The organism is Paraburkholderia bannensis, from assembly GCF_014200455.1.
GTDB classification, from domain to species: Bacteria; Pseudomonadota; Gammaproteobacteria; order Burkholderiales; family Burkholderiaceae; genus Paraburkholderia; species Paraburkholderia bannensis_A.
In genome coordinates this window covers 167,540-282,882 of sequence record NZ_JACHBW010000004.1, presented here as the reverse complement: position 1 = coordinate 282,882, position 115,343 = coordinate 167,540, and the positions used below count along the sequence as shown (strand labels likewise).

96 protein-coding genes and 1 pseudogene (1 of these 97 cut by a window edge) are annotated in these 115,343 nt (G+C 63.4%); 53 read left to right on the top strand and 44 right to left on the bottom strand.

The genetic code is table 11. The features are described 5' to 3' along the window. Positions 1-141 precede the first annotated feature (141 nt). From F4827_RS09180 to F4827_RS09155, 6 genes and pseudogenes are all read right to left on the bottom strand, one after another. Positions 142-736 (bottom strand): annotated as a pseudogene (locus F4827_RS09180) (IMPACT family protein). 497 nt (positions 737-1,233) lie between these two features. Continuing rightward, positions 1,234-3,951: an aconitate hydratase AcnA gene (acnA, locus tag F4827_RS09175; RefSeq protein ID WP_183723671.1), complete on the bottom strand. Its 2,718-nt coding sequence runs from the start codon at positions 3,949-3,951 to the stop codon at positions 1,234-1,236. 89 nt (positions 3,952-4,040) lie between these two features. Beyond that, positions 4,041-5,492 carry a bifunctional 2-methylcitrate dehydratase/aconitate hydratase gene (locus tag F4827_RS09170; RefSeq protein ID WP_183723670.1) on the bottom strand — a complete coding sequence of 484 codons (1,452 nt, stop codon included), beginning with the start codon at positions 5,490-5,492 and terminating at the stop codon, positions 4,041-4,043. Positions 5,493-5,510: 18 nt separating this feature from the next. Continuing rightward, on the bottom strand, positions 5,511-6,044 hold the full coding sequence (locus F4827_RS09165; RefSeq protein WP_183723669.1) for a hypothetical protein: 534 nt from the start codon (positions 6,042-6,044) through the stop codon (positions 5,511-5,513). A gap of 194 nt (positions 6,045-6,238) precedes the next feature. Then, positions 6,239-7,240 (bottom strand): CoA ester lyase, encoded by a 1,002-nt coding sequence (locus F4827_RS09160; RefSeq protein WP_183723668.1) that lies wholly within the window; start codon positions 7,238-7,240, stop codon positions 6,239-6,241. Positions 7,241-7,430: 190 nt separating this feature from the next. Next, a complete protein-coding gene (locus F4827_RS09155) occupies positions 7,431-8,414 on the bottom strand; it encodes a malate dehydrogenase (protein ID WP_183723667.1) in 984 nt (327 codons plus the stop codon). A 558-nt stretch (positions 8,415-8,972) separates the two neighbouring features. Here F4827_RS09155 and F4827_RS09150 point away from each other — a divergent pair. The 7 genes from F4827_RS09150 (at position 8,973) to gltA (ending at position 14,914) form a co-directional block, all read left to right on the top strand. Then, entirely contained in the window at positions 8,973-9,791 is an 819-nt protein-coding gene (locus F4827_RS09150) for a GntR family transcriptional regulator (protein ID WP_183723666.1), read from the top strand. A gap of 150 nt (positions 9,792-9,941) precedes the next feature. Then, positions 9,942-10,358 carry a succinate dehydrogenase, cytochrome b556 subunit gene (sdhC, locus tag F4827_RS09145; RefSeq protein WP_183723665.1) on the top strand — a complete coding sequence of 139 codons (417 nt, stop codon included), beginning with the start codon at positions 9,942-9,944 and terminating at the stop codon, positions 10,356-10,358. 2 nt (positions 10,359-10,360) lie between these two features. Further along, the gene (sdhD, locus tag F4827_RS09140; protein WP_167068779.1) at positions 10,361-10,729 is read left to right on the top strand and encodes a succinate dehydrogenase, hydrophobic membrane anchor protein; all 369 of its coding nucleotides are present in this window, start codon (positions 10,361-10,363) and stop codon (positions 10,727-10,729) included. 4 nt (positions 10,730-10,733) lie between these two features. Beyond that, on the top strand, positions 10,734-12,509 hold the full coding sequence (gene sdhA / locus F4827_RS09135; protein WP_183723664.1) for a succinate dehydrogenase flavoprotein subunit: 1,776 nt from the start codon (positions 10,734-10,736) through the stop codon (positions 12,507-12,509). 29 nt (positions 12,510-12,538) lie between these two features. Continuing rightward, positions 12,539-13,240, top strand: coding sequence for a succinate dehydrogenase iron-sulfur subunit (locus F4827_RS09130; protein WP_065060022.1), 702 nt, complete (start codon positions 12,539-12,541; stop codon positions 13,238-13,240). Between the two features lie 15 nt (positions 13,241-13,255). Further along, positions 13,256-13,522: a succinate dehydrogenase assembly factor 2 gene (locus F4827_RS09125; RefSeq protein WP_167068785.1), complete on the top strand. Its 267-nt coding sequence runs from the start codon at positions 13,256-13,258 to the stop codon at positions 13,520-13,522. A gap of 90 nt (positions 13,523-13,612) precedes the next feature. Beyond that, positions 13,613-14,914, top strand: coding sequence for a citrate synthase (gltA, locus tag F4827_RS09120; RefSeq protein WP_183723663.1), 1,302 nt, complete (start codon positions 13,613-13,615; stop codon positions 14,912-14,914). Positions 14,915-15,134: 220 nt separating this feature from the next. Here the strand turns inward: gltA and F4827_RS09115 are convergent, their stop codons facing one another. From F4827_RS09115 to F4827_RS09090, 6 genes are all read right to left on the bottom strand, one after another. Beyond that, positions 15,135-17,696 (bottom strand): ImmA/IrrE family metallo-endopeptidase, encoded by a 2,562-nt coding sequence (locus tag F4827_RS09115; RefSeq protein ID WP_183723662.1) that lies wholly within the window; start codon positions 17,694-17,696, stop codon positions 15,135-15,137. After that, entirely contained in the window at positions 17,696-18,424 is a 729-nt protein-coding gene (locus F4827_RS09110) for a hypothetical protein (protein WP_183723661.1), read from the bottom strand. Before F4827_RS09110 ends, F4827_RS09115 begins: the two co-directional genes overlap by 1 nt. A 166-nt stretch (positions 18,425-18,590) precedes the next feature. Then, positions 18,591-19,973 carry an HlyD family type I secretion periplasmic adaptor subunit gene (locus tag F4827_RS09105; RefSeq protein ID WP_260184480.1) on the bottom strand — a complete coding sequence of 461 codons (1,383 nt, stop codon included), beginning with the start codon at positions 19,971-19,973 and terminating at the stop codon, positions 18,591-18,593. Beyond that, positions 19,970-21,736 (bottom strand): type I secretion system permease/ATPase, encoded by a 1,767-nt coding sequence (locus F4827_RS09100; protein ID WP_183723660.1) that lies wholly within the window; start codon positions 21,734-21,736, stop codon positions 19,970-19,972. The genes F4827_RS09105 and F4827_RS09100 overlap by 4 nt, the downstream gene beginning before the upstream one ends. Then, the gene (locus F4827_RS09095) at positions 21,724-22,995 is read right to left on the bottom strand and encodes a TolC family protein (RefSeq protein WP_260175070.1); all 1,272 of its coding nucleotides are present in this window, start codon (positions 22,993-22,995) and stop codon (positions 21,724-21,726) included. The genes F4827_RS09100 and F4827_RS09095 overlap by 13 nt, the downstream gene beginning before the upstream one ends. A gap of 509 nt (positions 22,996-23,504) precedes the next feature. After that, positions 23,505-23,969: a VOC family protein gene (locus tag F4827_RS09090; protein ID WP_183723658.1), complete on the bottom strand. Its 465-nt coding sequence runs from the start codon at positions 23,967-23,969 to the stop codon at positions 23,505-23,507. A 160-nt stretch (positions 23,970-24,129) separates the two neighbouring features. Between F4827_RS09090 and F4827_RS09085 the strand changes: the two genes are divergently transcribed. The 3 genes from F4827_RS09085 (at position 24,130) to F4827_RS09075 (ending at position 26,681) form a co-directional block, all read left to right on the top strand. Then, on the top strand, positions 24,130-24,603 hold the full coding sequence (locus F4827_RS09085) for a GNAT family N-acetyltransferase (RefSeq protein ID WP_183723657.1): 474 nt from the start codon (positions 24,130-24,132) through the stop codon (positions 24,601-24,603). A gap of 80 nt (positions 24,604-24,683) precedes the next feature. Next, on the top strand, positions 24,684-26,021 hold the full coding sequence (locus F4827_RS09080) for a HAMP domain-containing sensor histidine kinase (protein ID WP_183723656.1): 1,338 nt from the start codon (positions 24,684-24,686) through the stop codon (positions 26,019-26,021). Between the two features lie 3 nt (positions 26,022-26,024). Next, a complete protein-coding gene (locus F4827_RS09075; protein WP_183723655.1) occupies positions 26,025-26,681 on the top strand; it encodes a response regulator transcription factor in 657 nt (218 codons plus the stop codon). 125 nt (positions 26,682-26,806) lie between these two features. Here F4827_RS09075 and F4827_RS09070 read toward each other — a convergent pair whose 3' ends face one another. From F4827_RS09070 to F4827_RS09060, 3 genes are all read right to left on the bottom strand, one after another. Continuing rightward, complete coding sequence (locus tag F4827_RS09070; protein WP_183723654.1) at positions 26,807-27,217, bottom strand: TerB family tellurite resistance protein; 411 nt, start codon at positions 27,215-27,217, stop codon at positions 26,807-26,809. A gap of 45 nt (positions 27,218-27,262) precedes the next feature. Then, positions 27,263-27,538 carry a zf-TFIIB domain-containing protein gene (locus tag F4827_RS09065; protein ID WP_183723653.1) on the bottom strand — a complete coding sequence of 92 codons (276 nt, stop codon included), beginning with the start codon at positions 27,536-27,538 and terminating at the stop codon, positions 27,263-27,265. A 97-nt stretch (positions 27,539-27,635) separates the two neighbouring features. Then, positions 27,636-28,640: a TerC family protein gene (locus F4827_RS09060; protein ID WP_183723652.1), complete on the bottom strand. Its 1,005-nt coding sequence runs from the start codon at positions 28,638-28,640 to the stop codon at positions 27,636-27,638. Positions 28,641-28,895: 255 nt separating this feature from the next. On the opposite strand from F4827_RS09060, the gene F4827_RS09055 reads away from it, so the two are divergent. Continuing rightward, a complete protein-coding gene (locus F4827_RS09055; protein ID WP_183723651.1) occupies positions 28,896-29,660 on the top strand; it encodes a M48 family metalloprotease in 765 nt (254 codons plus the stop codon). Between the two features lie 59 nt (positions 29,661-29,719). Here the strand turns inward: F4827_RS09055 and F4827_RS09050 are convergent, their stop codons facing one another. Continuing rightward, complete coding sequence (locus tag F4827_RS09050; RefSeq protein WP_183723650.1) at positions 29,720-30,685, bottom strand: MipA/OmpV family protein; 966 nt, start codon at positions 30,683-30,685, stop codon at positions 29,720-29,722. Between the two features lie 399 nt (positions 30,686-31,084). Between F4827_RS09050 and leuC the strand changes: the two genes are divergently transcribed. The 18 genes from leuC (at position 31,085) to F4827_RS08960 (ending at position 50,788) form a co-directional block, all read left to right on the top strand. Next, the gene (gene leuC, locus F4827_RS09045) at positions 31,085-32,494 is read left to right on the top strand and encodes a 3-isopropylmalate dehydratase large subunit (RefSeq protein WP_183723649.1); all 1,410 of its coding nucleotides are present in this window, start codon (positions 31,085-31,087) and stop codon (positions 32,492-32,494) included. An 11-nt stretch (positions 32,495-32,505) separates the two neighbouring features. Beyond that, on the top strand, positions 32,506-33,156 hold the full coding sequence (gene leuD, locus F4827_RS09040; protein WP_183723648.1) for a 3-isopropylmalate dehydratase small subunit: 651 nt from the start codon (positions 32,506-32,508) through the stop codon (positions 33,154-33,156). 26 nt (positions 33,157-33,182) lie between these two features. Then, the gene (gene leuB, locus F4827_RS09035) at positions 33,183-34,250 is read left to right on the top strand and encodes a 3-isopropylmalate dehydrogenase (RefSeq protein ID WP_183723647.1); all 1,068 of its coding nucleotides are present in this window, start codon (positions 33,183-33,185) and stop codon (positions 34,248-34,250) included. Between the two features lie 16 nt (positions 34,251-34,266). Beyond that, positions 34,267-34,494 carry a hypothetical protein gene (locus tag F4827_RS09030; protein WP_183723646.1) on the top strand — a complete coding sequence of 76 codons (228 nt, stop codon included), beginning with the start codon at positions 34,267-34,269 and terminating at the stop codon, positions 34,492-34,494. Positions 34,495-34,576: 82 nt separating this feature from the next. Further along, positions 34,577-35,698 (top strand): aspartate-semialdehyde dehydrogenase, encoded by a 1,122-nt coding sequence (asd, locus tag F4827_RS09025; RefSeq protein WP_183723645.1) that lies wholly within the window; start codon positions 34,577-34,579, stop codon positions 35,696-35,698. 229 nt (positions 35,699-35,927) lie between these two features. Continuing rightward, on the top strand, positions 35,928-38,198 hold the full coding sequence (locus F4827_RS09020; RefSeq protein WP_183723644.1) for a FimV/HubP family polar landmark protein: 2,271 nt from the start codon (positions 35,928-35,930) through the stop codon (positions 38,196-38,198). Between the two features lie 14 nt (positions 38,199-38,212). After that, the gene (gene truA / locus F4827_RS09015; protein ID WP_183723643.1) at positions 38,213-39,019 is read left to right on the top strand and encodes a tRNA pseudouridine(38-40) synthase TruA; all 807 of its coding nucleotides are present in this window, start codon (positions 38,213-38,215) and stop codon (positions 39,017-39,019) included. Between the two features lie 109 nt (positions 39,020-39,128). Continuing rightward, positions 39,129-39,809 carry a phosphoribosylanthranilate isomerase gene (locus F4827_RS09010; RefSeq protein ID WP_183723642.1) on the top strand — a complete coding sequence of 227 codons (681 nt, stop codon included), beginning with the start codon at positions 39,129-39,131 and terminating at the stop codon, positions 39,807-39,809. 61 nt (positions 39,810-39,870) lie between these two features. Next, positions 39,871-41,064: a tryptophan synthase subunit beta gene (gene trpB / locus F4827_RS09005; RefSeq protein ID WP_183723641.1), complete on the top strand. Its 1,194-nt coding sequence runs from the start codon at positions 39,871-39,873 to the stop codon at positions 41,062-41,064. A gap of 21 nt (positions 41,065-41,085) precedes the next feature. Then, on the top strand, positions 41,086-41,994 hold the full coding sequence (locus F4827_RS09000) for a site-specific DNA-methyltransferase (protein WP_183723640.1): 909 nt from the start codon (positions 41,086-41,088) through the stop codon (positions 41,992-41,994). 103 nt (positions 41,995-42,097) lie between these two features. Beyond that, the gene (gene trpA / locus F4827_RS08995; protein ID WP_183723639.1) at positions 42,098-42,913 is read left to right on the top strand and encodes a tryptophan synthase subunit alpha; all 816 of its coding nucleotides are present in this window, start codon (positions 42,098-42,100) and stop codon (positions 42,911-42,913) included. A 116-nt stretch (positions 42,914-43,029) separates the two neighbouring features. Next, positions 43,030-43,902 (top strand): acetyl-CoA carboxylase, carboxyltransferase subunit beta, encoded by an 873-nt coding sequence (gene accD / locus F4827_RS08990; protein WP_183723745.1) that lies wholly within the window; start codon positions 43,030-43,032, stop codon positions 43,900-43,902. A gap of 182 nt (positions 43,903-44,084) precedes the next feature. Beyond that, positions 44,085-45,395 carry a bifunctional tetrahydrofolate synthase/dihydrofolate synthase gene (gene folC, locus F4827_RS08985; protein WP_183723638.1) on the top strand — a complete coding sequence of 437 codons (1,311 nt, stop codon included), beginning with the start codon at positions 44,085-44,087 and terminating at the stop codon, positions 45,393-45,395. Between the two features lie 49 nt (positions 45,396-45,444). After that, entirely contained in the window at positions 45,445-46,359 is a 915-nt protein-coding gene (locus F4827_RS08980; RefSeq protein WP_183723637.1) for an SPOR domain-containing protein, read from the top strand. A gap of 7 nt (positions 46,360-46,366) precedes the next feature. After that, complete coding sequence (locus F4827_RS08975) at positions 46,367-46,861, top strand: CvpA family protein (protein ID WP_183723636.1); 495 nt, start codon at positions 46,367-46,369, stop codon at positions 46,859-46,861. A 128-nt stretch (positions 46,862-46,989) separates the two neighbouring features. Then, on the top strand, positions 46,990-48,534 hold the full coding sequence (gene purF / locus F4827_RS08970; protein WP_183723635.1) for an amidophosphoribosyltransferase: 1,545 nt from the start codon (positions 46,990-46,992) through the stop codon (positions 48,532-48,534). 139 nt (positions 48,535-48,673) lie between these two features. After that, complete coding sequence (locus F4827_RS08965) at positions 48,674-49,870, top strand: O-succinylhomoserine sulfhydrylase (RefSeq protein WP_183723634.1); 1,197 nt, start codon at positions 48,674-48,676, stop codon at positions 49,868-49,870. Between the two features lie 45 nt (positions 49,871-49,915). Continuing rightward, positions 49,916-50,788 (top strand): MOSC domain-containing protein, encoded by an 873-nt coding sequence (locus F4827_RS08960; RefSeq protein ID WP_183723633.1) that lies wholly within the window; start codon positions 49,916-49,918, stop codon positions 50,786-50,788. A gap of 36 nt (positions 50,789-50,824) precedes the next feature. Here F4827_RS08960 and F4827_RS08955 read toward each other — a convergent pair whose 3' ends face one another. Beyond that, complete coding sequence (locus F4827_RS08955) at positions 50,825-51,625, bottom strand: AraC family transcriptional regulator (protein ID WP_183723632.1); 801 nt, start codon at positions 51,623-51,625, stop codon at positions 50,825-50,827. A gap of 83 nt (positions 51,626-51,708) precedes the next feature. After that, a complete protein-coding gene (locus tag F4827_RS08950; protein ID WP_027816921.1) occupies positions 51,709-52,050 on the bottom strand; it encodes an FKBP-type peptidyl-prolyl cis-trans isomerase in 342 nt (113 codons plus the stop codon). A 265-nt stretch (positions 52,051-52,315) separates the two neighbouring features. Here F4827_RS08950 and F4827_RS08945 point away from each other — a divergent pair, with 265 nt between their 5' ends. Both F4827_RS08945 and F4827_RS08940 read left to right on the top strand, forming a co-directional pair. Further along, positions 52,316-53,077 carry a sensor histidine kinase KdpD gene (locus F4827_RS08945; protein WP_183723631.1) on the top strand — a complete coding sequence of 254 codons (762 nt, stop codon included), beginning with the start codon at positions 52,316-52,318 and terminating at the stop codon, positions 53,075-53,077. Between the two features lie 161 nt (positions 53,078-53,238). Next, positions 53,239-54,699: a hemolysin family protein gene (locus F4827_RS08940; RefSeq protein WP_183723630.1), complete on the top strand. Its 1,461-nt coding sequence runs from the start codon at positions 53,239-53,241 to the stop codon at positions 54,697-54,699. On the opposite strand, the gene treY is transcribed toward F4827_RS08940, so the two are convergent. From treY to F4827_RS08900, 8 genes are all read right to left on the bottom strand, one after another. Then, a complete protein-coding gene (gene treY, locus F4827_RS08935; protein WP_183723629.1) occupies positions 54,696-57,590 on the bottom strand; it encodes a malto-oligosyltrehalose synthase in 2,895 nt (964 codons plus the stop codon). The two genes, F4827_RS08940 and treY, sit on opposite strands and share 4 nt — an antisense overlap. After that, on the bottom strand, positions 57,587-59,854 hold the full coding sequence (gene malQ, locus F4827_RS08930; RefSeq protein WP_183723628.1) for a 4-alpha-glucanotransferase: 2,268 nt from the start codon (positions 59,852-59,854) through the stop codon (positions 57,587-57,589). Before malQ ends, treY begins: the two co-directional genes overlap by 4 nt. After that, the gene (treZ, locus tag F4827_RS08925) at positions 59,851-61,788 is read right to left on the bottom strand and encodes a malto-oligosyltrehalose trehalohydrolase (RefSeq protein WP_183723627.1); all 1,938 of its coding nucleotides are present in this window, start codon (positions 61,786-61,788) and stop codon (positions 59,851-59,853) included. Before treZ ends, malQ begins: the two co-directional genes overlap by 4 nt. A gap of 15 nt (positions 61,789-61,803) precedes the next feature. Beyond that, positions 61,804-64,020: a glycogen debranching protein GlgX gene (glgX, locus tag F4827_RS08920; protein ID WP_183723626.1), complete on the bottom strand. Its 2,217-nt coding sequence runs from the start codon at positions 64,018-64,020 to the stop codon at positions 61,804-61,806. Positions 64,021-64,088: 68 nt separating this feature from the next. Next, entirely contained in the window at positions 64,089-66,305 is a 2,217-nt protein-coding gene (gene glgB / locus F4827_RS08915; protein WP_183723625.1) for a 1,4-alpha-glucan branching protein GlgB, read from the bottom strand. Continuing rightward, on the bottom strand, positions 66,298-69,732 hold the full coding sequence (gene treS, locus F4827_RS08910; protein WP_183723624.1) for a maltose alpha-D-glucosyltransferase: 3,435 nt from the start codon (positions 69,730-69,732) through the stop codon (positions 66,298-66,300). Before treS ends, glgB begins: the two co-directional genes overlap by 8 nt. Then, positions 69,729-73,247: an alpha-1,4-glucan--maltose-1-phosphate maltosyltransferase gene (locus tag F4827_RS08905; RefSeq protein WP_183723623.1), complete on the bottom strand. Its 3,519-nt coding sequence runs from the start codon at positions 73,245-73,247 to the stop codon at positions 69,729-69,731. Before F4827_RS08905 ends, treS begins: the two co-directional genes overlap by 4 nt. Before the next feature lie 351 nt (positions 73,248-73,598). After that, positions 73,599-74,255: a DUF1345 domain-containing protein gene (locus F4827_RS08900; protein WP_183723622.1), complete on the bottom strand. Its 657-nt coding sequence runs from the start codon at positions 74,253-74,255 to the stop codon at positions 73,599-73,601. A 313-nt stretch (positions 74,256-74,568) separates the two neighbouring features. Between F4827_RS08900 and F4827_RS08895 the strand changes: the two genes are divergently transcribed. The 5 genes from F4827_RS08895 to F4827_RS08875 all read left to right on the top strand — a co-directional run bounded on the left by F4827_RS08895 (position 74,569) and on the right by F4827_RS08875 (position 79,659). Further along, complete coding sequence (locus F4827_RS08895; protein ID WP_183723621.1) at positions 74,569-75,186, top strand: sugar dehydrogenase complex small subunit; 618 nt, start codon at positions 74,569-74,571, stop codon at positions 75,184-75,186. A gap of 41 nt (positions 75,187-75,227) precedes the next feature. Continuing rightward, entirely contained in the window at positions 75,228-76,838 is a 1,611-nt protein-coding gene (locus F4827_RS08890; RefSeq protein WP_183723620.1) for a GMC family oxidoreductase, read from the top strand. Further along, positions 76,835-78,247 carry a cytochrome c gene (locus F4827_RS08885; RefSeq protein ID WP_183723619.1) on the top strand — a complete coding sequence of 471 codons (1,413 nt, stop codon included), beginning with the start codon at positions 76,835-76,837 and terminating at the stop codon, positions 78,245-78,247. The genes F4827_RS08890 and F4827_RS08885 overlap by 4 nt, the downstream gene beginning before the upstream one ends. A gap of 120 nt (positions 78,248-78,367) precedes the next feature. Beyond that, positions 78,368-79,102: a metallophosphoesterase gene (locus F4827_RS08880; RefSeq protein ID WP_183723618.1), complete on the top strand. Its 735-nt coding sequence runs from the start codon at positions 78,368-78,370 to the stop codon at positions 79,100-79,102. A 110-nt stretch (positions 79,103-79,212) separates the two neighbouring features. Then, the gene (locus F4827_RS08875) at positions 79,213-79,659 is read left to right on the top strand and encodes a hypothetical protein (RefSeq protein ID WP_183723617.1); all 447 of its coding nucleotides are present in this window, start codon (positions 79,213-79,215) and stop codon (positions 79,657-79,659) included. A 34-nt stretch (positions 79,660-79,693) separates the two neighbouring features. Here F4827_RS08875 and F4827_RS08870 read toward each other — a convergent pair whose 3' ends face one another. Next, positions 79,694-80,545, bottom strand: a complete 852-nt coding sequence (locus tag F4827_RS08870) for a LysR family transcriptional regulator (protein WP_183723616.1) — start codon at positions 80,543-80,545, stop codon at positions 79,694-79,696. A 98-nt stretch (positions 80,546-80,643) separates the two neighbouring features. Between F4827_RS08870 and F4827_RS08865 the strand changes: the two genes are divergently transcribed. After that, complete coding sequence (locus tag F4827_RS08865) at positions 80,644-81,027, top strand: tautomerase family protein (RefSeq protein ID WP_183723615.1); 384 nt, start codon at positions 80,644-80,646, stop codon at positions 81,025-81,027. 442 nt (positions 81,028-81,469) lie between these two features. Continuing rightward, positions 81,470-82,345, top strand: a complete 876-nt coding sequence (locus F4827_RS08860) for a LysR family transcriptional regulator (protein WP_183723614.1) — start codon at positions 81,470-81,472, stop codon at positions 82,343-82,345. 61 nt (positions 82,346-82,406) lie between these two features. On the opposite strand, the gene F4827_RS08855 is transcribed toward F4827_RS08860, so the two are convergent. The 3 genes from F4827_RS08855 to F4827_RS08845 form a co-directional block, all read right to left on the bottom strand. After that, entirely contained in the window at positions 82,407-83,606 is a 1,200-nt protein-coding gene (locus F4827_RS08855) for a multidrug effflux MFS transporter (protein ID WP_183723613.1), read from the bottom strand. Positions 83,607-83,905: 299 nt separating this feature from the next. Continuing rightward, positions 83,906-84,328, bottom strand: a complete 423-nt coding sequence (locus tag F4827_RS08850; RefSeq protein WP_183723612.1) for a hypothetical protein — start codon at positions 84,326-84,328, stop codon at positions 83,906-83,908. Positions 84,329-84,366: 38 nt separating this feature from the next. After that, positions 84,367-84,750, bottom strand: a complete 384-nt coding sequence (locus tag F4827_RS08845) for an ATP-dependent protease (RefSeq protein ID WP_183723611.1) — start codon at positions 84,748-84,750, stop codon at positions 84,367-84,369. Positions 84,751-84,873: 123 nt separating this feature from the next. Between F4827_RS08845 and F4827_RS08840 the strand changes: the two genes are divergently transcribed. Further along, positions 84,874-85,860: a bifunctional helix-turn-helix transcriptional regulator/GNAT family N-acetyltransferase gene (locus tag F4827_RS08840; protein WP_183723744.1), complete on the top strand. Its 987-nt coding sequence runs from the start codon at positions 84,874-84,876 to the stop codon at positions 85,858-85,860. A 78-nt stretch (positions 85,861-85,938) separates the two neighbouring features. Here F4827_RS08840 and F4827_RS08835 read toward each other — a convergent pair whose 3' ends face one another. Further along, entirely contained in the window at positions 85,939-87,228 is a 1,290-nt protein-coding gene (locus F4827_RS08835) for an aminotransferase class V-fold PLP-dependent enzyme (RefSeq protein WP_183723610.1), read from the bottom strand. Positions 87,229-87,286: 58 nt separating this feature from the next. Next, entirely contained in the window at positions 87,287-88,612 is a 1,326-nt protein-coding gene (gltP, locus tag F4827_RS08830; protein ID WP_183723609.1) for a glutamate/aspartate:proton symporter GltP, read from the bottom strand. A gap of 147 nt (positions 88,613-88,759) precedes the next feature. Here gltP and F4827_RS08825 point away from each other — a divergent pair, with 147 nt between their 5' ends. After that, positions 88,760-89,668 (top strand): LysR family transcriptional regulator, encoded by a 909-nt coding sequence (locus F4827_RS08825; protein ID WP_183723608.1) that lies wholly within the window; start codon positions 88,760-88,762, stop codon positions 89,666-89,668. A 128-nt stretch (positions 89,669-89,796) separates the two neighbouring features. Next, entirely contained in the window at positions 89,797-90,531 is a 735-nt protein-coding gene (locus F4827_RS08820; protein WP_183723743.1) for an ABC transporter substrate-binding protein, read from the top strand. Positions 90,532-90,604: 73 nt separating this feature from the next. Here the strand turns inward: F4827_RS08820 and ppk2 are convergent, their stop codons facing one another. Continuing rightward, a complete protein-coding gene (gene ppk2, locus F4827_RS08815) occupies positions 90,605-91,747 on the bottom strand; it encodes a polyphosphate kinase 2 (protein WP_183723607.1) in 1,143 nt (380 codons plus the stop codon). A 140-nt stretch (positions 91,748-91,887) separates the two neighbouring features. Continuing rightward, positions 91,888-92,106 (bottom strand): YdcH family protein, encoded by a 219-nt coding sequence (locus tag F4827_RS08810; protein ID WP_183723606.1) that lies wholly within the window; start codon positions 92,104-92,106, stop codon positions 91,888-91,890. A 211-nt stretch (positions 92,107-92,317) separates the two neighbouring features. Between F4827_RS08810 and F4827_RS08805 the strand changes: the two genes are divergently transcribed. Together F4827_RS08805 and F4827_RS08800 are read left to right on the top strand one after the other, a co-directional pair. Further along, complete coding sequence (locus F4827_RS08805; protein ID WP_183723605.1) at positions 92,318-93,889, top strand: CHAD domain-containing protein; 1,572 nt, start codon at positions 92,318-92,320, stop codon at positions 93,887-93,889. A gap of 71 nt (positions 93,890-93,960) precedes the next feature. Then, on the top strand, positions 93,961-94,845 hold the full coding sequence (locus F4827_RS08800) for a TOBE domain-containing protein (RefSeq protein WP_183723604.1): 885 nt from the start codon (positions 93,961-93,963) through the stop codon (positions 94,843-94,845). A gap of 45 nt (positions 94,846-94,890) precedes the next feature. Here F4827_RS08800 and F4827_RS08795 read toward each other — a convergent pair whose 3' ends face one another. Next, positions 94,891-95,601 carry a phosphatase PAP2 family protein gene (locus F4827_RS08795; RefSeq protein ID WP_183723603.1) on the bottom strand — a complete coding sequence of 237 codons (711 nt, stop codon included), beginning with the start codon at positions 95,599-95,601 and terminating at the stop codon, positions 94,891-94,893. A 257-nt stretch (positions 95,602-95,858) separates the two neighbouring features. Here F4827_RS08795 and F4827_RS08790 point away from each other — a divergent pair, with 257 nt between their 5' ends. Then, positions 95,859-97,052: a PHB depolymerase family esterase gene (locus F4827_RS08790; protein WP_183723602.1), complete on the top strand. Its 1,194-nt coding sequence runs from the start codon at positions 95,859-95,861 to the stop codon at positions 97,050-97,052. 137 nt (positions 97,053-97,189) lie between these two features. Continuing rightward, entirely contained in the window at positions 97,190-97,369 is a 180-nt protein-coding gene (locus F4827_RS08785) for a DUF3563 family protein (RefSeq protein ID WP_183723601.1), read from the top strand. Between the two features lie 64 nt (positions 97,370-97,433). Here the strand turns inward: F4827_RS08785 and F4827_RS08780 are convergent, their stop codons facing one another. The 3 genes from F4827_RS08780 to F4827_RS08770 form a co-directional block, all read right to left on the bottom strand. Continuing rightward, positions 97,434-98,237 carry a BPSS1780 family membrane protein gene (locus tag F4827_RS08780; protein WP_183723600.1) on the bottom strand — a complete coding sequence of 268 codons (804 nt, stop codon included), beginning with the start codon at positions 98,235-98,237 and terminating at the stop codon, positions 97,434-97,436. After that, positions 98,228-99,238, bottom strand: coding sequence for a homoserine kinase (locus tag F4827_RS08775; RefSeq protein ID WP_183723599.1), 1,011 nt, complete (start codon positions 99,236-99,238; stop codon positions 98,228-98,230). The genes F4827_RS08780 and F4827_RS08775 overlap by 10 nt, the downstream gene beginning before the upstream one ends. A gap of 152 nt (positions 99,239-99,390) precedes the next feature. Then, entirely contained in the window at positions 99,391-99,795 is a 405-nt protein-coding gene (locus F4827_RS08770) for a hypothetical protein (protein ID WP_183723598.1), read from the bottom strand. A gap of 229 nt (positions 99,796-100,024) precedes the next feature. Between F4827_RS08770 and F4827_RS08765 the strand changes: the two genes are divergently transcribed. Next, complete coding sequence (locus F4827_RS08765; RefSeq protein WP_183723597.1) at positions 100,025-101,551, top strand: AMP nucleosidase; 1,527 nt, start codon at positions 100,025-100,027, stop codon at positions 101,549-101,551. A gap of 25 nt (positions 101,552-101,576) precedes the next feature. Here F4827_RS08765 and F4827_RS08760 read toward each other — a convergent pair whose 3' ends face one another. Further along, entirely contained in the window at positions 101,577-102,740 is a 1,164-nt protein-coding gene (locus F4827_RS08760) for a fumarylacetoacetate hydrolase family protein (RefSeq protein ID WP_183723596.1), read from the bottom strand. A 130-nt stretch (positions 102,741-102,870) separates the two neighbouring features. On the opposite strand from F4827_RS08760, the gene F4827_RS08755 reads away from it, so the two are divergent. Then, on the top strand, positions 102,871-103,752 hold the full coding sequence (locus tag F4827_RS08755) for a glutamine amidotransferase (RefSeq protein WP_260184470.1): 882 nt from the start codon (positions 102,871-102,873) through the stop codon (positions 103,750-103,752). A 6-nt stretch (positions 103,753-103,758) separates the two neighbouring features. Here F4827_RS08755 and F4827_RS08750 read toward each other — a convergent pair whose 3' ends face one another. Together F4827_RS08750 and F4827_RS08745 are read right to left on the bottom strand one after the other, a co-directional pair. Continuing rightward, positions 103,759-104,286, bottom strand: coding sequence for a chromate transporter (locus tag F4827_RS08750; protein ID WP_183723595.1), 528 nt, complete (start codon positions 104,284-104,286; stop codon positions 103,759-103,761). Then, complete coding sequence (locus tag F4827_RS08745) at positions 104,283-104,885, bottom strand: chromate transporter (protein WP_183723594.1); 603 nt, start codon at positions 104,883-104,885, stop codon at positions 104,283-104,285. Before F4827_RS08745 ends, F4827_RS08750 begins: the two co-directional genes overlap by 4 nt. A gap of 95 nt (positions 104,886-104,980) precedes the next feature. Between F4827_RS08745 and F4827_RS08740 the strand changes: the two genes are divergently transcribed. After that, the gene (locus F4827_RS08740; RefSeq protein WP_183723593.1) at positions 104,981-105,886 is read left to right on the top strand and encodes a transcriptional regulator GcvA; all 906 of its coding nucleotides are present in this window, start codon (positions 104,981-104,983) and stop codon (positions 105,884-105,886) included. 96 nt (positions 105,887-105,982) lie between these two features. Here the strand turns inward: F4827_RS08740 and F4827_RS08735 are convergent, their stop codons facing one another. Continuing rightward, positions 105,983-106,741, bottom strand: a complete 759-nt coding sequence (locus F4827_RS08735) for a TIGR00730 family Rossman fold protein (protein ID WP_183723592.1) — start codon at positions 106,739-106,741, stop codon at positions 105,983-105,985. Position 106,742: 1 nt separating this feature from the next. On the opposite strand from F4827_RS08735, the gene polA reads away from it, so the two are divergent. The 3 genes from polA to F4827_RS08720 all read left to right on the top strand — a co-directional run bounded on the left by polA (position 106,743) and on the right by F4827_RS08720 (position 112,043). Continuing rightward, positions 106,743-109,544, top strand: a complete 2,802-nt coding sequence (polA, locus tag F4827_RS08730; RefSeq protein ID WP_183723741.1) for a DNA polymerase I — start codon at positions 106,743-106,745, stop codon at positions 109,542-109,544. 219 nt (positions 109,545-109,763) lie between these two features. After that, positions 109,764-111,107 (top strand): NAD(P)/FAD-dependent oxidoreductase, encoded by a 1,344-nt coding sequence (locus F4827_RS08725; RefSeq protein ID WP_183723591.1) that lies wholly within the window; start codon positions 109,764-109,766, stop codon positions 111,105-111,107. A 63-nt stretch (positions 111,108-111,170) separates the two neighbouring features. Beyond that, entirely contained in the window at positions 111,171-112,043 is an 873-nt protein-coding gene (locus F4827_RS08720) for a dienelactone hydrolase family protein (RefSeq protein ID WP_183723590.1), read from the top strand. A gap of 33 nt (positions 112,044-112,076) precedes the next feature. On the opposite strand, the gene F4827_RS08715 is transcribed toward F4827_RS08720, so the two are convergent. Beyond that, positions 112,077-112,946, bottom strand: a complete 870-nt coding sequence (locus tag F4827_RS08715; RefSeq protein ID WP_183723589.1) for a sulfurtransferase — start codon at positions 112,944-112,946, stop codon at positions 112,077-112,079. Positions 112,947-113,109: 163 nt separating this feature from the next. Continuing rightward, positions 113,110-114,216 (bottom strand): SRPBCC family protein, encoded by a 1,107-nt coding sequence (locus F4827_RS08710; RefSeq protein WP_183723588.1) that lies wholly within the window; start codon positions 114,214-114,216, stop codon positions 113,110-113,112. A gap of 307 nt (positions 114,217-114,523) precedes the next feature. Between F4827_RS08710 and F4827_RS08705 the strand changes: the two genes are divergently transcribed. Both F4827_RS08705 and F4827_RS08700 read left to right on the top strand, forming a co-directional pair. Beyond that, entirely contained in the window at positions 114,524-114,847 is a 324-nt protein-coding gene (locus F4827_RS08705; protein ID WP_183723587.1) for an exodeoxyribonuclease VII small subunit, read from the top strand. Further along, positions 114,844-115,343 carry the 5' portion of a polyprenyl synthetase family protein gene (locus F4827_RS08700; protein WP_183723586.1) on the top strand. The gene runs 382 nt beyond the window's last position, so 500 of the gene's 882 nt are visible here — the first part of the coding sequence; the start codon lies at positions 114,844-114,846; the stop codon falls past the right edge of the window. The genes F4827_RS08705 and F4827_RS08700 overlap by 4 nt, the downstream gene beginning before the upstream one ends.

Here is a 115,343-nt window from a genome sequence, read left to right as displayed (position 1 = left end):
TCGGGTCGATTCGATAGTCGATTCGCGGTTGTTCTTCACGTCCCCTGTTTAGCCGCCGATCTTTTATCGGCGGCTTTTTTTTGCGTGCGCGCTTGATTCGTCGCCAGGTTTGCTAGCGTGCGGGGCCACGCACCAGACTGCTTACTCGTGCTCGGGGAAGCCCGCGCGCCCCTGCGTAAGGTCGCGCAGCGCGACGCGCGCGGCGTCCACGGCGGTCACGGGCATCTGGATGGTGAGCCGCACCGTCATGGTGTAGCGGCTGTCCACCAGCGTGTACTGGGCCTGCTCGATCCAGTGGCGCACGTGCGTTTCTTCGGCATAGCCGACTTCCACCGTGAGCCGCGCCTGCGCCACGCGCTCGACGCGCGGCGCGTCCTGCAAGGCGCTCGCAATGGCGTCGGTGTAGGCGCGCACGAGACCCGCCCGCACCCAGCTTCACACCGCCGTAGTAGCGCACCACGGCGGCCAGCACGCCGTCCAGATCGTGATGGCGCAGGACTTCCAGGATGGGCCGGCCTGCCGTGCCGGAGGGTTCGCCATCGTCGGACATACCGGACTGGCCGCCCGCGAGCAGCGCCCAGCAGACGTGCGTGGCAGTCGGATGTGCTTCGCGCAGACGGCGCAGCTCGATCATGGCCGCGTCGCGGTCGGCGACCGGAATCGCGAGACCGATAAAGCGGCTCTTGCGGATATCCAGCTCCGCGCTGACGGTTGAGGCGAGGGTGTAGGTGGGCAAAGCAGGCAGGACGGCGTGGACCAAACCGTCATGTTAGCCGATGCGGGCGCGCGCGCCGGCAGCGCCCTGCCAGGCACGGAAAACCTGCGACCACAAGACGCGTTCCCATATCTTGACAATATCTGTAACGGATTCTTGCGGCTTGTGCTAATGACGCATCGGGATCGAGGCCCGATAATGACGTTCGTGACGGGTCTAGCTCTGGCTGGGGCGATGCCGAACTCCTCATTCGGTGATCCGTCATTTCCCGAATTCCTTACGCTGCGCCCCATTTTGCGGCGGCGCGCGACTTCCCCGAAGCACCCAAAAAAAATCCCGGTCGGGACGCTGTCCGTGGACCGGGGTTCATAAGGCTCGCCTGTTCTCAAGAGGCGATTCCACCTTACGCCCATCAAAAATCCGTCGCAACGCGAAAAAAAAGCCCGACTTTCGCCGGGCTCCAAGTGTGACCGCACCCGTTGCCGGGCGCGGCACCTGCAAAAACCGTCTGTGCCGACTTACGCCGCGAGCAGCGAGCGCAGCACGAACGGCAGGATGCCGCCGTGCTTGTAGTAGTCGACCTCGATCGGCGTGTCGATGCGCAGCAGCACCTGCACGCGCTCGTCCTTGCCGTTCTTGTGGTGGATCACCAGCGTCAGGTCCTGCTGCGGCTTGAAGTCGTCCGTGAGGCCCTCGATATCGAAGGTTTCCTCGCCGGTCAGACCGAGCGACTGCACGCTGTCCGAGCCCTTGAACTGCAGCGGCAGCACGCCCATGCCGACCAGATTCGAGCGGTGGATGCGCTCGAAGCTGCGGGCCACCACGGCCTTCACGCCCAGCAGTTGCGTGCCCTTGGCCGCCCAGTCGCGCGACGAGCCCGTGCCGTACTCTTCGCCCGCGAACACCATGGTGGGCGTGCCGGCGTCGATGTACTTCATCGCGGCGTCGTAGATCGACAGCTGTTCGCCGCTCGGCTGATGGATCGTCAGACCGCCTTCGACGCGCGTGCCGTCGGGCTTGGCCGGGATCATCAGGTTCTTGATCCGCACGTTCGCGAACGTGCCGCGCATCATCACGTCGTGGTTGCCGCGGCGCGAGCCGTAGCTGTTGAAATCGGCCTTCTGCACGCCGTTTTCCTTCAGCCACTTGCCTGCGGGCGAGTCTTCCTTGATCGAGCCGGCCGGGCTGATGTGATCGGTCGTGACCGAATCGCCGAAGATGCCCAGCGCGCGCGCGCCCTTGACTTCAGGCACTTTCGACGACGGCGTCATCGAGAAGTCCGCACCGAAGAACGGCGGCTCGGCGATATAGGTCGACTTCGGCCAGTCGTAGACCTGGCCTTCCTCGCCTTCGATCTTGCTCCACAGATCGCCCTTCTTGGTGAGCTGCGCGTAGTTCTTCTGATAGACGTCGGCGTCCAGCGCGAACTTGAGCAGCGCGTTGACTTCTTCGCTGGTCGGCCAGATGTCGCCCAGGTAGATGTCGCGGCCGCCCTTGCCCTTGCCGACCGGTTCCGTCATCAGGTCGCGCGTGATGTTGCCCGCGATCGCGTAAGCGACCACCAGCGGCGGCGAAGCCAGGAAGTTGGCGCGGATGTTCGGGTGAATACGCGCTTCGAAATTACGGTTGCCCGACAATACGGCCGCCGCAACCACGTCGTTCTTGACGATCGACTCGTTCAGTTCCGGCGTCAGGTCGCCCGCGTTGCCGATACAGGTCGTGCAGCCATAAGCCGCCAGTTCGAAGCCGAGCTTTGACAGGTAGGGCAGCAGGCCAGTCTTGGTCAGGTATTCCGTGACGATGCGCGAACCCGGCGCGAGCGAGGTCTTGATGTGCGGCGCGACCGTCAGGCCCGCTTCCACGGCCTTCTTCGCCAGCAGGCCGGCGGCCAGCAGCACGGAAGGGTTCGACGTGTTGGTGCACGACGTGATGGCGGCGATCAGCACGTCGCCGTTGTGCAGCTTGAGCTTGTCGGTAACGTCGTATTCGGCCGTCAGATCCTCGGCCTTCTTGTTGAAGCCGTTTTCCGCGACCGGCTTCGAGAACAGGTCCGTGAAGGTCGACTTCACATGGCCGATTTCGATGCGGTCCTGCGGGCGCTTCGGACCGGCCAGCGACGGCGCGACCGTGCCCAGATCGAGCACCAGCGTCTTGGTGTAATCGATTTCGCCGGCCTTCGGAACGCCAAACAGTTCCTGCGCCTTGAAATAGTTCTCGAACGCCGAGATTTCAGCCTGCGTGCGGCCCGTGCCCTTGAAGTAGTCGATGGTCTTCTCGTCGACCGGGAAGAAGCCCATGGTCGCGCCGTATTCCGGCGCCATGTTGCCGATGGTCGCGCGGTCCGGCAGCGACAGCGAGGCCGTGCCTTCGCCGAAGAATTCGACGAACTTGCCGACGACCTTCTCCTTGCGCAGCATTTCGGTGATCGTGAGCACCAGGTCGGTGGCCGTGCAGCCTTCGCGCAGCTTGCCCTTGAGCTCCACGCCCACCACGTCCGGCGTGAGGAAGTACACCGGCTGGCCGAGCATGCCGGCTTCGGCTTCGATGCCGCCCACGCCCCAGCCCACCACGCCGATGCCGTTGATCATGGTGGTGTGCGAATCGGTGCCCACCAGCGTGTCCGGGTAGTAGACCGTATCGCCGCCGTCGGTCTTCTTGTGCACGCCGCGTGCGAGATATTCCAGGTTCACCTGGTGGACGATGCCGATGCCCGGCGGCACGACCTTGAACGTGTCGAACGCCTGCATGCCCCACTTCATGAACTGGTAGCGCTCGTTATTGCGCTGGAATTCCAGCTTCATGTTCAGGTCGAGGGCATCCTTCTGGCGGAAATAGTCGATCTGCACCGAGTGGTCGACGACCAGATCCACCGGCACCAGCGGCTCGATGACCTTGGGATCCTTGCCAACCTGCTTGGCGACGCCGCGCATGGCCGCGATGTCCGCGAGCAGCGGCACGCCGGTAAAGTCCTGCAGCACGACGCGGGCGACCACGAACGGGATTTCGTCGACGCGCGAAGCATTGGGTTTCCAGTTCGCGAGTTGCTCGATGTGCTCTTCCGCGATCTTCTTGCCGTCGTAGTTACGCAGCACGGACTCAAGCACGAGACGGATCGAGACCGGCAGGCGATCGATCTTCACGCCGAGCTGCTTGCCAAGTTGCGGCAGCGAGTAGAACTTGCCTTTGCCGGAACCGCTGTCGAATTCCTTTAGCGTTTTGTGGAGATTGTGGGCCATGGTGTTTTCCTTCGTTTAATCGCGGAAATAACGCTTTACTACACGTGTGCTGCTGATACCGATATCTGCCTGGATTGCTGTCTGATTGCTCAGATCACATACAAGTCTACGTATTCATGCACCGGCATGGCGTCAAGCCGTGCCGCATCGAGCGAAACTTCAAGAATGGCCTGCTGCTGCTTTGCCGCGAAACGGCGCGCGAGGTTCGTGCGGAACTTCTCGATCAGCAGCGGGATACCTTCGTCGCGGCGACGACGGTGGCCGATCGGGTACTCCACCACCACTTCGGGCAGCGTCGTGCCGTCGTTCAGTTCGACGGTGAGCGCATTGGCGATCGAACGCTTCGCGGGGTCGTGGTAATCCTTCGTGAATTGCGGGTCTTCGACGCAGACCGTCTTTGCGCGCAAGGCGTCGATACGCGCATCGCGCGCCACCTCGTCTTCGTAGTCCGCGGCGGTGAGGCGGCCGAACAGCAGCGGCACGGCGACCATGTACTGGATGCAGTGATCGCGGTCGGCGGGGTTCGCCAGCGGCCCGGTCTTGTCGATGATACGGATCGCAGCCGCGTGGGTGCGAATGGTGATCCGCTTGATGTCTTGCGCCGTCTTGCCTTGCTGCGCGAGCTGGCCGTGCAGCGTCATGGCGGCTTCGGCGGCGGTCTGGGCGTGGAATTCGGCGGGGAACGCAATCTTGAACAGCACGTTTTCCATCACGTACGTGCTGTAAGGGCGCTGGAATTTGAACGGCTGTCCCTTGAACGAGACGTCGTAGAAGCCCCAGGTCTTTGCCGTGAGCGCCGATGGATAACCCATCTCGCCGGTCTTCGCGATCAGCGCCAGGCGCACGCCGCGCGAGGTGGCGTCGCCGGCGGCCCACGACTTGCGCGAGCCGGTATTGGGCGCATGGCGGTAAGTGCGCAGCGCCTGGCCATCGACCATCGCAAGCGACACGGCGTTGATGAGTTCGTCGCGCGTGAGGCCGAGCAGTTGCCCGGCCACGGCGGTCGAGGCGAGCTTGACGAGCAGGACGTGGTCGAGCCCGACCTGGTTGAACGAGTTCTCCAGCGCAATGCAGCCCTGGATCTCGTGCGCCTTCACCATGCCTTCAAGCACATGCTTCATGGTGAGCGGCGGCTTGCCCTGCGCCACGGCCGTGCGCGAAAGCCAGTCGGCGGTCGCGAGTATCGCGCCCAGGTTATCCGACGGATGGCCCCACTCGGCGGCCAGCCAGGTGTCGTTGAAGTCGAGCCAGCGGATCATCGCGCCAATGTTGAAGGCGGCCTGAACCGGGTCGAGCTGGAATGGCGTGCCGGGCACCTTCGCGCCGTGCGGGACGATCGTGCCTGGCACGACCGGTCCCAGCAGCTTGGTGCAGGCAGGGTAGGAAAGCGCTTCGAGTCCGCAGCCGAGCGTGTCGATCAGGCAATGGCGGGCCGTCGACAGCGCGAGCGCGCTGTCCACTGGCGCATTCAGGACATAGTCGACAATGTCGACGAGAACCTGATCCGGCTGCGGCCTGACGTTGGCGGCGGGTGCGGACATCGCGGCTTTCCGCGGACCTTACTGGCCCGATGCGCCGCTTGCGGGTGCCGCGCGGTTCGCCGGGTTCAGGGCGTTTGCCTGGGTCGGCGCCATTGCGCCTTGCTGCATTGCAACAGTCTTGCACTCGTCGGCCAGACGCGAGCTGTCCTTGTCCGAGAACAGCATGGCCTTGGTCGGGATCACGACCAGGTCGAGGCCGGTGGCGGCGTCGTGGAAACGGTCTGCGCCCGTCGTCGTCGATTGACGCGGCAGGTTGTAGTTCTTGTTGGCCCAGTGAACGGTGACGATCTGGTCACGCGCCATGTCGCCCTTCAGTTCGAACTGCATGCCTTCTGCGCAGCTCCAGTGTTCCGAACCTTCCGGCACTGCGTCGACCTTCGCTTCCTTGGCCGGATTGGCCTTGCGCTTGATGATGCGGTGCTTCGGTGCCGGCTTCGCGGGCTTCTTGGCCGTCGTCGTCGACGTGGTGCCTTGTGCGGCGGCGTCGGTTGCGGCCAGCAGCATCGTCGAGGACAGCGCGCCAATGACGGTAGCGATCAGCAATTTCTTCATGGAGTCGGACCTTTATGTCTCAAATCGGTTGAACAGTGCGCGGCCACGGGCTGTGGCCGCCGGTTGCACTACGCGCGCCCCGTGAGCGCGCAGCGGACGCTATTTTCACCTATTTATCGGCACGGATTTCAGTTTTTCCGGTGCGTAAAAAAATGCTCGGGCGGGTTCCGCGCGAAGTCATGCACGTCACGGCCTTACGCCGCCGCGCTCTCGCCGAACAGCGGCGCGGCCTCCGCCGGCACGGCGCGACCGGTCGAGCGCGCGCGGCGCAGCACCGACCAGTAATACCGGTAGCTGGCGCGGTCGTGCAGCGTGTCGCCGTGGCGCGTCGGGCCCCACTGGGCTTGCTGCGCGGCCAGCAGGATCTGCGCCGCGGTGACGATTTCTTCGTCGCGCGGTGCAAAAGCGGCCACGATGGCCGGAATCTGCGCGGGATGGATGCTCCACATGCGGGTGTAGCCGAACTCGTTGCGCGCGCGCAGAGCGTCGTTGGCGACGATCGTCATATCGCGCACTTCGGTGCTGACGTTGTGTGACGGAACCTTGCCGAAGGCGTGACAAGCGGCGGCGATTTCGAGCTTGGCGCGGCGCACGAGCGGGTGGTCGAACTGGCCGGGCGAGCGCATCGCGCTGTCGGGAATCGCTCCGTCATGCGCGGACACGAAGTCCATCAAGCCAAAGCTGAGCGATTCGACGCCGCGCAGCGCCGCGAGATCGAACACGCGCGCGAGCGCGCCGTGGGTTTCGACCAGCAGTTGCACGGGAATGGCTTTTTCGATGCCCATCTCGACGCGCGTGGCTTCGATGAATGCGGTCATCTCGGCGGCATCAGCCACGGCGCGGATCTTCGGCAGCATGATGAACGCCGGCGCGCGCTTCGCGGCGCGCAGGATCAGGCGCACGTCGTCGCGCCAGTGCGGATGGTGAAAATCGTGGATACGCACGCCCACGCGCCCGAAGCGGTCGTGTTCGCTGCCCAGCAGCGAGGCGACGAGTTCCGCGTGTTCGGCCTCGTGGCCGACCTGGGCGCCGTCTTCGCAGTCGAGCGTGATATCGAAAACCGGACCCAGCTCCTGCTGCAGCGCGAGGGATTTGAGCATCAGCTTCTCGCTGCCGGCGTAGTGATCGCACGCGGGCAGGAGAGTGGGGGGGGCTTCGCCGTCAAACAACACTTCCGCGGGGAGGATGGCGCGCATCTTCGGCGTCAGGGGATGAGGGTTAGGGGGAAAACCTGATTCGTACGCGTCCTGCAGCCGGCGTCGTGAACAAGCCAGAGCAAGGCGCGCGCGAATCAGCACGCGGAACCGGCGGCGTGCGCCGCCAGAGCCCGCGCATGAACCGGAAGCCGCCGCATTGCAGCGGCATTCCGGTTGGCCTGCATCTAGCTTACTTGAGCAGGTGAGCGACGCCTTCGCGCTCTTCGAGCAGCTCGTTGAGCGTGCCCGTCATCTTTTCGCGCGAGAATGCGTCGATTTCCAGACCTTCGACGCGCTTGTACTCGCCGTTTTCGCAGGTAACCGGCACGCCGTAGATGATGTCTTCGGGGATTTCGTACGAGCCGTCCGACGGGATGCCCATCGTGACCCACTTGCCGTTCGTGCCGAGGACCCAGTCACGCACGTGGTCGATCGCTGCGTTGGCCGCCGAAGCCGCCGACGACAGGCCGCGCGCTTCGATGATCGCCGCGCCGCGCTTGCCGACCGTCGGGATGAAGGTGTTGCGGTTCCATTCGTCGTCGTTGATCAGCGCGTTGAGCGACTGGCCTTCGACCGTGGCGAAACGGTAGTCGGGGTACATCGTCGGCGAGTGGTTGCCCCACACGGCGAGTTTTTCGATCGACGCGACCGGCTTGCCCGACTTGGCGGCCAGTTGCGACAGCGCGCGGTTGTGGTCCAGACGCAGCATGGCCGTGAAGTTCTTCTTCGGCAGATCCGGAGCCGACTTCATGGCGATGTAGGCGTTCGTGTTGGCCGGGTTGCCCACGACCAGCACCTTGACGTCGCGGCTGGCGACGTCGTTCAGGGCCTTGCCCTGAACCGTGAAGATTTCCGCGTTGGCCGAGAGCAGATCCTTACGCTCCATGCCCTTCGAGCGCGGACGTGCGCCAACCAGCAGGGCGACGTCGGCGTCCTTGAACGCGACCTTCGGGTCGTCCGTGATGACCACGCCTGCGAGCAGCGGGAAGGCGCAGTCGTCGAGTTCCATCACGACGCCCTTGACGGCAGCTTGCGCTTGCGGGAGGTCCAGCAGTTGCAGGATGACGGGCTGATCCTTGCCGAGCAGGTCGCCGTTCGCGATGCGGAACAGCAGGGAGTAAGCGATCTGACCTGCGGCGCCGGTGACGGCAACGCGCTTTGCGGGCTTAGCCATTGAAAATCTCCAGGAAGATGCGTTAGACGCCAGGGTAAAACGCCATTCTATATGCGCGTCACCCGAAGCGTTCGTGAATCAGACGGCCCTTTTGCCAGGCGTGCGGGCGAGGCCTTGCGGGGCCTGTAGCGCGCGCCGGCGGGCGGGCCGCCATGCCGGTAACCTGTACGACGAAGCTCGGGAATGAACGGGGACGCCCGGGAGGGCGCGCCTGACGCGGGCCGCATTGCCTGTGCCGACTCCTGCAACAGCTCGGCTGGGACGGTCCACAGGCGCGTCGCGCGGGGGGATTGCGCGGGCGGGGCGGATCGAAAACCGCTACTGCATGACTGCTAGAGGGAACAGCATGTGCAAGGCGGACTGCGGCGCATTTCGCCACGAAGTGGATGCTGCCGGCGGCTCCCGTGATTCACACGCGGTCGCCCGCAAACCCTTGCTCGATCGGCAGTTTAGGATTCGCAATGGGTAAAGTCAACACTATCTTATGTCTTATATAAGACATATCTGTTGCTGCCAAAAGGGTAGATTTCAGCGGGGGTTTATGTTGAAATGCGCGCCATGAATGCGAACCCGGTCAGCAACGCGAATTCCTCCGCTCCCGAAAGCGGTGCGCCTGCGTCCGCCTCCGGTTCTTCGACTGCGGCGCCGGCGGCCTCGCCGTCCCCCACCTTCAGTCCGCTCTATCAGCAGATCAAAGGGCTCATTACCCAGAGCCTTGAGTCCGGCGAATGGAAGCCCGGCGAAATCATCCCTAGCGAAGTCGAACTGGCTGCCCGTTACAAGGTCAGCCAGGGAACCGTGCGCAAGGCGATCGACGAACTGGCCGCCGACAACCTGCTGGTACGACGCCAGGGCAAGGGTACGTTTGTTGCGACGCACAACGAAGAACGCGCCCAGTTTCGCTTCCTTAGATTGCTGGCTGATGACGGCGCGGAACATCCGCACGTCAGCCGCCTGCTTGAGTGCCGCCGCCTGCGCGCCTCGGCGGAGATCGCGCGCCAGCTCGACCTCAAGCCGGCCGATCCGGTGGTGCTGATCAAGCGTCTTCTGCAGTTCGATGGCGAGAGTACCGTACTCGACGAAATCTGGCTGCCGGGCGGCGTGTTCCGCGGCCTTACGGCCGAGCGCCTCGCCGAGTATAAAGGCCCGCTCTACGCCATGTTCGAAGCCGACTTCGGCACGCGTATGATCCGTGCCACCGAGAAGATCCGCGCCGTGGCCGCCGAGCCCGCCGTCGCCGATCTGCTCAACGTTCCGGCTGGTTTTCCATTGCTTTCCGTCGATCGGGTGTCCTATACCTATGGAGACCGGCCGGTCGAAGTACGCCGTGGTTGGTATGTCACAACCGGGTACTACTATCAGAACGACTTGAGTTAAAAAGAGAGCCCACGGGAGACAAGTGGGCCTTCCCCCCGCGCTGGTCGTTTCGCGCGCGCGTCAGCGGTTAGCAGGGCTGATTTCGCTGCAGCGCGAAAAGAAAAGGCGGTAAAATTGCGTATTAGTGTTAACACATAGTAGGGGTCTAGCATGGCAGAAGCCGCAAAAAAACCGAGGCCGGAATACCGGAACATCGGGATTGGGCAGATATTGTTCGCATACCGCCTGCCGTTGGCCGGTCGCGTATCGATCGGTCACCGCGTGAGCGGTGCACTTCTATTCCTGTTCCTGCCTTTCCTGTTGTTCCTGTTGGATCAAAGCCTCACTTCGGAACTCAGCTTCGAGTTCTTCAAGGGTTTCCTTTCCAACATCATCGTCAAGCTCATCGTGCTGGTCCTCGGATGGGCGTTCCTCTTCCACTTCTGCGCTGGCGTGCGCCACCTGTTCATGGATTTCAACCATGACCTCGCGGCTAAAGAAAAAGGCAAATCGACCTCGCTCGTCGTCGTTGTCATCTCCACGGTCCTCACGATCGCCTTCGCGGCAAAACTCTTCGGAGCGTTTTAAGAATGTCGGCTAAAAACGGGATTGGTCCGAAGCGCCTTGTCGTTGGCGCTCACTACGGCCTGCGCGACTGGATTGCCCAGCGCGCTACCGCCGTGCTCATGGCGATCTACACGGTTGTGCTGCTGGTGCTGTTCTTCGGCGCACACGACTTTTCTTACGAAGGTTGGGCGTCGATTTTCTCCGCCCAATGGATGAAGCTCGCGACGTTCGTCATGCTGCTCGCGCTGTTCTATCACGCCTGGATTGGCGTGCGCGACATCTGGATGGACTACATCAAGCCCGTTGGCCTGCGCATCGCGCTGGACGTGCTGACGATCGCCTGGCTGCTGGGCAGCCTGGGCTACGCCGCGCAGATTCTCTGGAGAGTGTAAAAGAATGGCTGCAATCAAGAATTCTCTGCCGCGTCGCAAGTTCGACGTGGTCATCGTCGGCGCGGGCGGCTCGGGGATGCGCGCGTCGCTGCAACTCGCACGTGCCGGCCTGTCGGTCTGCGTGCTCTCGAAAGTGTTCCCGACGCGTTCGCACACGGTCGCTGCTCAAGGCGGCATCGGTGCATCGCTGGGCAACATGAGCGAAGACAACTGGCACTACCACTTCTACGACACGATCAAGGGTTCCGACTGGCTCGGCGACCAGGACGCGATCGAGTTCATGTGCCGCGAAGCGCCGAACGCCGTCTACGAACTGGAACACATGGGCATGCCGTTCGACCGCAATGCGGACGGCACGATCTACCAGCGTCCGTTCGGCGGTCACACGGCCAACTACGGCGAAAAGCCGGTGCAACGCGCCTGCGCGGCGGCTGACCGGACCGGTCACGCGCTGCTGCACACGCTGTACCAGCAGAACGTCGCGGCCAAGACCACGTTCTTCGTCGAATGGATGGCGCTGGACCTGATCCGCGACGCCGAAGGCGACGTGCTGGGCGTGACCGCGCTCGAAATGGAAACGGGCGACGTCTACATCCTCGAAGGCAAGACCACGCTGTTCGCCACGGGCGGCGCAGGCCGGATCTTCCAGGCATCCACCAACGCGTTCATCAACACCGGTGACGGCCTGGGCATGGCGGCCCGTGCGGGCATCGCGCTGCAGGACATGGAGTTCTGGCAGTTCCACCCGACGGGTGTGGCTGGCGCGGGCGTGCTGATTACCGAAGGCGTGCGCGGCGAAGGCGGCATTCTGCGTAACTCGAACGGCGAGCGCTTCATGGAGCGTTACGCGCCGACCTTGAAGGACCTCGCACCGCGTGACTTCGTTTCGCGTTCGATGGACCAGGAAATCAAGGAAGGCCGCGGCGTCGGCGCGCACAAGGATCACGTGCTGCTCGACCTGTCGCACATCGGCGCGGAGACGATCATGAAGCGTCTGCCGTCGATCCGCGAAATCGCGCTGAAGTTCGCCAACGTGGACTGCATCAAAGAACCGATCCCGGTCGTTCCGACGATTCACTACCAGATGGGCGGCATCCCGACCAACATCAATGGTCAGGTCGTTGGCACGCCGAAGGGTCACGAAGACGTGGTCAACGGCTTCTACGCCGTGGGCGAATGCTCGTGCGTCTCGGTGCACGGCGCGAACCGTCTGGGCACGAACTCGCTGCTCGACCTCGTGGTGTTCGGCCGCGCGGCCGGCAACCACATCGTCAAGCATGTGAAGGAGCTCAAGGAGCACAAGCCGCTGCCGGCCGATGCCGCCGACTTCTCGCTGGCACGTCTGGCGAAGCTCGACAGCTCGACTTCGGGCGAATACGCGCAGAGCGTGGCGAACCAGATCCGCGGCTCGATGCAGAAGCACGCCGGCGTGTTCCGTACCTCGGCGCTGCTGGCCGAAGGTGTCAAGGACATCGCGCAAGTGACCGAGCAGGCGAAGCACATCCACCTGAAGGACAAGTCGAAGGTGTTCAACACCGCGCGCGTCGAAGCGCTCGAAGTGGCCAACCTCGTGGAAGTTGCGCAGGCAACGATGGTGTCGGCGGAAGCCCGTAAGGAAAGCCGTGGCGCGCACGCACACAGCGACTACGAACACCGCGACGACGAAAACTGGCTGCGCCATACGCTGTGGTTCAGCGAAGGTAACCGTCTTGACTACAAGCCGGTTCACATGAAGCCGCTGACCGTCGAGTCCGTGCCGCCGAAGGCGCGTACGTTCTAAGGCATACGCCAGTCAAAAGGAATTTGGAAATGGCCAAACGTATTTTTGAAGTCTACCGCTACGATCCGGACAAGGACTCGGCGCCGCGCATGCAGACGTACGAGCTGGAACTCACGCACGAGCGCATGCTGCTCGACGCGCTGGTCAAGCTCAAGGAAGTGGACGAAACGCTGTCGTTCCGCCGTTCGTGCCGTGAAGGCGTGTGCGGTTCGGACGCGATGAACATCAACGGCAAGAACGGTCTGGCGTGTCTCACGAACCTGAACGACCTGCCGGCGAAGATCGTGCTGCGCCCGCTGCCGGGCCTGCCCGTCGTGCGCGACCTGATCGTCGACATGACGCACTTCTTCAACCAGTACCACTCGATCAAGCCGTACCTGATCAACGACACGCCGCCGCCCGAAAAAGAGCGTCTGCAGTCGCCCGAACAGCGTGACGAACTCGACGGCGTGTACGAGTGTATTCTGTGCGCGAGCTGCTCGACGTCGTGCCCGAGCTTCTGGTGGAATCCGGACAAGTTCGTCGGCCCGGCAGGCCTGCTGCAAGCGTATCGCTTCATCGCGGACAGCCGCGACGAAGCCACCGGCGAGCGTCTCGATAACCTCGAAGACCCGTACCGTCTGTTCCGTTGCCACACGATCATGAACTGCGTCGACGTCTGCCCGAAGGGCCTGAACCCGACGAAGGCGATCGGCAAGATCAAGGAACTGATGGTTCGCCGCGCGGTTTGACCATAGCGAGATTGAATGGACTCGCACCAGTCTGACCCCCATCGCCGCGCACGCCTTCGCTGGCGCGCGCGGCGCGGTATGCTCGAAAACGACATTATTTTCGAGCGATTTTTTGACCGCTATGAGCATGACCTCAGCGACGCCGACGTGGGCGCACTTACGCGCCTGCTCGAGCTGAGCGATAACGACCTGATGGACTTGCTGCTCGCACGCAAGGAACCAGAAGGCAATCTTGCCGACCCGGACGTGAAGCGGGTGCTGGAGCTGCTTCGCAACGTCTGAGATGCTGTGGCGCGCGCTTTGGAGAAAGCCGCGCCGTGCCGGACGTGCAAACTATCGAATCCCGTGTTTATCTTCGATTGAGGATGTGCTATGACCCCGTCTGATGTAAAAGCCACGCTATCGTTCAGCGACAATTCGCCGAGCGTCGAACTGCCGATCTACAAGGGCACCCAAGGCCCGGATGTGATCGACATCCGCAAACTGTACGGTCAGACCGGCAAGTTCACGTATGACCCGGGCTTCATGTCGACGGCGGCATGCAACTCGGCGATCACGTACATCGACGGGGACAAGGGCGAACTGCTGTATCGCGGTTACCCGATCGACAACCTCGCTCAGAACGCCGACTTCCTCGAAACCTGCTATCTGCTGCTCAAGGGCGAGCTGCCGAACCAGGCGCAAAAGGACGAGTTCGTGAAGACCGTCACGCAGCACACGATGGTTCACGAGCAGATGCAGTTCTTCTTCCGTGGCTTCCGCCGCGACGCACACCCGATGGCGATCCTGGTCGCTGCAGTCGGCGCGCTGTCGGCGTTCTACCACGACTCGCTCGACATCAATAACGCCAAGCATCGCGAAGTTTCGGCCATCCGCATGATCGCCAAGCTGCCGACGCTGGTGGCGATGGCGTACAAGTACTCGATCGGCCAGCCGTTCGTGTACCCGCAGAACGATCTGTCGTACAGCGCGAACTTCATGCGCATGATGTTCTCGAACCCGTGCGAAGAGTACAAGGTCAACGACGTGCTGGTGCGCGCGCTCGACCGTATCCTGATCCTGCACGCAGACCACGAACAGAACGCCTCGACCTCGACGGTCCGTCTGGCTGGCTCGTCGGGCGCGAACCCGTTCGCGTGTATCGCAGCCGGTATCGCCTGCCTCTGGGGCCCGGCGCACGGCGGCGCGAACGAAGCCGCCCTGAACATGCTTGAAGAAATCGGCTCGGTGGAGAACATCCCTGAGTTCATCAAGCAGGTCAAGGACAAGAACTCGGGCGTGAAGCTGATGGGCTTCGGTCACCGCGTGTACAAGAACTACGATCCGCGTGCGAAGCTGATGCGCGAAACGTGCCACGAAGTGCTCAACGAACTGGGCCTGCACGACGATCCGCTGTTCAAGCTGGCCATGGCGCTCGAAAAGATCGCTCTGGAAGACGAATACTTCGTGTCGCGCAAGCTGTACCCGAACGTCGACTTCTACTCGGGCATCGTTCAGCGCGCGCTGGGCATCCCGACCTCGATGTTCACGTGTATCTTCGCGATGGCACGTACGGTGGGCTGGATCGCCCAGTGGAACGAAATGATCGCCGATCCGGAACAGAAGATTGGCCGCCCGCGCCAACTGTTCATCGGCAACACGCCGCGCGAAGCCAAGCCGATCTCGGATCGCTAAGCACAAGCTGCAAGCCATACCTCAAACGCCCCGACGGTTCGCCCGTCGGGGCGTTTGTTTTTGCCCATTCAAAACCTAACGGGCGCGACGCACGGATCAGCAGAAAAGCCAATGCCAGTGGTTTGTTTTGGTTAGTATCAAAAATAGTAGGACCGCTTAATATTGAACTTGTGATCAGGAATAAAAATTAAGACTTTCTATTCCCTGGTCGCGCTGCTGTTCAGATCTGGCCAAATGCGATCAGGTTTCCGAAACCGACCCCTCCTAATTTGTTACTATAAATAGAGGCCTGTGTGAGAACCTGGCCGCCGTTACCATATAGTGCTTTCGCGAGCAGGTTGCCGGTGGCGTTGTAGTCGTTGGACCAATATGAGCCATCGTTGTTGTACAAGTATTTGGAAAACCCGCTCAACTTTCCATCTGCCCCATATCGGTCTGCTTCGATAATGCGACCGCTTTTATCGAAAAAGTCGTGCAGTATCATTTTTCCGGAAGAAAACTGATAGTAATCGAATATGATATTGTTTGATCCGAACATGCCAACGTATTCCATTGGTCCCTCGAATTTATGTGATACATAGCTCTTATCCAAAGCAAATTCGAATTGCTGCTTCTTGGTGCCATTCGGGTTGTAGGAAATATCCTGAGTTTTTAAGCCATTGCTGTTGAACTGTACTTGTTCAGCTATTTTTCCATTTGAGTCGAAAAGCGCGCCGCTCTGGGATCCGTCCGCATTGAAGCCGTGCCATGTATAGCTCTTGTCCGGATTGAAATCGAACTGTTGGGTGGACTTTCCGTTCGAGCCAAAAAAGATGTCTTGAGTCTTCATTCCACCTGCATTGAACTTCGCATACTCCGTTACCTGTCCATTCACTCCGTACAACGTCGCGGTTTGTGAGCCGTCCGCGACAAAGTTGTACAAGGTGTAACTCTTGTCGAGGTTGAAGTTGTACTGCTGCGTCGCTTTGCCGTCTGTTCCATAGAACGTGTCTTGTATCTTGACGCCAGATGGATTGAACTTCGCGAACTCCACGAGCTTTCCCGCTGTCCCGTAGAGCATGGCGGTCTGTGAGCCGTCCACAGAGAAATCGTATTTTGTGTAGCTTTTGTCAGTTTTGAACTCGAACTGTTGGATGGCTTTGCCGTTCGAGCCGAAGAAGGTGTCCACGGTCTTAAAACCGGATGCGTTGAATTTTGCAATCTCGAAGACTTGCCCGGTGGTACCGTAGAGCGTGGCGGTCTGGGAGCCATCAGTGGCGAAGTCGTACTTCGTGTAGCTTTTATCGGTTTTGAACTCGAACTGCTGGATGGCCTTGCCGTTCGAACCAAAGAACGTGTCCACGGTTTTGAAGCCGGACGTGTTGAATTTTGCGATCTCGACCATTTGGCCCGTCGTTCCGTAAAGCGTAGCGGTCTGGGAGCCGTCAGTGGCGAAGTCGTACTTTGTGTAGCTCTTGTCGGTCTTGTACTCGAATTGCTGGATCGCTTTACCGTTCGAGCCAAAGAAAGTATCCATGGTCTTGAAGCCGGAAGTATTGAATTTTGCGATCTCGACGATCTGGCCAGTCGTGCCGAAGAGCGTAGCGGTCTGGGAGCCGTCAGTGGCGAAGTCGTACTTTGTGTAGCTCTTGTCGGTCTTGTACTCGAATTGCTGGATCGCTTTACCGTTCGAGCCAAAGAAAGTGTCCATGGTCTTGAAGCCGGAAGTATTGAATTTTGCGATCTCGGCGATCTGGCCAGTCGTGCCGTAGAGCGTGGCGGTTTGGGAACCGTCAGTGGCGAAATCGTATTTCGTGAAGCTCTTGTCAGTCCGGAAATCGAACTGCTGCGTCGGCTTGCCGTTCGAACCGAAGTAGATGTCCTGGACTTTAAACCCGGAATAGCTGAGTTTCAGCTGTTCGACGATCATGCCGTTCGTGCCGAACAGATTGGCGGTCACATAGCCGTCCGTCACGACCATGCCGGAAATCTGCAGACTGGCTGCGGCGCCGCCTGCACCGGACAGAAAGGGTATCTTGTCGGTGTTTATGACGCAGGCGGACTTTCCGTTGACGGTCGTATCGGAATAGGTGATCGTAGGGCCCTTAATCTTGTTCCAATCGACAGTCTTGGGATTGATCCCACAGTGGTCGATGATCCACCAGTCAGCTGCGTATTCGTCATAGGTGAGATTTGGGGCGGTGGAAGGGGGGAATTTACTGTAGAAATTCCCGCCCGCCTCCACGATCTTCGAAGTCGGACTCGTCAGCTTTAGCGCATCAGATGACCCGTACAGCACGGTGTTGACGTTGACGCCTAGTGACTTCGCGATACTGCTCAATTGCGGCGTAAGTACGTTGCCGCCGTCCGAGTGCATGTTGCCGGCCGATCCTCCGATCAGACCGAGTTGAACTGCAACGATATATTCTGAGGCCAGCGCGACGCCTTCGTTCACATGCATGCTGGCGATCGCATCTTTCGGCGTATTTGCTGTTGGACCTCCGGTGCCGTTTTGAAGCAGGGCATGGCCGAGTTCGTGGGCAAGCGTGGTTGCGAATCTATCGCCGGATTCGTTCCAGTCGCTGGAAATACTAATGACCTGTTTGCTGGGATCGGCGGAGACTCCTGTCCCGGATTTTCCAATTTCTATCGCCCAGTTTTTATCAGCACCAAAGGCGTTTAGTTCACCTGCTAAGTATGAGGATTTCCCGGCGGCGTTAACAATAGCAGTGTAACTGGGTGTATCTTTTCCGAATGCGCGCGCTAGTTTAGCGAGGGTGTCGTTAGTGAGTGTGACAGCCATTATCGACGCCCTCCAATTTCATTGATTTCGACGAGCATCGAGTCAAGCGTGCCGTCTGCATGAAAGCCGATTACGAGCTTTTTCATGAAATGGCCCACCGACTCTTCATACTTCCATGTTTCGTCTCCATGCTGACCCGTGATTGATAATGGAATCTTTCCGTGCGGAGGCATTTCTATCACTTCTGATAGATTGATATTCAATATCCGGATAGTTTCGTCAAAATCAGTGCCACCGGCTCTGATGCTGAAATTAATTCCACCCGATACCAATCCATGTGGATCAATTCTTTTGTTGAATAAAATTTGTGCGGTCGGAATAAGGCTGCCAAGCATAGGAAAGCGACGCTGAGTGGAATTGGATTGCATCGGATTTTCCTCTTGGGGGAATATTCCAACGAAATCGCTTACATGGAGTGTCATCCCGTGCGTGCCGTCCGGCTGATGTACCTCATGCGGGGCGCATGATTTTTCAGCTATGCTAAATGCCTTGCACACACTATTTTTTTCAAAAAAATGGTCATCCAGAAACAAGTTGTTATCAAAGGCGTATTTGATGTTTCGTACGAAGTCAGCGGCCGTTGTTGGCATTAAAATTAGTTCTCGCATTTCTCTTTCTCCGTCTTGATTTCGGGGATTGACGATTGTGAGTAGCGTAGGCGGTTGAGCAAACGCAAGACTGCTGCTTAATGCGGCAGTGGTTATCGCGATTGGTGTTGCTGGATTCATCTGCATCTCCTTTTTGATTGATCCATGCGGAACACAGGTTCTGCCGTGCGGCTCTCGGTCTCGGCTAAAACCCATGCTTGCGCAAACGTCGGTAACTGCCTCTGTCTTGATTTATCGCCCCTCCTCTAGTTAGTCCACCTGGCATCCCGATCACATCAAAACGCCGTCAATCCCGCATCGACTTGCTTATTCCTTCAAAGACCGGTTCAAGCAGGTAATCGAAAGCGGACCGCGCATGCTTGCGGATATACAACTCGGCGCGCATGCCAGGGCCGAGCACGACCGGCTCTCGGGCGAGACGATTGACTCGCTCCACTTCGTGTTTCGCCACTTCGACCCGCACAACGTAGAAGCGCGCCCGGGTCTGGTTGTCCGACAGGGCGTCGGCGGACACATAGGTCACCCTGCCGTCGAGCATCGGAGTCGTCCGCGGGTTGTATGCCGTCAGTCGCACGTCTGCATATGAGCCGGGCCTGATTTCCCGTACGTCATCAGGCCGGATATTCGCTTCCACGATCAACGGAGCGTCTGATGGCACGATATCCAGCAGGGGTTCGCGTGGGCCGAGCACGGTGCCGGCGCTATGGACACGGAGACCGACAACGGTTCCAGTTGCCGGTGCGCTCACGGTAGTGCGAGTCGCGAGATCTCGCGCTGGCCTCAGACGTTCGTCCAGTTGGACCGCACGGTTGTTGGCCTCCTTCAACTCGTCGTCTGCGGCCCTCACGTAGTCGTTGCGCACGGCCGCGAGTCGCCGTTCGAGATCCGCCTCGCGTTGCTGTGCGCGGTCGAGTTCAGCTTCGCTCGACTGAACACGCGAAAGCGCATCGGTTTCCGCCCTTTGGAAGTCGAGGACTTTCGCGGACGACACGAAGCCTTCCTCCTGCAACGCCTCGTTGGTTTGCCGTTGGCGGGCTGCGATCTGGAGGCCGCGCTGCATGGTTTGCCCCATCTGGGCGCTCACTACGAGCTCGCGCCGGACATGGGAAAGCTCCTTCTGCAAGGTCGCGGTCTGATCATTCAGGCTGCGCTTGCGCGTGTCGAATAGCGTCGACTCACGTTGCAGTAGTTCGGCGATACGCGGGGTACTGCGACGGTTGGTCAGTAAGGGTGGAAACGACACGACTCCTACGAGGTTACGCTCCGCAACCAGACGCGCAATCTTCGCTTGCTCGGCGTCGAACTGGGCTTCCAGCGCAGATAGCTCGGCTGCCGGTGCGACGTTGTCCAGTTCGACCAGCGGCTGTCCCGCCTTGACGCGATCGCCGTCCCGCACGAGAACGGCTTTCACGATTCCGCCTTCCTGGTGCTGGATGCTCTTGCGTTCCCCTTCTACGCGCACAAAGCCTTCTGCGACCACGGCACCGGAAAGCGGCGCAAGGGCAGCCCAAGTGAACATAAGTGCGCTGCCCGTAGTGACGCCTGCGCAGGCCATTAGCACCACACGGCGCGGCAACTGCAGCGCTTTGGCTGTGGGGTGTACTGGCGCGACCGTGCGTGTAACGCCTGAGCGAACGCCCCAGCGGGCAATCCTGTGGAGCGGCTTCATGAGGTAGCCCCCGTCAACTGCTCGATGGTGGGCGGCTGGACGGGAAGGACGCCACGAATTGGCTGTTTTCCTGTCTGCGGATCTTCGCGGACCGCTGTGCCGGATTCGCACGCAAACTCTGGGGCCGGGGGGCCAAAGTATTCGATCTGGCCGTTACGCAGCGCCAGTACCTGGTCGGCGAGTGCCAACAGCGCCGGGCGATGGGTGACTGCGACGACCGTAATGCCCGCCGACTTGATTTTTTGCAGGGCGTGGACCAACGAAGCTTCGCCCTGTCCATCGAGACTGGCGTTCGGCTCGTCCAGCAGCAGCAAGGCTGGATTGCCAAACGGCGCTCGCGCCAGTGCGATGCGTTGGCGCTGCCCTCCGGACAGGAATTGTCCGCCGGCACCTACTTCTGTTTCATAGCCCCGTGGCTGTTCCAGAATCATTTCGTGGATGCCGGCGCGCCTTGCAGCCTCCACTATTGCGCTGGAGTCTAGCGGCAACGGTTGTTCGCAGCGCGCAATGTTCTCGGCAATCGTGCCGGACATTAGTTCGATATCCTGCGGAACGTATCCGATATGGCGGCCAAGCGCGTTTCGCGGCCAATGGCTGATCTCGGCTCCGTCCAGACGGGCGGCACCCGCCTGTGGTCGCAGTAGTCCCGCGACGATGCGTAATAGTGTCGATTTGCCGGATGCGCTCGGTCCAGTGACAATTAGTGTTTGCCCAGCATCGAGGGAGAAGTCGATGCCGCGTAACAGTACGCGACCTGATCCTTGCGTGGCGGACTCACGTATCGGAACACCGTAGCTCACATTCTGGATGTCCAGCTTGCCTGTAGGACGCGGCAGTTCGACCTTGTTTTCGTCCCCCGGCAGGCACAGCAGCGTGTCGAGCCGACGCCAGGCTTCTCGCAATTCGCCCAACTGCTTCCAACTGCCGATCAATTGTTCGATTGGTGCGAGCGCCTTACCGAGCAGGATTGTCGTCGCAAGCATTGCGCCGGCGCTCGCGTGGCCGGAAATTACGAGCCAGGCGCCGGTAGCCATCATGATGACCTGCACGCCCTGACGGAATCCTTTCGACGTGTCGCGGTATAGCGCGGTGCTGTCCAGAACGCGTTGCTGGGTGAGCATTTGTTCGCGCTTGCGGGCGTCCCACGCATTGACAACGTTCTCGGTCATGCCCATCGCCGTGATCGCCTCCGCATTGCGCAGATACCCGTGCAGGCGCGCGTCTTCGGCACGCTGTTGGCACACATACGACTCGATCGCGCTTTTTGTTCTCCAGTCGCCGTATAACGCAATGGCGACCAGGACCAGTGCGCTCAACGTTGCGATAAGTGCAAGTAACCAATGGAACATCCCGATGACGATCAGGTAAACGATCAACCATGGGCTATCGAACAGGGCGAGCACGCCGGAACCGCCAAGGAATCCGCGCAGTGTGCCCGCATCCGATGGACTTGCCACCGGCGGTGTTAGCGAATGTCCAGCGTTGACAACGATTTGCTCCTTGAGGATCAAGCGATCGAGGACATCGCCGGTTTGTCTGGCCAGATCGGATAGAACCCTACTGCGCGCGACATCAACGACGAACTGCGTGGCAAGCGCGATGGCGACAAAGGCCATCAACATGAGCAAAGTTTCCATGCTTCGGCTCGGTAGCACGCGGTCGTAGACCTGAAGCAGATAGATTGTGGGCGCCAGCAACAACAGATTGGACAGAATGCTGAGCGTGCCTGCGATCAACAAGTGCGAGCGTATCAGGCGGTACATGAGCGATCCTCCGTCGCGCCTGGTTCCGCTTGACCGGATTGAAACAGTTTGTCGAGAGCCGCAAGGTCTGCGTACTCCAGCGTGCCCGTGCTGGCTTTCAGTTTCAGGCCCTGAACCAGCACATCCACCTGGGCGCGGGCGAGATCGCGTTGTGCGCGAAACAGCTTGTCTTGGGCGTCGAGAACATCTGCATTGACACGAACTCCCACGCGGTAGCCGAGGTTGCTGGAACGTAGCGAGACACAGGCCGATCGAACCGCGGTCGCCAGCGCGCCGACTTGTGCTGCGCCTTGGGTCACGCCGGAATACGCGTCACGGGTGGCCAGCTCTGCGTCGCCCAACGACTCGTCGAGTTCATGCTCAGCTTTGTCGCGCAAGGCGAGTGCCTCGCGTATCCGGCTGCGGGTCATCAATCCGTCGGTGAGCGGCAATGAAATCTGGATACCGACATAGCCAGCCATACCGCGGTTGCCGCCCGTGTAGAAATTCGCCTGTCCGTTGATGAACGCCGCATTTCCATTGTTGAGCGTGCCGACCAGAGACACGGTGGGGTAGTCGCCTGAACGCGCCTTGCTGCGTTCACGCTCGGCGATTTGCAAGGCGATACGCTTTCGGCTCACGGCATAGCTGCTCGATGACGCCTGGATCCATGGGTCCAGGGCAGCAGGCTCAAGGCGCGCAATGGAGACATCGTTCCGGATGCTGTCTACCAGCGTGACGGGATGGCCGACGATTTTCGACAGCGCTGCATATTTCGCTGTCAAGCGTGTGTGTGCGGCGATCTCGTCGGATAGCGCCAAATCGAAGCTTGCTTTAGCCTCGTTTTCGTCAACGACGGTTGCATCGCCGAGGGCGAAACGACGTTTCGCGAGCAATAGTTGTTCGGCGATCGATGTGCGATGTTTGATCGAAAGGGCGACGTCGATCTTTGCTGTCAACGCATCGAGATAAGCCTGTGCGACCCGCAGCAGCAAGTCCTGCTGCGCTTGTGCCAGCTCCAGATCGGCATCGGCCGCGAGAAGTTTGCCTTCCTGCCAGTTTTCCCACGCCTGTAAATCGAAGAGCGGTTGACGCAGTGAGAGCGTGAAGCCGACGGTTGAGTAGCCAGGAACGGACTGACCGGGGATGCGGACACCATTTCGGTTAATCAATTGCTGAACGCTGATTTGCGGAAGTACCCCCGCACGCCCTTGCGGCGCGCGTTCAACGCCAGCCCGCTGTGAGGCGGCCGCAGCCTGAAATCTGGAATCGGCTGACAACGCGCTCAGTGCGGACTGAGCAAGACTCTCTGCCCACGTCGAACTACTCAGAACAGGGAGTGTCACGACTGCGGAACGCGCTAGAAGGCGAGTAATTCCGGCTCGCGCGGCCGGTCGACGAAGGAAGAGTGACATGAGCAGCCTTGGCGTGATTGCACGAATTAACATTCATCTTCGGGAGGAATGTAAGACAGACTAACAATCGACGCTTGCGCTAATGCGGAGGTATCCTGGTTCAAATCAATCACTTACAGATCTGTGCGTGTTGTCCGAGGGATTGATGGAATGGCTTCACGAAGAGATTCATCTTTTCGTGCGATGTGGGGGAAATGTCCTACGTCGCTGAAGAAATTGCGGCGGTATCTCAGACGGATGCGGCGCTGGTGCGTGATGCGCGCTTTTAGTTGGGGCCCGGCGCGTCGGAGGTGCGTTGTTCGCCTTCGCGCGACAGCTTCTGCCGCCTTTGAACACGAAGAGGTGCTGACGCGCGGGCGCAAAATGTGTAGCAATCAAACCCAGCCGTCGATCTTCAGCCCGCTGGCTTGTTCGGCTTCCTCGCGCGAGACTTCGCGCATGGTCTGGCCAAAGCTCCACACATGGCCTTCCGGGTCCACGGCGGCATAGACGCGGTCGCCATAGAACTGATCGGACGGCTCGCGCACGATCTTCGCGCCGGCGGCACGCGCACGTGCGCAGTGCTCGTCCAGGCCGCCATGCAACTGCACGTGAACGGATTGCGTATTCTTGCCCTCGACGTCTTCCGGGCTGGAGTAAGGCATGCCAGGCCAGGCGCCGCAGATCATCACGTAGCCGTCTTCGAAGCGCATTTCCGAGTGGACGAGCTGGCCGTCGGGTGAGGTGATGACAAACTGCCGTGTAAAGCCGAAGGCCTTTTCAAGCCAGTCGAGCGCGGCAAACGGATCGCGATAATAGATGGCGGAGCCGAACACGGGGCGTGGTGAGGTGTTGCTCATGGTCGTCATCCTTCAGAGTGTGATGGTACGAACGATCAATCTAGCACTTGAGCGATCGTGCTGCGTGTCGCCGCGCGTGTGCCTGGTGCGGCACTCGGAATGCGATGCTTTGTTATGCTGAATGTCCTTTTCCTGATGCTGCCGAACGCAAAGACTGGCGATGCAACTGACCTTTTCCCCAACGAACACGAGCGATACCGAAGTGCTGGTTGCCATGCGTATCGCCGCGATGCGCGAGAGCCTGGAGCGCATCGGGCGCTTTGACCCGCAACGCGCCCGGGAACGCTTCCTGGCGGCCTTCGAGCCCGCGCTGTGCCGGTTTATCGAAGCCGATGGCGTGCGGGTGGGGTTCGTGCTGGTCAGGCCGCAAGCGGATCATTGGCTGCTCGACCATCTCTACGTGATGCCTGAGCAACAGGGCAGGGGCATTGGTGCGCAAGTACTGCGCGAGATCTTCACGGATGCCGATGCATTGCGCCTGCCCGTTCGAGTGGGCGCATTGCGCGGCAGCGATTCGAATCGCTTCTACCAGCGGCACGGTTTCATGCAGGTCAGCGAGAGCGAATGGGATATTTACTACGAACGGCAACCGATGTCACCGACGTCGCCGACGCCACCACTCACGCTCAGCTAGCGCCGCCACGCCAATTTCCCGCACTCCGAATCCATTATCATGGAGCGGCCCGCAACCTTTAAGCCGCCGCTAGCCGCTACATGTTCTTCGCCGCGAATTCCCTGCACCGACGTCTGAGCATCGCCATCGGCACGCTTGCGCTGCTGGTGGGCGTGCTGGGTTCGCTTGGCACGTTTCTGGTGGTGCGCAGCCTGGCGAGCGAGTTTAGTGCGAGCCTGCGCGACGCCGCCGCGCATGTGCAGGCCGGCGTGTCCCATCGTGCGGGGGAGCCGAACGGCATCCGCAACGCCTCTGACGACCTCGTCGTGCAGATCTGGTCCGCAGGCGACGCCGATGAACCCAGCCGCACGAGCGACCCCGATATTGCCTTACCGCGCGCGCAAACGGGTTTCTCGTCGCTCGACTTCGACGGCGAAACATGGGACGTCTTCGCGCTGGCGGCGGGCGACGAATACATCCAGATCGCCGAGTCGCGCAGCATGCGCAACCGCAATGCGTTGCGCGTTGCGTTCTGGAGCCTGTTGCCGGTGCTCGCGCTGCTGCCGCTGCTCGTGCTCACGATCGCGGTGACGGTGCGCCTGTCGCTGCGGCCGATGGAGCGCGTCGGCAGGCGCGCGGCCAAGGTCGATCTGCATGCGCTCAAGCCGCTCGAAGCGGACAAAGCGCCGGTGGAGTTGCGGCCTTTCATCGAATCGATCAATCGCATGATCGAGCGTCTCTCGGTGCTCGTGAACGCCGAGCGCAAGTTTATCGCCGACGCCGCGCACGAACTGCGCTCGCCCATTTCGGCGATGCAATTGCAGATCGACAATCTGCGCGATGCGCCGCCTGACCAGTATCGCGAGCGCTTCGAGGAACTGCAGCGTGGCGTGGCGCGAACCGGATCGCTGGTGTCGCAACTGCTGGGTCTTGCGCGTGCGGAAATCGGCGGCGCGCAGCGCGCGGTGGAAGACATCGCGCTCACGCGCCTCGTGCCCGAGGTGCTCGCGGACATGCTGCCGCTAGCCGACGCGCGCGGCGTGGACCTCGGCGTCGAACGGCTCGACGAAGCGAGCGTGCGCGCCACCGAAGGCGATCTACGCGTGCTGATCAAGAACCTCATCGACAACGCGATCCGCTATGTGCATGCGGGTGGGCGCGTCGATGTTTCGGTGCTGTGCGATGCGCAGAAAGTGACGATCGAAGTGATCGACGATGGTCCGGGCATCGCCGAAAGCGATCTGCCCTATGTGTTCGACCGGTTTTTTCGTGCCGCGGGCAATGATGTGGAAGGCAGCGGTCTTGGTCTTGCGATTGCGCAGACGCTCGCGCAGAGTTACGGCGGCCGCGTGACGCTGGAAAACCGCGGCGCTGGACAAAGCGGCATCGTTGCACGTATCGAGCTCCCGCAAGCGGCATCGGCTACCAAGGAAGACTGAACGATGCGGATTCTGCTGATCGAAGATGATCTGCTGATCGGGCCCGCGCTGCTGCGCGCGTTGAAGGATGCGTCCTATAGCGTCGACTGGGTGCGCACGGGCGAAAGCGGCCGCGCGGCGATTCGCGATGGTTCGTACACCGCCATCCTGCTCGATCTGGGGCTGGGCGACATGAGTGGCCTGGACGTGCTGCGTGGTCTGCGCGAGGCCAGCGACGCCACGCCCGTGATCATCATCACGGCGCGCGACGACGTGGATACGCGCGTCGAAGGCCTCGATCTGGGCGCCGACGATTATCTCGTCAAGCCGTTCGAGAGCAAGGAGTTGCTCGCGCGCATTCGCGCGGTGGTGCGGCGCAAGGCGGGGTTTGCCTCGGCGACCATGAGCAGCGCGCGGGTGACGCTCGACATGAATACGCGTCGCCTGAGTTTCGACGCACAAAGCGACGATCTTTCCGCGCGCGAATATGCCTTGATGCTTGCGCTGCTGGAGCGGCCCGGCGCGATTCTTTCGCGCCAGCAACTGGAGGAACGGCTTTATGGCTGGGGCGAGGAAGTGGAGAGCAACGCAGTCGACGCCGTGATTTACAGCGTGCGCCGCAAGTTCGGTCATGCGGTGATCCGCAATGTGCGTGGGCTAGGCTGGGCCGTTTGCGTGTGACCAGCAGGGCCTATGCATGGAAAAAACGCGGCGAGCGTGGGGCTCGCCGCGCGGCGTGCAACACCGGGGGAAATCCGCGTTGCGCGCTGAAAAACCCTGCATTTCAGCTGCGAGAGGCTGCAACGTCAGGAGGCCAGCAAGCGCTGCCACGGATTCGCCTGCCACGACTTTGACAGCACCGCGAGCAATTGCGCCTCGCTTTCCGAGAGGTGGCGGTCGGCGTGAATCGCGACCAGGCACAGGCTCAGCACCTCGGCGCGCAGGACCGGATCTTCGAGTTCGAGCAGCACTTGCTGCATGATGTCAGAGTCCAGTTTGCAGGCGTCGCTCCAGTCCATGTTCGCGTTCGTCAGCAGGTCTTCGCAGAGCTCGCGCAGGATCGTGCTGAACTCGCCGGGCGCGAGGCCGAGGCGTTCGGCGATGCGGGCGCGATGCACGGCGGCGAGTTCGCTGCTGTTCAGGTGGCCGTCGGCGAGCAGGGCGATGGCAACGATGCGTCCGGCGGCCTGCGGGCTGTTGCTGGTGTAAGTGCGCATGGTCAGGAGTCCTTGATCAATAATTGCAAAATGAGCGGCGCGGTTTCAGTCGAAGATATCTTCGAGCCACGATTTACGGCGGCGTTCGTGCGAGCCGTGACGGTGCCCGTAATCGCGCGAGCGATGCTGCGCGCCGTGGCCCTCGTAGCCGTCGTCGTATTGCCGCCGCGTGCCGGGCTGGCCTTGCGCCGCGCGTTCGATCAACCGGTCGAGTTCGCCACGATCGAGCCAGACACCACGGCACTGCGGGCAGTAGTCGAGTTCGACGCCATGACGCTCGGCGATCGCGAGGGGGACGTCAGGGCAGTTCGGGCATTTCATGATGCGCTCCTTTCGGGGGCGGCAGCCGATGCGGCTGCCGTGGAAACCATCCTCGCAGAGAAAAATGAGCGAAGAATGAGGAGCGCGATACGCCGGATCAGGACGCTTCCAGCGGGCCGTTACCCTGACCGTTGCTGTCATCGTCGGGCCGCGTCTTGATCAGCGAGACCACCACGCCGCCCACCAGCAGCGTCACCGTCACGCCCAGGCTCAGCAGCGCCGGAATCTTGCCGACGAAGCCCACCAGGAAGATCTTCACGCCGATAAACACCAGCACCAGCGCGAGCGCATGCTTGAGGTAGTAAAAGCGGTGCGCCATCGCCGCGAGCGCGAAGAACAGTGCGCGCAGACCGAGAACAGCGAAGATATTGCTCGTGTAGACGATGAACGGATCGGTCGTGATCGAGAAGATCGCCGGAATCGAATCGACCGCGAAAATCAGATCGGCGCACTCGATCATCAGCAGTGCGACCAGCAAAGGCGTGGCGTAGCGCGTGAGCTTGCCGCTCACCGGATGCGCGCGCCGCACCACAAACGCCCCGCCTTCGAGCTTTTCGGTGATGGGCAGCACGCGACGGATTGTGCGCAGGATCTTGCTGTCCTCCACGCGCGTTTGCTCTTTCGAGCCGAACAGCATCTTGACGCCGGTCGCCGCCAGGAACAGGCCGAACACGAACAGCATCCACTCGAACTGCGAGACGAGCGCCGCGCCCAGCCCGACCATCAACGCACGCAGCACCAGCACGCCAACGATGCCCCAGAACAGCACGCGATGCTGATAGGCGCGTGGCACCGCGAGCGCGCCGAAGATCGACGCGATCACGAACACGTTGTCGAGCGAGAGCGACTTCTCGATCAGATAGCCGGTCACGTATTCGGTCGCGGGCTGCGCGCCGAGCTGCCACCAGATGAAGCCGCCAAACAGCAAACCGATGGCGATATAGCCGAGCGAGAGCCAAAGGCTTTCGCGTATGCCGATCTCGCGGTCGTCGTGATGCAGGACGCCTAGATCGAGCGCGAGCAGCACGATCACCACCGCGATAAAGGCGGCCCAGAGCCAGATCGGCTGCCCGAGAAAGGTGGTGGAGAGCGTCGCGAGCATGATTACGGTCCTTTGCGTAGGGAGTGAGCGCCGGACCGCGCGAGGGGCATTGCCGTTGCCGCTGCGTTTCGCCGGTCGGGCGCTATGGGCTTTGGCCCATCCGGTCAGCTTAGCGATGAAGAATGAGCGGAAAATGAGGGCTAATTCGGAAAGAGTTGACACGCCACGCATAAAATGGCGAGTCATGAGTGCGCAAGCAACGCCCCGGTGCTAGATTGTCGTTCCTTACAAAAACCTTAAATAAGGACGATGAAAATGGCAAGGATTCAGCTGGGTCTGGTGTGCGGGATGACGATTGCATTGAGCGCCTGCTCGGGGCTGACGAGCGTGGACCCCAATGCGGCGCTGTCCGCGGGTTCGTCGCTTTACAAGGCCGCGACACTCTCGGACAGCGACATCGTGGCGCTCTCGCAGGACGCCTGCAAGGCGAGCGACGCGGAGTCGAAGGTGGCCGCGCCGAATAGCGCCTACGCCAAACGCCTCACCAAAGTGATGAGCGGCTTCGGCGACATGACGCTCAACGGTCAGAAGATCGATTACAAGGTCTACACGACGAAGGACATCAACGCGTGGGCGATGGGCAACGGCTGCGTGCGCGTCTATAGCGGTCTGATGGACAAGATGAACGACGACGAACTGCGCGGCGTGATCGGCCATGAAATGGGGCACGTTGCACTGGGTCATTCGAAGAAGGCGATGCAGGCGGCCTATACCGTGAGCGCGGCCCGCACGGCAGCGGGCGCGAGCGGCAATGCGGTGGCTTCGTCGTTGAGTTCGTCGCAACTGGGCGATCTGACCGAGAAGTTCATCAACGCACAGTTCTCGCAAACCCAGGAGAGCGCGGCCGACGATTATTCGTTCGATCTGCTTAAGAAGAAGGGCATGAAGCGCGAGGGTCTCGTCACGGCCTTCCAGAAGCTCGCGCAGATCGACGGCGGCCAGAGTTCGATGCTCAGTTCGCATCCGTCGTCGCCGAGCCGCGCGCAGCATATTCAGAGCCGCATCAAGGCCGAAGGCTGATAGAGCGACAGCGTGATCGAGCCGCGGCCCGCAGCAAAACGCGCGCGGGCCGCGTGGCCTTAGAACTGGTAATTGATCGACAGGTCGCAGACCCCTTCGGTCTTGGTCTGGATGATCGGGCTGTGCGCGGCGCTGCCCAGCAGACGCTTGATCGCGCCATCGGCGCTCATGAACCAGTGTTTGTTCACGAAGTACACCATCGTGATGCCGAAGCCCGCCGATTTGAGGCCTGCGCTGGCCTCGTACTGCCGGTAACCGGACGCGGCCGCCTGTTGGCCGTTCACGCCAAACCAGCTTTGCATGTAGTTCGAGTCCGCGAACGTCACCGACGGCCCGGCGAACCAGTAGAAGGTCTTGCTGCTGCCAGGCAGCGGCATGTAGGTGCCGAGATCGGCGGTCCAGCCGTTCGAGCCGCCGAAGCTGCGCGTGAAGGCCGCGCGCACCACCAGCGGGAAATCCTTCGATACCACGTATTCGCCGGCGATTTTCATGAGCGGCGCGGGATTGATATTGCCCAAGCCGTTCAGGCGCGAAGGATCGTCGTGGCCGCGCCGCCCGAGGTCATAAGCTGCGGCGACGCTCATGCGCCAGTTCGGGCCTTGCAGGAAATTCACGCCAAAGCCTTCGCCCGTCGATCCGAACAGGATGTCCTTGTAGCGCAGGTCGATGCTGGGGCCGGCCATCATGTGATAGCGGTCGGAGCCGTCGTAGCGCGGCTCGAAGGTCGAGCCTATGCCAAGACGCGCTTCGAAGTTGGGGCGATCGGGCTGATAGAGCTTTTCCAGCGGAATGCCCGCCGAGTATTGCCATTCGCCCAGCGGCGAGGGCGTCTGGGCGTGCGCGCGCGGCGCGAAGGCCGCCAGCGCACAGGCGGTGGCCGCCACGGCGATCGACGATTGACGCGCGGCGCGCGCGCCAAAGCGGATCTGCGGGCGCCGCCCCTGATTTTGGCTTGTTGTGATTGTTGTCTTGTACGCGGCGGCCCAGGTGAGCGCGCTGCGGGGCGAACGGGTTGCGAATGGCATGAGGCCTCCAGAATTGCCTGATCGTGCCGCGGGTGGTTCGTATCCGGTACCTGTCCAGTGTGACAAAAGCCGGATTTGTACGCTTGTGCGGCGGCGCACATCTCGCAATCGGCGTGCCCAACAGGGCACTTTCCATTCGAATATGTGCTCGGTTTCGATTTTGGCCCGCGCAAAAAAACATCGGAAAAACAAAGGCTTTGGTTTATTGCCGACGAATACGCACGCGCAAAACGGCGTGCGGCGCACGCCGGGTAACTTCGATACAGGTATCGTTACTACCACCCAACTCCCTGTTTTTTATCGGTTTTTTTGGCCAGACGGGGTGCGGGATGCGGTTTTCGCGTGGCATAATCGATTCACAACGTAAGCCTCCCCGCAGTCAATTTATCCCCGCATATCATGGCAAAGACGCTCTACGACAAATTGTGGGACACCCATGTGGTCCACACGGAAGACGACGGCACGACGATCCTTTATATCGACCGTCATCTGCTGCACGAAGTCACCAGTCCGCAGGCTTTCGAAGGCCTGAAAATGCATGAGCGTCCGGTTTGGCGCATCAGCGCGAACCTGGCCGTTTCGGACCACAACGTGCCCACCACGGATCGCAGCCACGGTATCGCCGATCCGGTCTCGAAGCTGCAGGTGGATACGCTCGACACGAACTGCGACGCCTTCGGCATCACGCAGTTCAAGATGAGCGACCAGCGTCAGGGCATCGTGCACATCGTCGGTCCGGAACAGGGCGCGACGCTGCCGGGCATGACGATCGTCTGCGGCGACTCGCATACGTCCACGCACGGCGCGTTCGGCGCGCTCGCGCACGGCATCGGCACCTCGGAAGTCGAGCACGTGCTGGCCACGCAAACGCTGCTGCAAAAAAAAAGCAAGAACATGCTCGTCAAGGTGGAAGGCACGCTGCCGCGCGGCTGCACCGCCAAGGACATCGTGCTGGCCATCATCGGCAAGATCGGCACGGCGGGCGGCACGGGTTACGCCATGGAATTCGGCGGCTCGATGATTCGGGGCCTGACGATGGAAGGCCGCATGACGGTCTGCAACATGGCGATCGAAGGCGGCGCGCGCGCCGGCATGGTCGCCGTGGACGACACCACGATCGAATACCTGAAGAACCGCCCGTTCTCGCCGCAAGGCGCTCAGTGGGATCAGGCCGTCGAATACTGGAAGCAGTTCCGCACGGACGAAGGCGCGCATTTCGACCGCGTGGTCGAACTCACGGCTGCCGACATCGTGCCGCAAGTGACGTGGGGCACCTCGCCGGAAATGGTCGTCTCGATCGATGGCCGCGTGCCCGATCCCGAGCGCGAAAAAGACCCGGTCAAGCGCGATGCGATGGAACGCGCGCTGCAGTACATGGCGCTCGAACCGAACATGCCGATCGAATCGATCAAGCCGGACAAGATCTTCATCGGTTCGTGCACCAACGCGCGTATCGAAGACCTGCGCTCGGCTGCTTATGTGGTGAAGAAACTGGGCCGCCGCGTGGCTGCCAACGTGCGTCTGGCGATGGTCGTGCCGGGTTCGGGTCTGGTGAAGGCGCAAGCCGAACGCGAAGGTCTCGACAAGGTGTTCACGGAAGCGGGCTTCGAGTGGCGCGAGCCGGGTTGCTCGATGTGTCTGGCCATGAACGCCGACCGTCTGGAGCCGGGCGAGCGTTGCGCGTCCACTTCGAACCGCAATTTCGAAGGCCGTCAGGGCGCGGGCGGACGCACGCACCTGGTGAGCCCGGCCATGGCGGCCGCAGCGGCCATCGAAGGCCATTTCGTCGATATTCGCAAGCTCGGTTGAGGCCACGAATCATGGAAAAATTTGTCGTACATACCGGCCTCGTAGCGCCGCTCGATCGCGAAAACGTCGACACGGACGCGATCATTCCGAAGCAGTTCCTCAAGTCGATCAAGCGCACCGGCTTCGGCCCGAACGCCTTCGACGAATGGCGTTACCTCGACCACGGCGAGCCGGGTCAGGACAACTCGAAGCGCCCGCTCAACCCGGACTTCGTGCTGAACCAGCCGCGTTATCAAGGCGCTTCGGTGCTGCTCACGCGCAAGAACTTCGGCTGCGGCAGCTCGCGCGAGCACGCACCGTGGGCGCTCGACCAGTACGGCTTCCGCGCGATCATCGCGCCGAGCTTCGCCGACATTTTCTATAACAACTGCTTCAAGAACGGCCTGCTGCCGATCGTGCTGTCCGAAGCGGATGTCGATCATCTGTTCAACGAAACGTATGCCTTCAACGGTTTCGAACTGACGATCGATCTGGAGCAACAGGTTGTGCGCACAACGGACGGCGCGAAGTCGTATCCGTTCGAAGTGGCCGCGTTCCGCCGCTACTGCCTCTTGAACGGTTTTGACGATATCGCCCTCACGCTGCGTCACGCCGACAAGATCCGCCAGTTCGAGGCCGAGCGCCTCGCGCGCCAGCCGTGGCTGAACAACCGCGTCATCTAAGTACATATTCAGCGAGGAACATCAGGATGAAGATTGCAGTGCTGCCGGGCGACGGCATCGGTCCCGAGATCGTCAAGGAAGCCGTCAAGGTGCTCAACGCGCTCGACGAAAAGTTCGAGCTGGAAGAGGCGCCCGTCGGCGGCGCGGGTTACGAGGCGAGCGGCCATCCGCTGCCGGAGGCGACGCTCGCACTGGCGAAGTCCGCCGATGCGATCCTGTTCGGCGCGGTGGGCGACTGGAAGTACGACTCGCTCGAACGCGCGCTGCGCCCGGAGCAGGCGATTCTGGGTCTGCGCAAGCACCTCGAACTGTTCGCCAACTTCCGCCCGGCGATCTGCTATCCGCAACTCACGGGTGCGTCGTCGCTTAAAGCCGAAATCGTCTCGGGCCTCGACATCCTGATCGTGCGCGAACTGAACGGCGATATTTACTTCGGTCAGCCGCGCGGTCTGCGCGAATCGCCGGACGGTCTGTTCAAGGGCGCGCGTGAAGGTTTCGACACGATGCGCTATGCGGAACCCGAAGTGCGCCGCATCGCTCACGTCGCGTTCCAGGCCGCGCAAAAGCGCCAGAAGAAGCTGACTTCGGTCGACAAGGCCAACGTGCTGGAAACGTCGCAGTTCTGGAGGGACATCATGATCGATGTCTCGAAGGAATATCCGGACGTCGAGCTCTCGCACATGTACGTGGACAACGCGGCGATGCAGCTGGTGAAGGCGCCGAAGGCGTTCGACGTGGTGGTCACGGGCAATATGTTCGGCGACATCCTCTCGGACGAAGCCGCGATGCTCACGGGCTCGATCGGCATGCTGCCGTCGGCCTCGCTCGACAAGAACAACAAGGGGCTGTACGAGCCGTCGCACGGTTCGGCGCCGGATATCGCGGGCAAGGGCATCGCCAATCCGCTGGCCACGATTCTCTCGGCCGCGATGATGCTGCGTTACTCGCTTGGCCGCGAAGAGCAGGCTGACCGCATCGAAACCGCGGTGAAGAAGGTGCTTGAGCAAGGCTACCGCACCGCCGACATCGTCACGCCGGACTGCAAGAGGGTTGGCACGGTGGAGATGGGCGACGCCGTGATCGCGGCGCTTTAATGCAGGATGAAAGGGCATGCCTTCGATGGCGTGCCCTTTTTGTTTCGCGCCCGTTCAAGCGGTGCGCTACATAGCGGAAAGTGCGGTTTTTGCCGCGCAAATTAACTGTTTCGTGTATATTGCTTCGATGGCGACGATCTCCCCGATCACGATTATGACGAACATCCACGGCGAAAAAACGGCCCGTGCGATTTCGCTCGCCATCAGCACGAAAACCATTACGAAAACGATCATCACGCGTTGATCGCTCGTCGTGCCCGCTCATCTTCCCCGCGCGGCCACGCCGGGCGAGCGAAGCGGGGAAGTGTCCAAATCAAGGGTTAGTCATGAACGTAGGTCTCGTAGGTTGGCGCGGCATGGTCGGCAGCGTGCTGATGCAGCGCATGCAGGAAGAACGTGATTTCGACCTGATCGAACCGGTGTTTTTCAGCACCAGCAATGCAGGCGGCGCGGCTCCGTCGTACGCCAAAAACGAGACGAAGCTCAAGGACGCGAATAGCGTAGACGAGCTCAAGAAATGCGACATCATCATCACTGCCCAAGGCGGCGATTACACCAACGAGGTGTATCCGAAACTGCGCGCGGCGGGCTGGACCGGCTACTGGATCGACGCGGCTTCGTCGCTGCGCATGAAGGACGACGCGGTCATCATTCTCGACCCGGTTAACCTCGACGTCATCAAGGACGCACTGGTCAAGGGTCAGAAAGATTTTATCGGCGGCAACTGCACGGTCAGCCTGATGCTGATGGCGCTGGGCGGCCTGTTCCGCGAAGGCCTCGTCGACTGGATGACGGCCATGACCTACCAGGCGGCGTCGGGCGCGGGCGCGCAGAACATGCGCGAACTGCTCTCGCAGATGGGCGCGCTGAATGCCGCCGTCGCGACTGATCTCGCGAGCCCGTCGTCGGCGATTCTCGACATCGACCGCAAGGTGCTGGCCACCATGAACAGCGATGCCATGCCCACGCAGAACTTCGGCGTGCCGCTCGCAGGCTCGCTGATTCCGTGGATCGACAAGGATCTCGGCAACGGCATGTCGAAGGAAGAGTGGAAGGGCGGCGCGGAAACCAACAAGATCCTCGGCAAGCCGGCCATGGGCCAGCCGGGTTCGATCCCGGTCGACGGTCTGTGCGTGCGTATCGGCGCGATGCGCTGCCACTCGCAGGCGCTCACCATCAAGCTGAACAAGGATGTGCCGCTCGACGAAATCAACGGCATCCTCGCTTCGGCCAACGACTGGGTCAAGGTCGTGCCGAACGAGCGTGAAGCGTCGATGCGCGATCTGTCGCCGGCCAACGTCACCGGCACGCTGTCGGTGCCGGTCGGCCGCCTGCGCAAGCTGGCGATGGGAGGCGAGTATCTGTCGGCCTTCACGGTCGGCGACCAGCTGCTGTGGGGCGCGGCTGAGCCGCTGCGGCGCATGCTGCGGATTCTGCTGGACAAGTGAATCATTTAAACTACGCGGCTAATGACGCGTAGACAGGCAAAAAGCGCCGCGCCAGTCGCGGCGCTTTTTTATTTTTCGCGGCCTTCGCGCTTGGCCAGCGAGCCCGACCCCAATGAATTCCCGTTTGATCGACCGCCGCGCGAGCGGCGTGCCAGGGCAACTGATGACCGTTCGACTTGACTCTGCTTCCGCTGACCGGAGCATCCAAAACACGCAGGCGCGACGCGCCATGCAGGCTGCCGCCGCTGCGGCGGTGCTGGCGTTTGCCGGTGCGGCTCAGGCCGCTACTGGGGCGAGCGCCGCAACCGCGCAGGCTTCGAGCGCCGCTGCAACCGCTGGTGCCGCTTCGGGCGCTTCCGCTGCGGCGCCCGCGCTGCCGGTGATCGGCCAGTACACCGTGCATCCGGGGCAGTCGCTGCATGACGTCGCCGTCGACGTGACCCAGTCGCACGACAAGACGACGCTCGCGCGCGCGAGCCAGGCGCTGTTCGACGCCAATCCCAACTCGTTCATGAAGCACGACCCCAGCCGCCTGAAAGTGGGCGCGACGCTGGACGTGCCGGGCACGCCGGATATGGCGAGCGGGGCGTCGGGCGTGACGCCGGTTTCCGCGCCGGTGGCGGCTGCGGCTTCATCGACGGTTCCGGAAGCCAGTGCCGCTGCGGCATCGGCTGTGGCGACGGCGAACGCGGCAGTCGCGACGAGCGGTGCGGCGAGCGCCTCCATGCCCGAAGCGGCAGCGAGCGCGACCATCGCCGCATCGGCATCGGCATCGGCTACGACTGGCGCGAGCGCGCCCGCCGCCGCAGCGCAGGCGAGCGACGCGCATTCGTGGAGCGGGGCGGTTCAGGTCGCGCCGTCCAGCGCGGCATCGGCCTCCGCCACGCCCGCGCAGGTCAAGGTTTCCAGCCTTCAGCAATTGCTCGCGCTCAAGAATCGCGTGCTGATGGCGCTCCAGCACCATGGCGCCAAGCCGGCGCAGGTCGCAGGCGCTGCCCCGGCGGGCGCGAACAGCGGCGCGACGGCAGGCGCAGCGGCGGGCGCGAACGACGCGCAGCCTGAAGTCTTGCCGATCACCTGGGCCGTCGTCGCGGCGGTTCTGCTGGCTTTTGTCGCCCTGATCGTGCGTCTGTTCACGCGCAAGCGCCGCAAGGCCGCTCCGTTGGCCAAAGCCGATGCACCGGCTGCGCACGCCGTGGCGCACGAAGCCGCCGAGCAAGATCACGAGGACGCCGAGCAGGACAACGCCACGGTACTGCGTGCAGCGCCGACGCCGTCTGCCGAAGCGCCGCATCACGACGCCGGATTCGACCACGCCGCCGATGCCGCGAGCCTTTCCGCCGCGGCGGAACTCGGCGCGGACGCGCTGCCGCCGACGCTGTTCGAACCGCCGCACGCCGAAACGGCTGACGGTCCGGCAGAGCTTCACGCCGACCGCACCGAACACGGTATCCATCCGCAGGGCGTCGAAGCGGGCGAGCCGCAATCGCTGGCCGATGCAACGGACGCCGCGAGCCTGGCCGCCGCTGGGGAGCTGGGCGCATCGGCGCTGCCGATCGACGGCGCCACCAGCCAGCGCACGGTTGGCGAAGCCGACGAACTGGCACGCGAGACCGAAGCCGAAGCAGAAGCCGAATCAGAAGCCGAGGGCGAAGCAGAAAGGCACGCGCAAACCGAAACCGCCCGGCACAGCGACGAACCGCAACTGCCGGCCGCCGTGCCTCCCGCAATCGGCGCGGAACCGCGCTCGATCGAGCTGGCGATGCCGGGCGACGAGCTCGAAGCGTCGCTCCGGCAAGCCGGATCGCACGCAGCCGCGGAACCCGAGCCGACGTCCGCTTCCGTCGAGCCCGCCGCGCCGCTCGAACCCGCCGCCGAAGCGCAGCATGCCGCACCCGTAGTCCCGGATGTACCCGTAGTCCCCCAAGAACAAGAAATGGCCCAACTGGAAGTACCGAAAGAGTTTCCGAAGTCCGCAGTAGACGCACTTGGCAGCCTCGACATGCCGCTGCCGCCGCGCGTCGACGTGCCCGAATTCCCGCAGACCGGCAGCATGCCGAACTTTGCCCCGCCCATTGCGCCAGTCGCCACGCCCGGGGCGATTGCGCGCCAGTCGCTGCCGTTTGCCGAACCGCCCGCACCGCCGGTCGGGAAGGCCATCGAAGCCGGCACGGCCGGCTTTGGCTCGATCGCGGGCCTGGGCGCCGCCATGGGCACGTCGCCGGTCGGCGCGCCGCCAATGGGCACACCGCGTTTCGGCACGCTCTCGCTCGACTTCGATCTGAACCTGCCGCCCGATTCCGCCGAGCCGCTGCCGGTCTTCACGCCCGAGCAGCTCGCCCGCATCGCGCGCAACAAGCTCGACCTCGCGTATGAATACATCGAGCTGGGCGATCTCGCCGGCGCGCGCGCGCTCATCAACGAAGTGATCGAGTCGAACGACCACGCCACGCGCGCCGATGCGCAGGCGCTGCTGTCCACGCTCTCGCCGCTGTCCTGAGCGCCGCCTGACGTATGCGTATCGCGCTAGGAGTCCAGTACGACGGGGCCGCGTTCTGCGGCTGGCAATCGCAGCCGCACGGCAAGACCGTGCAGGATGCGCTCGAACGCGCCCTGCGCGAGTTCGCCACCGTGCCCTTGTCCACGGTGGTGGCGGGGCGCACCGACACGGGCGTGCATGGCCTCGGTCAGGTCGTCCATTTCGATACCGATCTCGACCGCACGCCGTTTTCGTGGGTGCGCGGCACCAACGCCTTTCTGCCCTCGACGGTCGCAGTGCAATGGGCCAAGCCGATGCCCGACGCGTTCCACGCGCGCTTCGCGGCCTTCGAGCGCACCTATTACTACGTGCTCTACGTGAACCCGGTGCGTTCGCCGATGCTGTCGGGCCGCGCGGGGTGGATCCACACGCCGCTCGACGTCGATGCGATGCGCGAGGCCGCTCAATGTCTGATCGGAGAGCATGACTTTTCGGCGTTCCGGTCGTCGGAGTGCCAGTCGAAAACGCCGGTCAAGCATCTCTACCAGATCGATATCCGGCCGCAGGGCGATTTCATCCACTTTCGCTTTCGCGCCAACGCCTTCCTGCATCACATGGTGCGCAACCTGATGGGTTGCCTCGTGGCGGTAGGGCGTGGGCGCTATCCGGCGGCGTGGATGGCCGAAGTGCTGGCGGGGCTCGATCGCGGCAAGGCCGCGCCGACCTTCATGCCCGACGGCCTGTATCTCGCCCAGGTAGGTTATCCTGACGAGTTCGCCGTTCCCGCTGCGCATACGGCCAGCGTGCCGTGGAGCACGGTCTGGGCGGTCGAGCCAGCCTGATACGCGATTTGGCGCCTTTGCGTGGCTATGTGCCCGCTAGTTGCGCCGAATTTCCCTGATTGCGCTATCAATCAACACGAATCAACCCGATAAATTCGAGTCGCCAGCCATGACGTCAGCCGAGCAAACCGTCGCCGGGCATCGTACCCGCATCAAGCTCTGTGGGCTTTCGACGCCCGAAGCGGTCGCGCACGCGATCGACCTCGGCGCGGACGCCATCGGCCTCGTGTTCTACCCGCCCAGCGCACGCTCGGTGAGCGTGGCGCAGGCCGTCGAGCTGACGCACGATATTCCGCCGTTCGTTTCGGTGGTCGGGCTGTTCGTGAACGCCACGCCGCAATGGATCAGCGAAGTCGCCAGCAACGTCTCGCTCACGCTTTTGCAGTTCCACGGCGACGAGACGCCGCGCCAGTGCGAGGCGCTGGCGGCCGTTGCCGGTTTGCCCTGGTTGCGGGCGCTGCGAGTGGCGGCGGATACTCAACGGGCCGATTTGATAGAATCGGCGAATAGTTATTCATCAGCCAGCGGCCTGCTGTTCGACACCCATGTCGATGGTTACGGCGGTGGCGGGAAGGTCTTCGATTGGTCACTTATCCCCGCAGGGCTCGCGCGTCAGGCCGTTTTGAGTGGTGGCTTGAACGCGCAAAACGTCGGTGATGCGATTCGCCAGGTGCGTCCGTTCGCTGTCGATGTCTCCAGTGGCATCGAAGTTCCGGGCGCGAAGGGCGTGAAGGATCACGCCCGTATGGCGGCGTTCGTACGCGCGGTGCGCGAAGCGGACGCGGGATAAATTCTTGGGTCAACCAGCCCTTGCACACAGCAGGATGCGCGGTTGGCCGAGCGAGTGACTTATGTACAATTTGCCAGATGAACGTGGCCATTTCGGCCAATATGGCGGCGTGTTTGCTGCCGAAACCCTGATGCAGGCGATCGAGGAACTGCGCGTGGCTTACGCGAAGTTCAAGGACGATCCCGAATTCGTCGCTGAATATCAGCGCGAGTTGAAGCATTTTGTCGGCCGTCCGTCGCCGATCTATCACGCGCAGCGCTGGAGCGAAATGGTGGGCGGCGCGCAGATCTATCTCAAGCGCGAAGACCTGAACCATACGGGCGCCCACAAGATCAACAACGTGATCGGTCAGGCGCTGCTCGCCCGCCGCATGGGCAAGCCGCGCGTGATCGCGGAAACCGGCGCGGGCCAGCACGGCGTGGCCACGGCCACCATTGCCGCGCGCTTCGGCATGGAATGCGTCGTCTACATGGGTGTGGAAGACGTGCGCCGCCAGGCCGCCAACGTCTACCGCATGAAACTGCTGGGCGCGACGGTGGTGCCGGTCGAATCCGGCTCGCGCACGCTCAAGGACGCGCTCAACGAAGCGATGCGCGACTGGGTCACCAACGTCGAAAACACCTTCTACATCATCGGCACGGTGGCGGGCCCGCACCCGTACCCCATGATGGTGCGCGACTTCCAGCGCGTGATCGGCGACGAATGCCGCGTACAGATGCCCGAAATCACGGGTCGTCAACCGGATGCCGTGATCGCCTGCGTGGGCGGCGGTTCGAACGCGATGGGCATCTTTTACCCGTATATCGACGATAGTTCGGTGCAATTGATCGGTGTTGAACCGGCCGGCGACGGCATGGAGACAGGCCGTCACGCCGCCTCGCTGGCGGCCGGCACGCCGGGCGTGCTGCACGGCAACCGCACGTATCTGCTGCAGGACGAGAACGGCCAGATCATCGAAACGCATTCGGTGTCGGCGGGCCTCGACTATCCGGGCGTCGGTCCCGAACACGCATGGCTCAAGGACAGCGGCCGCGCGCAGTACGTCACCGTCGACGACGAGGAAGCGCTCAAGGCGTTCCACGACTGCTGCCGTATCGAAGGCATCATTCCCGCGCTCGAATCGAGCCATGCGCTCGCGTACGCGGCGAAGCTCGCGCCGACGCTGCCCAAGGACAAGGTTCTGCTGGTGAACTTGTCTGGCCGCGGCGACAAGGACATGCACACTGTCGCCGAGCGATCGGGCATCCAGTTCTGAGCGCCCGGAGCGATACGACCGATGCGTGACGAGTTCGACGAGCCGGGAATGCCGGCCCCCGTGAGTGAAACTGTGAGCATTCCCGCCGCACAAGACGTGGCGGCGGGCGCGCTTGCGTTACCTGTGCTGCCCACGGTGCCCGACACAATCCGGCTCTTGAACCGCGATTTCCTGACCGATGCGGCGAATTTGCCCGATGCCTCGATCGACCTGATCGTCGCCGATCCGCCTTATGGGCTCGGCAAGGACTACGGCAATGACTCCGACATGCGTTCGGGCGAGAACTTTCTCTCCTGGACCTACGAGTGGCTCGATCTGGCAATTCCCAAACTGAAAGCCAGCGGCTCGCTCTACGTGTTTTGCACCTGGCAGTATGCGCCTGAGATTTTCGTCTATCTGAAGTCGAAAATGACGATGATTAACGAGATCGTCTGGGATCGTCGCGTTCCCAGCATGGGCGGCACGACTCGCCGCTTTACCTCGGTGCATGACAATATCGGTTTCTTCGCGGTGTCGAAGGATTATTACTTCGATCTCGATCCCGTCCGCATCCCGTACGATGCCGCCACGAAGAAGGCGCGTTCGCGCAAGTTGTTTGAAGGCAGCAAGTGGCTGGAGCTCGGCTACAACCCCAAGGACGTCTGGTCGGTTTCGCGGCTGCATCGCCAGCACGCGGAACGCGTCGATCATCCGACCCAGAAGCCCCTGGAAATCGTCGAGCGTATGGTGCTCGCGAGCTGCCCGCCGGGCGGCCGCGTGCTGGACCCGTTCATGGGCAGCGGCACCACGGCAGTCGCCTGCGCGCGTCAGAAGCGCGAATTCGTCGGCTATGAAATCAATGAAAGTTACTGTGCGATCGCGCGCGAACGCGTGAGTCTGGCCGCGGAAGCCACACCTTCGGCCCTCGCGAGCGTTGCGGCGGACGCCTGAGGCGTCGCCGCCGCTTGTTCGTCGCTTGTTGGTCGCTTGTTCGCCACGTGTTGTCGGCAACAGAGACCGACGCGCAGTAGCAATCGAATCTGAGGACCCTGAAATGTCCCGCATCAAGAGCAAATTCGAGGCGCTCGCCGCCTCCGGCAAGAAAGCCCTGATCCCGTTCATGACGGCAGGCGACCCCGATCCGGTCCGCACCGTCGAGTTCATGCATGCGCTCGCTGCTGGCGGCGCGGACGTGATCGAACTGGGTGTGCCGTTCTCCGACCCGATGGCCGACGGCCCGGTGATCCAGCAGTCGTCCGAGCGCGCGCTCGCCAGGGGCGTCACGCTCAAGAGCGTGCTGGCCGACGTCAAGCGCTTTCGCGAAACGGACAACGAAACGCCCGTGGTGCTGATGGGCTACGCCAATCCGATCGAGCGCATCGGCGCCGAAGCCTTTGCGGCCGCTGCGCAGGACGCGGGCGTGGACGGCGTGCTGGTGGTCGATTATCCGCCCGAGGAATCGGCGCAATTCGCGGCAAAGATGAAGGCCGCCAACATCGACCCGATCTTCCTGCTCGCGCCCACCTCGACTGACGAGCGTATCGCCGCAGTGGGCCGCATCGCCAGTGGCTACGTCTATTACGTGTCGCTCAAGGGTGTGACGGGCGCGGCCAATCTGGACGTGGCGAGCATCGCGAGTAAAATCCCGGCGATCAAGGCCCGCGTGCCGCTGCCCGTTGGCGTGGGCTTCGGTATCCGCGACGCACAAACCGCCGCCGCCGTGGCCGAAGTGTCCGATGGCGTGGTGATCGGCAGCCGTATCGTGCAGTTGCTCCAGCAAGCCACGCCCGACACCGCCGCGGATACCCTCACGCGGTTTGTGGCGGACATTCGGGCGGCGCTGGATGCGGTCTCGGCCAACGCCCAATAAGACTGCTGTAAAATCCAGTTTTCGCCATGCGCGGCCGGGGTCGGAACCCGGTCGAAATGACTGCCGTATCAACCCGGCCGCCGCGCCCGCGCATCACGATGAAGGAAGAAACAACAATGAGCTGGCTCGATAAACTGCTGCCGCCCAAGATCAAGCAAACCGATCCGAAAAGCCGCAAGAGCATTCCGGAAGGTCTGTGGATCAAGTGCCCCAAGTGCGAAGCGGTCCTGTACCGCAACGACGTCGAAGCGAATCTCCACGTCTGCCCGAAGTGCGACCACCACATGCGCATCAATGCGCGCGAGCGTCTGGATGCTCTGCTCGATCCGGAAGGCCGCTATGAAATCGGCCAGGAAATCGTGCCGGTCGACGCGCTGAAGTTCAAGGACAGCCGCAAGTACCCGGACCGTATCAAGGAAGCCATGGACGACACCGGCGAAACCGACGCCATGGTCGTCATGGGCGGCGCGATCCACACGCTACCTTGCGTGGTCGCCTGCTTCGAGTTCTCGTTCATGGGCGGCTCGATGGGTTCGGTGGTCGGCGAGCGTTTCGCACGCGGCGCGCAGAACGCGCTCGAGCAGCAAGTGCCGTTCATCTGCTTCACCGCTTCGGGCGGCGCGCGCATGCAGGAAAGTTTGCTGTCGCTCATGCAGATGGCCAAGACCACGGCCATGCTGACCAAGCTCTCGGAAGCCAAACTGCCGTTTATCTCGGTGCTGACCGATCCGACCATGGGCGGCGTGTCGGCAAGTTTCGCGTTCCTGGGCGACGTGGTGATCGCCGAACCGAAGGCGCTGATTGGCTTTGCCGGCCCGCGCGTGATCGAGCAGACGGTGCGCGAGAAACTGCCGGAAGGCTTCCAGCGTTCGGAATTCCTGCTGCAGAAGGGCGCGATCGACATGATCGTCGACCGCCGCAAGCTGCGCGAGGAAATCGCCCAGCTGATGGCGATCATGCAGCGTCAGCCCGCCGACGCGGTTGCCTGAGCGCAGCCTCACGCCGTAGTGAAATCACGCGCGGAACTTCATGATTCCGCGCCGTGTCAGACGCGCCGCAAGCGAAAGCAAGCGGCGCGTTGTCATTTCCGCGATAATGCCGAGTTCTGGCGTTGATCTGTTCGCGCGCCGCACCGTCCCGCTGCACTTTCCGCTAAACCGAAATCGTCCCGATGAGTACCTTTCCCACCCTCGACGCGTGGCTCACGCATCTCGAAACCGCGCATCCGGTTGGCATCGACATGGGCCTTGGCCGCATCAGCCAGGTCAAGGACGCATTGAATCTGCAGTTCGCCTGCCCGATCTTCACGGTCGGCGGCACCAACGGGAAGGGCTCGACCTGCGCGATTCTGGAAACGATCCTGCTGAAGGCGGGTTATCACGTCGGCTGCCATACGTCGCCGCATCTGCTGTCGTTCAACGAGCGTGCGCGCATCGACGGCCAGCAGGCGAGCGACGCCGATCTGCTGCCGCACTTCGAGGCCGTTGAAGCCGCGCGCAATTCGCTCGCCACGCCGGTGTCGCTTACGTATTTCGAATTCACCACGCTCGCCATCATGCATCTGTTCGCCTCGCGCGGGCTGGATGCGGTGATCTTTGAAGTGGGTCTGGGCGGGCGTCTGGACGCGGTGAACATTCTCGACGCCGATTGCGCCGTGGTCACCAGCATCGACCTCGATCACACCGAATACCTCGGCGATACGCGCGAGAAGATCGCCTTTGAGAAGGCCGGCATCTTCCGCGCGGGCAAGCCTGCGATCTGCTCGGACCCGCAGCCGCCGCAAACGCTGATCGACCATGCAGAAGCGATCGGCGCGCAACTGTGGCTGTTCGGTCGCGATTTCCGCTACGAAGGCGCACCCGGCAACGAACGTCAGCAATGGAGCTATGTCGGCCCGACGCAACGCCGTTCGGCGCTTGCCTACCCGGCGCTGCGCGGCGCGAATCAGCTGATCAATACGACCGCGGCGCTGGCGGCGCTCGAATCGATGCGCGACCGCCTGCCGGTATCGGCGCAGGACATCCGTCTGGGCCTTGCCAATGTCGAATTGCCGGGCCGCTTCCAGGTGCTGCCGGGCAAGCCCGCGATCATTTTCGACGTCGGCCATAATCCGCACGCAGCGGCGGTGTTGGGGCAAAATCTCGGTAGTATGGGCTATTTTCCCTACACGTACGCGGTATTTGGCGCCATGCGCGACAAGGACGTCGCGGGCGTGATCAACCACCTGAAGGGCGAGATCGACCACTGGTGCGTGACCGGCCTGCCGGGCCCGCGCGCGGCGTCGGCGCAGGAACTGGAAGACGTGCTGCGTGAAGCCGGAGTGGAACAGGGCGAAGACAGCAGCGTCACCCGCTACGAAACGCCCGCCGAGGCGTTTCAAGATGCGCTAAAACGAGCTACCGAAAATGATAGAATCGTTGTTTTCGGGAGTTTTCTGACAGTCGCCGGCGTCATGGCCTGGCGGAAGTCACAGCAGCACTGATCGCGCGGCACCCTGCAAGCCGCCACGCACAGGCCAAAAGCAGCCATACATGGGAATTTTCTCGTTCGGCAAGAAAGACGACGCGCCCCGCCGACGCGGTGCCGAAGCGGGCTCCACCACCCGGCGGAGCAGTCAGAACACGCGCGTGGAGCGGCGCAGCCGCCGGCCGGACCGCACGCGCGATGCCGAGGCCATGCTCCTCGATCCCACGTTGCCGGAAAAGCAGCGCGCACGCCGCCGCCTCGTGGGCGCGATCGCGCTCGTTCTGGCGGCCATCGTGATCCTGCCGATGGTGCTGGATTCGCATCCTAAGCCCGTCACCGACGACATCGCCATCGACATCCCCAGCCATCCCGCGCCGAAGAACGCCGCGCGCGATGACGACGAGGACACGCAAGCCGGCGTCGCGCCCGATAATCCTGCCGCGCCGGAAGCGGCGCCTGGTGCATCGGGTCTGGCGGCCGCCAGCAGCGCGGCTCCCGTCCAGAACACGCAATCGACTAAATCGGCTCAATCGGCTCAAGCCGCGCCGTCAAAACCCGCGCCTGCCGCACAGGCGCAGACGCCGGCCGCTCAAGCGTCGCAAGCAACCCAATCGACTCAAACCGCCCAGGCGCCCAAGGCCGCCGTGAAGCCCGCGCAGCCGGCTGCGAAACCCGCTCAAGCGACCACCGCGACCGCGTCGAACGAGCGCAGCGACAACGGCGCGCCCGCCACGCCGCCTGGCGCGCGCTTTGCCGTGCAGCTGGGTGCGTTCCCGAGCGACGCCGCAGCCAATCGCTGGGTGGCGAAGTTGAAAGCGGCGGGCGTACCCGCATATACCGAACAACGCAAGGATGCCGACGGCTCCACGCGCACCCTGTTGCGCGCGGGACCGTTCCCGGACCGCGCGGCCGCCTCGGAGGCGATCGCGAAGGTACGTGGCGCGGGCCTCGCGTCCGGCTCGAACGGCAACGCCGAATAAGCCGTCGATGTTCACGGCCTTCGACTACGCTGTAATGGCAGTGATTGGTCTGTCCGCGCTGCGAGGCGCGTGGCGCGGCTTTATCGGCGAGATTTTCGGGCTGATCGGCTGGATCGCGGCGTTCATCGTGGGGTGCCGCTTTGTCGATCGCGTGGTGCCCTTCATTCCGGCCAACTGGCCGGGCGGAGCGCTGACGCAATGGCTGATTGCCTTCGCGCTGATCGTGATCGCCGTGGTGCTGGTCGCTGGCGTGGGTAATGCGGTGCTCAGCCGGGTGGTGCAGGTGAGCGGCCTGTCGGGCGTGGATCGCTCGCTAGGGATGTTGTTCGGGCTCGCGCGAGGCGTCGTGCTGGTGCTGATTCTCGTCGTCCTCGCAGGACTGACCGAGCTGCCCCAGCAGGACTTCTGGCGCAAGGCGCTGCTGCGGCCATATGCCGAGCAGGGCGTGCACGAACTGAAACCGCTGTTGCCCGAGACGCTCGCGTCCTACGTTCACGTCTGATCAGAAGCTGATCGCGTGACGCAGGCCCGGCCCGAAGACAAGTTCTGCCCCTTCGCGGCGCTTCGCGCCGGCTCTGCCGGCCGCCGTCACCGCGTCGTTACCGATTTCGCTTTTTTGAAGGACCTGCCATGTGCGGCATCGTAGGCGTAGTTTCCCGTTCTCCCGTCAACCAGCTCCTCTATGACGCGCTGCTGCTCCTGCAGCATCGTGGTCAGGACGCGGCCGGCATCGCCACCGCGAACGGCAGCACGTTCCATATGCACAAGGCCAACGGCATGGTGCGCGACGTGTTCCGTACGCGCAACATGCGTAGCCTGCCTGGCACCAGCGGCATCGGCCAGGTGCGTTACCCGACCGCCGGCTCGGCGTCGAGCGAAGAAGAAGCCCAGCCGTTCTACGTGAACGCGCCGTTCGGCATCGTGCTCGCTCACAACGGCAATCTCACGAACTGGCAACAACTCAAGGAAGAGATGTTCCGCGTGGATCGCCGCCACGTGAACACCAACTCCGACACCGAAGTGCTGCTCAACGTGCTCGCGCACGAAGTACAGCTCGCCACCACGGGTCTTGAACTCGATCCGGCCACGCTCTTCACGGCGGTGTCGGGTGTGCACCGCCGTCTGCGCGGCTCGTACGCGATTGTTTCGCTGATCGCCGGCCACGGTCTGCTGGCGTTCCGCGACCCGTTCGGCATTCGTCCGCTGTGCATCGGCAAGAACGAAACGCCGGAAGGCACGGAATGGATGCTGGCGTCGGAATCGGTGGCGCTCGAAGGCATCGGTTTCGAGTTCGTGCGCGACGTGCGTCCGGGCGAAGCGATCTTCATCGACTTCGAAGGCAAGTTCCACGCGCAGCAGTGCGCCACGGCACCCAGGCTCAACCCCTGCATCTTCGAACTCGTGTACCTCGCGCGTCCGGATTCTGTGCTCGACGGCGTGCCGGTCTACAACGCGCGTCTGCGCATGGGCGACTATCTCGCCGAGAAGATCCAGCGCGAACTGCCCGACGTGAAGATCGACGTGGTCATGCCGATCCCCGATTCGTCGCGTCCCGCGGCGATGCAGGTGGCGAACAAGCTGGGCGTGGAATACCGCGAAGGCTTCTTCAAGAACCGTTACGTGGGCCGCACCTTCATCATGCCGGGCCAGGCGATGCGCAAGAAGTCGGTGCGCCAGAAGCTCAACGCCATGGGCATCGAGTTCAAGGGCAAGAACGTCCTGATCATCGACGACTCCATCGTGCGCGGCACCACCTCGCAGGAAATCGTGCAGATGGCGCGCGATGCGGGCGCCACCAAGGTGATCTTCGCCTCGGCCGCGCCGCCGGTGAAATTCCCGAACGTGTACGGCATCGACATGCCCACGCGTGGCGAACTGGTCGCGCATGGCCGCTCGGATGAAGAAGTCGCGCGCATCATCGGCGCGGATTACCTCGTCTATCAGGACGTGGACGCGCTCAAGAGGGCCGTGCGCGATATCAACCCGGAACTGGGCGACTTCGAGGCTTCGTGCTTCGACGGCGACTACATCACCGGCGATATCACCAGCGCCTACCTCGATAACATCGAGGCTGCACGTCTCGCACCGCAATCGCAGTCGGATCGCGACGCTGCGAGCGATGCACAGGACGGCGGCACGCGTTCGCAACTGCACCTGCAACTGTCGGTGGAGTGATGCCCCGGCGAACGCGGGCGCGTTGCTCGCGTTCCTGCCGATTTCGAAAGCCCGCTTTCTGCCAGCGCAAAAGCGGGCTTTTTTGCGCCTGAGCGTACTGAATTGACGCATGATGGCTGAGGACACGGAGAACACCAAGATGGACGACACCTTTAACTTCGACACCCTGGCCGTGCGCTCGGGCACGCTGCGCAGCGAATTCAACGAGCATTCGGAAGCGCTCTATCTGACGTCGAGCTTCTGTTTCGGCAGCGCCGCCGAAGCGGCCGAACGCTTCGCGAATTCGGAAACCGGCTACACGTACGCGCGTTTCACCAATCCCACCGTCACCATGTTCCAGGACCGGCTGGCCGCGCTCGAAGGCGGCGAAGCCTGCATGGCCACGGCTTCGGGGATGGCGGCGATCATGTCGGTGGTGATGTCCAGCTTGCAGCAGGGCGATCACATCGTCAGCTCGCGCAGTCTGTTCGGCTCGACGCTCGGGATGTTTTCGCAGATTTTTCCGCGTTTCGGCATCACCACCACCTTCGTCGATCCGCACGATCTCGACGCGTGGCAGCAGGCCGTGCGCCCTGAAACAAAGCTGTTTTTTCTCGAAACACCCTCGAACCCGCTTACCGAGATCGCCGATATCGCCGCGGTCAGCAAGATCGCCAAAGCGGCGGGCGCGCTGTTCGTCGTCGATAACTGCTTTTGCAGCCCGGCGCTGCAACAGCCGCTGAAATTTGGCGCGGATGTGGTGATGCATTCGGCCACCAAGTTTCTCGACGGACAGGGCCGCGTGCTGGGCGGCGCGCTGGTGGGCTCGAAGCAGTTCATCCAGGAAAAGGTGTTTCCGTTCGTGCGCAGCGCGGGGCCGACGCTTTCCGCATTCAACGCGTGGGTGCTGCTCAAGGGCATGGAAACGCTCTCGCTGCGCGTGGAAAAACAATCGGATAACGCGCTGGAAATCGCGCGCTGGCTCGAAGCGCATCCGGCCGTGAAGCGCGTCCACTATCCCGGTCTCGAATCGCATCCGCAGCACGCGCTGGCGATGCGCCAGCAGAAGAAGGGCGGCGCGATCGTCTCGTTCGAATTGAAGGGCGAGACGCCCGAGGCGCAGCGCGCGAACGCGTGGCGAGTGATTGACCACACGAAGGTCTGCTCGATCACCGGCAATCTCGGCGATACGCGCACGACCATCACGCATCCGGCCACCACCACGCACGGCCGTCTCGCGCCGGAGGTGCGCGCGCAAGCGGGCATTACCGAAGGGCTGATCCGGCTGGCGGTGGGTCTCGAAGATCCGCAGGACCTGCGCAAAGATCTTGCTCGCGGGCTCGACGGTGTGCAATAAAAGCCCTTGTTTCAGGCCATTTTCTATTTCTGGAGTGAGTGCATCATGGCGGTGATTCGTGGTCTGTTCGTCTATCCGGTGAAGTCGTGCGGCGCCATCGCGCTCGATCGCGCGAAGCTCGATACGCAAGGGCTGAGCTGGGACCGGCACTGGATGGTTGTGGACGCAACGGGTCGCTTCGTCTCGCAGCGCGAGTACGCGGCGATGGCGCGCATCGTGCCGGCCTTCGTGGAGGACGGCGTGCGACTCACGATGGATGGCATCGATGCGCCGCTATTGCTGCCGTTCCAGCCGCGCGGCGACGAAGCGCGCGTGAGCGTGACGGTCTGGAAGGACACCTTCGATGCGCTTGACGAAGGCGACCAGGCCGCGCACTGGTTCACGCGCGCGCTGGGCGTGCCGGTGCGTCTCGTGCGTTTCGCGCAGGACGTCACGCGCCTGGCGAGCAAAAAGTGGACGCTGGACGAAGACGTCCCCACGCAATTCGCCGATGGTTATCCGATCCTCGTCACGAGCGAATCGTCGCTGGCGGAACTCAACGAGCGCCTGGCGGCAAAGGGTGCATCGCCCGTGCCAATGAGCCGGTTTCGTCCGAATATCGTCGTGGCCGACGCGGGTGAGGCGTTCGAAGAAGACTTTATCGATACGCTTTCCATTGAAGGCGATGCGGGCCATGACGAAGTCGTGCTGCGCTTCGTCAAGCCTTGCTCGCGTTGCCCGATCACGACCATCGATCAACAGACGGGCAAACACGACGCGCAATGGCCGAGCGAGCCGCTCGACACCTTGCAGACGTTTCGCGCCGACGCGCGCGTGGAGGGTGGTCTGACCTTCGGGCAGAACGCGATCGTGGTGAGCGGCGCGGGCAGGCAGCTCGCCGTGGGCGCGCAGGCGCAGTGGGAATATCGCTTCGAATGAGCGGCGCCGCGTGCGTTGCCTGCGCGCTGCTTGCGCTCAGTGCGAGGGCACGGCGCGCCACTGTCCGGGCGCAAGCCCAAAGCGGCGCGTAAAGGCGTGGGTATAGGCGCTCTGATCGCCGAAGCCCACTTCCAGCGCGATCTGTGTGAGCGAGCGGCGCGGGTCCGCAAGCAGCGCGAGCGAAGTGTCGAGCCGCAGACGTTGCAGATAGCGATGCGGCGTCTCGCCGAATGCCTCGATAAAAAGCTGATGAAAGCGCCGCATGCCAAAGCCGCAATGCGCGGCGAGATCGGCGATACGCAGCGGTTCGGAGAGGTGTGCGCGCAACCAGCGGTCGATGCGCGCGAAATCGAGCCCGGCCGCAGCCGTGAACTTTGCATCGTCAGCGATGCCGCTTTGCGCGATCACGGCAGCGCACAGACGTGCCGAAGCGTCCCAATGGAAGCGTCGCACGCGCAGGTCGGAAGCGGCGTCTTGCTGCGCAAGCGTTGCGCGTGCAGCGATCTGGCGCACGAGCACGGTGAGCGCCGGGTCGACGCGCACGGCGCGCGCCGAATCAAACAGTCGTTCGGGCACCGCCAGCGAGGCGGCGGGCAGATCCAGCACGAGCTGGCAGTTCTCGCCGATACCCACGTAATCGTGTCGCGCACCGGCTGGAATCAGCCAGGCAGAACATGCGTCGATGCGCTCGCCCACGCCGTCGACCGACATCTCCATCGACCCGTCGAGCCCGAGCACGATCTGGTGAAAGTCGTGCAGATCGGTGGCCTCGATCGCGCCATAGCGGCGCAATTCGACGCCGGGTGCGAGGACGGGAGCGTGGTGATGCGGGTTCATGTCGAACGGCGCGAGGAGCGGACCCGAACATGCACGAGGCGCTCACGAAGACCGCCTTATCGTGCAAACGGGCGCTGACGCATTCAGACGCCGAGCAGTTCGACTTCGAACACGAGCGTGGCGTTCGGCGGAATCACGCCGCCTGCGCCGCGCACGCCGTAGCCGAGTTGCGGGGGGATCGTCAGCTTGCGCACGCCGCCAACCTTCATGCCCTGGACGCCTTCGTCCCAGCCCTTGATGACCATGCCGCCGCCCAGCACGAAGGCGAACGGGTCATTGCGGTCCTTGCTCGAATCGAACTTCTGGCCGTCCGTCAGCCAGCCGGTGTAGTGCACGCTGACGGTCTGGCCGGCAGTGGCTTCTGCGCCGGTGCCTTCGGTCAGGTCCTCGTACTTGAGGCCGGATGCGGTGGTCACGATAGACATGGAACACTCCTGAATCGGATTGGATAAAAGCGCTATTGTAGGCGCTTTGCAGGTTGGCGAGACCCCCTGAGGCGCTCGCGGGCTTGAGGCGCGAGGCGGGGCCGCCTTCGCGAGGCGGGCATAGCGCATGCGAAGCGATAACGCGGATAACGCGCCCGGGCGCAACGCGCGCAAAGCCGCCACGGCTTCGCGCCCCTGCCTATAATGGGGCCCTGGCCCAGCCAGAGGGCCGGCCCGCCCGAGCGGGTGAAAGAAGAGGAAACCGATGGCGTCGACCACCACTACCCGTACCGAACGAACGGCCCGCCTGTGTGCCGAAGCCGCGCTGTTCATGCGCGATTACGTGCTTTCGCGCGTGTCGCACGATCTGCGCAGCCCCCTGAATGCCATCCATAGCTGGGCCTACGTGCTCGACCGCAAGATCGATAGCGCCGATTCGGCCGCGCAACGCGCGCTCGCCGGCATCCGCACCGGCGTGGAGCAGCAGGTGCGTCTGCTGGAATCGCTCGTGGATACGACCCGCGCCGAAACCCGCAAGCTACAGATCGAGCGCGCGCCGTTCGCACTGGACGCGCTGATCGACGAAACCCTTGACGACGTGCGCAGCGCACTGGCCGATGCGCGCGGCGTGAGCCTCGCCGTCGAGGGCGTGCCTACCGGCGTCACGATCGAGGCCGGGCGCGAGCGCGTTGCCCAGGCGCTCTGGCTGCTGCTGGCTTTTGCCGCTGAAAGCGGCGCGCACGGCAGCACGGTGACGCTCGGCGTGAGCGCCACGCCTGCGGCGGCGCAGTTCGAACTGCGCTGGCAGGCAAGTCTCGATTTACTGAGCGACGATACCTTGCCGCACGTGCTCGAACCTTTCGCTCGCAGCCAGGCGCGCGAGCCGCAGGACGTGGGGCGTTTTCCGTGGGTGCTCGCACTGTGCCAGCGCGTGGCCGAAGCCCACGGTGGGCGTTTCGAGGCACAGCCGCTCGTGCAAGGCGAGACCGCGCTGTTCACGCTGAACGTGCCATCGGGCGGCGTCTGACGCGCAGCGCTGCCCACCTCCAGCGTTGCGCACCGCAGCGCCTGAAACACGTCGCGCGGCATACAGGATGAAGCGACGGCTCGCCCAGGCGGGCCGTCGATGTCTTACAGGGTTCTTTCACCCCTTATACTGAGCGCTTCGCAATTTCGGAGTTCCAGGTCTTGATTCAGCTCATCGCCCTGATCGGCGCGCTGTTCCTCGTTGCCCTCAACGGTTTTTTCGTCGCGGCGGAGTTCGGCCTCGTCAAGCTGCGCGCCACGCGCGTGCAAAGCCTCGCCGCGGAACACGGCCTGCGCGGCCGCCTGCTCGCCAAGGTCCACGGCCAGCTCGACGCCTACCTGTCTGCCTGCCAGCTGGGCATTACGCTGGCCTCGCTCGGCCTCGGCTGGATCGGCGAGCCGGCTTTCGCACAACTGCTCGAACCCGTGTTCGATCTGCTCGGCGTGCAGTCGCCGGAACTGATTCACGGCATTTCGCTGGTGTTCGCCTTCACGGCGATCTCCTTCCTGCACATCGTGGTGGGCGAACTGGCGCCGAAGTCGCTCGCGATCCGCGAGGCCGAAAAGATCTCGCTGTGGGCCGCCACGCCGCTTTACGGGTTCTACTGGACCATGTACCCGGCGATCTGGGCGCTCAACTCCAGCGCCAACGCCGTGCTGCGGCTCGCGGGTCTGTCCGCCGATCACGGCAGCGAGGCGCATTACTCCACGGAAGAACTCAAGCTGATCCTGCGTAGCCGCCGCGCCGCCGCCGAAGCCGAAGCACAGGCCGCCCTGCATTCGCATGCCGATACCGGCGCGCACGCAGGCGCCCACGGCGGCATCGTGCGCCGCCGTCCCGCGCGTGAAGCCGCGGCCAGCCAGGCGCGCGGCGCAGCCGGCAACGCCAACGCCAATGCGCTGAGCGTGGACGAGTGGAACACGCTGGCGCATTCGCTCGATTTTTCCCGCTTGACGGTGTCCGACCTCATGCGTCCCGCGCATGAAATGGTGGGCCTGCGCCGCGATCTTTCGCTGCGTGAAAACATGCAGATCGTCGCGCGCCATCGCTTCAGCCGCTATCCGCTGTTCGAAGATGCGTCGGGTGAGCATGTCGCGGGTCTGATTCACCTGAAGGATCTGCTGCTCGCGCGCGAAGCGGGTCATACGCTCGACGATCTTGGCAAGTTCGTGCGTCCGGTTCAGTACGTGAAGCCCGAAACGCCTGCACTCGCGCTGTTCCGGCGTTTTCGCAAGGGAGCGCCGCACTTCGCGTTGGTGGGGCGCAAGGGCATGCGGCCAAGCGGCTTTCTCACGCTCGACAATCTGCTGGGCGCGCTGGTGGGTCAGATTCACGACGAATTCCATCAGGCCGATACCGACTGGACCCGCATGGACGACGGCACGCTGATGGGGCGCGGCAGTCTGCCTGTCGTGTCGCTGGAGCAGGCGCTTGGCATCGACATCGACGAAGGGCGCGCCGAATCGGTGGGCGGTCTGGTCATTCACGCGCTCAACGATCTGCCGACCGAAGGGCAGCGCGTGTCGTTCGATCGTTTCGATATCGTCGTCAAGAAGATGAAGGGGCCGCGTATCGTGCTCGTGCGCGTGTATCCGAAGGATCTGGAAGACGAGGGCGGTTAAGCCTGCGTGTGTTCGCGCGCGACGTTCGTGAGCACCGCCACGGGCAGCGCAGCGAGCACATCGCGCAGGGCTAGCCAGTGGGCCTGGTCGCCCTGTTTTCCCTGGGCGGCGTCACTGCCGGCGGTGTGATCCACATCGGCGAGCCAGTCGTGCAACGCCGACGCCGGGCAACCCTTTGGCAGCGCGACGGCCGTATCGCCCCAAGCTTGCGCGGCGACGCGCGGCATGTCGCGATCCAGCAGCGCCGCCGCATGCCGGGTGCCGACCACCACGGCCCAGCTATCGCCGTGGCGTCGCGCGAATGCGACCACATGTGCGGCCAGCGCGCCGCGCACTTCCATCGGCCAATATTCCCCCTCACGCAGCAAGCCTGGGGCGCATTCGCGTAACGCGAGCAGACGATGAATCACGGCCTGCTTCACGCGTGCATCGCGCCAGTCCGCGAGTTTGGCGGCGGGCGTAGCGTCGTCGAGCGAGGCCGCGCGCTGCGCATAGTCCACGGGCCGCCGGTTGTCGGGATCGACGAGGCTGAAGTCCCATAGTTCCGTGCCCTGATAGAGATCGGGCACGCCGGGCGAGGTCATGCGCAGCGTGGTCTGCAGCAAGGTATTCAGTGCGCCGGCAGGCGCAATGCGCGCAACGAACGCCGATAACTCGCGCAGAAAGCCATCGCGCCGTTGCGGCGAGAGAATATCGAAGAGAAATGCTTTGCACTCCGATTCATAATCTTCATCGGGGGCGATCCAGCTGGTTCGCTGTTTCGCTTCGCGCAGCGCCTTCAACTGCCATTGCGCGACACGTTCTGCAAGGCTTTGTACGCCCGCTTCGTCGGCGGGATCGAGCCCCGGCGGCCAGCAGCCCACCAGTGTCTGATAGAGCATCGCCTCGGCGGCCGGGCCGGGCGACCATTGGGCGGTATCGCCGCGCCGTTGCGGCTGGTTGAGCGTGGACCACGCACGCAGCGTCTCGCGCCACTCGGGCGCGATCTCGCTGAGTACGGCCAGACGCGCGCGCACGTCCTCGCCGCGTTTGTGATCGTGCGTGGCGGTAGCCAGCAGCGCATAGGGCGTAGTGCGCTGGCGCTGCACGTTGGCGGCATGAAAGGCCTCGACGTCGAGCGAAAAGTCGTCGGGATCGGTGCCTACGTCGTTGCGCGAAAGCAGACGGCCATAGCGATAAAGCGCGGTGTCCTCGGTCGCCTTTGCCGCGAGCGGCGCGGTGAGTTGCGAGAACAGCGCGAGGGCAGTGCGTTGCGCAATCATGGCGTGACTCAAGGGCGGCGCTGCCTGGTTTTGCCCCGCCTGTCTCGCGCTGCCGGTGTTTGCCGTGCGCGCTGCCTTGCCTGGATTGCCGTTATTGCCGCCGCCCGCTTCCGGCGCACGCGCGCCAAGCCAGCCGTCGACCTGATCGAGCGCGCCCAGACTGGCGCGCGGCAGCGCCTTGCGCGCAGCGCCAAGCGCCACCTCGAAGTAGCGGTTGTCGAGCGCGCTGCGCAGGCCGTTGGCCGGGTAAATCCGATACACCGGAAAGTGCATCGCCAGTTGCGCCACGCAGCGGTGCACCGCTGCGAAAGTGTAGTCGCGCGTGGCGGGCTGCTCGCGTGCGATGCGGTGCAGCGCGCGCGCCGCATGATCGAGTTCCGCCGCAAGCGATGCGGTCAATATTTCCCGCCGGGCGTCGAGCGACACCTGCGCGAATGGCGCGTCTTCGCCCGTGATTTCGGTCCAGCTGTGCGCGAGCGGCGCAGCGCCTGCGGGATCGTGCAACAGTGCACCCACGTCGTTCATGAAGTCGTAGCCGGTCGTGCCCTGCACGGCCCAGTCCTCGCGCAACGCCTCGCCGCGCGCAAGAATCTTCTCGACCACGATATACGGCTCGCCCGGGCGCAGCGACGCCAGCCGATGGCGCAAGCGCTCGCAATACTCGCGCGGATCGGCAAGGCCGTCGATATGATCGATACGCAAACCGTCGATCACACCATCGGCATAGAGGCGGAAAATCAGCTTGTGGACCGCCTCGAATACGTCATGCCGCTCCACGCGCACGCCCGCAAGCGAACTTACGTCGAAGAAGCGCCGCCAGTTCACCTCGTCCGTGGCCGTGCGCCACCAGGCGAGGCGGAAATGCTGGCGCTCCAGCAGCCGATGCAGCCGGTCGCGCGCCACGGGGTCATCGCTTCGGTAGGATTGCAGAACGAATTCGATCGGAGCCGCGCCTTCGCGTTCGACGAACTCGCGCAAGGCGGCGCGCGCAGCGGCGGCGCGCACCTGATCGTCGGGTTGGGTGGTGAGCCCCTGAAAAGCCGCGGCGAGCGCCGTGAGATCGGCGCGATTGGCCGATTGCAGCAGCGCGGCGTAATCGGTCGGGCAGATCGGGCCCACATGCGGCCCATATTGCACAAAAAAGCGCGCATTGGCGGCATCGAATTTCAGCTCGATGCGGCCCGCTGCCAATTCTTCGCCGTACTGGGCACCCAGAAATGGCATCAGCACCTTGCCGCGCAGCGCGGGATCGGGCGAGTGCCAGTCCACGTCGAAATGGCGCGCAAACGCGCTATGCCGCCCCCATTCGAGAATATCGAGCCACCATGCGTTGTGGGAACCGCCCACACCCATGTGGTTCGGCACCATATCCACGATGAGGCCCATGCCGCGCGCGTGCACGGTGTCGGCAAGACGCCGCAGCGCGTCTTCGCCGCCCAGTTCCGCGCTCACGGCGCCGTAATCGACCGTGTCGTAGCCGTGCATCGAACCGGGCTGCGCGGTGGTGATCGGCGAGAGATAGAGATGGCTTACGCCGAGCGCGGCGAAATAGTCGAGTTGTGCGAGCGCGTCGTCGAAGGTGAAATCGTGATGAAGCTGCAGGCGCAGCGTGGCGCGGGGAAGTGTCATGGCGTCGGCGGAACGGGAGGCGCCGCGCTGGGTGCGCTGGCGCTGTGGCTCGAATGGCTGTCACCTGCAACTGCCGTTCCCGCCGCCTCGCGCGCCCGCACGATTGTTTCTACACGCGCGGCGAAGCCGGGATCGGCGAACAGTTGGTCGACCGGCAGCGGCAGGCGCTGACGCCAGTTCGGGTGCTCGTCGATCGAGCCGGGCAGGTTCGGTTGATCGGCCAGTCCTAGCAGGTCTTCGAGCGGGCAGGTCACGAGCGGGCTCGCGCTCGCGGCCACATAGCCCAGCGCGCCGCTTACGGGCGGCTCGCCGGGCGCGGGCACGGCTGCGTCGCGCGGCGCGAAGCCGGTTTGCTGGAGCGCCTGCCAGAGCGCGGCGCGGTCGGTCTCGCGCTGCGCGTGTTCGAGCGCGACAGGGTCGCGTCCGTCCGCGCGCGGCAGCGTCTGGCCGATACGGTGACGCCAGTCGATATCCGCGCCTTGCCACCAGCCCGCCACCGTCGGCAGATCGTGCGTGGTCGTGGTGGCGACGCCGTGCGGATCGTAGCGCGCGGGCGGCAGGAAGCCTTCCCCTTCGCGCTCGAACCAGAGCACGCGAATCCCATAGAGCCCATGTGCGGCCAGGCGCTCGCGCAGACCCGGCGGCACGGTGCCCAGATCCTCGCCGATCACGATCGCGTTATGCCGCCACGATTCGAGCGCGATGAGACGCACGAGATCGTCGAACGGATAGCGCAGATACGCGCCGTGCTTTGCGCTCTCGCCTTCGGGCACGAGCCACAGGCGGCGCAAGCCCAGGATATGATCGATGCGCACGCCGCCGGCATGGGCGAACGCCGCGCGCAGCATGTCGATAAAGGCGCGAAAGCCGTTGTTATGCATCGCGCGCGGCGAGAACGTGGTGAGGCCCCAGCTCTGGCCCGCCTGGTTGAAGATGTCGGGCGGCGCGCCTACCGATACACGTTGGAGCATGTCGTTGGGCAGCGACCACGCATGCGAGCCCGCGCCGTCGCAGCCCACGGCCAGATCGGCGACCAGGCCGACCGCCATGCCCGCATCGCGCGCGCTGCGCTGCGCTTGCGAAAGCCCTTCGGCAGCGAGCCATTGCAGGAAGCGATAGAAGTCCACTTCGCGGCGATGTTCAGTGGCGAAAGTGTCGACGGCGGGATTGCGCGGATCGCGCAGCGCCTCGGGCCAGTCGCGCCAGTGCCGCAATCCGGAAGGATCGCGAAGCATCGCTTCCTGTAGCGCTTCGAATCGCGCGTGATCTTCAAGCGCTTCGCCGCCACGCGCACAGAACGCGTCGAAGGCGGCGGCGCGCGGCGAAGCGCTCGCGCGATCGGTGGCCTCGAAACGATCGAACAGCACGCGCAGCACCTTGAGCTTGAGCGGCACGGCGCGTTGCCAGTCGATCAGCGGCAGTGCTTCGAGTTCGCGCCAGGCTTCGCCAGCCTGCGCGGCGGCGATGGCCTCGTGCGCGGCCTGCTCGCCAAATACGGCCGCAAGGTCGATATGCGTGACATTGAGCCAGAGCCGCGAGGACGGCGAATACGGGCTGAAGTGGCCGGGATCGGCACAGAACATCGCATGCGTGGGGCTGACCGCAAGCGCCTGCGCGCCATGCTTTGCGCTGTGCGCAGCGAGCGTCGCCAGTGCCGTGTAGTCGCCGATGCCGCCGTCGCCATTGCGTCGGAGTCCATACAATTGAGCGGCGACGCCCCAGAGCGGCGGAACGCGCGCATCCTGGCTGCCGTGGCGCGCGCGCCAGGCGTCGGCGACATTGTGGCAACGCGGCGGCGCCACCGCTATCGTCAAGCGATGATCGTTGACGCTGAGCGTGTGATAGCCCGGTTCGGAAAGCGGTGCGAGCAAGGCCGGAGCGCCCTTGGGCGAGGTGAAGCGGCCTTCGATGTGCTTGCCGTTTTCCAGATCCACGCGGTAGTGGCTGCCGGTGCGAACCACCGATGCGGGCAACTCGATCGCGCTTTCGTATTCGGCGGTGATGAGCGGCGGCAGACGGCGCGACGACTGCTCGGCATTGAGAACCGACACGCTATGACGCATCTGCGTGGCGTTCGCGCACGGCAAGCCCATGCATTCGAGTAGCGCTTCGAGCGTGCTGTCCGGAACGCGTTGCGTAACGCCGTGCGCGTCCGACCATTCGACTTCGAAGCCCGCGCGCTGCGCCAGGTCCGCGAGCGCCTCACTGCGTTTCGCGCTCTGTGCACCAGCCGCGCTGCCCGTGACGCCAGGGGTGCTTTTCATGCGAGCGGCTCCTCGCGCCGCACAATGCGCGCGTCGTGATGCTGTGCGTACTCGGGCGCGTTGCCAGTGACCCAGACCACGCAGGCGCTTTCGGGTAGCACGCCGTTGTCCGTGCGGTCGCGCGCGCGTGGCGGCGTTTCGAACACCACCATGCCTTCGGGCGGGGTTTCGAGCGGCACGCTGTCGTGGCCGAGATTGAGCGCGATCGTCCATGTCTCGCCATCGTCCAGACGCCAGCGCGCGATCAGCGCGCGCGCGCCGTTGGCTTCGTCGTCGGCAAGCACCTTCGCGCCCAGCGCGCGCGCATTGTGAAGTCGGGGCATCAGCAGGCGCGCGCGCACCACCAGCGCGGATCGATAAAAGTGCATCCAGGCGCGCCGTTCGTCGTCGAGCGGCGCATCGGCGGGCGGCGACGAGTTGATGAAAGTCTGCACGTCGTTCGGATCGGGAATCTGCGCACGCCGCTTTTCGTCGTTGAACGAGGCGAATGCCTTGAATTCACGGCGGCGGCCTTCGCGCACCGCATCGGCGAGATCGCCTTCAAAGGCCGTGAAAAACTGGAACGGCTGGGTCGAGCCGTATTCCTCCTCCATGAACAGCAGCGGAATCTGCGGTGAAAGCAGCAGCAGCGCGGTGGCCGCGCGCAGGGCGTCGTCGTCGGCGAGCGAGCGCAGACGATCGCCGAATGCGCGATTGCCGATCTGGTCGTGATTCTGCAAAAACATCACGAACGAAGTAGGCGTCAGATGCCCGCTGGGTTCGCCGCGCGGTTTGCCGTCGTGCACCGGGGATGGATCGCCCTGATACACGAAACCTTCGGCCAGCGCCCGCGCGAGTTTCTGGATCGGATGATCGGTAAAGCCGCGGTAATAGCCTTCCGATTCGCCGGTGAGCATGACATGCAGCGCGTGATGGACGTCGTCGTTCCATTGCGCGTTGAAATGCGTTTCCAGCAGATTGGCTTCGTTGTGCTCGTTTTCCAGCACCAGATGCACATGGCGGCCCGGCTCCACGCGCGCGTGCACATGATCGGCGAGTTCGCGCAGCCATTCGGGATTGTCGATCGCGTGCACGGCGTCCAGACGCAGGCCGTCGAAGCGATATTCGTTCAGCCAGTAAAGCGCGTTGTCACTGTAGAAGTCGCGCACTTCGGGGCGGTCGAAGTCGAGCGCTTCGCCCCAGGGCGTGTGCGTGCCGGCCTTGAAAAAGGGCTTCGCGTACTGGCCGAGAAAGTTGCCATCCGGGCCGAAGTGGTTGTAGACCACGTCGAGAAACACCTGCATGCCCAGCCCGTGCGCGGTGTCGATCAGTTCCTTGAGTTCCTCGGGCGTACCGTAGGCCGCGTGCGGTGCATAGGGCAGCACCACGTCGTAACCCCAGCCGCGCTCGCCGGGATAATCGTTCAGCGGCATCAGTTCGATGGCCGTGATGCCGATATCGGCGAGCGCGGGCAGGCGCTTCATCACGCCGCGATAGCCGCCGAGCGCGCCTACGTGCAACTCGTAAAGCACGGTTTCTTCCCACGGACGGCCACGCCAATGCGTGTGCTGCCAGGCGTAGGCGCGCGCGTCGAGCACTTCGCTCGGGCCGTGCACGCCTCGCGGCTGGAAGCGTGAAGCGGGGTCGGGCACGCGTTGCCCGCCATCGATGCGGTAGCGATAAAGCGTGCCCGCGCCGCAAGCCGCCTGCGCCTCGAACCAGCCGTTGTGCGAAGGGGTCATGTCGAGCGGCGCGGCGGCTTCCTCGCCGTCCGTGTCTTCGAACACCACCTGCACGGCGCTGCACGACGGCGCCCAGAAGCGAAAGCGCGTGTGCGGCTGCGCGAGCGCTGCGCCCGTCAGCTGCGCGCCAAACGGCAGACAGTGCATGTAACGGCGAACATGCGGCTCGTGAGTCGAATGCGAGTGATGGGGAGAGTCGGGATGCGAGGCCATGGACGGTTCCTGGGGCTATTCAGCAGCGTGATCGTGAACGTCTTTCGCGGCGGGCTGACGCGGGTCGGGCGGCGGCGGACCGTTGCCGTTGTTCTCAACGCCCGCCTCTGTCGCGGCATCGCGCGTCGCGCGCTGCGAAGGCCGCGCGCAGAGCACCACCAGCGCGTGTGCGGCAACCTCGAACGTCACGTCGCTCAAGCCCTGCGGCGGCGCCTCGGGGCGCGCGGTGTCGAGCAGCACGCACCACGCCAGGTGCGGCGCAGGCGCCGTAAACTTCACGCCATGCGACGAGGCGTTCAGCATCATCAACAATACTTCCAATTCGCCGTCGAGGCCCGCTCCCGCGCGCCGCACCGCGAGCACGCGGGCGTCCGGGTCCTGCCACGCCTCGGGCGAAAGCCGCTCGCCGTGTTGGTCGAACCAGTCGATGTCGTGCATGCCCGATAGCACCTCGCGGTCGCCGAACAGAAAGTGCGTTTCCCTCAGCAAGGGATGATCCCGGCGCAGCGCGATCGCGCGCGCGACGAACGCGGTCATCGCCCTGGCCTGTGGCGTGGCTGCGAGCGACCAGTCGAGCCACGAAATTTCGTTGTCCTGGCAGTAGGCATTGTTGTTGCCGTGCTGCGTGCGCAGCGTCTCGTCGCCGGCCAGCAGCATCGGCGTGCCGATGGCGACGCACAACGTCGCCAGGATCGACCGGGCGACGCGCGCGCGCGTATCGAGGATCGCGGGATCGTCGGTCGGTCCTTCCACGCCCCAGTTCGCGCTCCAGTTCTCGTTGTGGCCGTCGCGGTTTTCCTCGAGATTCGCTTCGTTATGCTTATGCTCGTACGAAACCAGGTCGGCGAGCGTGAAGCCGTCGTGCGAGGTGACGAAATTGATCGAGGCCCACGGTCGGCGCGTGCGTTTGTCGAACAGATCGGCGGAACCCGTGAGACGCGCGGCAAGATCGGCGCGCTGGCCCGGCGCGCCGCGCCAGTAACGCCGCACGCTGTCGCGAAAGCGGTCGTTCCATTCGGAAAATCCGGGCGGATGATTGCCCAGTTGATAACCGCCGGGCCCCACGTCCCACGGCTCCGAAATCAGCTTGACCTGCGAGAGGACGGGGTCCTGGCGCAGGACGTCGAAGAATCCGCTGGCGGGATCGAAACCGTGCGCCTCGCGCCCGAGCGTCACGCCCAGATCGAAACGAAAGCCGTCGATACGATACGACGTGACCCAGTAGCGCAACGAATCCACCACCATCTGCAGCACGCGCGGATGCGAGAGGTTGACCGTGTTGCCGCAGCCCGTATCGTTGATGAGGTGCCGCTCGTCGCCGGGCACGCAGCGGTAATAGCAGGCGTTGTCCAGGCCGCGCCACGACACCGTGGGGCCGGTTTCGCCGCCTTCGCAGGTGTGGTTGTAGACCACATCGAGAAAGACCTCGATGCCGGCCGCATGCAACTGGCGCACGGCGATGCGCATTTCGTCGGGATCGTGGCCCGAGAGATAGGACGGCTCGGGTGCAAAGAACGCCGCCGTGTTATAGCCCCAGTAATTGCGCAGGCCGCGCTCCACCAGAAAGCGTTCGTTGAGAAACGCATGCACGGGCAGCAGTTCGACGGCCGTTACGCCCAGCTCGTGCAGATGGTCGATGAAATGCGGCGCGCCGAGCGCGGCAAACGTGCCGCGCGTATGCGAGCGCAGATCGGGGCGCAGCATCGAAATGCCACGTAGATGCGTTTCGTAAATCACCGTCTTGCCCCAGGGCGTGTTGGGGCGCACGTCATGCGACCAGTCGAAGGTTTCGTGGCTGACCATGGCCTTGGCCATCGCGGGCGCAGAGTCGCGCCGGTCGAGCGAGAGATCCATGCGGTTCGAATGCACGCGATACCCATAGAGCGTGTCCGACCAGCGAAACTGCCCAACCAGTCGCCGCGCGTAAGGATCGAGCAGCAGCTTGTACGGATTGAAGCGGTGCCCCTGATGGGGCTGATACGGCCCGTGCGCGCGCAGACCGTAGACGGTGCCAGGATGCGCACCCGGCAGATAGCCGTGCCAGATTTCGTCGGTGCATTCGGGCAGGGTGTAGCGCGTGCGCTCCTTGCGCCCGGTCGGGTCGAACAGGCACAACTCGATCCTCCACGCATGCGCGGAAAACACGGCGAAGTTCGTGCCCAGTCCGTCCCATGTTGCGCCCAACGGATACGGCGAACCGGGCAGCAAGCGCTCGGGAATGCCGTTAGCCATATCGATGCTCCTTCTCGTCCTTCTTGTATTGCATCGGATTCCTGATGAGTGCTGCGCCTACCCGAAGCTCAACGTCGCAGCCGCAGCACCAGTGTGCCGAGCGGCGGCAGCACGAGCGCCGCCGATTGCGGCTTGCCGTGGCTCTGCACCGGCTCGGTCGAAACGAGGCCCCCGTTACCCAGATTCGATCCGCCATAGACTTCGGCGTCGGTGTTGAGCGCTTCTTCCCACTGGCCCGGCTGCGGCATGCCGATGCGGTAGCCGTGGCGCGGCACCGGCGTGAAGTTGCAGATCACCACCACCTCGCGGCCCGTGCCATCCACACGACGCCACGCCAGCACGCTGTTTTCGCTGTCGTCGGCCACCAGCCATTCGAAGCCGCCCGGCTCGGTGTCGAGCGCATAGAGCGCGCTTTCCTCCGCATAGAGCCGGTTGAGGTCGCGAACCAGCGTCTGCACGCCGCGATGCAGGGGATCGTCGAGCAGGTTCCAGTGCGGCGTGCCGTCGTGATCGAATTCGGCCAGTTGGCCGAATTCGCCGCCCATGAACAGCAGCTTCTTGCCAGGATGCCCCCACATAAAGCCGAAATACGCGCGCAGATTCGCGAACTTCTGCCAGCGGTCACCCGGCATCTTGCCGAGCAGCGAGCCCTTGCCATGCACCACTTCGTCGTGCGAGAGCGGCAGCACGAACCGTTCGGAGTACGCATAGACCATCGCGAAGGTCATCAGATGATGGTGATGGCGGCGATACATCGGGTCTTCGTGCATGAAATGCAGGGTGTCGTGCATCCAGCCCATGTTCCATTTGAACTGGAAGCCGAGTCCGCCGTCCTCGGGGCGCGCGGTCACGCCCGGCCATGCAGTCGATTCCTCGGCGATGGTGATCACGCCGGGACGTTGAGGCACGTACTGCGTTTCATGATTCAGGCGCTTGAGAAAGGCAATCGATTCGAGATTTTCGCGGCCGCCATGGATATTCGGCACCCATTCGCCCTGCGCGCGCGAGTAGTCGCGATAGAGCATCGAGGCCACCGCGTCCACGCGCAGGCCGTCCACGTGATAGCGCATCAGCCAGGCGAGGCCCGAAGCGATCAGAAACGCGCTCACCTCCTTGCGGCCGAGGTTGTAGATCATCGTGTTCCAGTCGGGGTGATAGCCTTCGCGCGGGTCCGCGTGCTCGTAAAGCGCGGTGCCGTCGAATTCGATCAGGCCATGCGCGTCGTTGGGGAAGTGCGCGGGCACCCAGTCGAGGATCACGCCAAGACCGGCTTCGTGTGCGCGATCGACGAACGCAGCGAAGTCGAGCGGCGACCCGAGGCGCGCCGTGGGCGCGAACTGCGAGAGCGGCTGATAGCCCCACGATCCGCCGAATGGATGTTCGGCCACCGGCAGCAGTTCGATATGCGTGAAGCCCATGCCCTGCGCGTAGGGGATCAGGCGTTCGGACAGCGCTTGCCAATCGGGCGCGGGCGCATCGGCGCCCTGCGTGGGCAGCCATGACGACGCATGCACTTCGTAGATCGACATGGGCGCGCGCGTGTTCTGGCGCTGTGCGCGTGCCTGAATCCACTCGTGGTCATGCCACGCAAAATGATCGAGCGCTTCCACCGGCGCGACGATCGAGGCGGTGGCGGGCGGCGCTTCGGTCTGGAATGCACACGGATCGGCCTTGAGCGGCAGCACGTTGCCCTGCGCGCCAAGAATCTCGTACTTGTAGCGCGCCCCCGCTGCCACGCGTGGAATAAACAGTTCCCACACGCCCGCTTCGTAGCGCAGCCGCATCGGATGGCGGCGGCCGTCCCAGGCGTTGAAGTCGCCCACTACCGACACACGCCGCGCGTTCGGGGCCCATACGGCAAAGCGCACGCCCGGCACGCCATCGCACACGACAGGGCGCGCGCCCAGGCATTCGAGCACGGCATAGGGATCGCCGTCGGCGAGACGGCGCAGCGCGTCTTCGGCAAGCTGCGGTCCGAATGAATAAGGGTCCTCGATTTCCTGCTTGACGCCGTGCCAGTCGATCTCCACGCGGTACGGCACGGCCTCGGCGAGCGGACCCGCGTAGAGGCCCGCGGGATGCACCTGGGTGAGTTCCGCGAGCGGATGGTCCCGGTCGCGCGCGAGCACGCTCACGCGCGAAGCATTTGGCAACCAGGCGCGCACATAGGGTGCGCCGTCGACCCAGTGCAGCCCAAGCACGGAGAACGGATCGGCATGGCGCGCGTTGATGAGCGCGTCGATGTCGTGATGTTGCAGGCCGGCGTCCGGGGCGCGCTCAGGCATGTCCGCTTCCTCCTATATGAGTGTGTCCATGAGGCTGATTCGGCGTGACGCCGTGCAGGCGGCTCGCCAGCGCTGCCATGCCGCGGATCGGCAAGGCGAGCCAGTTGGGCCGGTTGGCGGCTTCGTAGCGGATCTCGTAGGCCGCCTTTTCGATCAGGAACAGGTCAAGCAGCGCCTGTTCGTAGGTGGCGCCCACCAGCGATATCGGTGCGTTGGTGACGGCGGCGCGGTACTGGCTCAGGAAGGTTTCGGCCGCCTGGCCGCGAAAACGCTCGAACAGCGCGCGCTTGCGCTCGGCGATCTGTTGCGGCGCGCTTTCGGTGGTCGATTGCGCGGCCGCGCCCGCATAGGACAGCGAGCGCAGCAGGCCGGCGACGTCGCGCAGCGAGCATTGCTTGGCGCGGCGGTAATCGAGCGAGCGCGCCGGTTCACCTTCGAAGTCGATCAGATAGGCGTCGCCTTGCGCGAGCAGCACCTGGCCCAGATGGAAGTCGCCATGAATCCGGATACGCGCCGCTGCTGCATCGTCGGGCACGAGAGTGTCGATGGCCTTGATGAGCGCATCGCGGCGCTCGATCAGGCTGCGCGCCAGTTGGCGCGCGTCGTCGTCGAGCGTGTGCACGTCGTCGCCCACATGTTGCGCGACGATGTCGAGCGCTTCGATCAGCATCGTCTTCGCGTCGGCGACCCATTGGCGCACGTCGGCGGGCGTGGCGGCTTCGGGGGCGAAAGCGGGGTCGTCGGTCGGCGAGGCGAGGGTGACGTGCAACTCGCCCAGCCGCTTGCCGATTGCGCCGATCACGGCCGCGTAATTCTGCATGACCTCTTCTTCGTGGGCCGGATCGGCGCTTTCGCCATCGTCGGCGGCGAGCGCCAGTTCGTCGATGGTGCGGCGCAGATAATCGAGCGCCCACGCCCACGCATCGCCCTGATTGTCGATATAGCCCTGCAGGATCGCGAGCGTATGCGGCACGCCCTCGGGATCGACGCGCACCACTTCGCCATAGAGCGGCGCCGTATTCGCATAGCCGAGCTTCGTCAGATAGCGGCTCATTTCCGCTTCGGGGTGCACGCCCGGCATCAGACGGCGCACCAGCTTCAGCACCAGCGCTTCCGCGATGATGAGCGAACTATTGCTTTGTTCGGCGGCGAGCCAGCGTATTTCGGGTTCCTCACCAATTTCGAGTTCGTCCAGACGGTCGGTGGGCTCGAAGCGAATCGTGCTGCCTTGAACCGTCGGCACCGCGGCGCGTTCATGCAGCTTGCGCAGCACGCCATAGGCGAACCACGGCAGCGAGAATGCATCGGTGAGATAGCCGATGGTGCGACCGCGCCGCACACGCGAAAGGGCGAGCTGGATGTGCAGCGGCGTGGTGGTGTCCGCGCCCCAGGTGATGGCGATGGGCAGCACATAACGTTCGCTGGTGCCGTCCGCGAGTTCCGCTTCGATTTCGGTGAAGGCGAAGCCCGCGCCCTGAATGGTCGTGAGGGCGGCCAGCTTCACGCTGCGCAGCGGCTTGTTCTTGGACGCGAACCAGCGGCGACGCGAGAGCCAGGACGGCAGCACTTCGGATTCGAGCAGCCGCACGTTTTCCGGCGTCGCGCCGGTCTGGCCTTCGCGGATCACCACCGTGACGAATTCAGGCAGTTGCTCGGAAATCGGCTGGCTCCACGACGGACGCTGATTGCTGGGGCACAGCAGGAACCACAGGAAACCGTAGGGCGGAAACGTCAATAGATAGGGCAACTGGCCAATCGGCGGGAACACCGAATCCGCGGTCATTTCCACGGGTGACGTGCCCGCGAATTCGGACAGGTCGAGTTCGACCGCCTGCGGCGCGCGCGACAGATTCGCCACGCAGAGGATCGACGGTTCGCCCGGCATTTCGCGCAGATACGCCAATATCTTGCGATTGGCAGGCCGTAAAAAGCGGATCGTGCCGCGCCCGAACGCCTGCTTTGCGCGCCGCGTGGCGAGCATGCGGCGCGTCCAGTTGAGCAGCGAATGCGGGTCGCGCGTCTGCGCTTCGACGTTGATCGCGTCGTAGCCGTAGAGCGATCCCATCAGCGGCGGCAGCACCAGTTGCTCGGGGTCGGCGCGCGAAAAGCCGCCGTTGCGGTCGGACGACCACTGCATCGGCGTGCGCACGCCATCGCGGTCGCCAAGGTGAATGTTGTCGCCCATGCCGAGTTCGTCGCCGTAATAGATCACGGGCGTGCCCGGCATCGATAGCAACAGCGAATTGATCAGCTCGATACGGCGGCGGTCGCGTTCCATGAGCGGCGCGAGGCGGCGGCGAATCCCCAGATTCAGGCGCGCGCGCCGATCGCTCGCATAAGTATTCCAGAGATAGTCGCGTTCGGAATCGGTGACCATCTCCAGCGTGAGTTCGTCGTGATTGCGCAGGAAAATCGCCCACTGGCAGGAGTCCGGGAGATCCGGCGTCTGCTTCATGATGTCGATGATCGGAAAGCGGTCCTCGCTGGCGATCGCCATATAAAGCCGCGGCATCAGCGGGAAGTGGAACGCCATATGGCATTCGTCTTCGTTGCCGAAGTACTCCTGCACGTCTTCCGGCCATTGATTGGCTTCGGCCAGCAGCATGCGATTGGGGTAATGCTCGTCGATGGTCGCGCGGATCTGCTTGAGGATCGCGTGCGTTTCAGGGAGGTTTTCGTTATTGGTGCCTTCGCGTTCGACCAGATACGGCACGGCATCCAGGCGCAGTCCGTCGATACCCATATCGAGCCAGAAGCGCATGACCTGCAGCACTTCGCGCAGCACGGCGGGATTGTCGAAGTTCAGATCGGGCTGATGCGAATAGAAGCGGTGCCAGTAATAAGCGCCCGCCACCGGATCATGCGTCCAGTTAGACGGTTCGGAGTCGATAAAGATGATGCGCGTGCCCTGATACTTCTGGTCTGTATCCGACCACACATAGTAATTGCGATGGTTCGAGCCTGGCTTCGCGCGCCGCGCGCGCTGGAACCATGGATGCTGGTCCGAGGTGTGATTGATGACCAGTTCGGTAATCACGCGCATGCCGCGCGCATGCGCTTCCTGAATGAAGCGGCGCACGTCGGCGAGCTGACCATAATCGGGATGCACGTTGCGGTAATCGGCGATGTCGTAGCCGTCGTCGCGGCGCGGCGACGGATAGAACGGCAGCAGCCAGATTGCCGTCACGCCCAGCGCCACGATGTAATCGAGCTTGGCGAGCAGCCCCGCGAAATCGCCCACGCCATCGTTATTGGCGTCGAAGAACGATTTCACGTGCACCTGGTAGATGATCGCGTCCTTGTACCAGAGCGGATCGTCGTTAAGCATGGAAGGCTTGCCGCGCTTTTGCGTGTGCCTTTCGCGCTCGCGCTGGTCGTCGTCGGCGGCTGTGGTGGGGTCGTGCGTAACCGAGGGATCGCGTTTCATGTCGCTCCTCCGGGCGGAAAATCATCGCCCAGTTCGGGGTGGCTTTCGAGTTGCGCGTCAAGCTGTGCATCGTCGGCGTCAGGCGGCGGGGTTTCGCGCGGCAAGCCGTCGATGGGGGCGATGCGCCAGATCGCAAAAGGCTTCGTATGCGGATCGAGCCGCACATGCTGCCAGCGGCCCCGCCATTCGAAGCGCTCGCCCGTCATTTCATCGACCACCGCGAGGCGCGCATGCTCGTCGAGCTGCCATTGCTGGAAAGTCGCCCACGACAGTTCGATATCGGCGCCTTGTTCGTTCCAGGCATCGAGATTGATGGCGACGACGATCACGTTGTCGCGCGCGGGCGTGGCCTTCTCGAAGCACAGAATGGCGTCGCTATGCGCGCTCAGGAAGGTCACGCCCAGATGCGTCTGCAATGCGGGGTTGGCACGGCGGATGCGGTTGAGCGCGGCGATTTCGGCAATGATGTTGCCTGGCCGGTTCCAGTCCCACGCACGCAACTGATATTTTTCGGAGTCCAGATATTCTTCGCTATTGGGTAGTGGCCGCGCCTCGCACAGTTCGAAGCCGCTGTACACGCCCCAGAGTCCGGAAAGCAGCGAGGCGAGCGCGGCGCGTATCAGGTGAATCGAGCGTGCGCCGTTCTGCAGATAGCGCGGATTGATATCCGGCGTATTGACGAAGAAGTTCGGCCGATAAAAATCGCGCACTTCGCTCTGCGTGAGTTCGGTGAGATAGGCGATGAAATCGCGCTTCGATTCGCGCCAGGTGAAATACGTATACGACTGCGAAAAGCCGATCTTCGCGAGGCGATACATCAGGCGCGGGCGCGTGAAGGCTTCGGAAAGGAAGATGACGTCGGGATGGCGCGCGCGCACGTCGGCGATCATCCATTCCGAGAACGGCAGCGGCTTGGTGTGCGGATTGTCGACGCGGAAGATGCGCACGCCGGTATCCACCCAGAACAGGATCACATCGCGCAGCGCGAGCCATAGATCGGGCTTGGCATCGTGCGCATAGAACTCGGGATTCACGATGTCCTGATACTTCTTGGGCGGATTCTCCGCGTAGCGCAGCGTGCCGTCGGGTCGCCACGCGAACCAGCCCGGATGCGCCTTGAGCCACGGATGGTCGGGCGAACATTGAATCGCGAAATCGAGGGCGATTTCCAGACCGTGATCGTGCGCTGCCTTGAGCATGCGGCAGAAGTCTTCCAGCGTGCCCAGTTCAGGATGCACAGCAGTGTGACCGCCTTCGGCCGCACCAATCGCATAGGGGCTGCCCACGTCGCCGGGTTGCGCCGTGAGCGAGTTGTTGCGGCCCTTGCGGTTGGCGAGGCCAATGGGGTGAATCGGCGGGAAATACAGTACGTCGAAGCCCATGTCGCGCACGCGCGGCATCTTGGCGATCACGTCGTCCCAGGTGCCGTGGCGCGATTCGTCGTCGCTCATCGAGCGCGGAAAAATCTCGTACCAGCTCGCGAAACGCGCCGCGGGTCGCTCGGCATCCACGCGCTGTACGGTGGCGTCGCGCGAGAGGAAGGGGCGGTGATGCGCGGCCCGCACGGCGGCGGCAGTCGTGCTGGCGCTGAGCAGCGCGCAGCGGGCGTCGGTATCCGCACCGATGAAGCGCTTGACGATGTCGTCGAGCGCAGCGCGCGTGCGGGCGTGTTCCTCGCCGGGCACGTCCGAGGTTTCCGCCGTGGCCAGCACGAGCGCCAGCAGGCGGCTCGCTTCTTCGAGTTCGAGATTGACGGGCTGGTTCGCCGCGCGCTTCTTCTGCAGATGATCGACGAGCGAGGCGAAATCGTCACGCCAGGCGATCACCACGAATTCGTAGCGGCCCACGCGATCGAGTGGGAAATGGCCGCTCCACATGTCGGTGCCGGCGGGCGCCACGGGCGACATCGGCGCTTCGTGCCACGCGGTTTCATCGGCGGCGCGCCAGAGAATCGCGGCATCGATGCGGTCGTGGCCTTCGGCGAAGATCGCCGCGCGCACCTCGCAGCGCTCGCCGACAATCCGCTTGGCCACGAAGCGGCCGTGATCGACCGACGGCGTCACGCTTTCGATGGCGATGCGCGGCGCGGCGATCGCTTCGAGCACGCTCTTGTGGCCGCTGGTGGGCGACTTCGCCAGATCCTCGGGCGGCGCGAGCGCGACCAGCGGGGTGGCGAGCGAGCGGAACATCCAGCACGCGCCCGCAGGCAGCGTGAAGCTGTCGGGCACCGCGCTGGCGTCGCGTTGCCCGGGCGGGCGCGCGCCGCGCAAGGTTTGGGCGTCGAGCGGCGTGAAGCGCGTGAAATTGCCGGGCACGCCGTCGAGCAGATGCGCCATGTTCACGCGCACGGGCGCGGCCAGCGCGGGGTTGATGAGCGTGAGCAGCGCCTCCTGGGCGACGCGCAGATCGTCGTGGTCGCCGCGCAGCACGGCGGCCACCGGCGCGCCGGCGCCGTTGAGCGCGCGTAGTTCGCCGTTGGTCTGCAGGATGAAAGTCTCGCGCTGCAAGCCGTTGGCGTGCGCGATGTCGGCGGAAAAGTCAAACGGCGCTTGCGCCTTGAGGTGCTCCCATGAGCGCGCTTCGACTGGCGCGTCGCGGCCGCCGTGGCTAACCGCGTCGTGCAGACCGTATTCGAAGCCCATCGGCACCAGCCAGCCGGTGCCGAGCGCCGCCGCCGTGCGCAGCATGCGCCGGTAGGCGCGCTCGATGGCGCGCGCGTCGGCGGCGCCTTCCAGATCGTGGGCGAGACGCGTGCCGTAGGGCGCTTCGGGGAACGTGACGGGCGAGCCCACGCGCCGCACCACGGCGTGTTCCTCGATCATCCAGCGCTCGGAAAAGTCCCACCAGCGCAGCGAGGTGAAGGCGGCGTCGAAGCCCGCGCCCTCCAGTTGGGCGATCTCGTCGCGCGCGAGGCCGGGCGTGGCCGCGAGCCAGCGCGTCTGGGCGTGACTGGCGCGCACGCCGTCGAAGATGGCGCGCAGAGCGCTTGCGGGCACGCGATGCGGCGAATCGATGCGAAAGCCGCCAAGGCCAGCATCGGCCAGGCGCAAGGCCAGTTGCGTCCACCAGAGCGCGAGTGCCGCGCCCGCGCGATCGCAATCGGCGTAGGCGACGTTGGCGTCCAGATGGCCGTGGCGAGGATCGAGGCGGGCATCCTCGGGCTCGAACGGATGAAACCATTCGGGATGTTCGGCGTAGAGTGCGCCGTCCGCCGCCGTGCGGTCGAGCGTCAAGTCCGCGAGCAGGGTGAGGCCGCGTGCGCGCGCGGCGGTGACGAGCAGGCGCAACGCGTCGTCCACGCGTTCCTGCGAGCCGAAAGCGGGATGCAAACGGGTGTGATCGGCGATGATGCGGTCGTCGCCTGACGCGCCGGGCGCGAACAGGCCGCCGATCAGGACATGGTCGAAGCCGAGCGACGCAGCGTGCGCGAATTGCGCAGGCCACGCGTCGAGCGCCCCAACGAGGACGGAATGGACGAAGTAGATCCGCGGCGCATAGGCGTGGGGAAGTTCCATCGGTCGGATTCCAGGTACGTCGGGCGGCGTGGATGCATGGCCGATGGGTCACCGGATGCGATCACGTTGCCCGTGGGCTGCCGGAGCGGGCCGCGCGGGGCTCGCGGAGCGTCCTGTTCAGAGTAGTGCAAGAGCAGGCCGGAACCAAACCGCGAGCGACGCTTGGCGTCTTGGCGGGGAGTTCAGCAAGGCATGTGCCCAGCGTGGGGGCGGCACGCGGGCAGGGGCGCGATGTCGCCGCCGTGGGGGGGGCGTGGCGGCTTGAGGCCGTCATGCGTGCCGCCCTCGATTTGCAAGAGCGTTGCGGGAGCGTTGCAGGAGTGGCGTGCAAAAACGGCGCGCCGCGATGTATCAGTTGCCGACCATGCTCGCGGCGATGTTCACGCACAGCCCGAGCACCGAGACATTGAAGTAGAAGGACAGGATCGACTGCGCCAGCACGCTGCGGCGTGCGCTGCGCCCACGCATGCCCACATCGGCGGTCTGCGAGGCGCAGGCGATCGTGAACGAGAAATACAGGAAATCCCAGTAGTTGGGCGTGAGGTGCTTGTCCGGGAAGGCCAGCGCGGGCGACTGGGGATCGGAGCCGTAGTAGACGCGCGCGTAGTGCAGCGTGAAGATGGTCGGAATCAGGAACCACGCGCCGATCAGCGTCAAGCCCGTGAGCAGGGAATGCAGCACCTTGGACGCCGTGCCCAGATCCTTGGTGGTGCCCAGTTCCAGCACGATGGCGACGATGCTCGCCACCGTCGCCGTACAGACGATGAAGAGCACCGTGCTGGCGCTCTGGTCCTCGCGCTGGGCGTTGGCGCGCACACTCTGCTCGTCGGTGCGCACCATATGAATCCAGATGAGCACCAGGTAGGTCCAGATCGCGGCATCCCAGCCGAGCAGCACGCGCGCCACGGGCCGCAGCGCGACCGGCGAGAGCAGACCGAGCACGATGCCCACCGCGAGGCCGATTGTCAAATGCGGACGGTTGCGCAGGACTTGCGGAAGAGGGTTCATCGCCACGCTCGCTATTGTTGGACGCGCACCGGGCCGCAGTTGCAGTGATACTGCGCAGCCGTCGGCATGCGAATGGTTGAAAGGATCTTAATCGGACCGCCGATGCGGCGTTATTTTACGGACCGCGCCTTACGGTTTGTCGAACGATGCGAGGCGGGGCTATATTGCCAGCACCGGGTGGCCTCCGTGCCTTGCATCGGCGAAGCGATTTGTCATACGCATTGCGTGCGAGCACGCTCGTGTGATCAAAAACGATTGCAAACCTCGATGGAGGATCCGACGCCTTGCGCGGGCGGCTTCGTTTGGAGTACGCATGAACGGCGAGACGCAAAGCGGGAGACCTTATTCTCCGCACGATCGTGCCGCTGCCACCGCTGCTGTTTCGGGCCGCCGACGTTTCATGACGCGCGCATGCGCATGCGCCGCGATGCTGGCATTCGCCCTGTCTGGACGGCGCCTTGTTCCGTACGACTTAGGCATGACCCCGGCATTGGGCGCGACGTCTGCCGAAAACGGCTATCGCGCCTTTATCGCGCTCTCGCAACGTCTCACGGGCCGCACGCGTTTCGATGCGGTGCTTGGCCAGCGCATCTATACCGCGCTGGTGCTGGCGGACAGCCGGTTCGAGCGCAACGTCCGCGCGCTCAACAGGTGGTTGCAGGGGCACGGCGGCGTGCCATCGGACATCGTCACGGCGGCGCTCAAGCCCGAGTCGCCCGAACTCGCCGCAGCGGTGAGCGACGTCGTGCGAGCCTGGTATCTTGGGCTGATTGGTCAGACGCCGAACGTGCGCGTGCTGGCCTACGAGAAAGCGTTAATGTTCGACGCCGTCGATGATGTGCTGACGATTCCTTCGTATTGCCGCGACCTGCCGTTTTACTGGGCGCTCAAGCCACCGGACTTCGCCGTCCCGACGGCATCACTCGATTAGTTGAATCTGCCGCGCAATAAAGCAGAAGAAGAGAGGCGACGATGGCGAAAGAGCACTCTGCCGATGTGGTGGTGGTCGGCTCGGGCGTGGCGGGGAGCCTCGTTGCGTATCGGCTGGCCCAGGCCGGCGCGGCGGTGATCCTGCTCGAAGCGGGCCCGCGTCTCGCGCGTTGGCAGATCGTCGAGAACTTTCGCAATTCGCCCGCTAAAACCGATTTTGCCGCGCCTTACCCGAGCGCGCCGTGGGCGCCGCATCCGCAGTATTCGACGCCCAATGGCTATCTGGTGCAGAAGGGCGAGTCTGTCTATAACGCGCAATATCTGCGGCTGGTGGGCGGCACGACGTGGCATTGGGCGGCGTCGGCCTGGCGGCTTTTGCCGGCAGACTTTCGACTGAAGACGCAGTATGGCGTGGGCCGCGACTGGCCTTATGCCTATGAGACGCTGGAGCCGTGGTATTGCGCCGCCGAAGCGGAACTGGGCGTCTCTGGCCCGGACGCTTCCGACGCTGCGCACGATCCCGGCTCGCCGCGCTCGCGGCCTTATCCGATGACCATGCTGCCGCTCTCGTACATGGACCAGCGCTTCGCCGAAGTGCTCAACGCCAACGGCTTTCGCGTGGTGCCCGAACCGGTTGCGCGCAACAGCCGCCCCTACGACGCGCGGCCGATTTGTTGCGGAAACAACAATTGCATGCCGATCTGTCCGATCGGGGCGATGTACAACGGCATCGTTCACGTGGTCAAAGCCGTGAGGGCGGGCGCGAAACTCATGCCCGAAGCCGTGGTGTATCGCATCGAAGCCGATGACAAGGGCCGCATTCTCGCGGTGCACTATAAAGACCCGCATGGCAGCAGCACGCGCGTGAGCGGCAGGCTGTTCGTGCTGGCCGCCAACGGCATCGAAACGCCCAAGCTCATGCTGCTTTCCACGAGCGCCGCGTTTGCGCAGGGCATCGGCAACCGGTCGGATCAGGTGGGCCGCAACCTGATGGATCATCCGGGCACCGGCGTGAGCTTTCTCGCCAACGAAGCGCTCTGGCCGGGGCGCGGGCCGATGGAAATGACCTCGGTGGTGAATCTGCGCGACGGCGCGTTTCGCTCCGATTACGCAGCCAAAAAGCTGCATGTGTCGAACGCTGTCGCCACGCCCGCCGTGACCGCCGCACTCATCGGCAACGGCCTTACCGGCGCGGAACTCGACCGCGCGATTCACGACCGCGCCGCGCGCACGCTCACCATCAGAAGTTTTCACGAGCAGTTGCCCGAGCCGCAAAACTGCGTGTTGCCGTCCAGTGAACACAGGGACGCGCTGGGGATCGCCCAGCCTGAAATCCATTATTCGATCAACGATTATGTGAAGAAAAGCGCTGCGAATACGCGCGCGATCTACGCGCAGATCGCGCAGTTGTTTGGCGGTATCGACGTTGCGTTCGACGATAGTTTCGCGCCCAACCATCACATCATGGGCACCACGATCATGGGCGCGAATCCGGACGATTCGGTGGTCGATGCCGATTGCCGCACACACGACCATTCGAACCTGTTTATTGCGGGCAGCGCCGTGATGCCGGCTGCTGGGTCGGTGAACTGTACGCTGACCGTGGCCGCGCTCGCGCTCAAGCTCGCGGACAAACTACGGCATGAGCCATGAGGCGAGTCTCGCGCTATATGACGGCTTTTGCGCTGCTGTTCTGCGGTTTTTCGCTCTACGTGGCGCGGCAGGCGGCGCAGGAACCGGCGACGCGTGCCGTCGAGGCGATGCCGATATCGGTGGCGCGTGGCGAAGGTTCGTCGACGACGACGGACGCCGATACACACACCAGGCGCGCCGATCTCGTGCGTCGCGGCGAGTATCTCGCGCGCTTGGGCAATTGCGCCGGCTGCCATACCGCCGATCCGGCGCGGCCCTTCGCTGGCGGAAGGGCCATCGACTCGCCGTTTGGCCGGCTCTATACGCCCAACCTTACGCCCGACCTCGCAACCGGCATCGGCGCATGGAGCGACGCTGATTTCCTGCGGGCGATGCACGAAGGCATGGGCCGTGACGGCGAGCGGCTCTTTCCGGCGTTCCCGTACGTCGAATTCACGCGCGTGTCAGATGGGGACGTGCTGGCGATCCGCGCGTATCTGCGCACGCTCGCGCCGATCCGCTATACGCCGCCCGCCAATCTGCTGCATTTCCCGTTCAAGCTGCGCGGGCTGATCGCGCTGTGGAATCTGCTGAATTTCGAGCCTGCCCGCTTCGTGCCCGATCCGCACCAAAGCGCGGAGTACAACCGAGGCGCTTATCTTGTCGAAGGCCTGGCGCACTGCGAGGAATGCCACACGCCGCGCAACCTCACGTATGGCCTGAGCAAAACCCGGCGCTTTTCGGGCGGAACCCAGGCGGGCTGGCTGGCCTACAACATCACGCCCGACCGGGTGAGCGGGATCGGCGGCTGGAGCGACGACGCGCTAATGCGCTATTTGACGACCGGCGTCGCGGCGGGCCACGCGAGCGCGGCCGGACCCATGGCGGAGATCGTGCAGAACGCCACGCAATATCTGAGGCCGGAAGACTTGCGCGCGATGAGCGTGTTTCTTCGAGCCCAACCTGGCGTGAGGGATCTGGAGCACGTCAAGGAGCTGCGCCCGCGCGATATGTTAGGAGAGCCCGCCATCGACGATGTAACCACGCTGCGCGGCAGCGGCGTGGGCGGCGTTGGCGATGCGGGCAAGGTGAGCGGCGCGCAACTGTTCGTCGCGAACTGCGCGAGTTGTCACCGCTGGACCGGAGCGGGCGTGACGGGCGGCGCGGCGGCCAGCGCGACGAGCGCGTATGAGTCGCTGATCCACAACAGCACCGTGGGCGCATCGAGCGCCGATAACCTCGCGATGGTGATCCTCTATGGCGTGAGACGGCAGACGAAGAACGCCGATGTGCTGATGCCGGCGTTCGCGGACGAACTGGACGATGCGCAGATCGCGGCGCTCGCGAATTACGTGACAAAACGCTTCGGCAATCCAGCCACGGCGACCACCGTCAGCCGGATCGCGGACTTGCGCGCGCAGGCGCAATAAATACGTCATGCGCAGCTTTTACCGCTTGAGTTGCCGCCGTGTAAAAGTCCTCCGGGAAACCTTTGGCAAAAAGCGGTTCAGCACGCATACGCAGCGCGCACAGAGGGCTATCATGAGGCGATGACGCCCACTCTTGTTCCTGAAGTTGTGCATCACGCGGCCAATGCGGCCGGTCGCGATTTCGTGATCGGCGACCTGCACGGTTGCGTGGATCCCTTGCGCTATCTGCTTCATGAAGTGGCCTTCGATGCAGCGCGCGACCGGCTGTTTTCGGTGGGAGATCTGGTCGATCGCGGCAACCAGTGCGAAGAAGCGCTGGCGCTGCTCGACAAACCGTGGTTCTACGCGGTGCTCGGCAATCACGAAGATTCGCTGTGCGCCGTCGTCGAAGGGCGGCTGCCACGGCATCGCTGGTACAGCATTGGCGGGGCGTGGTCGCAATCGCTGCCGGAGCGCACGCTCGCGGCGCATGCCAAACGGCTGCGTGAACTGCCGCTCGCGCGCACCGTCGGCGAGGGCGCTGGTCGCTTTAACGTGCTGCACGCGGAATTCTTCGGCGACGACGCCGAACTCGACGCCGGCCAGTTCGACGCCGCCGTGCGCGAGCGCATGCTGTGGGGCCGCGAACTCGCGCTCAAGGCGGGCGCGCCGGCGCGCCACGCACTTTCGCCGACTTATTGCGGACATACGCCGGTGCGCGAGCTGCGCCAGATCGGCTCGCAGATATTCATCGACACCGGCGCGTTTATCGCCGAAGGCCGCCTGACGATGGTCGAAGCGATGACGCCGCGGCACTGGTCGATCTCCGTGCAGGCCGCGCGCGCCAAGGGCGCGGCGGAGATGGCGCTGCCTTGAAGGGCTGACCGGTTTCGATGCCGTCTGGCGCGATGGCCGTTGATTTGGCTTCGGTATAATCGCCGCCCGGTTAATACGAGACGACAACGGCTCATCGACGGAGGCGCGGCGTGCGTGCAGTGTTGGTGGTAGTCGCGGCAGGGTGCTTCGCGACGGCGACGGCGTGGGCAGCCGCGCCAGTGGCGGCGCATGCCGCGAAGGCGCAGCATTCGGCGCCGAAGTCGGCGCATAAAGCAGCGCATAAGTCGGCGCACAAGCATGACCTGTCTGCGAAGACGCCGCTGCATCAGCTGCATAAGAAAGGCGCGCGGCACGCCAATGCGACGGCCCGATCTTCCCACTCCGCGCAAGCGCCAAAAGGCCATTCGAGCGCGCAAACGTCTGCTCCGCACACCGCGCGTCAGACCAGCGCGTACAAGGCCGCCAAGCCGGCCGCTGTGCGCCCGGCCCAGCGCCGCAAGCTGATGGTCGATGCGCCCGCGCCTGCGTCCACGCCCGCCGTATCGGTCAAACGCACGACGCCTCAGCCGCAGGCTCTTCCGCCGATCCTGAGTTGATTCCTGAGTTGATCCCTGAGTTGATGCGCGGCGCTTACGCGCTGCCCAGACTCGAAGCAAGCAATTGCAAGGTCGCCGCCGAGCGCGGCTCGCGCACGCGCGAGAGCAGGCTCACCCGCGACAGCGGCAAGGGCGGCAAACCGAGCTTCGCGCCGACATCGACCAGCGCGCGCGGCGCCACTCGCCGCGCCAGCGCCGACAACGCCAGACCGGCCTCCAGCGCGGCGCCGACAGCCGCCACACCGCCACCCACGAACACCTCGTTCCACGCCGTCCCGGACGCATCGAGCGCACCGATGGCCGCCGCACGCACGGCGCACGGTGCAGCCAGCAGTGCAAGCGGCAGCGGCGTGCCCGGCGACCATTGCAGATCGGGTGAGGCAAGCCAGACCAGCGGCTCGTCGAACAGCGGGCGGGCATCGCCGCGCGGTGCTTCATCGGCTTCCTGACGCACGATCACGGCGTCCAGACGCCGCTCGTCGAACTGCGCAAGCAACTGCCCCGACGAACCCAGCTGCAGGGCGATCACGAGTCCCGGATCGTGGGCGCGCAGCAACGCGAGCTGACGCGCGAGCTGGGCGTCGGCGACGTGCTCGCTCAGCCCGAGCGCAAGCCGCCGGGTGTCTCCCGTAAGCGCACCGAGCGCTCGCTCGTGCGCCCCCAGCAGATCGCGCGCGGCGGCTAGGAAAGTCAGACCGTCCGGCGAGAGGCGCACGACGCGCGGCGTGCGTTCGAGCAGTTGCCGCCCCAGATGGCTTTCGAGGCGCTTGAGCTTGAGGCTCACCGCGGATTGAGTCGTGCCGAGCGCATCGGCGGCGCGCGTGAAGCTGTGCAGTTCCGCGACCAGCACGAAGGCGCGCACGGCGTCGAGATCAAGTGGTTTCATTTTCACTGTAAATGAATGAAATATGCAGTGATATCTTTTTGTTATGATAACTGCGGACTAAGCTGCTGTCATGTTCATTCAACCCGATGGAGCCTGACATGCCTCTCACCCGAATCGCCGTACGCGCCGGCAAACCCGCCACCTACCGCAAGGCGCTCATGCAGGGCGTGCACCGCGCGCTCATGGAAGTGTTCAAGGTGCCCGAAGACGATCAGTTCATGATCGTCACCGAGCATGACGCCGATAACTTTCTGTTTGGCCGCCATTATCTGGGGATCGAGCGCAGCGACGACCTCGTGATAGTCCAGATCGCGGCGAACAATACGCGCGGGCAGGATCAGAAAAAGGCGCTGTTCGCGAAGATCGCGGAAAACCTCGCGCAGGATCCGGGCGTGAGGAAAGAGGATGTGTTCGTCAATCTCGTGGATGTGGCGAGGGAGAACTGGTCGTTTGGGAATGGGGTGGCGCAGTATGCGACTTGAATTAGCCTGCGCGGTCGGCTGCTTGCGCTGATTCCAACCCTCGATATCGGCAGTCCCCGACTGAGGTTAGAAAGCCACCGTCGGGGCAGCTCTATCGCTGATCCGTGACCTGATCTAGCAATTTACGGAGTGCGAATGTAAGTCGACTGGCGTCTAAAAATCACTGTAGAGGTTTTATCTATCAGGCATTGAAGAATGCTTGCATTGCGAAAGGACGAAAAATTTTGTGGTTAGATCTGTGTTCATTAATGCCAGCAGCATTTTCAATTTCGTCTTATGGTCTTCGTCCATTCTCCGGCAATCGCCCGGTTAGTCATCCTGACGAGGCCTTATTCGAATTCGGTTTAGACCGGATTGTTCATATTGAGTGTGCAAACTTCAACACGTAAAATCGCAGGCAAGCAATGCAAAAATGCTAGAAACAGGTGGAAGAAAGAACTACATGAACTGGGATGACGCAAGGGTATTTCTCGCGGTGCATCGGTCCGGCACGTTGCGCGAAGCGGCCGCCAGACTGGAAGTCGATCAGGCGACAGTGGGGCGCAGGCTTACCGCGCTTGAAAAGGCGCTTGGCGCAAAGCTCTTTCTAAAGACCTCAACCGGATTCGTGGCCACGCCAATCGGCGAGCAATCGATAGAGGCCGCGGAGGCGATGGAGCACGCGGCCAGTGAGTTCGAGCGCCGCGCACAAGGCGCGGACGATCGCCTTGAAGGCGAAGTGCGGGTGACCACGACGGATTCGCTCGCCCTCGATTTCGTGGTGCCGGCGCTGCGACGGTTGCGTGTGCAACATCCCGCCATCCGAGTGGTGCTGAGCACGTCGATTCAGGTGCTGAATCTCGCGCGGCGCGACGCCGATCTCGCGATTCGAACCGTTCGACCTGAAAATCCCGATCTCGTATGCCGCAAACTGGCGGAATGGGAGGTTGGCCTGTTCGCGAGCCGCGAGTATCTCGCCGCACGCGGCGAACCCGAGCGCGGAAAGGCATTCGAGGGCCACGACCTCGTGATGTACCAGTCCTCGATTACGCGCAATCAGGATTCGTCCATTTGCGGCGAGCCGACGACGAAAGGACGCGTCGTCGCCGAGGTCAGTTCGAGTCTTATGCTGGCGACGGTCGTGCGCGCGGGCATTGGCATTGGCGAATTGCCTGTTTATATGGCCAGAACGGATGATGCGCTCGTGCGTGTGTGGCCCGATAGATCGCGCGCGCGCCCGTATCAGGTGTGGCTCGTATTGCACGGCGACTTGAATCGTGCCGCGCGCGTGCGCGCGGCCATCGACGCAATCGACGAATCCTTCGAGCGCCTGTGTTAGCGAGTAAGCCTCGGTACAGCGGAGAACCAGCGAGGCAACGTCGCTGGCACACACTGATCGCTTAGCGCCACGCGCCCTTGCGAAGCGCTAACGTTCTCCGCGCGGCGTACCATCGTGGCACGATTGAGAGCGCGGCGACCAGCGCGCAGCACGGCACGCCAATCGCCAGCACTTGGCTGCCGGTCCCTAGCAGACCGCTCGCCGCTGCTGCCGCGAGCGACGCGCTGCCGATCTGGAAGAAGCCGACCAGCCCTGAGGCCGTCGCCGCCCGTCCATGTTCGCTGGCGATCGCGCCCGACACCGCGAGCGACAGCGAGGAACCGTTCGAGAGGCTGACGAGGAACATGGGCAGGACGATCGTGAAGACATGTGCCATGTCCCACCACTGGAACGCAATGAAAGCGATTGCGCCCGCAACGAAACACGCGACTCCGGCGACGACAATCGAATCGTAGGAGACACGGTCAAGCAGGCGACGCGAGACCAGGTTGGCCGAGATGATGCCAATAGTGAGCGGCAGATAGAGCCAACCGCTTTGCTGCTCGGACAGGCCAAAGCCCGAGAAGATGAACGGCGACTGCGTCAGGTAAATGAACCAGGCGCAATAGATCGCGCAGACCACAAGCGTATAACGCACGAATGCGCGGTCGCGAAGCACATCGGCGAAGCCTGCGAAGGGATTCATGAGTTGAGGCGTCGCGCTGGCCACGCGCGTTTCTTTGAGCAACGTCTGCACGAGGCAGAATGCGACCAGCCCAAACGCGGCGACGAATAGAAAATCGCTGCGCCAGCCGAACCACGCGGCCAGATTGCCGCCAATCGCGGGCGCGAGAGCCGGTGAGAGCGAGACAAGCGGATAAACGACGCTGTACACCTTCGCAGAGCTCTTCTTGTCGCAGGTATCAGCGATGATCGCGCGGCCGATCACCAGTCCCGATGCGGCGCCGAGTGCTTCGAGCATGCGCCACGTCAGAAAGCTGGTGAACCCGTTGGCGCTCGCGCAGCCCAGCGAGCCAAGCACATAGAGCAGGATCCCGACCGAGAGCACGGGTTTGCGTCCCCAGCGATCGGATAGTGGGCCGAAGAAAAGTTGTGCGCAGGCCAGCGCGATCAGATAAGCCGAGACCGTCTGCGGCATTTGCCAGGCGCCAATAGCAAATTGATGCGCCATGGCGGGCATGGCCGGGAGGTAGACATCGGAGGCGATGAGGCCAAAGGCGCTCAACATGGAAACGACAAGGATGAGTGAGAAGTTCGACATTCGCATAGCGGTGTGATGAGCGACGCGCCGATGTTAAGCCGCGAGCGCCGTGCTGCGAATACGTGAAACTGCATGGGAGTCGTGCGTTTTTGCTGTCCTCACTGGCGCAGTACGCGAATTGAGGATGCGCCAGGCGCAGTGCTGCGGGCATGATCCATTCTGCTTCCGGCCGAGGGGCACTCATCAGGCAGGCGTTTGAGATCTGCTTGAATATGACGCGATGTTGTGCGGGATTGTCGTTCTTGCCTTGATCATCGGCAGCGATGCGTCCAGGCCCGGGTCGCTGCGGGTCGCGACATCTATTCGACCTCTTCCGTTTCGACAGTGACGGTTGCCGATCCCGCTTGCCTTTGAATATTTATTTGAAAGACGAGGGTCGTCGCTCTGTCGTCTTTTGACGAGTCCGGCAAACCGTATAAGCGGTAGCGTATGACGCCAGTGTACTGGCATAGGCCCTGCGGGCCAGGCAAGCAATGTGCACCCAGTGCTTCCAGATCTTCAACTGAAATGCCGGCGCCTTGAACGCCCCGGGCGTCGACAATTTCCTGCAGGTCGCGCCTCAATGGCTCAGCCCCGGTCTGCCAGTGAGTCATTAATTCCTTATCGAATCGCGTCTGTCCCAAACTGGAATAGTCGATGGCGATATGCGGAAATGGATGGCAACCGGCGAGCGCGGTGAAAGAAAAGATGCTCATCAGGAACGTCACACGTTTTCTGTTCATATTCTTTCCCGGCTCGCGGCGATCAGCGTGTTCGTCCCTCAAAGATCCCCACGCACCTCACCCGTGCCCAACGCATTCCGCTGACGATTGACCTCAGCCCAAAGCTCATCGCTATCGTCATCGCGCAGCAGGACCACCGCGTCCAGTTGATCGGCGGTCACTTCGAAATATTCCGTGAGTTCCCTGCGGACCGCATCGACGAACTCTGCATATTCAGGCGTCGCCTGGGCTTGCGCGTGCAAGGCGTCGTATTGCGCGTCGTCCGCGCCGCCGCCATGCTCTTCGATGTAGCGCGAGACCCATTGATCGAGTTCGCGATCGTAGTCGGCCTCGGCGCGCATCGACTGCACAGCGGTGTAGAGGTCCAGTTTGGCAAATGCGGCGATCGCCGCGGCGGTTGCTTCGTCGAATGGTGTAGTCATTGCGTACCTCGTATGGTTCGTGCCGCATCATCGCACGGGCCACCCACAAGCACTTGATGAACCTTGAAAAAGTTGCGGTTCGCAACTATAGTGGTTGCGAACCGCAACTTCCAGAGGTGGTGTATGGACGTGATCAATCCGCCCGCGCAGGCGCGCGACCAGACCATCCTCGAACTACGGGAATGCTCGCGCAAACTGGTTCGCGAACTTGGTTTCATGCGCAGCACGCTGGCCGATAGCGATCTCGCGCCGTCGGCGGTGCATGCTGTCATCGAAATCGGCGCCACGCCAGGCATCCAGGCGCGCGACCTCGCCACCATACTGAGGCTGGACAAGTCGAACACAAGCAGGCAGATCGCAAAGCTTGAATCGGGCGGACTGGTTGTGCGCACAACATCCAGCGATGACGCACGCGCGTCCGAACTTTTTTTGACGGCCGCCGGGCAAAAGCTGCGCTCGAAAATCGATGAGTTCGCGACCGATCAGGTATCGCATGCGCTCAGACGTCTCGCGCCAGCCGACCAGCAAATGCTGGTCAAATCGCTCTCGCTGTACGCCAACGCGCTCGCGCAAGACAATAATGGCAACGAGAAACTATCAGGAACGGGCGCTGGCACCGGGCAGATACTTGAAGGCTACCAACCGGGTTGTATCGGCGATATCGTCGGCCTGCATGCGCGGTTTTATTCGCAACATGCCGGATTTGGCGTGTTTTTCGAGCGCAAAGTGGCAACGGAGTTGGCCGGATTCGCGGAGTCTTTGCCGCATCCTCAAAAGGCGCTATGGCTTTATGTGGAAAACGGCAGGTCTCTCGCTTCGCTGGCAATCGATGGCGATGCCGATACGCGCATCGCGCATCTACGATGGTTCATCGTCGACGATACGTTGCGCGGCGCTGGCATCGGGCGTCGTTTGCTCGAACGGGCAATGGCCTTTGTGGACGAGCATTTCGATGAAACTTTTCTCTGGACCTTTAAAGGCCTGAATGCGGCGCGGCATCTCTACGATGGCGCCGGCTTTCGGCTGACCGACGAGGCGCAAGGGCGGCAGTGGGGGGCGACTGTTGTCGAGCAACGGTTTAGCCGGGTTTCGAATTCGGCAAAACCGTAACAAAGTAACGAAGTAACGATGAGAAGGGACGCACCGGGCAGCAAAAGAAAATCCGATGCGTCTGTCTCTCACCGCGCGCTAAACAACGCGCCGGCTGTCACTCGCGATGTCTTCGGTCACCGCCAGAAACCGCGCGATATCGCCCGGCGAATGGCAATGCAGCGGAGAAACGCGAACCGCACCCGCCAGGTTGAACGATTTCAACATCCGACCGGAATAGAGGCTCGTCGCAATCCGTTCATAGACGATTACGCCGCGTTCTTCGTAGGCGCGCACGGCGGCAGTGGGGTCCAGCGCGTCGAAGCCGATACCGGCGATCAGATCGCGGCGCGTCAGATCGTCGTGATCCCAGAACACCTTGACGCCTTCGATCATGCGTAGCCCGCGCTGTCCATCCACGCCGTCGAGCAGCAACGCAAGCAATGCGCGCTCATGCTCTTCGATGCGCTGCATGCCTTGCACAAACAGTTCGCGCCGGTCTTCGGCGTCGCTGAACTGCGCGCCGATCCACGCGACGTAGTTGACCATGGCGCTGACTACGGCGAAGTGCGCGGGCGCGGGACTGCCGAGTTCCCACACGCTGTTTTCCCTGGCCGCGAGCCGATGATGCGGAAGTTCCGCGAGCCGCTTCGACAACCACGCCACGCCCGCTCCCCGGCAGCCGAAGAATTTGTACGGCGCGAAGTTGATGCCGTCGACAGGTGTTTTCTGCAGGTCGATGACTGCGTGCGGCGCATGTTGAACTGCGTCGACGATGATGAAGAGACCGGGTTTGCGCGCGCGCGCCCGCTCGACGATGGCTGCGATGTCCAGTTTCGCGCCCGAAATATTCGACGCGTACATCACGCTCAATAGCGCCGTGTCGTCGTCGATCAGCGAAACGATCGCATCGACATCCACGCCGCCGGTTTCGGCATTGCTTGGCGCGACGCGCAGCGTTTTACCGGTGCGCTCGCAATACAACGTCATGGCATCGAAAGATGACGGGTGTTCGAGAATGGTCGTCACCGCATTGCTGCCCGGCACGTTTTCCATCACCGCGCGCACCATCTCGAACATGCCCGCCGATGCGGTAAGCGAGAGATAGACGCTGCCGTCGCGCGCGTTGAGGATGCGGCGGATGTCGTCTTCGCCCCGCGTCTGGATGTCCTGCAAAAACAGTGCGCGCTCGTGAATGCGCTCGGGACAATCCGGCAAGGCGTCGATCTGCGCAAAGGCTTCCAATGCCGATTTCAGTCTGAACGAGCCACCGGCGTTGTCGAAGAAAAGCCGCGAGCGGCCATCGACATCGTGATCGACATAATGAAAGCGGCGCTTGATCTCTTCCATCATCGATTCGGAAAACAACTGTCCACGACTGCTGCTCATTGCATGTGCTCCTTGTTCCATGTTTGCGACTGCTGTTTTCATCTGCTTTCGTCTGTGTTCATGCGTCCAGCGACGCGAGATAGGCTCGACCTTTTTCTGCGTCATACTGGCCTTCCCATCGGGCGATGACGAGCGGCGCGAGCGCGTTGCCCACCACGTTCAGCGCGGTGCGTCCCATATCCATGATCCGGTCGACGCCCGCGATGAAAGCGAGTCCTTCGAGCGGCAGTCCCGCACTCGCCAGCGTCGTCAGCAGGATGACGAACATGAAGCCAGGCACGCCTGCCGCGCCTTTTGACGTGATGACCATCGTCAGCACCAGCACGATCTGCTCTTGCAGGCCAAGATGGACGCCATACAGTTGCGCGACAAACAGCGTGCCGATGCCGAGATAAATGGATGCGCCGTCGAGATTGAAGGTGTAGCCCGTCGGCACCACGAATGTCGTGATGCTTTTAGGCACGCCGTAGTCCTCCATCTTCTTCATCAATTGCGGCAGGACCGTCGCCGAACTGCAGGTCGAGAAGGCGATAATCAATTCGTCCTTGATGACGCGCAGTAGCGTGAAAATGTTGAAGCCAAAGAGTCGCGCCGTCACACCCAGCACGAAAACCGCGAACAGGATGATCGCAAGATAGGTCACCGCGACGAGCTTGATGAGCGGCAACAGCGAACCGAAGCCAAAGCTCGCAACCGTCACGGCGATCAGCGCACACACGCCGAAAGGCGCATAACGCATCACCATGCCGGTGACCTTGAACATGGTGTCGCTGATGCCCTTGAAAGTCGCGATCACGGGATGTCGATATTCGGCCGGCACGGATTGCAGGCCCAGGCCGAATAGCACCGAAAAGAAGATCACGGGCAGGAGATCGCCGCGCCCCATCGCCATGATGATGTTGTCGGGGACGATGCTCAGCAACAGCGCCATGAAACCGTGATGTCCCTGCGTTTGCTGCGATGTCTGCTGATAGCGCGAGATATCGGTATGACCGAGTTGGGACAGATCGGTGCCGAGACCCGGGTGCAGCAGATTGCCCAGTACGAGTCCCAGCACGATGGCGATGGTCGTGACGACCTCGAAATACACGAGCGTCTTTAATCCAATGCGCCCGAGCGAGCGTCCGTCGCCCACACCTGCGATACCCATCACCATGCTCGTGAAAACGATCGGCACGACGACCATTTTGATCAGACGGATAAAAATATCGCCGGCCGGTTGCAGGAAGCCATTGATCGCCGTTGCGCGAAACTCCGGAAAACGGTTGAGGACGAGCCCGACCGCAATGCCGGCCACAAGGCCGATCACAATCTGCCACGCAAGCCCGATGCGAGGCTTGCGCGCCACGCGATCGGGGTGGGGCGTTTCCATCACGGATTCCATGGATTCTCCAGACACGTAAGGGTTGAGTGGGATAAGCCGGGCCTCTGTTCGGGCCTGTCGAGGGCAAAAGTAGCTGGCCAAAATGAACTAAAAAAGCGATTTTTTTCTATGAGAAACTATCGCTTTTGGCGATGTGAGCGATGCGCGATGCTGACCTTCAAGCAAATGGAAGCCCTGTACTGGATTGTTCAGCTGGGTTCGTTCGAGGCCGCCGCCACGCGCCTGAACACCACGCAATCGGCGGTATCGAAACGCGTACAGGAACTGGAGCGTGCATTCGACGTTGCGGTGTTCGATCGCGCGAATCGCAGTGCGCGCCTCACGGAGAAAGGCACGGAGTTCTTCGAGCATGCGAAGGAGTTGCTCGAACGGCGCGATCAGATCGTCGAGCGCATGAGTTCGAAAGACGCGCTGGTGCGGCAGATCCGCATCGGCGTGACCGAACTCACGGCGCTGACGTGGTTGCCGCGTTTGATCGCGGCGATACAAGCCGAATATCCGAAGGTCAAGGTCGAAGCGGAGGTGGATCTCAATGCGACCTTGCGCGAGCGGCTGGCGGCGGCGACGGTGGACGTCATCATCGTGCCGCAGACCCATGAGGTCGAACCCTATGCCTCGACGCCCGTCGGGCAGGTGCAGAATGCGTGGATGTGCGCGGCCAGCCTCGCGCCGGGTAAGCGCACCATTGCACTTGCGGAGATCGCGAAGTTTCCGCTGATCCTGCAGGGTGGGCTTTCGGGAACGGGCTATGTGTATAGCCGATTTCTGGCGGAGCAAGGCGTGGCGTTGCAGAAGGTGCTGGCGAGCAACAGCCTGATCGCGCAGATCGGCTTGACGCTGTCAGGGCTTGGAGTCAGTTACTTGCCTCAGGCATGTCTCGCCCGCATGCTCAAACGCCGCGCGCTCGTGGTTGTACCGACCTCGCCCGCGCTGCCTCCCGTCAAGTATGTCGCGATGCACCGGGCGGAGCAATCGCACTCGCTCAGTGCCGCGGTGGCGCGGCTTGCGGCGCAATCGTGCGACTTCACTTCCAATCTGCTCGATCCGGGTAGCTAGCAGCGAAAGCGCGTTTTGCAAGCGCGCGCGGCACAAATGGTGGACTATAAGCTCGATGCTTTGTCCAATCTCCGCGAAATTTTTGACCCTTGAGCAGACGCCTGGCACGCGGCGTCGTACCCATCATCATGAACATCGATCCCGCTCTCATTCAGGCTTTTGCTCCTACCGGCGTTCTGCGCGCCTCCATCAATTCCGGCAATCCGATTCTGGCGAATCGTGATGCGCAAACGGGCGAACCGTTCGGCGTTTCGGTCGATCTTGCGCGCGATTTCGCGGCGTTTCTTGGCTTGCCGCTCGAACTCGTGGTGTTCGATACAGCGGGCAAATCGGTCGAAGCGGTGAGCGACGAGCGCGCGGATTTCGGCTTTTTCGCGGTGGACCCCAAGCGCGGCGAGACGATTGCGTTCACAAATCCCTACGTGCTGATCGAAGGCTTTTATCTGGTGCACGAAGACTCGCCGGTTCGCATCAATGCCGATGTGGACGTAGCGCGCAATCGCGTGGCCGTTGGCAAGGGTAGTGCCTACGATCTGTTCCTGACGCGCGAACTCAAAGCGGCGCAGATCGTGCGCGCGCCCACGTCGCCGACGGTCGTGCGGACCTTCATCGAGCAAGACCTCGAAGTGGCGGCGGGCGTGAAGCAGCAATTGCAGGCCGATGCGGGCAAGATCAGCGGACTGCGTCTGCTGGACGAGCGGTTTATGGTGATCCGTCAGGCGATGGGCGTGTCGAGAAGCCGGGGCGAGCAGGCGGTGGCCGTGCTGGGGGATTTTGTGGAGCGGAAGAAGGCGTCGGGCTTTGTCGCCGAGGCGCTCGCGCGGCATGGTATCGAAGGGGCTTCGGTGGCGCCCCTCGCCTGAACTAACAACCTCTTGGTGTTTAATGACGTTAGGGTTGCGAAACGACTGAAGGAAACGGCGAGTCGATCATATTTCAAACCGCCCGACTCACCAGCAACGGGTCAACGGCCCCAATCGCCTCGATATCCCGGCTCGTGTAGGGGAGTTGATGCAGCACATAGCGCAGCGCATTCAAACGTGCGCGCTTCTTGCAATCGGAGCGCACCACCGTCCACGGCGCGTCGGCCGTATCGGTCTGGGCAAACATCGCTTCCTTTGCCTGCGTGTATTCGTCCCACTTGTCGAGCGACGCGAGATCGACGGGGCTTAGCTTCCATTGCTTGAGCGGGTGCACGCTGCGTTCCTTGAAGCGGCGGCGCTGCTCCGCACGGCTCACGGAGAACCAGAACTTGATAAGATGAATCCCGCTGCGAATCAACTGACGTTCGAACTCCGGCGCTTGCTGCATGAAGTCGGTGTATTCGTCGGGTGAGCAAAATCCCATCACGCGTTCCACGCCCGCACGGTTGTACCAGGAGCGGTCGAATAGAACAATTTCGCCCGCCGACGGCAGGTGCTGTACATAGCGCTGGAAATACCATTGGCCGCGTTCGAGTTCGGTGGGCTTTTCCAGTGCGACAACGCGCGCACCGCGCGGGTTCAAATGCTCCATGAAGCGCTTGATCGTGCCACCCTTGCCGGCGGCGTCGCGACCTTCGAAGAGGATGACGACGCGTTGCCCCGTTTCGCGCACCCACGCCTGAAGTTTCAACAACTCGACTTGCAGCCGGTATTTTTGACGCTCGTAAGCGCGTCGCGACATGAGGTGGCGATACGGATAGATGCCTTCGCGCCAACCGTTGGCGAGTTCGTCGTCGGGGTGGCGGGAGCTGGATTTGCCCCAGTCCGCCGGATTGCCTTCGAGCACGAGACTGCGCAGTCGTGCGCTTTCGTCGGGAGACAGGCCGCGCATGAGAGCGGCGATGGAGTCGAGCAGCGTCGTGGCCGTATTGCCGCTCGCAGCCTGCTGATTCTGGCCATGCGCGGCGATGACGTCGTGCATGGCGCCTGCAATCATTTCCGATGCCGCTTCAAGCGAAGCGTTGACGGTACGCAATTCGGCGCTGTGCGGCGTGATATCCGGTTGGCGAGCGCCGGCGCATTCGGCGCCATCGTGTACGGAATGCCCGGCTTGCGAGGCAGTCAGGCTGAGGGAGGGTGACGCGGACTTTGGCATAGTTGTTCTCGCGGTTTTGACGGAGCCGGACGTGCAGACGTCGGCCCGGATGGGTGCTCTCGCGCGGCACGCCAGCGAGCATGCCGCGTAACGAGAGAGGGTTGAAGCGGACTGGAAGACGATGCGCGCGACGCCCAGGTTCAGGCGTTGTTGCTCTTGCGCAGGATGGTGTAGAGCGAGTCCTTGAGGTGCAGCTTTTCCTTCTTGAGATGCTCGATGGCCATTCCATGGGTGGGCACGATGCCCGCTTCCATGTTTTTGATCTGCTGATCGAGCTCGTTGTGGCGATTGAAGAGCCGCGCGAAGTGTTCGTCGTGGACCTTGAGGTGCGAGATCTGTTCTCTATATTCGGGGAACACTCAATACTCCTTATAAAACGAGATTAATCGAATTGATATCTCGACATTTTTCCACTTTCGCCGTCGGTCGATGTTGATCGCTGTCAGTCTGCGCAAGCGAAAGGGCGACCTGCGCCTGACAGTTTCAAAGGTTCCGCGTCGTGTACTATCGGGGCGGTAACGCGGTCGCGTGTTCACCGCGTGCTCAGGTTAACGAACCCACGGAGCATTCATGGTCCGTCGTCTGGAACTCGTGCTGGATGTCGTCAATATCGAGCCGCGGGGCTCGTCGGCAGGGGCCGTCGTTTCAGTTCCCCGGCCGCCCGATAGCGCGGCGATGTTGTGCGCTGCGTTGCCGTCTCTCGCGGCATGCGCCGAAACTTCTGAAGCCGTCTCGATCGTCACGTTCGACCATGACGGCGCGCTCGCGCGGGCGGGTTGGCGGATCGCAGTCGAAACACGCGGAGCGGCGCATTGCGTTGTTGCCTCCAGCAGGCGCGAATGGACGCCGGGCGTCGTGGTTGTCGAGCCGATATTCTCGGCTCATCTCGAAACCGAGGGGCTGGATGGCGCGCTTTTCGACGCCGCGCCCCAAGCGTTTCGCGAGGCGCTTGCGGCAGCCGGCCAGCTTGCTCCGTCAGCCACGCTCACGGCCGAGCGGCGCGTCTGGGCGTGGCCGCGCGACACTACCGGCGTGGAACTTGAACTCGATGCCGATGTGTGTGCGACACGCGACGAAATGGCGCGGCTGCATGAACTGCGCGTGAGCGTTCCCTGGCCCGAAGAGACACAGGCTGCGCCGCTCGCCGATGCGCTGTTCGCCTGCGCGCACGAACTGGTCGATGCATTGCCCGCGTTCGTACGCGTGAGCGATGCGCTCGAACGGGCGGCGCAAGGCAGTGTCGTCGGCGACGAAAAGGCGGTCCATGCCGCTCCGGTCGATTTGCGTGGCGCGTCGAGCGCGCAGGAAGCGTTGGTGACGATTTGCGCCAATATCAGCGTGCAATGGTTCGGCAACGATGCAGGTGTGCGCGATTCAGCCAATACGGAGTTCATTCATCAGATGCGCGTTTCGCAGCGGCGTCTGCGTACGGCCATGCGGATTTTCTCGCACTGGCGGGACGAGACATGGCGCGCGCGCATCGAGCCCGATCTCAAGTGGATCGGCGCGCTGCTCGGCGAGGCGCGCGATCGCGACGTGTTCGTCGAATCGACCCTGCCGGCGCTCGCGAGTGCCGATAAGGATTCGGCGCGCTGGCAGGCCGTGCGCGACGAGGCCGAAGCCGCTCGGCTGGCCGCGCGTGCGCGGGTGAGCGAGGCGCTGGCTTCGCTGCGCTATGCGCATGCGGCGCTCGCCTGGCTGCAATGGCTGGCGAATCTCGCGCAGCAAACGGTCGAGCCGGACGAGGCCGGCGCTTCGCTGCATCGCCACGCGCGCAAGCGCATTCGCCGCTATTACGAACGGCTTGCGCAGGCGCAGAAGCTTACCGCCATCGACGAGGCGAGCCGCCATCGCGTACGCATCAACGCGAAGTATCTGCGCTATACGCTTGAGTTCTTCGCGTCGGTCACATCGCGCCGCACGCGTACCGAAACCGCGCGCACGCTCGCGCGTCTGCAAGGCGTGCTTGGCGACGGCAACGATGCTGCGGTGGCGCTGCGCTTTCTCGATCACATGGACGCTGAACCCTATCAACGGGGTTTTGCGCGCGGCTGGTGCGAGGCGGTGAAGCGCTATACGGCCAAAGAGGGCGAGCGGCTGTTGCGCGAGTTGCGTGCGCCGAAGGTCGCGCGCGGCGCTTGAAAGGACTCATGCGCGCTTCAGAGCGATGCACCTCTCTATAATCGGCGTCTGCACAATGAACGCCTCCCGCGATGAATACCGCTTCCCCGAATCCTTCTGATTTCGATTCCGACGATCGCAGCGCGACGTCCGGGCTGGGGCTCGGCGGGTCGGTCTGGTTTCAGGCCGGGCCGCAGATGCTGGGCGGCAGCGCGCGCATTGCGCTGCTCGCGGCGATTCGCGATAACGGCTCGATCACGGCAGCAGCCAGGGCCGTGGGCATGAGCTATAAGGGCGCCTGGGATGCCATCGACGCGATGAACAATCTCGCCGGTGAGCCGCTCGTTGTGCGTGCGACGGGCGGCAAAGGCGGTGGAGGCACGACGCTCACGCCACGCGCGCTGCGTCTGATCGAGACGTTTGCGGCGATCGAGCGCGAGCATCGGCGCTTTCTGGAGCGCGCGGCGGTGGCCGTGAGCGCGCTGGATGTCGATGCGAAGCACAGCCTGTCCGGCGATCTGGCAGTGCTTGGCCGCTTCGGCCTGCGCACGAGCGCGCGCAATCAGCTTTATGGGACTGTCGTGGCGCTCGCGCGCGGTGCGGTCAACGACGAAGTGTCGATGGTGTTGCCGGGCGGGCAGCGCCTCGTGGCCAACGTCACGCGAGAGAGCGCCGAGGCGCTGGGCCTCGCCGAAGGCGCGGCTGTTGTCGCGCTGGTCAAGGCATCGTCGGTGGTGCTGGTGGCTGGCGGCGCAGAGGAGGCGGCGCGGCTGTCGGCGCGCAACCGCTTGAGCGGCGTGGTGAGCAGCGTGCGGCGCGGCGAGGTCAACGCCGAGGTGACGCTCGAACTGGCGGGCGGCATCGTGATCGCGGCGGTTGTCACCGATGTCAGCGTCGAGGCGCTAGGCCTCGACGTCGGCGTGAGCGCGACCGCTGTCTTCAAGGCGTCGAGCGTGCTGCTGGGTGTAGGAAGCTAGAGCGCGAAGCCTGGCAGCGCGATAGATGATGCGCCGCCGCTGCAATCACGCGTGGCGCTGGGCGGCCGGCGTGAGCGTGTCGCGTGTCTGTGAGACGGGCGCGATCGGCGTTCCCGGCGTACGGATCGGCCGGTTGGCTTTCCATTTGGCGCGCACGAAAGGTTGTTCGTGGCCCGAAACCGTCAGGGCAATATCCGTGACCCAGCGATGCGTGGGCACACGAACGTCATGCAGGGCGATGGTGAGGGCGGCCAGGCTGATCGCGACCACCGCCGTCGATATTCCGCCCGAGCGCGCATCCCACCAGTAGCGCACGAACACCAGCGCTGTCAGCGCGCCGACGATGGTGCCGGTCACCGCTTCGGAAGGCGAATGTGCGTCCAGCACGACGCGCGAGAAGGCCACTACCACGCCCACCGCCAGACCGAGCGCGACGCCTGCCGCGCGCAGCTTGGGCCGCGCGCCTTGCAGCATCAGGAAGAAGGCCACCGGATAAACCGAGGTGGACATCATGGCATGGCCGCTCAGGCCCGTGAAATCGTACGAACGCACGCCGACGCCCCAGCCCAGGAAGGCGATTTTCGTCAACGTGACAAGACCGATTGCCGCCCCGAGGAGCGCCAGCCAGCTGGCCGCCATCCGCCATGAATAGCCCGCGGCCAGCCACAGCGCGATCGCGAACGCCAGCGGAAACGTGAGACCCGCGCCACCGAGGTTGGTGATCGCGGTCCAGAGGTTGAGGGGCAAGTCGGGCATGAGCGGGCGCCGCCGCGGCGCATTGTTAAGTGGGTGTCAATTCAGTAACGCACCAGCGGCGGGTTGCGCCGACAAGAGCGTCGTGAGTTTTCCAGTATAGCCGCGATTCATTGCACTTACTGCGCCGCAACGAACGCCCATTTCTCTTTAGAACTCATTCGACTGCAACGCTGTCAGATTGATGTTATTGTGCATCGCACAACGAACGTGGCGCTGGCTAATTCGCTACGTATCCGACCCCCTTAAAGAGCCCTTTGATGACGAAAGATCTGACGAAGCTGTGGACGGGTGGCATGCGACGTCTGTTCGCCATCCAGAATCGCGCGGCGCGCACGGCGCTGCGTGAGGCCGGCCTGCGCGCTTCTGACGCGCAGGCGTTGTGGCTGGGCGCGCAGCCCGCCGCCGCGCAGGCCAATGCCACTGCCACTGGCAGAAGCCCTGCTGGAAACACCCCGACGCGTCCTGCACCGCACGCGCCGGTGCGCGAATCGCGTGTCGGCCCCCGCGCTGCCGCATGGGCATCGGGAGAATGGGAGCGCGCCGGGCATTTGCCCAAGGGCGCAACGCGCACGCTCGCCTATGGCCTGTACCTGCCGCCGGATCGCCCGACTCAAGGCATGCCGGTCGTCGTGATGCTGCATGGCTGCAAGCAGACCATGGATTCGTTTGCCGAGGGCACCCGCATGAACCTGCTCGCCGATCGGCACGGCTTTGCCGTGGTGTACCCGGAACAATCGGCGCAGGCGCATCCTCATCAGTGCTGGCACTGGTACGACGCGCGCCAGCCAGCGGGCGGCGGCGAGGCGGCGGCGATCGTCTCGCTGATCGATACGCTCGTCGAGGAGCATGGTTTCGACCGTTCGCGTATTTATCTGGCGGGGCTGTCGGCGGGCGCGGGTCTCGCGTCGCTGCTGGCGATGCGCGCGCCTGGCCGGTTCGCGGCAGTCGCACTGCATTCGGGGCCGGCGTTTGGCGAGGCGCGCTCGGGCGTTGCCGCGCTCGACGTGATGCGGCGCGGGCTGCATCACGATCCGGTCGCCCTGGTCGACGGCGAACTGGCGGGGCGCAAGCATCCCGGCATGCCGGCGCTGATCGTGCAGGGCGGCAATGACGCCGTCGTGGCGCCCGTCAACGCTGAGCAACTGACTGTGCAGTTCCTGCATCTCAACGGTCTCGCCGATGGCGAGGGCGTGCGCCAGGGCGTCGTCTCGCACGAACACGATGGCGAAGGCTACACGGTTCACGACTACCTGCGCGATGGCGCGAGCATCGTGCGGCTGTGCCGCGTGGACGGGCTCGACCATGCCTGGAGCGGCGGCGACGACACGGTGCCGTTCCATTCTTCCGCTGGACCGGATGCCAGCACGATGATCTGGGACTTTTTCGAAACGCAACGCCGCGCCAAGCCCGACGAGGCTTTCGACGACGAACTGGCGCAGGACGCAGGCTAGTCCCGGCGGGCGCTATGGCGCGGTCCGCGCATGCCTGCGACAATCCGTATCAATTCAAGGGTTTACCCTAATCAGGGTTTTCCCTATAATGGCTCTATTCCTTACGAGGGCATGTGCCCAGTATCCGGAGCCAGACCATGTACCTGCTTAGCCGCCTTTTCCTGTTCCTCACGAAATCGTCCGACGTCGCCCGCAAGGAGCGCGAGGAAGCGTATCTGGCCGAATCGGCCGATATCTACGACCTGGAATTCCGCATGCGCAAGCTCGATCGCGAGAAGGCCGGCCGTCATCCTTCGTGGATGAACCACTACGGCTAAGCCGTAGCAATAAAAACGGGGCGCACGCTGGCGCCCCGCAGGTGTGTGCTGTCGCTGCAGAAGACTAGCGGCCCGAATCGGGCGCTTGCTCAGGCGGTTTCTCCTGAATGCCGTAACAGCCGCGGTAAGTCGCGTAAAACGAGCAGTAGATCATCGTCGTCACGAGGATCAGCGCCGGCATCACGATCGCCAGCGCGTAGTCGCCCGCGCCCAGCGCCCGCAGCAGATTCGACAGGCCGACGGCCACGCCCATCGACAGTGCGAACCACAGCGCGCCGTACACCACGAACGCCCCCTTGTTGCGCCAGCAGCTCACGATGCTGAAGAACATCGCCTTGATGGGCGGCACGTCGTGCCAGGCCGTCAGCACCGGCGCGAACCAGAACAGCATCGAAACCGGCAAATAGACCGCCAGCGACGCCAGCACGGCGAGCGGCACGTTGCTGTTTTCGATTGCCTCCGTATCCAGCGTCCCGCCCAGCGTCATCAGACGCAGCAGCTCGCCTCCGTCGACCAGTGCGGACGCCGCGAGCACGAGCGTCATCGCCACCACATAAATTCCGCCCAGAACGAACAAATGCTTCGTGACGTTAGGTCCGTACGAGCGGAAACCGTCCACGAGGATCGTCGGAAAGACCGGCTTGCCCGCGATCGTGTCGCGGCATGCGGCCATGAAGCCGACTGCCACGCCCGGCACGAAGATGAGCGGCAGCACGCCGCCGATCAGCGGCACCGCCGAGATCAGCGTCATGGCGAGCAGATACGCGAAGAACAGCGTGAGAAACGCCAGCGGATTGCGGCGGAACAGCCAGATGCCCTGGCGGAACCACACATAGCCCTGCTTGGCGGGGACTTCGATCAGTTGCATGAACGGGGCAGGCCAGAAAGTACTTGAATATCGCCGGGAGTGAGGGCGCGGCGCTCGCGCAGGATGCGCTCGAAATGACCGGGATCGTGCGGCTTGAGCAGTTCCGCCGAGCGCGGCAGATAAAAATCATACAGGCGCGAGACCCAGAAACGGTACGCGCCCGCGCGCAGCATGTCGGTCCAGTGGACGATCTCAATGGGCGTAAACGGGCGCACCGTCTGGTACGCGCGCAGCAGAGCTTCGGCACGGGCCGCATCGAGCACGCCCGTGGCGAGATCGACGCACCAGTCGTTGACCGTCACCGCCACATCGAACACCCATTTATCGCAACCGGCGAAATAGAAGTCGAAGAAGCCGCCCAGGCGCACCGTATGGCCGCTTTGCGGGTTGGCGTGCGCGAACAGGGCATTATCGCGGAACAGATCGCAGTGGCACGGCCCGCCGGGCAGCGCCGCATAGTTGTCGCTCGCGAAGAAGGCCTGCTGGTGCGCGAGTTCGCTCGTGAGCAGATCGCGCTGGGCGTCGTCGAGGAACGGCAGCACCGTCGGCACGGTTTCCTCCCACCACGGCAGGCTGCGCAGATTCGGCTGGTCGCCCGCGTAATCGCGGCCAGCCAGGTGCATGCGCGCCAGCATCTGGCCGACTTCGGCGCAGTGCTCGACCTGCGGGGCCAGTTCCGGCGCGCCGTCGAGCTTCGTGACGATGGCGGCCGGCTTGCCGTGCAGCATGCCGAACAGCGAACCGTCGGCGCGCGGCATCGGGTCTGGCACCGGCACGCTGTGCGAGGCCAGATGGCGCATCAGGTCCAGATAGAACGGCAACTGCTGCGCCGTGAGCTTTTCGAAGATCGTCAGGACGTATTCGCCGCGCGTCGTCGTCAGGAAGAAGTTGCTGTTTTCAATGCCGGACTGGATGCCGCGAAAATCGACTACATCGCCAAGATCGTAGTCGCGCATCCATTGGGCGAGTTGGGTGTCGGTGACAGCGGTGAAGACGGCCATGCGAGAGGTCGTGTGGTATTCGTAATGGGCCCGGCTCATGCGCGATCAACCGCGCGCAGGTGCGCTAAAGCATGAAAGCCGGGGCGGGCCTGGCGCGCCCGGTCAGGAGGCGGCGCGGACAGCGCACGCCGCCCACGCGCGAGGGCGGTATATCAGTAATGCAGGTTGATCGACGGCAGGCGCGTGCTGGCCTGGCCGTTCGGGCGCACTTGCGGCGAGGTGTCGGGGTTCGAGCTCATCGTGTAACGCGTGCCGAAGTTCGAATGCACGTTGATCTCGACGGGCTTGCCCTTGTCGCGGTATTCGGTGATTTCGGTGCCGGTCGGGCTCACTTCATGAAAGCTCGGCGTGCGCGGCACGTCGTTGATGTCGACCTTCGAGCTGACCTGCGCAGCCGGACGGTTGATTGCCGCGAGATCGGGCAAACCGGCCCGCTCGTTCTCGGACTGCGCGGACTGGGCCTCGACCGCCGTTTTGGCGTCGTCGGCCGGCGCCGCCATGGCGAACCCGCTAAACGCAAGCGTCGCGGCGACGGCGGCAAGAAGATGCGACTTCATGGTGATTCTCCGATGGGATTCTGGAATTCTAGCAAATCCGCGCCGCGCCACCCGTCCTGAACCGCTGCATCTGCCTTGTTTCTCCTTGTTGCGTCAACTCTGCCCGCCGCCGCCGTGCCCGCATTTCCGCCCTGCTTGAAGGGCGATGACGAGAAGCGATGACGAAGGGCGTTGTCAGAATGTCGCGCTTCCGTGCTAATGTCGTTCAAACGAACTGAGGCGAACGACAATGAACAACGATACCAACCGGCGAACTTTCATGACGCCCCCGCACGACTTTCCGCTCGAAGCCTTCGAAGACGCCGCCGACGCCGTTGCGCGCCTGGCCGCCATTTACGAAGCCAACACCTCGTTCCTGCGCGACGCCTTCGCGCGCTACCGGCGTGGCGAGTCGTTCGAGCGCCGCGTGCGCGCCTGCTATCCGTTCGTGCGCATCCGCACCGAAGTCAACACGCACATCGACTCGCGCCGCTCGTATGGTTTCGTCGCGGGCCCGGGTGTGTTCGAGACGACCATTACGCGTCCCGATCTGTTCAGCAATTACTATCGCGAGCAACTGCGCCTGCTCGCGAAGAACCATCACGTGCAGATCGAAGTGGGCGTGTCGGAGCAGCCGGTTCCGGTCCACTTCGCGTTTGCCGAAGGCATCCACCTCGAAGGCGACCTGGACCGGGAACGTCTGTTCGCGATGCGCGATGTGTTCGATGTGCCCGATCTGGCCGAGCTCGACGATCGCATCGTCAACGGCACCTACGAGCCGTTGCCCGGCGAGCCGTTTCCGCTCGCGCTCTTCACCGCGCCGCGCGTGGACTTCTCGCTGCATCGGCTCAAGCACTACACGGCGACTTCGCCCACGCACGTGCAGAACTACGTGCTGTACACCAACTACCAGTTTTACATCGACGAATTCGTGAAGCTTGGCCGCGCGATGATGGCGCGCACCGACGACGCCGATCTGCGCAACTATCGCAGCGAGTACACCTCGTTCGTGGAGCCGGGCGACGTGGTGACATATAACGCGAACCTCGGCGAGCAGGACGACGAAGGCACCGCGCCCGCACGGCTGCCGCAGATGCCCGCGTATCACCTCAAGCGCGCCGACGGCAGCGGCATCACGATGATCAACATCGGCGTGGGTCCGTCGAACGCCAAGACGATCACCGATCACATCGCCGTGCTGCGTCCGCACGCGTGGATCATGCTGGGGCACTGCGCGGGGCTGCGCAACACGCAGCGTCTGGGCGACTACGTGCTGGCGCACGGCTATGTGCGCGAAGACCACGTGCTCGACGCGGATCTGCCTCTGTGGGTGCCGATTCCGGCGCTCGCCGAAGTGCAGCTCGCGCTGGAGAGCGCGGTGGCCGACGTCACGCGTCTGGAAGGCGCGGAACTCAAGCGCGTGATGCGCACGGGCACGGTTGCGAGCGTCGATAACCGCAACTGGGAACTGCGCGATCACCGCGAGCCGGTGCAGCGCCTGTCACAGAGCCGCGCGGTCGCGCTCGATATGGAAAGCGCGACGATCGCCGCGAATGGCTTCCGCTTCCGCGTGCCGTATGGGACCTTGCTGTGCGTTTCCGATAAACCGTTGCACGGCGAACTCAAGCTGCCGGGCATGGCCGATTCGTTCTATCGCGCGCAAGTGGATCAGCATCTGCAGATCGGCGTGAAGGCGATGGAGATTCTGCGCACCAATGGCTTGCACAAGCTGCACAGCCGGAAACTGCGCAGCTTCGCCGAAGTGGCGTTTCAGTAAGGCGTGCTCTACGCGGGACCTCGTTTTACGCGAGATTCCGAGCGGCGAGGTTCGCGAAAAGCGCGCGCGCACCGAAGGTCCACGGCGCGATTTCGGTGCACAACCGCACGGTATTGACGATCGCGCCAAGCGGCGCGGCGCTGATCGTCACGCGGTCGCCCAGGTGGTGCGTGAAGCCGCCGCCGGGCGTATCGCGGTCCTTGATCGGCGAGAACATGGTGCCGAGAAACAGCATGAAACCGTCCGGGTACTGATGATGGCGGCCGCAGGTCTGCGCGACGAGATCGAGTGGATCGCGGCTGATTTCCCGCATGTGGCTCACGCCTTCGAGCAGGAAATCATCGTCGCTGCCTTCCACGCGTAGTGACACGCTGGTGCCGCGCAGGGTGTCGAGCGTGAAGGCGTCGTCGAACAGGCGCACGAACGGGCCGATCGCGCAGGAGCCGTTGTTGTCCTTGCATTTGCCCAGCAGCAGGGCGGAGCGGCCTTCGATGTCGCGCAGATTGACGTCGTTGCCCAGGGTTGCGCCTACCACGTGCGCGCTGCTGTTGACCGCGAGCACGATTTCCGGCTCCGGGTTATTCCATGTCGATGCCGGATGCAGGCCGATATCCGCGCCGAAGCCCACAGCGGACATCGGTTGCGCCTTCGTAAATACTTCGGCATCCGGACCGATTCCGACCTCCATGTATGGAGACCACGCGCCGCGACGCTGAAGCTCAAGCTTCAGCTTTAACGCATCGTCTGAGCCGGGTTTGATCTTCGAGAGGTCCGTGCCGATCAGCCGCGTGATGTCGTTGCGCAGGTCCTCGGCTTTGGCGGGATCGCCGCCGGCTTGTTCTTCGATTACGCGTTCGAGCAGGCTCACGGCGAAGGTCACGCCGCACGCCTTGATTGCCTGAAGATCGCAGGGCGCGAGCAGTATCGGCTCGCTTGCCTGCAGGCTCTGTTCCATGAGCGTCCGCACGTCGCCGAGCGGCTCGCCGGGTGCATTGCGTACGAGGTCGAGCAGATCGTCGCGCTCGAACAGATCGGCCGTGGTGTGTGCGATTGACGTGATGTCGAAGGCCATGCCCGCGCGCACGGCGACGACGCACGGGCCATCGCCCTGCGCAGTGGAACGCCAGAGTCGGCCAACCAGCAGCGCGCGGTCGAGATCGTGCGGAAGATAGCTGGACATCGTCGACATGGATGCGTTTCCGAAGTGAAGGTGGCGCGCTAGATCGTAGGGGCGAAGTCGGCTTGTGTCCAAAGGAATGACACGTTGTCCAATCTGTTGGAAAGCGTGTCGATGCTGGCCGTCGCAGCTCTTGAGGGCCATGTTTCGCTTCGATGCGCGCTTTGTTACCATCGCGGCTCGGCAAAAGCGCCGCACGGATCCCAACGCATGGGACCCCGATTCACCAGACCCGATTCACCAGACCCATTCAAGCATGATGTCCAGGCCAGTTCTCATTGTTGCGACCGGCAGCACCTTTGCCCAGATCGCCGAAACCCAGGGCGACTTCGGCGCGTGGATCGCCAACGGCTTGGGTCAGGCGGTTTCGCACTGCCAGGTGGATGCGCAGACTATCGACGCATGGCCCGATCCGTCCGCACTGGCGGGTGTGGTGCTGAGCGGATCGCATTCGATGGTGAGCGATCGCGAGCCCTGGAGCGAGCGCCTCGCGCACTGGCTGACGCACTGCGTCGCTGCGGACGTGCCTGTGCTTGGCATCTGCTATGGGCATCAGTTGCTTGCTCACGCCTTTGGCGGCCGGGTGTCGGATCGTGCGAATCACGAATTCGAGATCGGCACGCATACGGTCGAGTTGAGCGCAGGCGCTCAGGGCGACCCGTTGTTCGCCGCCATGCCGCAACGGTTCGACGCACAACTGGTTCATCGGCAATCGGTTTCGCGGCTGCCGGAGGGCGCGCTGCTACTGGCGGCCAGTGCCGGTGAAGCCTGCCAGGCGTTCCGGATCGGGCGCGCCGCCTGGGGCGTGCAGTTTCATCCGGAGTTTTCGACGCACGCGATGCGCGCGTATATCCACGCAATGCCGGCCGACGCACGCGATGCAGGCTACGACGCTGACGCCTTGAGCGCCGGCGTGCGCGACACGTCGGAAGCGGCGAGCCTTTTGCCGCGTTTCGCGGCTTTCGTGCGCGCCCGGGAAAGCAGCGGCCAAAGCCATCCGGCAGAGGCCGGCGTGGCCGCGTAACCCTCCCTACTGCCCAAACCCCGTCAGCCCGATCAAACTCCCCGCTGCCAGCAGCCAGAGCGGGTGAATCCTCGTGCGGAACGCCAGTACCGCACACATGCCCGTGATGGCCCACGCGATCCACGAAGGATCCGAGGCCCTGGCGATCAGCAGCGCACTGGCGGCCACCAGTCCCGCCGTCACGGGCACTAGCCCGCGCTGGGCGATGCGCCGCCACGGCCGGTCCTTGAAGCGGTCCCACGCGTGCAGCGCCGCGATCGTCACCAGCGACGACGGCCCGAACTTCGCCACCGACGTCACCAGCATTCCCGCCCAGCCCGCCACGTGCCAACCCACCAGCGTCACGATCATCATGTTCGGGCCGGGCGCGGCCTGCGCGAGCGCGAACAGCGCGCTGAATTCGCTGGCGGGCATCCAGTGATGGACCTCCACGACCTGGCGCTGCATCTCCGGCAGGATGGTGTTGCCGCCGCCGAACGCGAGCAGCGAAAGCTGGCTGAAAATCGTGGCGAGCGCGAGCAGTGTGGCGTTCATTGCGTGCCTCCCGCGCGCCGCGCGGCGCGCGCCGCAACCGCGATGCCGATGGGCGTGAGCACCAGCATGGTCGGCAGCAAGGGCGTGCGCAAAAACGCAATGGCGCTGAAACCGAGCGCGGCGATAACGGCCGCGGCCGGTTCGCGGCGCAGCGGCAAAATGATTTTCACGGCCATGGAAATCAGCAGGCCCGCCGCCGCTGCGGCCAGTCCCACGAACAGATGCCGCACATGCGGATCGTTCTGCGTGCGTTCATAGAGCACCCCAAGGCCGATCACCACCAGCGACGGCCCCGCGATCAAGCCCAGCAGTCCGGCGAGCGCGCCGCGCCAGCCCTGGAAACGCATGCCCAGCGCTACCGACAGGTTGATCACATTGCCGCCGGGCAGGAACTGGCACAAGCCGAGCAGATCGGTGAATTCTGCGCCCGAGAGCCAGCGGCGCTGCTCGACGATGGTGCGGCGCGCGAGCGGCAACGCGCCGCCGAACGAAGTGAAGCCGAGGCCGAGAAAGCCCACGAACAGGTCTTTGACACTGGGCGTCACGAGCGCATCGTGGCTATCGATAGGCGGGGCGGCTGGGGCGGGATGTTGATTCATGCGCAGACCTCTGAGACAAGCTGGGAGCGTAGCGCCGAATCGCCGGGCGGCAAAACGATTTTTTGGCCGTTCCTTTGTGATCTAGAATCACAAGCATGGCACGTTCTCTCCCCCCGTTTCCGGCGCTGCGCGCATTCGAAGCCGCGGCGCGGCACAACAGCTTCACCGCCGCCGCGGCGGAACTTCATGTGACTCACGGTGCAATCAGTCGGCAGGTTGCCGCACTGGAGGCGTGGGTGGGCGTGCAGGTGTTTCATCGGCATGGCAAGCGCGTCGCGCTGACCGAGGACGGGCGGCGTTATCTGGGCGCGGTACAGGCCGCGTTCGACAATATTGCGCGCGCCACGGAGCAGTTGCGCGATACCGGCGTGGTCCACGTTCTGCGCGTGAACGCGCTGCCTACCTTTGCGATGAAGTGGCTGCTGCCGCGTCTTTCGCAGTTCCAGCGGCTCAATCCCAACGTCGAGTTGCGTCTGGCGACTTCGAATGCGCCGGTCGAAACGCTCGACGCTTTCGATGTTGCTGTGCGGCGCGGCCCTTCGCATTGGCCCGATTGCGAGAGTGGTCACTTTCTCGGCGAAACGGAACTGCCCGTGTGCAGTCCGGCGCTGCTCAAACGCGTGCCAGTCGAGAGCGCGAACGATCTCGCGCGCCATGTACTGCTGCATTCCGATACGCGTCCCGATGCGTGGCGCACATGGCTCGCCGCTGCGGGCGTCAAGGCGAAGTGCCGCAAAAAGCAGTCGTTCGACCACTTCTATCTGGCATTGCAGGCGGCGGTGGATGGTCTGGGTGTTGCGCTCGGGCCCTTGCCTTTGCTGGACGACGAACTGGCGTCAGGGCGGCTCGTGGCGCCGCTGGCGGGCCCGCATCTCGACGCGCGTGGCTATTGGTGGGTCGCGCGGCGCGAAATAGCCAAGACGCCTATCGTGGCGCAGTTTTGCCGCTGGCTGGAGGAGGAGAGCGGGAACGGTGCGCAAGCAACGCGCCTGAAAGCATGAGGAAAGGCAAGTGGCGCACAGGACGCGCGCCACATCGGGATTTGCGGGGCGATGCGCGGGGCGGGACGCCCCACGCATTCCATTAAACGCAATGCCTCACAGATAGAACATGCGGTCTTCGTCCGAGTCCGGGCGCGCGGGATGTTCCGTGTCTTCCGCTTCTTCGCCGGTGTCCTCGTAGAACTTCAGCACCGCTTCGAGCACCTGATCGGGATCGTCGATCACCTGCATCAGATCGAGGTCTTCCGGATTGATGAGGCCCATCGGCACCAGCGCCGAACGGAACCACGCCAGCAGTCCTTCCCAGAACTCTGCGCCCACGAGAATGATGGGCACATGACGCGACTTCTTGGTCTGGATCAGCGTGAGCACTTCGGCCAGTTCGTCGAGCGTACCGAAGCCGCCCGGCATGACGATCACGGCGTCCGAGTTCTTCACGAAGGTCACTTTACGCGTAAAGAAGTGGCGGAAGCGCAGCGAGATGTCCTGCCATTGATTGCCCGATTGCTCGTGCGGCAATTCGATGTTCAGACCCACCGATGGCGACTTGCCCGCGTGCGCGCCCTGGTTCGCGGCTTCCATGATGCCGGGGCCGCCGCCGGAGATCACGGCGAAGCCCGCATCCGAGACTTTTCGCGCGATCGTGGAGGCCAGCTGGTAGTACTTTGAGTCCGGTTTCAGGCGTGCAGAGCCGTAGATGCTGACCGCTGGCCGGATCTCGGACAGGTATTCGGTCGCCTCGATAAACTCTGCCATAATCGTGAACATCTGCCACGATGCGCGCGCCTTTTTGGCCGTTGCGCGCTCTTGATCTGCGAGTGAACGCAGACTCGGAATCACTTTTCTCTTGTCCATAATGCCTGAAGAACTACGCGTGGAAACGAAGCTACAAAATCAGCTGGAAGGTAAGACCCTGTTGCTGGTCGACGGTTCTAGCTATCTCTATCGGGCCTTCCATGCGATGCCGGATCTGCGCGGTCCGGACGGCGAACCCACAGGTGCACTTTACGGCATCATCAACATGCTGCGTCGTATGCGCAAGGACGTTACGGCAGAGTATAGCGCGTGCGTGTTCGATGCCAAGGGCAAGACGTTTCGTGATGACTGGTATCCCGACTATAAGGCCAACAGGCCTTCCATGCCGGAGCCGCTTGCTGCACAGATCGAGCCGATCCACGCGGCGGTGCGCGCGCTCGGCTGGCCGCTGCTGATGGTCGAGGGCGTGGAGGCCGACGACGTCATCGGCACGCTCGCCGCCCAGGCGGAAAAGCTCGGCATGAAGGTGATCGTTTCCACGGGCGACAAGGACCTCGCGCAGCTCGTGACCGACCACGTCACGCTCATCAACACGATGACGAACGAACTGCTCGATCGCGAAGGCGTGATCGCGAAGTTCGGCGTGCCGCCGGAGCGCATCGTCGACTATCTCTCGCTGATCGGCGACACGGTCGACAACGTCCCGGGCGTGAACAAGTGCGGCCCGAAGACGGCGGTGAAGTGGCTCACGCAATATGGCTCGCTCGACGGCATCGTCGAGCATGCGGACGAAATCAAGGGCGCCGTGGGCGGTTATCTGCGCGACGCGCTCGACTTCCTGCCGATGGCGCGAAAGCTCGTCACGGTGGACACGGCTTGCGATCTCGCGCCGCATCTGGAGTCGATCGAGGCATCGCTCGCCACGCGTCCCGAAGCGCGCGAGGAAATGCGCGATATCTTCGCGCGTCACGGTTTCAAGACCTGGCTGCGCGAGATCACCGAGGCTTCCGAACAAAAGCAGACGGTGCCCGCGGCAACGTCTGGCGATGCGCCGGAAAAAGACGCCAACGTGCAGCCCGCGCTGTTCGTCGATGCGCCGCGCAATTACGAAACGATCCAGACGTGGGAGCAGTTCGACGCCTGGTTCAAGAAGATCGAAGCCGCGCAACTGACCGCCTTCGATACGGAAACCACGGCGCTCGATCCGATGCAGGCGAAGCTCGTGGGCATGTCGTTTTCGACGGAGCCGGGCAGCGCCGCCTATCTGCCGCTCGCGCATCGCGGGCCGGACAGGCCGGAGCAACTGCCGATCGACGAGGTGCTCGCGCGCCTGAAGCCGTGGCTCGAAAGCACGCAGCATAAAAAAGTCGGCCAGCACATGAAGTACGACGAGCAGGTGCTGGCGAACTACGGCATCGAACTCAACGGCGTCGAGCACGACACGCTGCTCGAATCGTACGTGCTGGAATCGCATCGCACGCACGATATGGACAGCCTCGCGCTGCGCCATCTGGGCATCAAGACGATCAAGTACGAAGAGGTCGCGGGCAAGGGCGCGCAGCAGATCGGCTTCGATGAAGTCTCGCTGGAAAAGGCCGCCGAATACGCCGCCGAAGATGCGGACGTCACGCTGCAACTACATCTCGCGCTGTATCCGCAGATCGAGCCGGAAAAGGGCCTCGACTACGTCTATCGCAACATCGAGCTGCCCACCGCGCGTGTGCTGCGCAAGATGGAACGCAACGGCGTGCTGATCGACACGCAGCGTCTGGAAAAGCAGAGCGCTGAAATCGCGGTGCGTCTCGTCGAGCTCGAAAAAGAAGCCTATGTGCTGGCGGAAGGCGAGTTCAATCTCGGCTCGCCCAAGCAGATCGGCCAGATTTTCTTCGAGAAACTGCAACTGCCGGTCGTGAAGAAAACGCCCAGCGGCGCGCCTTCCACCGACGAAGAAGTGCTGCAAAAGCTCGCTGAGGATTATCCGCTGCCCAAGCTGCTGCTCGAACATCGCGGCCTCTCGAAGCTCAAGTCGACTTACACCGACAAGCTGCCGCGCATGGTCAACGCGCAAACGGGACGCGTGCATACGAACTACGCGCAGGCCGTGGCGGTAACGGGGCGTCTGGCCTCGAACGATCCGAACCTGCAGAACATTCCGGTGCGCACGGGCGAGGGCCGACGCATTCGCGAAGCGTTTATCGCACCGCCTGGCTGCAAGATCGTTTCCGCCGATTACTCGCAGATTGAACTGCGCATCATGGCGCATATCTCGGGCGACGAGTCGCTGCTCGCGGCCTTCGCGCGCGGCGATGACATTCACCGCGCCACCGCCGCCGAAGTGTTCGGCGTGACCGCGCTCGAAGTCAGCAACGATCAGCGTCGTATCGCCAAGGTGATTAATTTTGGCCTGATTTACGGCATGAGCGCGTTTGGCCTCGCGTCGAATCTCGGTATCACGCGCGATGCGGCGAAGCTTTATATCGACCGCTATTTCGCGCGCTATCCGGGCGTGGCGCGCTATATGGACGAGACGCGCATGGATGCGAAATCGCGCGGCTATGTCGAGACCGTGTTTGGCCGCCGTCTGTGGCTGCCGGAAATCAACGGCGGCAATGGCCCGCGCCGCCAGGCTGCCGAACGCGCCGCCATCAATGCGCCGATGCAGGGCACGGCGGCCGACCTCATCAAGCTCTCGATGATCGCGGTGCAGAAGTGGCTCGACGAACGCAGGATCGGCACGAAGATGATCATGCAGGTACACGATGAACTGGTGCTCGAAGTGCCGGATGCGGAGTTGTCCGAAGTACGTAAGTGCCTGCCTGAACTGATGTGCTCGGTCGCGAAACTCAAGGTGCCGCTCGTGGCCGAGGTGGGTGTCGGTGCGAATTGGGAAGAGGCGCATTGACGCACTTACATTGCGAAATCGTGATGTGATGCGCGCAGTAAGCGTGCGAGCGGCCAGGCACAAGTGGGGCGCACACATGACCTCAATGTGTTCCTCACGTCTTGCCGCCGCGCGTTCCGTCCGCCGACAATGAGACGAAGGCCGATGTCGCCGCCCTTCGCTGCATGAAGCACGCGAGCATCGGACCTTCTAACGCCCATCGACATGCACGGAGAATTTATGCATCGTTTTATCGTTGTAGGTGGGGGTGCAGGCGGTCTGGAGTTGGCCACCCGATTAGGCGACCGTTACGGCAAGGTGGGACGTAACCGCGCGCCGCGCGCCACGGTCACGCTGGTCGACCGCAATCCAACTCACATCTGGAAACCGCTGTTGCATGAAGTCGCGGCGGGCAGCATGGACCCGTTCACGCAGGAACTCGAATATGCCGCGCAGGCACGCTGGCATGGCTTCGAGTTTCAGCAGGGCGAACTGATCGAACTCGATCGCACAGCCAGGCGAATCACGCTGGGCGCGGTGCAGGATGAAGATGGCGCGGCAATGCTGCCGGTGCGTACGCTCGAATACGACACGCTCGTGATTGCCATTGGCAGCACGACACACTTCTTTGGCGTGCCGGGCGGGGCGGAAAACTCCATCGCGCTGGATACCGTCGAACAGGCCGAACGCTTTCGCAAGCGCCTGATCGCGGCGTGCGTGCGCGCGGAACATCAGACCGATCCCGTCATCACGCGCGATCATGAAGGCAAGGAGGAGCCGCGCGTACAGGTGGTGATCGTCGGTGCGGGGGCAACGGGCGTGGAGCTGTCCGCCGAATTGCGCAATACCGCACAGGTGTTGTCGGCTTATGGTCTGCACAGGCTCGATCCGAGCCACGACGTGGGCATTGCGCTGATCGAATCGGGGCCGCGTATTTTGCCGGCGCTGCCCGAGCGTGTGTCATCGGCGACGGCGGAACTGCTGCTCAAGCTCGGCGTGCGTGTTCTGACGGGCGAGCGTGTGACCGAGGTTGCGCCAGGCGTGGTGCGTACCGCCAGCGGCAAGGCCATTCGTGCCGATCTCACCGTCTGGGCCGCGGGCATCAAGGCGCCGGCCGTGCTCTCGCAACTCGACGGCCTGACAGTCAACAAGCTCGGCCAACTGATCGTGCGACGCACGCTGCAAACCGAAATCGACGATAACGTCTTCGCGCTCGGCGACTGTGCGGCGTGCGTGTGGTACGGCACCGATCGCAATGTGCCGCCGCGCGCCCAGTCCGCGCATCAGCAGGCTTCGTTCCTGTTCAGGTCGATGAGCAATCTGCTCGATGGTCGGCCGCTGCCTGAATTCACCTATCGCGACTTCGGCTCGCTGGTGTCGCTGGGCCATTTCAGTGCGGTCGGCAATCTGATGGGTGGCCTGATCGGCGGCAGCATGCTGATTGAAGGCCTGTTTGCGCGTTTCATGTATATGTCGCTGTATCGGCTGCATATTGCCGCGCTGCATGGCTATGCGCGCATGATGCTCGATACCGTCGCGCACTGGCTGCGGCGCACGACGCTGCCGCGCGTCAAGCTGCACTGATTTCACACATGCGCCCGCGGGCGCATTTTTTTATGGCGCTGTTTCTATCGCGAGGAGCGTTGCATGCTCAAGCCCGAAATCGATAGCCTCGTCCCCCATGTGCGGTTCGACCGGCGCACGTTTATCAAGGCTGCGCTCGGCAGCGGTTTTGCCGCCGCTGTGCTGCCGGTTTCCGCGCAGACGATTCATACGGACGCCGAAGGACTGGATGCCGGCGAAATCGGCTTTGATTCGAACGGCACGCTCGTGCCGGCGTATCGCGCACAGCCGCGCGGCAAGACGCATTTGCCTGTGATCATCGTGATTCACGAGATTTTTGGCGTGCACGAGCATATCGCCGATGTGTGCCGCCGTTTTGCGAAATTCGGCTATCTGGCGATAGCGCCGGACTTTTTCGTTCGCCAGGGCGATGCCTCGGTCTACCCGACGATCCAGCAGATCACGCAGAACATCGCGAGCAAGGTGCCCGACGCGCAGGTCATCGGCGATATCGACGCGGCCATTGCGTGGGCGGGCGAGCATGGCGGCGATGTGAAGCGCGTGGGCATCAACGGTTTCTGTTGGGGCGGGCGCTATACGTGGCTCTACGCGGAGCACAACCCGCGCGTGAAGGCGGCGGTGGCGTGGTATGGGCGCGTGGCGGGCGATCACACGGCGAATACGCCGCAGAATCCGCTCGATCTGGCGGGCGAGCTACAGGTGCCGGTGCTGGGGCTTTATGGCCGCCAGGACACCAGCATTCCACACGAAACGCTGGAGCAGATGAAAGCGGCCATCGCGCAGGGGCCGCAGGGTGGGCGCGGCTCGCAATTCGTCGTGTATGACGACGCGGGCCACGCGTTTTTCGCCGATTACCGGCCGAGTTATCGCAAGGCCGATGCCGAGGATGGGTGGAAGCGGGCGCTTGCGTGGTTCAAGGAGCACGGCGTGGCTTGAACGGGTCGAGCGCGACGCCGTACGATCGCGAGATCAGGGATTCGGGCCCGTGGCCACCGGCCGTGACGGGTCGCAGACCCACTCGCTCCACGAGCCGCCATAGAGCGCCGCGCCATGCATGCCGGCGATCTCCATCGCCAGCGCGTTGTGACATGCGGTCACGCCCGAGCCGCATTGCAGCACCACATGCTCGGGCGTGACGCCCGGCAGCAGCGCGGTGAACTCCTCGCGCAGCGTGTGCGCCGACTTAAAGCGGCCATCGGCGGTGAGGTTGTCCTTGAAGAAGCGATTCTTCGCGCCCGGGATATGGCCGCCGACGGGATCGATCGTTTCGTTCTCGCCGCGATAGCGGTCATTGGCGCGCGCATCCACGACGGTCAGTTCGCGGGTGGCCAGATTGCGCACGACGGCCGCGGCATCGACGGTGACCTGCAGCGGCGCGCCCGCCTTGAACGTGCCTGGCGTGGCGGTGGGCACGTCCTTCGAAAGGGCATAACCCGAGGCTTCCCAGGCTTGCAGGCCGCCGTCGAGCACGGCGACCGAATCGTGACCGAGCCAGCGCAGCAGCCACCACAAACGCGCGGCGTACGCGCCGCCCTGGGCGTCATAGGCGACCACTTGCTGGCCCGCGTTCAAGCCCCAGTCGGCCAGCGTGGCGACGAGGGAGGCGCGGTCGGGCAGCGGATGGCGGCCGTTCTTGCCGGTCTTGGGCCCGGAAAGATCGCGGTCGAGGTGGAGATAGCGCGCGCCCGGCAGATGGCCGGCGGCATAGGCGCTTTCGCCGGCTTGCGGGTCAAGCAGATCGAAGCGGCAGTCGACGACGAGCACGCTGCCCGGCGCGGCGGTCATGCGCTCGTGCAGGTTGGCGGCCGAGATCAACGTGGTGTAGTGCGTGTGGGGCATGACGGCTCCTCTACATAGGTTCCCGGATCCGTGGATCTCTGGATCGTGCGTGGCCGGTTGCTGTAGCACTGCGCCGGCCCGATGCCGTCAGTCTAAACAAAAAGACGGGCCTAAGCCCGTCTTTCCTTGCTGCATTCGAGTGGCGGCCGAGGCCGCGTCTACATCAGATTTCGCCCAGCTCGCGGCGCAGGAACTCGTGGAAATGCTGCATGCCGTCTTCCATCGGGCTCTGGTACGGGCCTACTTCCGATACGCCGCGCTCGAACAGGGCGCGGCGACCCGCATCCATGCGCTCAGCGATCTCGTCGTCTTCCACGGCCGTCTCCATATAGGCGGCGCGCTCGGCCTCGACGAACTCGCGCTCGAACAGCACGATTTCCTCGGGGTAATAGAACTCGACGATATTGGTGGTCTTCTGCGTGCCGTTCGGAATCAGCCACGAACAGATGAGCACGTGCGGATACCACTCGATCATCAGACCGGGGTAGTAGACCATCCAGATGGCGCCGAACTCGGGCGGTTCGCCATTGCGGAAACGCAGGACCTCGTCGTGCCACTTGCGATACGTCGGGCTGCCTGGCTTGCCGAGCTGGCTGTGCACGCCAACAGTCTGCACGCTGTACCACTCGCCGAACTCCCACTTCAGGTCGTCGCACGAGACAAACTGACCCAGGCCCGGGTGAAACGGGACGACGTGGTAGTCCTCCAGATAGACCTCGATAAAGGTCTTCCAGTTGTAGTTGCACTCGTGAACCTCGACGTGATCGAACATATAGTCCGTAAAGTCGAGGTGTTTGGCAGGCCCCAGGCGTGCGAGATCGCGCGCGACGTCGCGCCCGGCCGACTCGAACAGCAGGCCGTTCCACTTCTGCAGCGGCGTGCTGTTCAGGTTCAGGCAAGGCTTGTCCGCGAAGTGCGGCGCGCCGAGCAGTTCGCCTTTGAGGTCGTACGTCCAGCGATGCAACGGACATACAATATTGTCTGCCGTGCCGCGACCGTTTAGCATGATGGCCTGACGGTGGCGGCAAACGTTGGAGAGCAGCTCGATCTCGTTGCTCTTGTTGCGAACGAGTACGCGACCCTCTTTCTCGCCGGGCAGCGCAAAATAGTTTCCCGCTTCAGGCACCATCAATTCGTGCCCGACGTAGCGAGGACCTTTCTGGAACAGCGTGTCGATTTCGCGCTTCAGTAGCGCTTCGTCAAAGTAAGCCGTGACTGGCAGCTGGCTATGAATGGACTTCAGCTGCAATGCATTGCTCAGATTGGACATTCCCACTCCCGATTAGACGTGAAAGCAGTGAACAACCCAACCATCGAAGATTCGATTTAGGGAGCCGGCGAGTATATCCGGTTTACCCTTAAAAGGGTAGCTAAGTGGCTGATTTTTGCCGGAATTGCGTCAAGAAGGCGACATGAACGAGGTGTGAGCCGCGCAAAAAACGCCGTGAAAAAGCCTTCTGGAACTGTTTTGGGCAACCCGCGGTAATGTGGTCGAGAGGTGACACGAGCCGGCGAGCGGGGCGGCCGGGGTGCTTTTGCCGTAGAATGTCCGCCTTGTTTCATTTTGGCGACCCCAGATGGCGAAATCCGCATCGAAAGACCGTGCAGCGGACCGTGCAGCGGACGGTGCAGCGGCGTCTCAGACAGCCGCCGACGAGGCCCTGCCCGAGAGCTACGAAGCCGCTCTGGCGGAACTCGACGCGCTGGTGGCGCGCATGGAAGGCGGCAGTTTGAGCCTTGAGGAATCGCTGGCCGCGTACCGCCGCGGCGCGGTGCTGGTGAAGTTCTGCCAGCAGCAGCTCGAAAAGGTTGAACAACAGGTGCGCGTGCTGGACGGCGAAACGCTGCGGCCCGTGCCCCTCAATACGACATCCGCAAATGGCGGAGACGACGATCTATGAATTTTGACCAATGGACCCGGACGGTGCTCGACCGGGTCGAGAGCGCGCTCGATCACTATTTGCCGGCTGCCGATGTGCAGCCCGCGCCGCTGCATGACGCCATGCGTTATGCCGTGCTGGGCGGAGGCAAGCGCGTGCGCCCGCTCCTGTGCCACGCCGCTGGCGAACTCACTGGCGCGACGCCGCAAGCGCTCGACGCCGCCGCGTGTGCGCTGGAGATGATCCACGTGTACTCGCTGGTGCACGACGACATGCCCTGCATGGACGACGACGACATGCGCCGCGGCAAACCGACGGTACACGTCAAATATGACGAACCGACGGCGCTGCTGGTGGGCGACGCCCTGCAATCGCAGGCGTTCGTCACGCTCACCTCCGAAGTTCTGGACGCTGCGCGTCAGGCTGCGCTCGTGCGTGAGCTGGCGCTGGCGAGCGGCTCGATCGGCATGGCCGGCGGCCAGGCGATCGACCTCGCGAGCGTGGGCCATTCGCTGAC

Excerpts from the sequence above, each read along its gene's own strand:
- F4827_RS08825 (WP_183723608.1), top strand. The coding sequence starts at position 88,760 with ATGCTGACCTTCAAGCAAATGGAAGCCCTGTACTGGATTGTTCAGCTG.
- truA (WP_183723643.1), top strand. The coding sequence starts at position 38,213 with ATGCGTATCGCGCTAGGAGTCCAGTACGACGGGGCCGCGTTCTGCGGC.
- F4827_RS08740 (WP_183723593.1), top strand. The coding sequence starts at position 104,981 with ATGGCACGTTCTCTCCCCCCGTTTCCGGCGCTGCGCGCATTCGAAGCC.
- treS (WP_183723624.1), bottom strand. The coding sequence starts at position 69,732 with ATGAAACGCGATCCCTCGGTTACGCACGACCCCACCACAGCCGCCGAC.
- F4827_RS09055 (WP_183723651.1), top strand. The coding sequence starts at position 28,896 with ATGGCAAGGATTCAGCTGGGTCTGGTGTGCGGGATGACGATTGCATTG.
- F4827_RS08750 (WP_183723595.1), bottom strand. The coding sequence starts at position 104,286 with ATGAACGCCACACTGCTCGCGCTCGCCACGATTTTCAGCCAGCTTTCG.
- F4827_RS09150 (WP_183723666.1), top strand. The coding sequence starts at position 8,973 with ATGAATGCGAACCCGGTCAGCAACGCGAATTCCTCCGCTCCCGAAAGC.
- F4827_RS08775 (WP_183723599.1), bottom strand. The coding sequence starts at position 99,238 with ATGGCCGTCTTCACCGCTGTCACCGACACCCAACTCGCCCAATGGATG.
- F4827_RS08770 (WP_183723598.1), bottom strand. The coding sequence starts at position 99,795 with ATGAAGTCGCATCTTCTTGCCGCCGTCGCCGCGACGCTTGCGTTTAGC.
- F4827_RS08800 (WP_183723604.1), top strand. The coding sequence starts at position 93,961 with ATGAATACCGCTTCCCCGAATCCTTCTGATTTCGATTCCGACGATCGC.
- F4827_RS09130 (WP_065060022.1), top strand. The coding sequence starts at position 12,539 with ATGGCCAAACGTATTTTTGAAGTCTACCGCTACGATCCGGACAAGGAC.
- malQ (WP_183723628.1), bottom strand. The coding sequence starts at position 59,854 with ATGAAAAGCACCCCTGGCGTCACGGGCAGCGCGGCTGGTGCACAGAGC.
- F4827_RS08870 (WP_183723616.1), bottom strand. The coding sequence starts at position 80,545 with ATGAAACCACTTGATCTCGACGCCGTGCGCGCCTTCGTGCTGGTCGCG.
- F4827_RS08795 (WP_183723603.1), bottom strand. The coding sequence starts at position 95,601 with ATGCCCGACTTGCCCCTCAACCTCTGGACCGCGATCACCAACCTCGGT.
- F4827_RS08735 (WP_183723592.1), bottom strand. The coding sequence starts at position 106,741 with ATGGACAAGAGAAAAGTGATTCCGAGTCTGCGTTCACTCGCAGATCAA.
- F4827_RS09100 (WP_183723660.1), bottom strand. The coding sequence starts at position 21,736 with ATGTACCGCCTGATACGCTCGCACTTGTTGATCGCAGGCACGCTCAGC.
- F4827_RS08885 (WP_183723619.1), top strand. The coding sequence starts at position 76,835 with ATGAGGCGAGTCTCGCGCTATATGACGGCTTTTGCGCTGCTGTTCTGC.
- F4827_RS09155 (WP_183723667.1), bottom strand. The coding sequence starts at position 8,414 with ATGGCTAAGCCCGCAAAGCGCGTTGCCGTCACCGGCGCCGCAGGTCAG.
- F4827_RS08715 (WP_183723589.1), bottom strand. The coding sequence starts at position 112,946 with ATGCCCCACACGCACTACACCACGTTGATCTCGGCCGCCAACCTGCAC.
- sdhA (WP_183723664.1), top strand. The coding sequence starts at position 10,734 with ATGGCTGCAATCAAGAATTCTCTGCCGCGTCGCAAGTTCGACGTGGTC.
- F4827_RS09110 (WP_183723661.1), bottom strand. The coding sequence starts at position 18,424 with ATGAATCCAGCAACACCAATCGCGATAACCACTGCCGCATTAAGCAGC.
- F4827_RS08860 (WP_183723614.1), top strand. The coding sequence starts at position 81,470 with ATGAACTGGGATGACGCAAGGGTATTTCTCGCGGTGCATCGGTCCGGC.
- F4827_RS08900 (WP_183723622.1), bottom strand. The coding sequence starts at position 74,255 with ATGAACCCTCTTCCGCAAGTCCTGCGCAACCGTCCGCATTTGACAATC.
- F4827_RS08960 (WP_183723633.1), top strand. The coding sequence starts at position 49,916 with ATGGCGGTGATTCGTGGTCTGTTCGTCTATCCGGTGAAGTCGTGCGGC.
- asd (WP_183723645.1), top strand. The coding sequence starts at position 34,577 with ATGAACGTAGGTCTCGTAGGTTGGCGCGGCATGGTCGGCAGCGTGCTG.
- gltA (WP_183723663.1), top strand. The coding sequence starts at position 13,613 with ATGACCCCGTCTGATGTAAAAGCCACGCTATCGTTCAGCGACAATTCG.
- F4827_RS08790 (WP_183723602.1), top strand. The coding sequence starts at position 95,859 with ATGACGAAAGATCTGACGAAGCTGTGGACGGGTGGCATGCGACGTCTG.
- F4827_RS09030 (WP_183723646.1), top strand. The coding sequence starts at position 34,267 with ATGCCTTCGATGGCGTGCCCTTTTTGTTTCGCGCCCGTTCAAGCGGTG.
- leuD (WP_183723648.1), top strand. The coding sequence starts at position 32,506 with ATGGAAAAATTTGTCGTACATACCGGCCTCGTAGCGCCGCTCGATCGC.
- F4827_RS09050 (WP_183723650.1), bottom strand. The coding sequence starts at position 30,685 with ATGCCATTCGCAACCCGTTCGCCCCGCAGCGCGCTCACCTGGGCCGCC.
- F4827_RS08710 (WP_183723588.1), bottom strand. The coding sequence starts at position 114,216 with ATGTCCAATCTGAGCAATGCATTGCAGCTGAAGTCCATTCATAGCCAG.
- F4827_RS08820 (WP_183723743.1), top strand. The coding sequence starts at position 89,797 with ATGAACATCGATCCCGCTCTCATTCAGGCTTTTGCTCCTACCGGCGTT.
- F4827_RS09125 (WP_167068785.1), top strand. The coding sequence starts at position 13,256 with ATGGACTCGCACCAGTCTGACCCCCATCGCCGCGCACGCCTTCGCTGG.
- F4827_RS09070 (WP_183723654.1), bottom strand. The coding sequence starts at position 27,217 with ATGCGCACTTACACCAGCAACAGCCCGCAGGCCGCCGGACGCATCGTT.
- F4827_RS08850 (WP_183723612.1), bottom strand. The coding sequence starts at position 84,328 with ATGAACAGAAAACGTGTGACGTTCCTGATGAGCATCTTTTCTTTCACC.
- treY (WP_183723629.1), bottom strand. The coding sequence starts at position 57,590 with ATGACACTTCCCCGCGCCACGCTGCGCCTGCAGCTTCATCACGATTTC.
- F4827_RS09115 (WP_183723662.1), bottom strand. The coding sequence starts at position 17,696 with ATGGCTGTCACACTCACTAACGACACCCTCGCTAAACTAGCGCGCGCA.
- F4827_RS08895 (WP_183723621.1), top strand. The coding sequence starts at position 74,569 with ATGAACGGCGAGACGCAAAGCGGGAGACCTTATTCTCCGCACGATCGT.
- F4827_RS09085 (WP_183723657.1), top strand. The coding sequence starts at position 24,130 with ATGCAACTGACCTTTTCCCCAACGAACACGAGCGATACCGAAGTGCTG.
- F4827_RS08755 (WP_260184470.1), top strand. The coding sequence starts at position 102,871 with ATGTTTCGCTTCGATGCGCGCTTTGTTACCATCGCGGCTCGGCAAAAG.
- F4827_RS08705 (WP_183723587.1), top strand. The coding sequence starts at position 114,524 with ATGGCGAAATCCGCATCGAAAGACCGTGCAGCGGACCGTGCAGCGGAC.
- F4827_RS08855 (WP_183723613.1), bottom strand. The coding sequence starts at position 83,606 with ATGTCGAACTTCTCACTCATCCTTGTCGTTTCCATGTTGAGCGCCTTT.
- F4827_RS08760 (WP_183723596.1), bottom strand. The coding sequence starts at position 102,740 with ATGTCGACGATGTCCAGCTATCTTCCGCACGATCTCGACCGCGCGCTG.
- F4827_RS08865 (WP_183723615.1), top strand. The coding sequence starts at position 80,644 with ATGCCTCTCACCCGAATCGCCGTACGCGCCGGCAAACCCGCCACCTAC.
- F4827_RS08945 (WP_183723631.1), top strand. The coding sequence starts at position 52,316 with ATGGCGTCGACCACCACTACCCGTACCGAACGAACGGCCCGCCTGTGT.
- F4827_RS08785 (WP_183723601.1), top strand. The coding sequence starts at position 97,190 with ATGTACCTGCTTAGCCGCCTTTTCCTGTTCCTCACGAAATCGTCCGAC.
- F4827_RS09165 (WP_183723669.1), bottom strand. The coding sequence starts at position 6,044 with ATGAAGAAATTGCTGATCGCTACCGTCATTGGCGCGCTGTCCTCGACG.
- F4827_RS08880 (WP_183723618.1), top strand. The coding sequence starts at position 78,368 with ATGACGCCCACTCTTGTTCCTGAAGTTGTGCATCACGCGGCCAATGCG.
- leuC (WP_183723649.1), top strand. The coding sequence starts at position 31,085 with ATGGCAAAGACGCTCTACGACAAATTGTGGGACACCCATGTGGTCCAC.
- acnA (WP_183723671.1), bottom strand. The coding sequence starts at position 3,951 with ATGGCCCACAATCTCCACAAAACGCTAAAGGAATTCGACAGCGGTTCC.
- F4827_RS08975 (WP_183723636.1), top strand. The coding sequence starts at position 46,367 with ATGTTCACGGCCTTCGACTACGCTGTAATGGCAGTGATTGGTCTGTCC.
- F4827_RS08765 (WP_183723597.1), top strand. The coding sequence starts at position 100,025 with ATGAACAACGATACCAACCGGCGAACTTTCATGACGCCCCCGCACGAC.
- F4827_RS09075 (WP_183723655.1), top strand. The coding sequence starts at position 26,025 with ATGCGGATTCTGCTGATCGAAGATGATCTGCTGATCGGGCCCGCGCTG.
- F4827_RS08905 (WP_183723623.1), bottom strand. The coding sequence starts at position 73,247 with ATGGAACTTCCCCACGCCTATGCGCCGCGGATCTACTTCGTCCATTCC.
- trpA (WP_183723639.1), top strand. The coding sequence starts at position 42,098 with ATGTCCCGCATCAAGAGCAAATTCGAGGCGCTCGCCGCCTCCGGCAAG.
- folC (WP_183723638.1), top strand. The coding sequence starts at position 44,085 with ATGAGTACCTTTCCCACCCTCGACGCGTGGCTCACGCATCTCGAAACC.
- F4827_RS08955 (WP_183723632.1), bottom strand. The coding sequence starts at position 51,625 with ATGAACCCGCATCACCACGCTCCCGTCCTCGCACCCGGCGTCGAATTG.
- F4827_RS09020 (WP_183723644.1), top strand. The coding sequence starts at position 35,928 with ATGCAGGCTGCCGCCGCTGCGGCGGTGCTGGCGTTTGCCGGTGCGGCT.
- F4827_RS09065 (WP_183723653.1), bottom strand. The coding sequence starts at position 27,538 with ATGAAATGCCCGAACTGCCCTGACGTCCCCCTCGCGATCGCCGAGCGT.
- leuB (WP_183723647.1), top strand. The coding sequence starts at position 33,183 with ATGAAGATTGCAGTGCTGCCGGGCGACGGCATCGGTCCCGAGATCGTC.
- F4827_RS08965 (WP_183723634.1), top strand. The coding sequence starts at position 48,674 with ATGGACGACACCTTTAACTTCGACACCCTGGCCGTGCGCTCGGGCACG.
- gltP (WP_183723609.1), bottom strand. The coding sequence starts at position 88,612 with ATGGAATCCGTGATGGAAACGCCCCACCCCGATCGCGTGGCGCGCAAG.
- trpB (WP_183723641.1), top strand. The coding sequence starts at position 39,871 with ATGTACAATTTGCCAGATGAACGTGGCCATTTCGGCCAATATGGCGGC.
- F4827_RS09060 (WP_183723652.1), bottom strand. The coding sequence starts at position 28,640 with ATGCTCGCGACGCTCTCCACCACCTTTCTCGGGCAGCCGATCTGGCTC.
- F4827_RS08745 (WP_183723594.1), bottom strand. The coding sequence starts at position 104,885 with ATGAATCAACATCCCGCCCCAGCCGCCCCGCCTATCGATAGCCACGAT.
- treZ (WP_183723627.1), bottom strand. The coding sequence starts at position 61,788 with ATGGCCTCGCATCCCGACTCTCCCCATCACTCGCATTCGACTCACGAG.
- F4827_RS08890 (WP_183723620.1), top strand. The coding sequence starts at position 75,228 with ATGGCGAAAGAGCACTCTGCCGATGTGGTGGTGGTCGGCTCGGGCGTG.
- F4827_RS08980 (WP_183723637.1), top strand. The coding sequence starts at position 45,445 with ATGGGAATTTTCTCGTTCGGCAAGAAAGACGACGCGCCCCGCCGACGC.
- F4827_RS08805 (WP_183723605.1), top strand. The coding sequence starts at position 92,318 with ATGGTCCGTCGTCTGGAACTCGTGCTGGATGTCGTCAATATCGAGCCG.
- F4827_RS09000 (WP_183723640.1), top strand. The coding sequence starts at position 41,086 with ATGCGTGACGAGTTCGACGAGCCGGGAATGCCGGCCCCCGTGAGTGAA.
- polA (WP_183723741.1), top strand. The coding sequence starts at position 106,743 with ATGCCTGAAGAACTACGCGTGGAAACGAAGCTACAAAATCAGCTGGAA.
- F4827_RS09160 (WP_183723668.1), bottom strand. The coding sequence starts at position 7,240 with ATGCGCGCCATCCTCCCCGCGGAAGTGTTGTTTGACGGCGAAGCCCCC.
- ppk2 (WP_183723607.1), bottom strand. The coding sequence starts at position 91,747 with ATGCCAAAGTCCGCGTCACCCTCCCTCAGCCTGACTGCCTCGCAAGCC.
- F4827_RS09170 (WP_183723670.1), bottom strand. The coding sequence starts at position 5,492 with ATGTCCGCACCCGCCGCCAACGTCAGGCCGCAGCCGGATCAGGTTCTC.
- sdhD (WP_167068779.1), top strand. The coding sequence starts at position 10,361 with ATGTCGGCTAAAAACGGGATTGGTCCGAAGCGCCTTGTCGTTGGCGCT.
- F4827_RS08845 (WP_183723611.1), bottom strand. The coding sequence starts at position 84,750 with ATGACTACACCATTCGACGAAGCAACCGCCGCGGCGATCGCCGCATTT.
- F4827_RS08720 (WP_183723590.1), top strand. The coding sequence starts at position 111,171 with ATGCTCAAGCCCGAAATCGATAGCCTCGTCCCCCATGTGCGGTTCGAC.
- purF (WP_183723635.1), top strand. The coding sequence starts at position 46,990 with ATGTGCGGCATCGTAGGCGTAGTTTCCCGTTCTCCCGTCAACCAGCTC.
- sdhC (WP_183723665.1), top strand. The coding sequence starts at position 9,942 with ATGGCAGAAGCCGCAAAAAAACCGAGGCCGGAATACCGGAACATCGGG.
- F4827_RS08840 (WP_183723744.1), top strand. The coding sequence starts at position 84,874 with ATGGACGTGATCAATCCGCCCGCGCAGGCGCGCGACCAGACCATCCTC.
- F4827_RS09105 (WP_260184480.1), bottom strand. The coding sequence starts at position 19,973 with ATGAAGCCGCTCCACAGGATTGCCCGCTGGGGCGTTCGCTCAGGCGTT.
- F4827_RS08950 (WP_027816921.1), bottom strand. The coding sequence starts at position 52,050 with ATGTCTATCGTGACCACCGCATCCGGCCTCAAGTACGAGGACCTGACC.
- glgX (WP_183723626.1), bottom strand. The coding sequence starts at position 64,020 with ATGGCTAACGGCATTCCCGAGCGCTTGCTGCCCGGTTCGCCGTATCCG.
- accD (WP_183723745.1), top strand. The coding sequence starts at position 43,030 with ATGAGCTGGCTCGATAAACTGCTGCCGCCCAAGATCAAGCAAACCGAT.
- F4827_RS08725 (WP_183723591.1), top strand. The coding sequence starts at position 109,764 with ATGCATCGTTTTATCGTTGTAGGTGGGGGTGCAGGCGGTCTGGAGTTG.
- F4827_RS08835 (WP_183723610.1), bottom strand. The coding sequence starts at position 87,228 with ATGAGCAGCAGTCGTGGACAGTTGTTTTCCGAATCGATGATGGAAGAG.
- F4827_RS08780 (WP_183723600.1), bottom strand. The coding sequence starts at position 98,237 with ATGCAACTGATCGAAGTCCCCGCCAAGCAGGGCTATGTGTGGTTCCGC.
- F4827_RS09080 (WP_183723656.1), top strand. The coding sequence starts at position 24,684 with ATGTTCTTCGCCGCGAATTCCCTGCACCGACGTCTGAGCATCGCCATC.
- F4827_RS09090 (WP_183723658.1), bottom strand. The coding sequence starts at position 23,969 with ATGAGCAACACCTCACCACGCCCCGTGTTCGGCTCCGCCATCTATTAT.
- glgB (WP_183723625.1), bottom strand. The coding sequence starts at position 66,305 with ATGCCTGAGCGCGCCCCGGACGCCGGCCTGCAACATCACGACATCGAC.
- F4827_RS09010 (WP_183723642.1), top strand. The coding sequence starts at position 39,129 with ATGACGTCAGCCGAGCAAACCGTCGCCGGGCATCGTACCCGCATCAAG.